This is a genomic window from Acidisoma sp. S159, assembly GCF_009766125.1.
Classification (GTDB): domain Bacteria; phylum Pseudomonadota; class Alphaproteobacteria; order Acetobacterales; family Acetobacteraceae; genus Acidisoma.
The window spans coordinates 1-95,007 of record NZ_LMUG01000065.1 but is presented as its reverse complement, the minus strand read 5'-3'; the positions used below and the strand labels follow the sequence as shown (position 1 = coordinate 95,007).

Below are 95,007 nucleotides of genomic sequence, written 5' to 3'. Positions count from 1 at the left end.
GTTGGTGACATGAAGTTCAGCGTGCCAAGCTGGTCCGCCGCGCCCCATCGCCCCCAATTGGACAATGCCGGCAATGCCTGCTCCAGGTCGGCGTCGTTCGCGATGAACGGCAGTGCAGAGGTTTCGCCGGCGGCCAGCGCCGCCGGGTTCGCCAGCAACGCCGCGCCAGCGATGGCGGCAGCACCCCCCAGGACGTCACGCCGGAACATGCCGGGCGTGTTTCGAGCTTCCGAAGGAGGGCTCATGGGTGACCTCGCATTTTAATGTTGCCGGTTGGCTGGCGCCGCCGGCGCTCGAACCCGTCCGGGAACGCACGGCGCGCCCTCCTCCCCGCCATCATCGCCTGCAGGCCATTCAGCGTATCAGAGATTTTCGGCAATTCGGGGAAGCCCAGAGCGTCCCTGCGCGGGTTCCCGCAAGATGGGAACGCCTGACCACGGACGGGTTTCGCCTCCATCCGATTGATGTCCTTTGCTTTAGCTACTGCGCAGGGAGGAGGGTAGGTCGCTTTGTAATTCGGGAGCGCCGAATACGCACCACCGACGGATCGCCTCGTAGGTCACCGCGACGCCACGTGCCGCCAGCATGGGCTCGCCATCATCGCCTTCTCCAGTCACAGTGCTATCAACTTTCCCGCTAGCCGGACGCGATGCAACTAAGGTGCGCGGCGGCGGTTTGGGTCAATCTTCATGGCGCGCGGGCATCAGTTGGATAGCGGAAGAGCACGCTGGCTCGATCGGGCATCTGCCGCTGCCTATTTGGAAGTTCGGCTCGATCGCCTGCAGCCACGTAGATGCCGGCAAGATCCCCGCACTGACCGTCCTATGTCCTAGGACCGAGGTCTCCTCGAGGACCGCCTTGCGGCCTTGCGCTGGATGAAACCATTTGAGATTGAGTATATTTACGAAGGCTACGACGCGTTCCATAGGGGCGTCCTGCGCACGCCGAACCCTTACAAGCGATGGAGTTCGGCGTGGGTTGGGTGGTCGTGGGCTGGGATCAGTGCGCGCAGCCTGACAGTTAGGCGAAGGTCACAGCGTCGTGAACTTGTCCCCCGGTATCTTCCATTTTTACGAAGCGCTTGTGCACAGCTTTGTAGATAAATATGCGGAGTTATCCCCCGCACCCTGTAGCCGAGCGAGTAAGAGATGGCCTTGCACGCGGATAAAAGTGGCCTGGGGACAGATTATAGCCCGAGGACAGTTGAGTTTGGAAAGTCTTAGTTTCCCGGCACATCTTTGTCGCCCTTCAACTGTCTTGGCGTCTGGAGAGCTGCACCTGCGGCATCATCTCGGAATGATGGGCGCCATCATCTTGGATTGAGTGGGCGGCATTGTCGGAATCCGCACCAGCGGCCGGATTATGCCGGATGGACCTTCGGCGTCATCACGCTGGATCCTGCTTTGCTCGATGACACGGTTGAGCGGGTAAACATCACATTGCCGCGTCATGTGGTGAAGCGCTTGGATGCCCTGACCCGCGCCGCTGGGGAGAGCCGCTCCGGCTACATCGCGCATCTGACGCTGGAAGAGCACGAAGCTTAAAGAGTCGGTCCCTGCATTCTCTGGCCAGCATTCACCTTCGAATTAGGCCCAATTTTTAATGCCCTATTACCGTGCCTGCACGGGAAGGCGAGGGGGAGGATTCACCTACTCGCGCTTGGACAACGGCCTCGCTTGCGGCTGAACGCGCTGGCTCTATTCGAGTGGGGAAGGGGAGGGATAGTCACTGGAGGAACGACCAGGGCGATCAGCGGACCCATTTGGGATCATGAACGAAATCGACCACTCGGGTGCGCCTTACCGTGACGGCGACTTGCTTGCTTATGGCGGCGCCGGCGCAATGCGGTCCTGGGCCTAAGCCTACGCGAATTGGACCTCACGCGGTCTACTCGATTTGACACAGGGATGGCACTCCGAAGCGCACCGTCCGCGCGCGCTGTGTTGCAGCCCGGTGGAGACCCTGAACTCGGCCCGCTCGTCGACATCCTCGATCCGCGGATGGGAAGCACACAAGCACGGCGCACTTCGGAACCGCCAGGCGGGAACCGCCCGTTGGGCGACCGCCACAGTGCGATTCGGAAATCCCAGGCACGCTGGTGCGCCTCGGCGTTCAGATCGCATGATAAGTCTTAGGTCATATGCCCGGGCAAACCCGGGGCAGGTGCTTTGAGCGACCGTCTTGCCCGTCAAGCGGGCTGCCACCCCTTTCTTGTCCTTACGATCGCTCCGAGTATGCCAAGCAGGCGCCGAATGCAGGCTATGAGGGCGACCTTCTTGGGTCGTCCACGCGCCACAAGGGCCAAGTAGTGAGCCTTCAGGACCTGATTGTGCCTGACCGCAACCAAGGTTGCCATGTAAAGCGCGTTTCGTACTGACGTGCGGCCGCCAGCTATGGCTCGATAGCCGCGTTGAAGGCCTGAATCCTGGTTTACAGGTGCAACGCCGACGAGGGCTGCAACCTTGCGCCGATCAACCCGCCCAAGCTCAGGCAGTTCCGCGATGAGCGTTCGTGCAGTAATCGGGCCTATGCCTGGAACAGAGGTCAGGAGGTCTTCGGTCTCACGCCAGCTAGTCGAGCTTTGAACGAGTTGGTTGATCTCTTTATCAAGTTGAGCGACCTGGCATTTTAGGAACTCGAGCGTGGCATTGATTGTCGCGCTTACCCGCTTGTCTTGGGCTGCGAACCGCCGATTGCCTTCCATCACCATCATCCCGAGGACCTGGCGCCGACGTGAGACCAACTCGGTAAGCGCACGGGCTTTCTCTTCCGGGAAAGGACGCAGCTCAGGGCGAATGCGTTCCGCAAAAAGCGCTATAACGCCGGCATCGATTGCATCTGTCTTGGCCAATCGACCGATCGCTCGAGCGAAGTCCCGGATTTGGCGCGGATTAGCGATGACAAAAGGTAAGCCGTCAGTAGCTAATCCAGCCGCCAGTAGAGCCTCGTATCCTCCCGTAGCCTCGAATACGATTAGCTTGGGCTTGAAGCCGGCCAGAAAGGCGCAGATTTCCGAGATGCCAGCCGCATCATTTGCAAACTTACTTTTAGCACTTTCTGATCCAGATAAGGATCGAATGCAAACATCCAACCAACTCTTCGCTACGTCGATGCCAACAAACACCGACGAGGTGACATTTTCCATTGTACCCATCCTTGCGAATACGGGCTTGCCCTTCGACAGCCCAAGCGACCGTTCGGGTCTATGGGATAGACAGCGACCGGGGCACCACGCTCAAAGGCGGGCTCAAATTCCCTAGGACCTAACGGGCTCCCGGTCGTAGCCAGCCTTGCTGACGACTGTCAGGAGGGCAACCGGAAGATACAAGGACCTACTTTGCGAGCGAGGAGATAAAGATGAGGTGCCCATCCGTCTTGGTAATGCTCGCCGTCGCGTCAGTGGCTGCCGTGGCTGGAGGCGTCGCAATTGCGGCGCAGGACAAGTACTCTTTGAAGGTACCGGGGGGCCTCGCCTTCTCTGAATTCAGGGGATACGAGAAATGGCAGGTTATTGGCGTCAGCCAAAACGGTGATTTGATCGCAACAATCCTCGGCAATCCTGAAATGATCGCTGCCTTCGAGGCGGGTATTCCCGGCAACGGCGAACCCTTCCCCGACGGCGCCAAGATGGCGAAGATCCATTGGAAAGCTATCAAGAACCCGGCGGAACCTGGCGACCCGACGGTACCGGGCGTCTTGGACGACGTCGACTTCATGGCGAAGGACGGCAAGCGGTTCTCGGATAGCGGGGGCTGGGGTTACGGCGTGTTTGAGTATAACGCCGCCGCCGGAACCTTCAGGGTAGGCGACTTAACCGACAAGCCGCCGCAGGGCCACGACGCTAAGTGCGGCTACGCGTGCCACACGCTCGTTGCCTCGAAAGATTACGTATTCACGGCCTATCCTGCACGATGATGGGCACCCTCCGGGGAGCGGGGTCTGCTGCTCCTAAGCACCGAACGCCGTCATCGAATTCGGAGTTGAGCATGACCATGTTTAGCAACGGCCGCCACGGCATAACCCGCCGCGCTGCAATCACTCGCACTGCGCTCGCGATCGGTGCTGCGACAGCCTCAGCTGCGGTCCGCAAGGCGGAGGCCCAGCAGAAAATCACACAGGCTGCCGCCAAATACCAAGGTATCCCGAACGGCAGCAATCACTGTGGAACCTGCAGCAGTTTCCAGCCGCCGGATGCCTGTGCTTTTGTGCAGAGTCCGATAAGTCAGAATGGCTGGTGCCAGCTATTTACAGCGAAGAGTTAGGCACCGGCGTTCTCGACGCCGCCCGCATCAGCGCTGACGAGGTGCGTGTCGTCTCCAGCTGAGTCTACCTGAGGACGGCTAACGCGGATTTTCAAGGCCAATGGCGAACAGCCGAAGTTGCAGGGTCAAGCAGCCAACAGGCTACCTTCTTAGGGAGGAGGCTGAGCGTATGCTCGCATTTATCGGCCCGAGGGTTTCATCGCGGCTCAGGTGCGCGCTGCGGCTAAGAAGACCTGGGACGGCGCGCCGGTTGCTGGCATGAGCGGAGATCTATGACGGCAGCACGCGGAGTGACGCGGCCAACATCGCGGCGTGACCTTGCAGATCGTGCGGGATTGGGTGCTGAAGTTCAAAGCAGAGGGCTCCGCTGGGGGCGCTGATCGCCGTACCGGAAAAAACTTGTTAGCCCTGCGCCACCTCAGCGCGCTCAACGTTTGCGCCGGTCTTCCTGGTCAAGACAAAATCCGGTTGACTAGGCTGGTTTGGCGCCAGGAGCACTACACTTGACGAACTTGCCTGCGATGTCGCGGCAATGGACAGACTTCGCAGGGCATTTCATGAACTTGCCCTGAGTATCTCGGCATTGAGCAGCGTAGGCAGTCGGAGCGACTAGAATTGCGCTTATAATCAAAGCCGCGGCCAAAAGTCTTTCCATGGCAATCACTCCTTTTACTCGTGGTCCAACGATATCACAGGTGAAGTGCCAGCGGATATGATCCGGTAGCGCCATCAAACCGACAATGATCCAAATGATCGGCGTAACCGGAACCCAGAGAAGTAAGTTACGTCCTTCGGGCGGTTTGCCTAGCTCGGCGGCACAACCTTGGGCTATGACTTAGGCTAAGCTGGCGACATGCTTTTACAAATTGGCTTAGCATCCTAGCTGCAAGCGTCGATCCGGCCGTAAATGTTCTGAACCAGGAGATATTTATGAGTGGACTGTTTGGACAATTGCTGCAAGGACTTGAAGGAGCAGATCGAGACAATGTTCCAGCGGTTCACAATGCCCTAACCGACGTCCTCGGCCTTAATACATCGGAAGGCTTAAACGGCCTTCTCAATCGTTTTGGAGCCGGCGGGCTCGGACAACACGTTCAGTCCTGGGCTGGCTCTGGTGGAAACATTCCGATAACGGCCGAGGAGGTTCAAAGCGTGCTATCGAATGAACAGGTGCAGAGTCTGATTCAAAGGACTGGGCTCCCGGTTCAGGCGTTAATGCCTCTCGTCGCCAAACTCCTTCCTCATGCAGTCGACCAGGCAACGCCTGAAGGCAAGATTCCAGAATCGGGCAACGTCAATGTTTAAGCCAGAAACAGCAGCTCCATCGCGTTGGCAGTTGAGTCTGATAGCTGTTTTGTTCCTGCTAGGCACTGCGGCAGTTCCAACGGCATTTGCTCAATCCTCAGTACCTGTGACGGCGACCTGCAAGGACGGAACGACATTTTCAGGGAAATCGAAGCGCGGAGCATGTTCCCACCACGGTGGCGTTCAGACATTCGACTCTGCCTCAGGAAGCCAAGCAGGAGCCTCTCCGCCGACAACCGCGACCTCATCTGCACCGCCGCCGCCTACCGCCCCTGTGAGAAGCTACAGTACTACGGCTAATTCGTCCGCAGTAAAGGTCTGGGTAAATACAGCGAGTAACGTCTATCATTGCCCCGGTACTCGCTACTACGGCAAGACCAAAGCAGGAGAATACATGTCAGAGGCGGCTGCGAAGGCGAAAGGCGATCGGCCATCTCGTGGTAAGGTCTGTAGCTAGTGACGCATGGCCTTACCCGATGCCGCCGGGCAAGGCCAGCCACACCGGAAGGTGCCGGTCACAACGATTTACAGAAAAGCGTGGCCGACGTTAAAAACGGAGAGCTACTGACCGGTCAACTACTGCAGATGGTCGCCTGAGTTGTCGGTCAGCGCTTTGGAACCGGTCTAGGAACACGGACCCCTGATGCACGCTAAGTTTGCTTTGCCGTGCCTAAACAGGAGGGGAGGGGGAGTTGCCTTGATCCTGAGCCCCGGAATTCAGCGGACCGTCACGTGGCTGCTAATCGCCGAGCGATTTCCGCCCATGTCCCGCTACAGGCAGACCGCACCTCTTCAAAACTCGCTCAGCAGCCACATAGACGACACAGACAATCTGCGTGACCAGGAACTTGCCAATCGGTCCGGCCGGTACAGTGGGAGATCGCAGAACACAACACCAGCTTCGCCGCTGTCCGCCAACGCGTTGTGCACCAGCCGGTTTAGCTTAGCGATGACCAAACCGGCCCGGCGGGTGCGGCAGGAAGCCAGCGCGGCGGCGAGCTGCGGCCGATCGGCGCTTGCCGCCCTCCACCTTGTGGAACTCCGCCACTACCTCGCCGCCGGCCTGGGTGACGTGCGTCGCTACGGCTTGGCGCTGCGCCTCAAGGCGAGCCCGGATCGGCCCTAGCTGTCGGTGCTGACACGAAGGTAGGCGACGAACCGCCCTGGCTCCCGCTTGGTCATGCAACCGGAGTACTGGAGCGGCTACTCATCCCACGGGTTGACGATCGCCACACCCACGCTCTCAAAATCGGCCACGTTGCGGGTGACGACGCTCGCCCCGCGCACGCGCGCAATTGCGGCCAGCATGAGATCTACGGTCCCGCTCGGCCGCCCAACCTTCCGCCGCGCTGCGAATACCTCGGCATAGGCAGCAGCCGCTTGGGTATCGAATGGCAGGATGCGACCGTCAAAGTCATCGGCGAACATGGCGCGTGCGGCCTCCTCTAGGTCGGCCCGGCGACGACCGCTCGGCATGATGGCAAGGCCGGAAAGGATCTCTGCTTGACACACGGCGGCTGTGAACAACTCATCCGATGACTGGCGGACAATCCAGTCCGCGATTTTGCGCTCAGGTTCGGGACGCATGATCTCGGAGAGCATATTGGTATCGAGCATCAGCATCAGTCGAACCGGGGCGGCTCGCGGACCGGTTCGCGCGGAGGCAGTTCGAGATCGACCCCGCCCAGTGGTGCAAAACGGGCACGAATTCGGTCGTATAGGTGGCGCATAGGCGGAGCGCCCTGCGGCGTCAGCGCGGTTTGCAAGATGCGGCGCGCCTCCGCTTCCATCGACTGGCCGTGCTGGGCGGCGCGGATGCGCAGCCGTTCTTTGAGAGCCGGATCTAGATTACGGATGGTGATCGAGGCTGGGGCAGGGTGCCTGCTGGCATGCATACCCTATTGTAATCAATGATTGCACTGATGTCAAAATTGCCATGTCACACGCGTCGGCTGTTTTAGGTAGTCAGCGATGGTGTCCGGCAATCGATTAGGCGTTGGAAGATCGCGACATCATCTTTTGTCAAGCGTTGTGCGATCTTCCCCCCTTCCACACCTGATTGCAGTCTGCATCCTACGACGTGCCGAAACATACGAGCAGCGGCGATCCCGTCATCGCACTCGGCGCGGGGAACAGCACCCTGATCGGCGGCGGGGCGATACGTCCGTGGTTTGCGAGGGCGGCAATGATGTCTATGGTTTCTCAACGGCCATGCCGGCGGCGAGCAAGACATCTACAACTTCAATGCAAGTAGCCAGCTGGCTTTCGGCGGCTACACCGGCGACGCAATCAGAACGGAAGCGGTCGGCTCGACAGGTGATCTTATCCAGCTCACCGACGGCACGATCATCAACCTCGTGGGCGTGAACCATACGGTGTTGCGTAGACATCGCGCGCTCAACACGATTGAACGAGGTCGAGACTGCGTCTGAGACAGGGGTTTGGGTCTCGGATGATGCTCCAAAAGCCGTGAGGCACGGGAACAGGGCAGACCCGCTCCTCGCCGCATCCACTTGTCCGGGACCATGCGATAATGAAGCGCTCCCGGCGTCCAGGCTTTCGCGAGCCTGCGCTCTGGGGAGCTTGTTAAACCTGATCACTGGTGAGTGGCCTCAGTTATGGCGGTTGCCTACCTCAATGGTATCGGCACCAGCGTGTCGCACACAAGACCGCAATCAATCGAGGCGACCCGCCGCTCCTGCCCTAGCACGGCAGTGTGACCTGTGCCTCACGGTTTCAGGAGCATGCGACTAGCTAGGAACCCAGCTATTGACCGGCATACGAAACGTAAAGCGTGTTTCAGCTGGGGTGGAGGTGACGTCTAGCCTGCCGCCATGCGCCTGAGCAATCATTGAGGCGATGTAGAGCCCTAGGCCAAGCCCCTGCTGAGTTGGTCTTAGCGAGTTACGGTAAAAAGGCTGGAACAGGTGCTCCACCGCGGCGAGAGAAATTGGCTCACCGACATTGGCGACCGACAACTCGAAGAGATCGCCGTGAGTCCAAGCCTTCGTCCGGATCGGCGCATCGGCTGCGCCGTGCGTGATGGCATTTGCCAACAAGTTGGAGAATAGCTGAGCGACACGCTCCCGGTCGCACGAGAAGGGCTGGGCGATCGTGAAGTCGGTTTCGATGACACGGTCAGGCCATGCCGTTCTAAGCTCCGCTACGATCAGGTCAAGCACTGGCACCAGTGAATCGCTGGAGACCTGTTGGAGCGCGATGCCGCCACCCAGGCGCCCGCGAGCGAAGTCTAGGACACTGTCTATGAGCCCGCTCATCCTTGTCACGCTGCCTTGCGCTCTTACGAGAGAGCTCGGGTCTTGCCACCAAGTTCAACGACGAGGGCCGCGAGTTCAGCGAACGAGAAAGGCTTCAGTAGAAGGGGAGCCCCTGCGTGGCGCGTTCCAACGAGAACCCCAGAGCCGTGTCCAGTCGCGAAGGCAAAAGGTATCCCCTTAAGCGCGAGCGCATCCGCAACAGGCAGGCTGAGCTCATGGCCGCCTAGGGAGACGTCGATGAGGGCCACGTCGAAAGGTTCGGTATCTAACAAGGCAAGCGCAACATCGACACTCATCGCTGGGCCAATCACCAGGCAACCGAGGTCAGCGAGCATGTCCTCTAAGAGGAGCGCGACGAGGGCTTCATCTTCAACCACCAGCACCCGCAAGCCTACCAAGGCTCCCTCTTTAGGCAGAACGGGAAGATCAGAGGGTGGAACAGCCATGGCCCAGCCATGCGCTCAGACCGTCCCGGTAACAACCTACATCTTCGAGGCAATCTAGCGTCATTCATAATGGTGCTGCCCCGCCGGTCTCCCAGCATAGGCGCATCAAGGGAGGTTCGCTGTCGAAGCAGGGGTAGTGGATAAGCCATCCCCTTTTTCCATGTCTGTCAAACACTAGATGAAGATGTTGTAGATCCTGGCTGGGAGAACTCTTCATGAAGCCTGAAGGCCTGACAAAAATGCTCATTCACGACGATGACGGTACGGCGATCGCCTATACACGCGAGGGCATCGTCTACAGCGTCGGGTCCGGGTCGCGGATCGCCAAGCTCCAAGCAGGCCAGATCTATTCGCTAGACGGTCAATTCCTCGGGACACGCCTGCCTTCGGGGAAGGTTCGCGGGGTAGAGGGGGAGCCAGCGGCCTTCCTGAGGCTCGTTCGGAAAGACTAGGCCATGACCAAGAAACGCACCGACTCAGAAGACATCGGAATGACGATGGCGGCGCTCTTTGCGGCGCTGGTCCGCAGCCTCGAAAAATGCCGGCGAGTAACCGATCGAGCAATGCGCCGAAAGTGGATGGCGCGAACGCGTGGCTAACGAATTTGAGGGGTGTCGGCACTGCCGACGTCCTTCTGCCAGGAGGTTCCGCGCACGGTGCGCATAACCTCCGCGACGAGGGTCTTCATAATGCAAAGCCCTTATGTGGGATTGCGCAGTTGGCCCCAGATTTGGGGAAATGCCCGAGCGGCTCGGACTACGGATTGCACGCCTGCGGGCTACCCGGGAAATCGGAGCATCCGACGCTATCTTCGCTCGACGTCCATAAGAATCGCAGCTCTCGCGCCTTGTTCTGTCCGACGACCGAGGCGTCGATTGCTCGCACGTTCCCGCCGTCCCCGAACTTTACCTGGACTGTCCCGGCGCCTGGTCCCCCGCCAATGTAGTTGCTCGTGAAGGTGAGTTCGCCGCTCTCGTCCTGTTCTCCGTCAACTCCCATCGCACGCTGAACATCATCTCTCGTCGCAACGCGAAGGCTCGATAGGAAGGCGGCGGTTAGGGGAACGCAGGTGCGGTCGGCCGTCAGGACGTCAGGGCTCCCCCAACAGGACAGGTCACCGGCATGGGCTTGCGACGCCAATGTCGCAATCAGGCACGAGGCCACCCACCAGCGCATTTGCACCTCCCGTTACGTTACGGAAGAGTAGCAATAGGAGCCAAGTAGATCAACTCGTTACGGAAATTTGCATATTTGCATACCCTCAACAGTATTCGCGGTACGGACACCCCCAAGCCATTGATCTTGGCGCCGTCGGGATTAGCGACACTCTCCGCCCAAGAGAAAGGGCGGACTCCATTTTCCAGATGGCATCAGTATATTCCTGGGCCTAGGAAATCCGGAGGGAGCGACGCAAAGCCTGGAACAGAAGCGTAAGAGCGCACTCGCTACTCTGCAGTATCAGCGGGACCAGCTCACAGCCGAGCATAACGAAGCCCAGGACCGCGCCAATATCCTTTTTGCGCAACTCCGAAACAACGCCGAGCTGACCAAGAGGATACGGTCTGGCAAAGATCCCGACGCTATCCTTCTTGAGATGCTCGAGGTCGACTGGTCGCCGTCTATAGAGCGCCTGGCCAGGGACTTCTCGCCTTCACCTGACCGCCTGGGCGTCCGGGGGTATGGACGCCCTGGTCATTGTCGGATGTTTCGATAGTGAAGGGTACAGTCCGAGCCGCCTTGCCAACGACGCTATGCCCTGCGACCTCTGAGGGCCGCCTGGACGAGGTCAACCGTCCAAGAATCGATGAATGCGTTGATTTCTTCTTCGGTGAGGCGATGTCCGCAACCACCGCACACCGCTCCAACATACTCCGCCTCCGACTGGGGCGGACGGGGCGTGCCAAAGTAAATGCCGCCGCATGATGGGCACGCTATCGACAGCTCAGCCACGTCACGCTCCTAGAGCCACAACCTTTGATAGCAAGGAGGCCGGTAGGAGTCTCGATATCCGTGTGGTGTCATGAAGATCTCGACACTTTGTGAGAGTATCGAGGTATCCACCACAACTCGGACGTGGCGCTGGCGGTATTGCCGTAGGGTCGGCTTATGTGCGGGCCCCTGCCCCTTCGGAAGCTTGGCGGTTTCGGAGCCGGCGGTCTCTGCGCAGGTTCGTAAGTAGCGGAAGGCCCAGCGAAACGGTCTCATCCTGCCCTACCCCAGTATGTCGCGGGCGAGCGAAACTGCGGTTATGACCCGATGGTCGTAGTTGGCGAAGTCTGGGTCGGCGTCGTCTTCGAGGTCAGCAAGCACTACCCTGGCCATTGCCTGCAGCCCCTCCGGAGTATGAGCTTTCAGCTCGGCGACTTCCTCGAGGATTTCGTGCCGGCGCGTGACAAGTTCCCGCTCCAGTCGATCGATCTCCTTTGCGTGCGGATGGTCGAACGGCATGAAATCCCGCTCTGCATCCCAAGCGGCGAAGGTAGCTTCCGCCTCCACAAATTCGCGGCAGAGAGCGATCAGCTTGCCATCCAGTTCTTGCTTTCGCCGCGCCCGCCTCTCCAGCGACGAGCAGCAATGCTGAGCAGGCGATCAGGCTGCGCCGGGCGATGTGGCGGCCGCTCATGCGTCAGCCCTCCCCAGCAAGTCGCAGACAAGCGACAGAGCGACCATGATTTCCCTCGTCTTCGCAGCCCTCCTCGAGCTGGGCGCTGTGTTGCTGGCGGATCATCTCCTCAAGGACGGTTGCTTCGCCCGCAATCCCTTGGGCGTGATGGCTAGTAGATTCGCCACCCGCTGGACGGCGCCGCCGATGCGGGTCCTCTCCGACTGGCCCGAGTGCCAACTCGAGGCCAGTGCCCAGGCTGTAAACGATCAACCACGGTAGCGACGCGGCTGCTCATGCAGCGGCACGGCGACATGCTGATCATGGAGGCCGTGAAGCGGATGCGATGCCAGAAGTGCCGGGTGTCAGCCGCGCCAGTCTTCCTCTGCGCCTCGCACCATCGGTCCTTCTGCTACGGGCCAGATCCAGACTGGGCGCTGGAACTGGTGCCGGAGCCTAGGATGTGACCGCGAGAGCTTTGGGTTTGGCCGCGGCATCGAGCCCCTCCAGGAATTTCGACAAGCCGCCATCGTCAACGAGGGCGTGCGCCTGCGACAGCGGCACCCACATTATCTTGCGTTCGAGGGACTCCTTCCACGCCGCAAGGTGCTCTGACACGTCGAGGCGGAACACCGTAACCTCGGCGGGCACCATCTTGCCCGACCGCAAGCATTTTGTTGTGCGATACCGTCCTATGGGAGTTTTGCTGATCTTGCCAGCAACGCCCGCTTCTTCTCGTGCCTCCAGCAAGGCTACGGCAGCTGGTCGCATCTCTTTTTCCGGGTGTCCTTTGGGAATGATCCACCGCTGCGTGCCGCGCGAGGTGATGAGAAGCACGTGCGACGTTCCGCCGGTCTCCATGACCGGCAGTGCCGCAAATTGCTTAAGGAGTTTTGCCATCGACCTTTAGATGGGGGCGAGGGCAGCTGTGAGCAAAGGAATGGCCGCCAGCCCTGAGTGCTGACGCCTCAGGGGCCCAATGGGCCAGGCTGCTCTTGGAACGTGACTTCCGGCGCCGTCGGCGCTTCCGAGGCCTCCCAGGCACTCCAGGCCGCCGTATCGAAAACCGCCAGAGCCTGGTCGCGATCGATGTCCGCCGCCCTCAGCGCCTCGACTAGGACCACCAGCTGGGCCTCCAACTCTTGCTCGAAGACCACGCGCTCCGTCCCGGTCCGGGCGTGGCCAAACTCCTGGCCGGCGGTTTCACACAGGTCGATGCTGATCGGCGGGTTGAACGTGAGGGGAGGGGTCATTGACAAGCTTGTAGTCCGAGCAACGGGCTGAACAAGATCCCTCGTGCATCCGGGGCAATTCGTCGGACCTAGCGGCCCGGCTCACTGAAGCCATTGGCACGCCAGGCAGCGCGCAATGACGCCCGCACGCCCATCGAGCGGCGGCACAGGTGATAGGTACGCATGAAGCGCCGCCAATCGATTCTCATGGCCGGTCCTCGCTGATCAGAACGCCTCGTCTGGCGGCAAAAGTGAAAGCTGCTCCGCCGCCTTCGGCTTGGCCCCCTTCAGATGATACGCCTTCACAAAGGCCAGGCGATCGCCATTGAACATGTATTGGATATTCACGAAGAAGAGGCCTTCGGACGGACTGCGGTATAGGAACTCCCGGTCTAGCAGCTCGCGCAAGCCACGCTGATAGGTGCGCTCAACCAAACCCGGACTGTGCTTTCGCGCCAGGTAGAAGCTCATCTCGACTTTGTCGTTGTTCGAACGTTCTCGAAGCTGGGAGTAGACCAACTCGAAGATGGAGAGCCCGGCCTTAGATAATCCCGTCGCCTGCTTCAGGCCGGCCATGAACAGCTTCACGAAGCGTTCGGCGTCGACCTTCCCACTCATACGCGACGGCACCACCCTAGCCGTCGACACTGAACCTGCGGATGATGATCGTCAGCCAGCAGTGCTTCGGCAGATTTATTGAAAGCTGAGCCGCCCCGGCGGCGTGTAAAGCAGGTAGGCGGCTACGGCTTGCGGCCCAAGGTCTGCCACCGCCATCAGCAGGCCGCTGATGCCATGGTAGGGAGGCATCGCTGTCGAAAAGGCATCAAAAGCGAAGTTCAGCGCCAAGCTGGTTCTCGCCCAGCCTCTCCCCTCGCCAATCTTCAACACCATCCAAGCCAGGAACCCTGCCGTCACGATGTAGCCCGCAATCACGACCATCTGGAGCGCTTCGGGATTGAAGGGCATCGTCATCGGAAGATGGTCAGTGATCAGTTTCTCCGTGCTTTGAACGCTGGTGCCGGACTGGTAGATGCCCAAGCCAGTCACCCAAGCCGTCCAGGCCCACAGGATCAGTTCCGCGGCTCGTACAGCCTTTCGCGGGTTGGCCGTCACGTGATCTCCACCCACCGCTTCGTATCGGCACGCATCTCGCGGGTCAGCCCGGCTCATCAAGGAACCTTCAGATGACCACCATCGGCATCGAAAGAAACTACTAGCGGTGCCGGGCGGACGAGGCGCGCTACTGAGGGATTGTAGCCACCCGAGATCGACGTCGCCTTATCCCTCTTCGCTAGCCCGCCGGCCTTCTTGCCCCTGCCGGGCGCCAGAACGAAATAGAAGCCATGGCGAGAGCGCGAAATTTACGCCAAAATGTGTTCCATCAGAATGGGCCGCAGCCCGGACAGCGATCTGGGCTTTGAGAAACTCGCGACCAATGGACAGGGTGGTCACGTTTGCGAGGTGGCAGTTAAACCCCACCTGCATCACGTCTATGTCAAGATGGTCCTCGTGTCCGGAACTTCGGACCACGGTCATTGCGTTCGCGCCGTATCGCCCAATTTTCCTCACTCTATTTTATTGGCAGGCAGTAAGACATGAGCGACGTTCAGGCGGGCAGTGCCTCATCGACTTCCAAAGACGTCGCAGATGATCTTGCGGTTTTGAAAAGTGACGTAGCGGCTCTCATCAAAGAAATGAAGGATCTGGGCATACGAGAGGGGAGTCGGATCGGACAGAACGCAGCCGAAAAGATTAGCGGGAGTGCCTCCGACATCTACGGCGGGGTATTGAAACAGACCCAGCGTTCCGCAGAAGCCGTCAGCCAGCATGTGCAGGACTGGCCCGTCTCCAGTCTGCTAGTTGCCTTTGTCGGCGGCTTTGCCCTCTCCAAACTCTTCTCCCGCTGAGGACGCATTGAATGCCATCAATGGGAAGCCTGGTGAAGTTGGGCGCTACCCTGGCGTTCAATCCAATGACGATGGTGCAGGACGCGCTAGCGTCGGTGCGACGCACTGCAATTTTGATTGTTTGCGCTCTGGTCGCTGGTCTGATCGTCTTGCCGGCAATTGGCTGCCTGATGGCGGCGCTCTGGATTTTTGTGCAGGAACGACTTGGACCTTTCTGGGCTGCAATTATCACAGCGGCGGCAATGCTTCTACTCGCAATCACCATGTTGCTGATCGGAATCTTGCAGTCAAAGGCCGGCAAGAAGACGCGGGCGCAACGCGATGCGCCCAGGTCTGCGGCAGCTGCTAGTCTATCTGCGTTGCCGCCGCCGAAGGCCATGCTTGAGACTAGCCGCTCCGCTTTCCGTCGTAATAAGGGAACGGTCTTGCTGGCCGCCGGAGTGGCGGGCCTACTGCTGGGTCAGGACCTTCTAAGACCTCGTCCGCAGTATGTGGTCGAACAAAAGGGGCGGAGGCGCAGGTGAGCGAAGAATGGTGGCCCGATGATGCGGCTACGCCGCCGCCGGATGGCTCGCACAGAGTGGTTCAGCAGAGCACCGAAGGTGTTCCTCTGTTTTTGAAAGCTCCAGCTGACCCGACCGCTCACCCGTTCTGGACCCCGGAACATGCCGAAGCCGGCGTTTGGTCGCTGCGCGACGCGGCACGGTTGGCGGCTCTGCATACCGGCCTGCGAGATTCAAGTGGCGGTCTTGTGGAAGCCTGGAGCGAGGAAATTACGCCCGATGAGCGAGACTGACGTGCTGTAGACGCGCCATCGCTTGTCGATGGTCAGTGATGCAATCGTCCGTTTCGATGCGGCCGATAAGGTCAGGATTATCGACTTTCCTCCACATCACCCAGTCGAGTGCACCGTCCAGTGTCGCGAAGGAACGGCGCGCTGTTGGTGATCCAGCCCCTGGCTCAGATACTTCAGCGTGATAGCCAGGCATATTTGTCCCCAGTGACGATCCCGATCGAAGCAATGATAGCTCGTGCGTCTCTGGGATATTCAATCTCCGTTTAACTCAGCATCCATCTCAGTACCGCTTTCTCGCCTGGCAAGCTGCCTCTCGCATCTTCGTGAATGCCCGCGCGCCTAGATGAGGGCGTTGCTAAAGAACGATTCTATCCCCAGGTGGATGGCCTTCCCAGGAGATGCACATGAGCGAGAACAAGTTCAGTGGAACGGTCGATGACATCAAAGGCAAGGTGCAGGATGCTGCCGGCGGTTTGACCGGCGACACCAGCACCCAGATTCGTGGCAAGGCTAATCAGGTGCGTGGCCAGGCGGAAAGCATATTGGGGGATGCTGCAGAGTTGATCCGGGACCAGCCTCTGACGGCAGCGCTGGTCATCTTTGGTGTCGCGTATTTGGCGGGACGTCTGCGCCTGCTTTAGGCGAGCCCGGAATCCGAACCCAGCCCAGGAGAATGTGCATGGCGACCACAACACTTCGCTGCCTCCGCGTAGCGGCCATAGCGATTCCATTTGCACTTGGCGGGTGCGGAATGTTTGGCTCCTCTAGCGGTAGCCCGACCAATGGCGGGGCGACCCAGGGCACCGGTGCCGGCGGCGCGACTGGAGCAGGTGCCAGTTCAGCCTCTGGCGCGTCGGCAGGTGCCGCTGGTGGGGCTGGAGGCGCTGCCGGAACGAAGTAGCGAAGAACCAAGCGGCCGAAAGTCCTAAGGCGTATGTCCGAAAGGCGGAGTCAAAATTAGCCGGCCGCCACCTCATGCTTTGAAAGGCTTGGGTGGGCGTAGCAGAGTGGTCTTGCAGCGGTTGTCCCAACCGAAGGTGTCGGTTCGATTCCGGCAGCCCGCTTTTCACGATCGGCAACCGAAGAGCAGAATTTCTGTTATCAGAACCAACTTCCGGAGATGCGCTCTTGATATGGTTGAGAGACAGCGTCGTAGCTATGGTGCGTACGAAGAGTTCGAATTTGACCCTCCGTCAACTCGGCACTCTCCTTACCTGCCATACGACTGCCGGCCGTTATACCGTGAGGGCCTGTCGAAGGCGGTTGGGACGCACAAGCCCGCGATCTCTCGCGCCGTGGACGTTCTGGAGAACCACAAGCTAGTTCGGCGTTCGCCAGACCCGACAGACTGACGTTCCGTCCTGATTGAGACAACGCAGGCAGGGAACGCGCTCTGTCGTGGGTTCAAGCGAGCAAACGGGTCAGCAAAAGCAGTTCGCCGCCTCAGAATGTACGCGATTAGACCGCAGGCTGATCCAAAAACTACGAACGACGACGGTCATTCCCGCGTGCTTGCCCCATTGCATTTCACGAGTTGGGCAGATGAATTACAAAGACGCCATGCTGGCTGCGGGGCGCCGCGAGCCTATGCCGCTAGCCCCATCGAGCGTATTAAGGGAAGGTTACGCTGAGCCCAGTGGCGTTTGCCGCTCAGGAGGGCTGTAGCCTTGTATATCCAGCTCGTGCTTTTCGTCGTCGCCCTCGTCGCTTGCTTCCTCGCAATCGACTACATCAGACGCGGCGAGGTCGCGGGGACCACAGGGCCTGCTCGTTTGTCCAAACGACAACTCAGGAAGATGCGTCGCAGTCACCGCAGTGTTTTCCGATAGATCACTGCATCTGCGCGGCAACGAGCCTTAGAAGGTCCGCAAGCTCCCTGCACCCGTTTCTGGGCAGTTGGCGAGCATCTTCGCATGGCTCTGCACGAACGCTTGAAGCAACAGACCGTAAACGCTGCTCTGGCAGGGGACACCCCTTAGGGCACGGGATGTGACGAAGCGTAACGTCAACCTACTGTGACGCCCGCTAAGTTGGCTGCGGCCCAAGTTGTTGATGGGCCGGCGGAGCCACCAGCCGCCGGGGCGCGGTTCCCGTGGTGCAGTCATAATCCCCTGTCATCGCGAGGCGGAAATTAGGCCGCTAACTCGCGCCTTCGGCGTTCGGGGCTGTGTCGATAGCAATGCCCGGACGCCGAACCTCACTTACCCAGGTCCAAAGTTGATGAGCATTAAGTGCGCGGCGGTGGCATGTTTAAGCCGAGGCCAGCGGAAGCGAGATCCGCTGACATGCCATCCTCGAACTGGTGCACGGCGCGCTCTTCGACGGCGATCTAAGGGTGAGCAGGCATTCAGGGTGTCGGTTCGGTATCGTTAGCGGCTCTCAAGAAATTCAGCAGCTGCTCGTTCAACGCAGGGCTTTCGTCATCCGTATTCACCAACAGCTGCGCGTGTGCTCGTGCCAGTTCGGCGCGGACAACCTCAATCGGTGGCTCCAGGCCCCGAAGCTCCAATTCAATATCGAGGTCGTAGTAGCCAAGCCTATCTTCGGCACCCCGGCTTCTAAACCAAGCCACGAATGCTGCCTCCCAAAGGCTGTTGAGGTCGCCGGCAGGCAGATTAGCGTTAATCCGGCCCCGCCGCAGATAGGCCTCCGTTTCCCGCGTCATTTCTATATCGAGAAAGTCGGTCCGGGCGTCGCGGTTAGGCGCTCCATCAGCCACAGGATTTCATCCTTAGAACGTTCTAAGGCCGGCAGTTATGGGGACGGCCGAACGCCAGTTCAAAGCCCGGTGCCAAAGTCGTGTGATAGTGGTGCCGCTCGTTGAACCGGCTTCACCATCACGGCGCCTCGGTCGGCTGAGCGGCGCACACAAAACCTTGAGTCGCTAGAGCGTGAATTCCGCCGTGTCAGTGAAGAGCCATAGCTTGATTAGGTCGGTGGGGTTTCGACCCTCATCAGAACGACCTGAGTAAGCTCAGCCTCGTTGGCCGGCTGGAGGTTCGAGGAGGTGAGCTTGGCCTGGTCGTTCATGGATCGCCCTCTCCTATCGCCGATGAGAACGAAGCACGAACAGATCGACAGGTGGAGTCCTGGATACGGATGAGGGACGGATTGGGAACCGATTGCCTGTGGTCCGCGGTGAGGCGTCGCATTCGATCTGACTGATTTGAGCCTGCGAGGGCCGATGCAGCGCGTTCCAGCCCAGACTCCCGCCCTTTTCGAACAACCTCAGACCGCGCAAGACTCAACTGGTTGCAGTTCACAATCAGATGGAGGTTCCCATGGCCAAGGTGCGCGTAGCGGGTTTGGGAGTGTCCATCGACGGCTTCGGGGCCGGCCCGGACCAGAGCCTGGAGTATCCGCTCGGCAAACGGGGCCAGGAGTTGATGAGTTGGTTCTTCCCGACCCGGACTTTTCGATCGATGGTCGGGAAAGAGGGAGGGACTGAAGGTGCTGACGATCGCTTCGCCCACGCCGCGATGGAAGGTTTTGGCGCCTTCATCCTCGGCCGCAATATGTTCGGGCCGGCCGGCGACGACTGGGGCGGGCCCGACTGGAAGGGCTGGTGGGGCGACAACCCCCCGTATCACGCGCCGACCTTCATCCTCACGCACTACGCCCGGCCGCCAATCGTGATGGAAGGCGGGACGACCTTCCATTTCGTCACCGACGGGATCGAGGCGGCACTCGCCCAGGCCAAGGCCGCCGCGGGCGACCTGGACGTGAAGATCGGCGGCGGAGTTTCGACGGTCCGTCAGTACCTGCTCGCAGGAGCGATCGACGAGTTGCACCTGGCGCTGTCGCCCGTCGTTCTGGGCCGTGGCGAATCCCTGTTCGCAGGTGTCGACCTGCCAGGCCTTGGCTATCGGGTGACGGAGGTGGTCCCAACCGAACTGGCGACCCACGTCCTGCTGACACGCTGACACGCTGACACGATAGAGCTGGGATTAAGTGCTCGGGAGTAATCCCCAATGAGAACGGCAATCGCCTCGGCAAAGCGATTGCGAATTCCGGGGTCATGTCGCCCGCGACGCCGACAAATTCTCGTCCATGATTCCGGGATGAAGTGGCAGGATAGGCATTGTGGAGCCACAATGCGGGGTCTTTTCGTTGGGCGGCCTGGACGTCACCTGGACGTCTCTTGGCCATCTCCTGGCCGATTCCTGGCCACCACCTGGACGTGAAAACGAGTTTCCATATACCAATGCACCCGCCGTGCATCCGGAGGAGCTAGATTCTCCCCCATCCGAAAACGAGCGTTTAAGGACACCGATTCCGGACAGTAAATCGCAGATGTCCCGCACCTTCGCCTACGTTCGCTCCACGGTCGGCCAGACCACCGAGGACCAGATCCGCGAGATCGAGGGCGCCGGCTTCAAGGTCGATCGCCGCCGCGTGGTCTCGGAAACCGTCTCCGGCAGCTCAGCCATCGCGCGGCGCCCAGGCTTCCAGCAGTTGCTGAACCGACTGGAGCAGGACGACATCCTGATCGTCACCAAGCTGGACCGCCTCGGCCGCGATGCCATCGACGTCTCCAGCACGGTCGCCAAACTGGCCGAGCTCGGCGTGCGGGTTCACTGCCTCACCCTCGGCGGCGTCGATCTAACCAGTGCTGCGGGCCGCATGACGATGGGCGTCATCAACCACGTCGCCCAGTTCGAGCGTGACCTCCTGATCGAGCGCACCAACTCAGGCCTCGAGCGCGCTAAGGCCTCCGTCGACGGAAAGAAGAATAAGGACCATGGGACGAGTTCCCGACGTGGCGACGCTGCGCATGTGAGCGGCGTCCCTATGTCCGACCGCCACGCTCTGTCCATTGTGTCACGTTTGACTGCAGCGGCCACGCCGACAGGACCGGTCGTCGCGAGAAGAAGTACGGCCGAGGCGTCGGACCAAAGGCGCGAGAACTACGCCTAAGACCAAATCTTTTATCATGGCTTTTGAGCCGAACGTCCAAAAGCTGGCTTCACTGTAGCCGCCCTTACGACATAGATGAACAAATGCTACAAGCCGATCAATGAGACGGGCTGAACACACTTGGGCCCGATCGCTGTATATTGGACCGAGCTCTCTCCATGCCACAGCTGCTTCGGTGGATCGCTGCCGCAGATGTTTTGGAAACGCTTCCATTTTTGATAAATGCGAGAACAGTTCGGCGTCAATCGGCGCGACTCGCGCTAAATAGCCGTAGGTTTCGGATCGATCCTCAAAACGGTAGCGCCAGCGCTCCACCATGCCGGGCTTCGTGCGCTTGCCCGTACCGACTGTGTTGCCACCATGGAGGCGATACTCAGTCAATTCGTCGTCAATATAGCATACCTTCCCCACCGCCGAAGCTATGAGAAAGAAGAACAGGTCGTGACCCATAGCTTCGTCAGGGTAGTAGTGATCCTTCATTTGGCCCCACAAAGCCGCTGCCGGAAGGAGATCGGCCCGAAAGGTTTGCGTAAAGCCGTAAGAGGACATCCAGGGCGGCAACGCCAATCGGGGAGAAATGAATGCGGACGGAGGCTCAGCATAGAGCGGCGAGATCAGGTGACGTTGACCATCAACAACGCGGGCATTGTGAAACGTCAATAACACGTCGGGATCGGCAAAGCTCCCCACCACTCGATCTAGGTTGTTTGGCAACCAAACATCGTCCTGATCACAGAAAGAGATTAAATCACCCGTGCAGAGGCGGGCGATCTTCATAAAATTGGCGCGGTACCCGAGGCGGATTGAGTTGCTATGAATGACGACAGGAAACGGTGCTTCACGGCGAAAGCACTCAAGAATCTCGATCGTGCCATCTGTTGAGCCATCGTCGCCCACTATGAGTTCAGTCGGCAGGAAGTGCTGGCCCGTGAGACTGGCGAGCTGCTCTTGCAGATGGATCGCGCCATTATAGGTGGTCATGGCGATGGAGACTCTCACGGCGACGCCTCTGCAATCTGATCGAGTTCAGACCTATCCTTCGTCCCGCAGAAGGTCAGGGCTATCATCTTGAAGTGTAGTTCCTTGGGCTCGATCTCGAAATAGCGCAGCCAATGCGAGCAATAAACAGCAGAAAGCAACGGGAAGCCAAGTCGCACACACGAGTGATTTAGCGAACGCGACAGCCAGAGAGAACCACGGGCGTCACCCTCGCCGCCATAGCACGCAGAGCGGGGAACAGCACCCTGATCGAAACGCTGGTCCGCGCTGGTCCTGGGTTTCCTCATAGGAGATTTGGGCACCCACCCTTGCACTGGAATAGTCGTATCCGAACAGCAAAGCGCCTTCGTCAATGGCCTCAATATAAGGAACGCAGCACTATGGGACTTTTTCCAGATAGTGGAGCGGGACTAATCCGCGTGCTTTGGGAAAAGCCTCTGAGAACGTTGCCACTTTCAATAGGAGCGACCTGTCCCGATCAACTCGCTTCTCCCCTGCGTAACTTCAGTAGCCAGTCTGAGAGCCGTGCCCGAGCGGTTCAAGCGATGCCACTTTCCCCGGCGGATTAAACGGCGCCTGGCCCGAGGCTACCATCATGAGCAATAGCGCACGCAATCCGGATTAGGCGGCACCCCGTCGAGCCGCTTCTTCGAGCGGTGGCAAAGCGCGGCCGATCGCGTGATAGGCGAAGCCGGCGGCGCGGATCGCGGCCGGATCGAAAATGTTGCGCAGATCGACGATGACCGATCCGCGCATCAGGGCCTTCAGCCGCGCCGGCGCGACCGCGCGGAAGAGGTTCCATTCCGTCACAATGACCAAAGCATCGGCACCCGTCGCGGCCTCGATCGGATCGGTCGTGTAGATCACCTGCGGCGGCAGATGCGGCCTCGCCTGCTCCATCCCTTCCGGGTCGAAGACATGCAACTCTGCACCATCCTCGACGAGGCGGCTGACGATGGGGATCGATGGCGCGTCACGCATGTCGTCGGTCTCGGGCTTGAAGGTCAGGCCCCAGACGGCGATGCGCTTGCCACGCACCGAGCCGCCACAGGCAAGGATGACGCGTCGCGCCATCGTGCTCTTGCGCGCATCGTTGACGGTGACGACGGTTTCCACGAGCCGCTGCGGCGCACCCGCATCCTGGCCGATGCGTGCCATGGCGAGCGTGTCCTTCGGAAAGCAGGAACCACCGAAGCCCGGTCCAGGATGCAGGAATTTCCGCCCGATCCGGCCGTCCAGCCCCATCCCGCGCGCCACGTCATGCACATCGGCGCCCACCCGTTCGCAAAGATCGGCGACTTCGTTGATGAAGGTCACCTTCATCGCGAGGAAGGAGTTAGCGGCGTATTTCGTGAGCTCCGCCGTTTCGATCGAGGTCACAATGATCGGCGTCTCGATCAGGAAGAGTGGACGATAGAGGCTGCGCAGGATGTCCGCCGCACGGTCGCTCTCCACGCCGATGACCACACGGTCCGGCCGCATGAAGTCCCCGATGGCATTGCCCTCGCGCAGGAATTCCGGATTGGAGGCAACGTCGAAGTCAAGATCGGGGCGCGTCTCGCGCACGATCTCGGCGACGCGCCGGCCGGTCCCGACCGGAACGGTCGATTTCGTTACAATGACGGCGTAATTCTTGAGCTTGCGTGCAACCTGCTGGGCAGCCTGATAGACATAGGTAAGGTCGGCATGGCCGTCGCCGCGCCGCGTCGGTGTGCCGACTGCGATGAAGACGACCTCCGCATCGGCAAGGCCTTCATCCATGTCGCCGGTAAAGCAGAGGCGTCCGGCAGCGACATTCTCTGAGACCAGCCGGTCGAGCCCTGGCTCGAAGATCGGGATACGGCCTTCCCTCAGCGCGCCGAGCTTGCGGTCATCGGCCTCGACAATGGTGACTTCCATGCCGAATTCCGCGAAGCATGCGCCGGACACCAGTCCTACATAGCCGCCGCCGATCATAGTGACACGCAAGCGCCCGCTCCTCTAGCTGTGGCAGGTCTCGCATTAACACATCGGGCCAGGCCGCGAAATTGGTGGCTCAATAGAATGCTTAGCGCCGCCGAACCCTCGCAGCCGATCTCGCCGATCCGAATGGTGTCCGTGTGGGACGTCAGACGAGTTTGCTTACCGCGCGCGAAGCTGCGGCGGCCGGTTGTTCAGCTTGCTTATGCGCAGGACGCATCCGAGCCGCGAAGTCTGTGGTACAACCGACTTCCTAGCTAGCTGCCATCAAAGGAGCAACCGGCGTGAGCCAGCTCTCTCGTCTCCGGTATCTAAAACCTGAGATCCAGCCCTTCGGCCGACGCGCATGCCGCAAGTGAGGCCGTGGCCAAGGAACGTGACGCTGCGGTGTTAGAGCGCGCCGTTAAGCCACCCCTTAATGTCGATACCGGTCGGCTTCGTCAGTTCGGAGGCATAGATCTGGGTCTTGCTGACCTAAACCAACACGCTCGCGTGATTTAGCGTCACCGCCCGAGAAAATCCTTCTTTCCGCCCAAGTCGGCTGGTTAAGCCTTCCATCTTCTTCCGCATAGGAGGCTTCACGCCGATGCTAAGAATTGTCGTCGTGGCGCAGTTTCTTATTGGGCTGGTACTGCATCTGGGGTCTCTCCGCGAGATGACCAGGAATATATCTGACCTCAAGAGGGGACCGTTGCGTTTCAGATGGAACGTTCTACGCGCAATCGTCGTGCTTCTGGCAATCTCCTACATGGGCTATATCGCCCAGCTTTTAGCGGAGGGGGAGGAGCAGGCGGGTATCAGAGAAGACTTGCTTGTTGGAACGGCTGCCGTGCTCGTTAGCTTGTTTGTGTACGGTGTTGCAGATTTATCCTTTCAAACAGTTAGAGATTTTCGAGATATCTCCAGGTTTAAGAAACTTGCTCATCAGGACCAGCTAACAGGCGTTTTCAATCGGCGCTATTTTGATCTCACTCTTGAGGAAGCCGTTAAAATTGCGCTCTGTAAGAAAGAGCCTTTGTCCCTTATGGCCGTGGACATAGACCATTTCAAATCAGTCAACGACGAGTATGGCCATCTTTCAGGCGACACAGTCCTCCGCTCCGTATGCGGCGCTATAATGCGACAATGTAGACATACCGACATCGTTGCCCGCTACGGCGGAGACGAGCTCATGATCATCGTTTCGGGTGACGGCGCCACGGCTGTCACACTCGCGGAGCGCGTGAAGGCGATGGTTGAGAACCTTGAGATCGAGTTGGCAACACACGCTACGCTTCGCGTTACCGTCAGCATAGGCCTTGCGACAATAGCCTTCGGCGATAGCCCGGATACCTTGTTCACTCGTGCCGATGCGGCTCTGTACGAAGCGAAGCGTCTCGGGCGAAATCGAATCGAAGTCGTCGCAAATAGCCGCGAGAGCCAGTTCTCGATGAGCCGCGATGACAGTGAGATAACGGAACTGTCGGTGCGGCGGCAAACCCTAACGGGTGAAAAGGGCCTCATCCTCCACCAACAGCCCGTCGAAGATGACGCATTCACCCTGATGCTCTAAACTGCGGGATAGAAGAGAAGTGGGGTGTTTCCATGGCTGACGTCGCAGGGGCTGCGACAGCTGCGATCCGTCGAATTGATGCCGTTCCAATGATCCTCAATGTGATTTGTCGCACGACTGGCATGGGCTTCGCGGCAGTGGCCAGAGTCACCGACGATCAATGGATCGCGTGCAATCTGCTCGACAAGATCAACTTTGGCCTTAAACCGGGCGGAGAGCTAAAGATCGAGACAACCATTTGCAGCGAAATCCAGCGAGACGGTGCAGCGGTTGTCATCGATCACGTTGACCTAGACCCGCGATACAGTCAACACCACACACCTAAGCTTTATGGCTTTCAAAGCTATATATCGGTGCCGATCATCAGGGCCGATGGCTCAATGTTCGGTACCCTCTGCGCAATCGATCCGCAGCCTCGGCAACTGAAGGCACCTGCGACAGAAGCGATGTTCAAGGCGTTCGCCGACTTGATCGCCAGCCACCTGGATGCGCAGGATTATAGCGACGCTCGTGACAAGGAGCTGATCGACCAACGCCAGGACGCCGAATTGCGGGAGCAATTCATTGCAGTGCTCGGCCACGATCTCCGCAATCCAGTTGCCGCGATCGATGGCGGAATTAGGCTGCTGACCAAACGACCGCTCGACGACAAAGCTGTCGGCATAATTAAGCTGATACAGGGCAGCGTGACACGGATGGGCGGACTTATCGACAGTGTCCTCGATTTCGCTCGCGGGCGTCTGGGTGGCGGAATCGTTCTGCAGCAGATCTCGAGCGACTCGCTTGTGCCGTTGCTTGACCTAATCGTTGCGGAGCTGAGAGCGGCCTAGCCTGACCGTATTATCGAAACTGACTTCACAATCGTCCAGACCGTCTCCTGCGACCGAGAGCGTGTCGCCCAGCTATTCTCCAACCTGCTGGCGAATGCCATTACGCATGGTGCTCCCGATGCCCCGATCACTACGAAGGCTTGGACCCACAACGATTTCCTCGAGTTGTACGTTGCCAACTCGGGGGAACCAATTCCCCGGCGGCAATGAGCATCTGTTCCAGCCGTTTTATAGGAATTCGCTGCGACCAACTCAGCAAGGGCTCGGGCTAGGGCTGTACATCGCCTCAATGATCGCTCAGGCGCATGGCGGCAGGCTAGACGTCACCTCCACCCCGGCGGAGACACGTTTCACGTTTCGTATGCCTATCAATCTACGGGTCGCGTGTTCCTGAAGCGGAGAGGTACGAGTGGGCAAGTTTTACCGTGCCCAGTTCGTGGCTTGGTAAGTCAAAGGCCCCGAGGTTCCGGACAAGTACAATCGATCAAAGAGGCGGCGCTGCCATTAATCGTCGTTCTGGCTGACAACACATGGGGCGGCGTGACTGCGAGCTTCGCCATGCTAGGCGATGTTCAGATTGCTGAGCCCGGTGCATTGATCGGCGCGGATCAAATCCGGAGAAAAATAAGGTTACGAATCATCTCAGGCTGGATCGAGTTTCGGCGTCCGGGTTGGACCTATTCAGAGATGAGCAAAAAGACCCGGACGCCTTCGGCGTTTGATAGGTGAGCGGCCAACTGCTTGCCGCCTCGTGGTCCAGCACCCCATGGGCCAGACTACGGGCACCCCGCCCCAGCGAGTGTCGAATTCGCTGGCCTCGACCCCAATTATGCACATTTCTCTCTGAAGTTGTGTTCAACCATTCGTGCAACCCCCGGTTGGTCGTTGCCCGGGCCGGGCCAGTTCCGTCCGCACAGCCGCCAATCGGTCATTCATCGGTTCCAATCTGTCCCTCATCCCATCAGCCGTCGGTATCTAGGACTTCACTCGCCGTCTTGTTCATGCGTTGTTCTGGGTCGTTCTGATGAGAGTCGAAAGCATGGGCCGGCGGTTAGTTCACCCAGCGACAGGATCAGCGGCTCATCTTGCCGCGGAGGTTGTGCGAGCCATCCAGGGGCCAACTACGTCATCCTCGAGGTGCCTCCTATTGACCTCAGGCCGTCGGGCAACACGCGCGATTAATAGTCTATGACGTCGTGACCGGAGCGCGGATCGCCAAGCTTCGCGCCGGCCAGCTCTACACTAGGGCGAGGCGATCAGGATGCGAGAGGCGCGACACAATCAAGATGAGCAAGTAACTCGATGTCCATCCTTAGAACGTTCTAAGGATGAACGCCGCTGGCGGCCCTCCTAGGGCCTAGTTGCGATGCTTGTTAGCAATCCAATTATCGAGCGCCATTGCCTCGTCCCGAGTAAGCAAGCGATGCAAGCACTCGGTCGGCACCCTGGTGGCTGATGTAGCCTCTAACTGTAGCGCCCGTATCGACCTTCTCGATATCGAAATGACCCGGGAAATGGAGGCCTACCTTCGCCGCGGCAGGGTTGACGCAAATCTATCTGACGGGGAACTCGAGGGTCTTTGGACAGCTGCGTTCATGGCTTGGTTCAGAAACCGGGCTGCCGAAGATAGCCTCGGCTACTATGACCTCGATGTAGAATTGGAACTGCGATGCTTGGAGCCGCCGATTGAAGTTGTCCACTCCGAACTGGCACGAGCACACGCGCAACTCTCGGCAAATATGGACGGCGAAAATCCTGCGTCGAACGAGCGACTGTTGACCTTTTTGAAGGCCGCCAACGATACAAGCTTCTAGCCACTGGAACCCGCATCACGCGAGCCGTCGATTTCTGACGACACGACCGCCCTCAGGATCGGTATCCGCCGCTCCCCAAGGAGCAGACGGTAAACAGGCCAGCAGAGGCTCAGATCATCCCCGATCACCACCCAAAGCCGGGCGAGACCAAATCGGAATGGAGGGCGACATGACCCCGGAATTCGCATGTTCCATCAGTTGATGGGCCGCAGTCCGGAACAGCTCTAGGATTTGAGGTACCCGCGTCCAATGGACCGGGTAGTCACATTAGCGAGTAGCGGCTAATCCCCAACTGCATCACGTCTATGTCAAGATCGTCCTCGTATCTGGAACTTCGGACCACGGTCATTGCGTTCGCGCCGTATCGCCCAATTTTCCTCAGTCTTTTTAGCGTCAGGAAGTAAGAATGAGCGACGTTCAGGCGGGCATGCCTCATCGAGTTCCAAGGATATCGCAGATGACCTGGCGGTACTGAGAGGTGACGTTGCGACTCTCATCAAAGATGAAGGACCTGACTATACGAGAGGGAAGTCGGATCGGACAGAACGCAGCCGAAAAGATTAGTGGGAGTACCTCCGATATCTACGGCGGGGTGTCGAAACGAACTCAGCGTTCGGCAGAGGCTGTCTCAGCATGTGCAGGACTGGCTTGTATCCAGTTTGCTGATTGCCTTCGTCGGCGGCTTTGCCGTCTCCAAACTCTTCACCCGCTGAGGACGCATTGAATGCCGTCGATGGGCAGCCTGGTGAAGTTGGGCGCCGCTCTAGCGTTCAATCCAATGACGATGGTGAAGGACGCGCTTGCGTTGGTGCGCCGCACCGCGATCTTGATTGTTTGCGCCCTGATTGCCGGTCTGATCGTCTTGCGGGCGATCGGCTGCCTGATGGCGGCGCTTTGGATTTTTGTGCAGGAACGACTTGGACCTTTCTGGGCTGCCATTATCACAGCGGCGGCAATGCTTCTGCTTGCAATCATTGTGTTGCTGATCGGCATCTTGCAGTCAAAGGCCGGCAAGAAGAAGCAGACATAACGCGATACGACCAGGTCCGTGGCAGCTGTCAGTCTGTCCGCGCTGCCGCCGCCGAAGGCCATGCTTGAGACCAGTCGCTCGGCCTTTCGTCGAAACAAGGGAACGGTCTTGCTGGCTGCTGGAGTGGCGGGCCTACTGTTAGGTCAGGACCTTCTGCGACGCCAGCCGCAGTATGTGATCGAACAAAAGGGGCGAAGGCGTAGGTGAACCGCAACGCCCCCTGTGCAGCGGCGGGCGTTGCTAACGCGATCCCACCCCAGCCAGGGCACTCATCAGGAGATAGGACATGAGCGAGAACAAGTTCAGTGGAACGATCGATGACATCAACGGCAAAGTGCAGGACGCTGCCAGCGGTCTGACCGGCGACACCGGCAACCAAATTCGTGGCAAGGCCAATCAGGCGCGTGGTCAGGCGGAAAACATATTGGGGGATGTCGCAGAGTTGATCCGCGATCAACCTTTGACGGCCGCGCTGGTCATCTTCGGCGTCGCGTATTTGGCGGGACGTCTGCGCCTGCTCTAGGCACGCCTGGACTCTCAACGATCCAGGAGAACGTGCATGACGTCCGCAACACTTCGCTGCCTCCGAGTGGCAGCCATTGCGACGCCACTCGCTCTCGTCGAATGTGGGATGTTTGGCTCTTCCTCGAGTGGCAGTCCCACTAACGGCGGAGCGACCCAAACCACCGGAGCGGGCAGTAACGGCCCTGCCTCTGGCGGCGGCGATAGCCAGCGGGGGTTGCCAGTTATTCTGCGATCGGGATCGAGCAGGCTTGGGAGACCGCCCCCGTGTCACGACCGCTTCTTCGCGCGCACGCGCGACATCCCGGGTAACCCTCAGCCACATTTGACGAAGCGCTTTCGGCGACGCCGGTTTACCGGTCGCGCCGACCAGACCTTCGGCCCCCAGAAGCTCCGCCGCGTTGACCCAACTGCACCTGGGGCTATCGAACTGGGGAGCCAGCTTCGCGTGGTTAGTTAGCAGCCATTTATGAAGGGCCGAACGCCGTGTCGGTCCTCTTGCCTTCAGTTCACGCGTGATCTTCGAGATGTCTGCCGGTGCCATTCCTTGAGGCTGACGCCGTTCGACGCGAGAGGGGAGTAAAAAGTTACCTTCAGGAACGTCTCGTGCACACGTCAGATATGCAAGGTCCACGCATCAACCATACTCCGGCCACGTGATTCCAAAGCTCCCAAAATGCACCCGTCGTGCAGGTAGCCGCACTTTAAGACGTGCAGATTCCGGGGTGATGCGTCCATCGTTCCGATTTGATGGCGCCAACCATTCCGATTTGATCCGCCCGGGTTTGTGGGAGGGTGGGGCATTCGTTGGCTCGATAAGGTCGCTTCACTTTGGAGGGGCCGATGCCAACGGAGAGGATCGCGATGCGCCGAGCGCGCGAGAATAGAGGTTGGGGCTAGACGCCGGCTTGGCGACGCGAGAGGTGGCCCGTCGGACCTGGGTGGCGCCTCGACCCTGCGGGAGATGTTCCATCGGTTTCGGCGTTCTGGCCTTCATGGCCGTTACCGTTGGAGCTGAGCGACGCTCATCTTAAGACCCGTCTCTACGGTCCAGCGGGCACGAAGCAGAGCCACGGCGAAGGGCAATTTCGCTTGGAACTCTCCACCCTAATATCTGCGTACTGTGCCCGTTCATGAACCACGGCTGAGATGCCCTGACTTTGGCGGCTCCACGATCGCGACGGAAGCGGTCGGCTCGACGGGCGACCTCATCCAGCTCACTGAAGGTACGATCATCAACCCTCGTGGGCATGAATCATACCGTGTTACATGATCATCCTCTGTGCGCGCTCACCCCTCGCAATTACATCGAGAGCGCCGGTCTCGTGCTGGCGAAGTCCCGTATGGGTGTCGACGCCGACCACGAGGTCCTGCGCTAGGCCAACAGCGTGACCTTGCCAGTGCCAAGATCGTAGTAGGCCGCAGCGATGCTCAGCTTACCCTGCTTCACCAGATCGGAGAGCACCGGCGACGCGTCGCGCAACAATCCCGCCTGTATCATCGCGTTGACCTTCTCGGCGACGGTCAGGTCGCCATTGGCGCGATCGATTGCCGGCCGGATGAAGCGATAGAGTGTACTGATCTGGCCGGGTACTGCCTTGCCCGCCATCGCGGCTTTCACGGCACCGCATCCGGAATGCGCCAGGACGAGGATGGTCCGAGTCCCCAGCACGGCGGCGCCGTATTCAAGGCTCGCGATGATCTCGGCACTTGCGATATTGCCAGCGACACGGGTGACGAAAACGTGGCCGATGCTCTGATCGAAGACCAGTTCGACAGGCACGCGAGAGTCGGCGCAAGCGAGGACGGCGGCGAAGGGCTCTTGCTTGGCGACCGTGTTCTGCTTGAGGATGTCGAGATCTTCCTGGAACGAGGTCAGCTGCTTGGCGACGAACCGCACGTTCCCATCCATCAGGGCTTTCAGCGCGGCGTTGGGCGAGAGCTTGCTTTGTGCCCGTGCCGCTGGGGCAAACGCAGTTGCTGCGAGCAGACCGCCTGTCCCAAGTAAGGCGGCACGGCGGCTTATCGGTGCTGGGCCGACGCAGCATGAGCACGAAGTTCCAGCGATGTGAGCGGGCATGGCAGTCCTTCTGAACGGAACCTGGCAGACGAAGCCCTAGTCTTGCCTGAACTTTAAGGCAGGAGCGCTCATTGTCAAAGTGAGCTTAAGGGGGAGAGTTGTCGTTACCCTTGCCCTAGCTTGCATAGCAGAAGGCCAAGACAGGGGCCGGGGCATCAGCCACCGAAACACAGCAAGGGGCGGCATATTTATCTGGCAGGGCGCGCAACTGCGAAGCATTCTAGTAGAACATAATCATCTTGGAGATTAAGGACGCAGCGCCAAGATCAGGCCAGTTTTATACGCCGCAGCACGGCAGAGGGAATAGGGGCCGGGTTGCAGCGGCAGGCTCACCATGTGTCTGCTGAGCACGTGGAGAGCCAGCCCAACTTATTTTGATACACAAGTTCCAAAGCGAAGCCGAAGATGAGACGGTCCGTCGTCTTGTTGTCTGATCCGCTCGCACCCAGGGGGAATTGTCCTAGACGCCAATGGCCAGAGCGGTATTACACTCGCGCACAATGTGTCTGGCAACACCGGCTCGACGCAGACACAGCTATATGGCATCCAAGCCGTCAACGGCCAAGACTCGACTGCCGCCAACCTTACTATCGCTCAGGATAACGTGCTTACCGGAAATCAGTCTTCTCCGATCTCAGACACAGGCACTTATAATTCTGTGGCTGACGCTAAACTACCGGCCTCAAGCTACCCCGTTTCAGTCAATGATGCGCCGACTATTGGTGGCGTCACTGCTGCTATCTCCACGACCGATAGCGCGGCGGTCCACCCATTTCAGAATGCCACTATTGCGGATCGCGATTTTGGCGTCATCGATAAGCTTACTGTCACAGTATCGGGCGGTTCCGCCAACGGTATACTCTCCGGAACAGAGATCGCTCAGACTAGCACACCCGGAACTTACACCATTGGGTCAACAAGCGGCGGTACCCCGTCCGCTATGGCAACACTGCTACACGGGGCCGTCTTCACGCCTAACACGAACCCGACAGGAACAGCAGTCGCGACAACCCTTGCTGTGAGTGACATCCAAAGCAGCCCAACAAGCACCACGGCGGTGACATCTAACGCGACTACAACGGTCACGGCAACGACGGGCGGAAACGTGTCTCTGTTCCTTTCAGAAGATGCCTATCAGGGTGATGCCAAATATGCTGTCACGGTTGACGGTAAACAGGTGATCAATGGGGCATCGGCCACCGCCTCAAATGCCGCAGGTCAGGATCAGACGGTGAATCTGCCGGGCATTCTGGCTGCCGGTGCGCATGATGATCGTAACCTCTATCTTAGCGGCATAGGTGTAAACAACACCCCCGTAGCAGGGGCTTCGTATGCCTTTATGAGTGGCGACACCGAGCACTTCTCCATCACGGTACCCCATAGCTGATTGAGGTCCACTTACTGCAGTCGAAGCCTGTGCTGGATATAGTTGAGGGCGGGTTGTCTATCCCGGATGTGCGTCGTCTACCAGCATTCGCCAGCTCGTCGCTATCTCTGCAAGCTCTGATCCAAATGGTTTGCGAGACTATCAGAGGCTCTATCGAGCTTTACACCTCCCATTGAGCAACTTACTCAACCCGCATAGCGCCGCGGCCTAGTCAACGACCAGGATCGTGAGGCATAAATCAGCTGAAGCCGAGAGGCGACTTGTCGAAGTGCCTCCTGCTCCAGTTGCAGACTAGCGGTAACATGGCCAAGTTCATATCGGCCTTCCGAGCAAATTCCCGGCCTGTCGCTGCTCGACTATACCTTTCGCTTACTAATTAGCAACGCGCCTGCCTCACGGGGAGAAAAGAGCGGCTGGCCGAGACCCTCAATAGGTGCCACGATCATAGTGCATCCATAGAAGGCGGCGATTGATGAACACGGCGAAGGAAGCCATCTCGATGGAGAACGCCACGGCCCTTATGAACGGGGTTCGTCATTGGCATCATAGGTTCGAGATCATGCCCGGACTAGTCACGCCAGGGTCCTATGATCCACAAAACCTCTGGAACAAGCTTCGGATTGATAGTGACATCACCGGTCAGCGCGTGTTGGACATCGGCGCCTCAGATGGCTTCTTTACTCTGCGTATAGCGGAACTTGGCGGCGATGTGACGGCTGTAGATTTTCGGTCAAAAGATGGGCATGGGTTCGGCGTGATGGAGAGGATAACAGGCCGCAGCTTCGCCTACGAGCACGCCAATATATTCGACTTGGATACTGAGCGTCTCGGCCGGTTCAATACAGTCCTTTTCTTAGGCGTACTTTACCATCTGCCGGACATGATGAGAGCCTTTCACAAGCTGCGGGCGGTCTGCAGTGGGACTCTCCTCTTGGAAACCCACTGCGACACCACCCTAAGACAGGACGTAGCCATAGCCAGATATTACAAAGGCGACTCGCTCGCCGGGGACCTCACGAACTTCTGGTCGCCTAACCGTTTGTGCGTCGTTGATATGCTAAGCGATGCCGGCTTCGACGTTGTGCGCGACGAAGTATGGGACGATCGCATGTTTGCTGAAGCGCGCGTATCAGATAATCCAAAAGGAAAACATAAAATGGGGGTTGCCTACGGACGGATCCAATCCAAGATTGTAACGGGATAGTTATCCCACCAAATGGGCGCTTACCTAGAGAAATTGCGGGGCGAGCACGGACTCCTTCTGTGCGTAACTCTCAGGCTACCTCTGAGACGTCGTGGGATGATCTATCCAACAGATTGGGCTTAGTCTAAGCGACGTCAGTACCCTCCGCGGAGCCAGCATATGTCCTCGTCAACCGAGCTTCCCATTCCGCCGTTCGAAATGCGACAGCTTGTCGGTCCCACAGACATAGCCGCATTTGGCAATCCGAGTGGAGCGCCAATCTTTGGCCTGGATGAGGCTCGGTTCGAGTCCGTTGGCGATTTTGGCTGCGGTTGTGGACGGCTCGCTCGACAAATGCTCATGCAGCACGCGCGACCACGGCGTTATGTCGGCTTTGATCTTCACCCTGGCATGGTTCGTTGGTGCCAGCAGAATCTTGCTCCGCATGCAACTGCGTTCAGTTTCACCCATCACGACGTCGATAATAAGTCATTCAACCCCGGCGAGGGGAAACCGGCAGTCCTGCCGATGCCAGCAGATGATGGAGCGTTCAGTTTGGTGATCGCGCTGTCAGTCTTCACCCATACAATTGAGTCGCATGCCGAGTATTATTTACGAGAAGTATCGCGCGTCCTTCGTGATGACGGTGAGCTTGCAGCCAGTTTCTTCCTATTCGACAAGAAATACTTCCCTATGATGCATGATTTCCAGAACGCGCTCTACATCAATCTCGATGATCCGTGGAACGCTGTTATTTTTGATCGCGGGTGGCTGGAATGCACATTGCGCGACCTTGGCCTCGGGATCGTCCGCGCCCAGCCGCCAGGGGTGCGTGGACATCAGTGGCTTTTGCATATCCGGTCGATCGCGGCGGGTCAGCCCATTGTTACCCTGCCGGATGATGAGGGGCCTTTCGGACGCATCCCCCCTCCCATGCCAATCGCAGACCCTTCTACTGTAGGGTAATCGCTATCTGCGCGCAGGTTGGGGTCTCGACCCGTCGAGCTAAGCAGCAGCAGCCAGCCCCTAGCTCGGGCGCCAAGCGATGCATCGCCGACCTTCCCGATTATTAAATCGCGTCGTGCTAAACTTGACGCCTCATCATTACTGTAGGTGTCGGCCAATGGCCGCAAGAGAACCCCTTCAGCGATGCCAGGCTGCTTCCATAGCCTAAGCCCGTGCACTTACTGGAGGTCCTTCGCGCCCGGAGAGGAACGTACGAAAAGGGCGCAGCGGTGTAGCGGAAACTGTGCAAATGTAGAGCTTAGCGTTTGTAAAGCTTAGCGTTGAACGATATGTGTCGAAAGAAGATAGCTCAGTCAAATGTCGATGTCGAAACGTCAATAGAGACTAATGTCGCGACCTCTCGGTGATAGGAAGTTCATCCCCCGCCGCTGCACCGAGTGGTCCATTAATACTATCTGAACTCGCTAGGGTATACACATGATATGGACCAGACTGGCTTCCTTTAGCAAGAAGCCGCTTTTCTGGCTCTTCGTCCTGAGTGCTTGCCTCGGTTCTAACTGGGCGTTCTTTCGTATTCAATTTCACACCGGATTTCATTTAGTGTTCGGCGATCGGACAGACGGTCTGATAGAAATCACGATACTTGAACATTGGTGGAATTTCCTACGGGGTCTCTCCCATTGGAACAAGGGCTTCTTTTTCTACCCGATTCGTGATTCAATTGGATATAACGATGCCTATTTTCTGTATGGTCTAACATATTCGTTCTTTCGCTTTCTTAAAGCGGATCCGCTGCTTTCATCGGATCTCACGAACTTAACAATAAAAGTCATTGGCTTCTTTGGATGCTACGGTCTTCTGCGCGTCATCAGGATGCCGGTGCTGACAAGCGCACTTGGTGCAACTTTGTTCACTTTATCCAACAATACGTATGTCAATGCCTATCATGCCCAGCTTTTAAGCGTGGCGTTCCTGCCCTGTCTGATTATCATTCTATTTCGAGCCCTTGGCGCGATCAAACGAGACTCCCCCATAGGCATATTCTTCTGGGGAGCGACGGGCGCATTGTTCTATTGTCTGTGGCTGATAACAACGTTTTACACTGCGTGGTTTTCCGCCTTCTTCGCCGTTTTCTTCGCTGTCGCGCTTCTCATTCAAAGGCTGCATAAGCCGTTACCATGGCCACAATGGTGGAAATCGGAGAAATTGTTCAGACTCCAGCTGCCCGTTGTCGGAGTGGGCGTAGTTGCGCTGGTTGGTCTCCTTCCCTTTCTCCGAATCTACCTTCCAACGGCCTCCGAGACGGGCATGCACCCCGTCTCGGAGGTTATGCAGTTTTCACCCTCTTTAATTGACATAATGAATGTTGGCTCACGCAACTGGTTATACGGGCAACTCGACCGCGGCATTTCTAGTCTTCTGGGGGCTGAGTTCCCGCTTTCCGGCGAGCATGTGATGGGGATGCCTCCAGGGCTTCTCTTGCTTGCAGCGATCGGCAGTCTTCTGACAGCCCTTAAAAGCGGTAGTCAACGGCGCGTGTGGATTGCCTTGAGTTTCACGACGCTTCTGACGTGGCTCTTCACGATTCATGTCTACGGCATGAGTGTCTGGCCTCTGTTTTACGCGTATTTTCCGGCAGCTAAGGCGGTCCGCGTCATTTCAAGATATGAAATAATTCTCGTACTTCCCATAATCATGCTCGCAATGGAAGCTGTGCGGCGGCTCACAGCCGCAACTCCCGAAGGGTCAACGCGCCAGCTCCTCGGGCGATACGCTATAGGCGCAATCCTCGGCCTTTTCCTGATTGCGGAAGAAATTAACTGCTCCTGGCCGGTAGCGTTGCAACGCCCCCAGGAAATGGTGCGTGTCTATAGTGTGCCGCCGATGCCATCTTACTGCCGCGCTTTCTTTGCGCTTAACGAGCGGCCTGGGCCACCCCTAGAACCTTCGCTAATCGATGCATTTTACAGCAACAATGTGGATTCAATGTTCATAGCAGAGGTTCGTGGCATGCCGACACTCAACGGAATGGCGAGCTTCTTTCCGAAGGGTTGGGATCTCACAAGCCCTAAGGCTTCTGACTACTTGATGCGGGTGAACGCCTACCTAGAGGCAAAGCATATAGGCCAGGTCTGTGCACTGGATCTTATGACGTTGAAGTGGGTTGGACAGCCGAGCGGCCGGAAATAGCTGCCGCTTGGCATACTGCTTCAGTGGGCGTCAGAACTAGCCCGCCACTATCGGCAGGCTAGTTCTGTTCAGAAGGGCGGTCCTACGCTGCCTTTGCAGAGACTGCAGCTTGGTCTCGCTCCGCTATCTGGGAGAGCAGAGCGTCGGCCTTTTTTTCCTCTTCTAACGTCTCGCCCAACAACTTCTCCACATCTGAGAGGCCAAGTTTCTTGGCCCAGGCCTTGAGCGTGCCATACCGTGCCATTTCGTAATGTTCGATAGCTTGGCCGCACCCGATTAACACGGCATCCGACGCCTCAGTTGACGCAAACTCCTCTAAATCCTCTTCCATTTCGGAAGTGATTCCCTGCATGGCCTCGCATGTTTTGGCACGGGCGGGTTTTCCGATGAGCTCAAAGATCTGGGTGAGCCGCTCAACTTGGTGCGCGCTCTCCTCGGCATGGTTCTCAAAAGCGTTCTTAAGCTCCGATGCTTTCGCAGCTTTAGCCGACTTCTTCAGCGCCCGGACAGATTGCTTTTCCGCATAGAACACGTCCTTCAGCGTTTCATAGAAGGCGTCAGATAAGGTCTTTTCTTTGGTTGCCATATTGCTACGTCCTTGTTTGAAGGGCCTTAGGCCCGGGCGCTGTTCAGTTCGGGTTTGGCGCCTTAGATGCAAGGGGTAGCCACCAGAGACATCATGTCACGAAACGCGGCGCAGATACCAAATGTTGATACCGGAGTGAATTCACGCGGCATTGACACCAAAGGCCGCTCCGTCGATAGCTCCCGCCATACCTTCGTGGTGAGAACGGAGTGCCGCTAGGACCACCTCAGCACAAGGTCGAGACAGGGCAGGTTGCCGTCTCTTACCGTATAAAGCCGCCGTCAAGAAAGCTAATCCTACCCATAGCATCTTGTCGCTTCCTCTGGGATGGGTCGCTCTATGCTCTGTGCACATCGCCACCGGGTGATTGGATGAATGGGTGAAGGGGCCAGTGATCGTTATCGGCCAGGATCGGCGCCGTAGTCATGCTTGTCGGCGTCGCCGGTATCACATGAGCCTCGTACTCGCGGCTGTTATCCACGATCTGGTGCGGCAGATCGTGCCCGTCTGACCCGGCTGCGTCTGCGTAAAGTTTGTAAAAAGGAAAGAGCCCTTAATCTGAACTACCTTATTGCTGGCGAGCATTGGAAGCCGGCGAGGCTTGCATCCGACCTACAACATGGGTTTTGGCATGTGGTCCAACGACTAAGCCACTTGCCAATCCCCTCGATTACCGAGGCTCTCAAACGAGCCTTAGGCTACGAACGCGGCTCAGGGTTTCTCGATAAGAGCGTAGCAGCTGCCCAGGTCCTCCTCCCGCGTGTTGCCTTCTAGAAGATTGAAGTGGCTATCGATGACTTTCCATCTCTTCGAAGCCAGATGCCGTTCGAATGAACTCCGGCTATATCTAGATCCCCAAGTCCATCCAGGAGCCGGAGTCTCAAAATAGTCCACATCATTATTCGCGATCGAGACAACTGTCTGTACCACCAGAAACCGCCTCGCAAGCCTGTAGGACTTTTCCAGAATTTCATCGGGGTTACTGACATGGTAAAGACCCCCGACGTTCGCGACAATATCCACCTGCTCCAGCTGATCAATGTCAGCGACATCCATCTTCTTCAGGCTGACATTTAAGCCCAATCTCTCCGCGATTTCGGTCATAACGCCGGATTGGTCATCCCGATCGTTGTCGACGCCGTAGCTGCTTGTGGCTCCTAGATGGATCGCGCTCATCGCGAAGAAGCCATCGGCACAAAACAGTTCCGCGAACGAGACTTGATCAGCAATCGTTTTCTTGCATTTTGCGATTGCGAACTGGATGTAAGCAAGAATAATAGGCTGCTTACTCAATTGGTTGCGCGCATAAATTCCGGGGATTTGATGGTTCTCGACACCAAATAGCGCATAGGAGTGATATACGGCGGGCAAGTCGTCCAGCACTCTGAGTCTTACCGGTTTGCGGTTCGGCATTCTGATCTCCGGTCTCGGATTATTCAGGTCGGGGCGCAAGGGAGTTAGGTCAATGGAACCGCGCCGCTCTGTAGCGTCTTCGCCGCGAACCAGCGCTCTGAGCGCACCACCCAAGCCAATCTGATTCAGCGCGAGCATGCGCAACGGCGCCAGACCGGCGGACTGCTCGTGGGCTAAAGCCTGAAACAAGTTGTCCCCGTATGAGGATAACGCGTCATTGCAATAAGCTTCCGCTCCAGCGAAAATAGTTTGAAGTTCGAGAACCTGCTTCTGCGTAACATCGCAATCTAAGAAGACTGGTGCGGGATGACCTGTCGCATCAAGAGAGAAATGTGAAACTGGGCCATGTGGCGAAGTGAATAGCGCTTGAAGAAGCTTCCGCTCGGTTGGGCCGAACTTAGGTTGGCCACTACCATGAAAGCCGGCATCGTCGTGGAAGCAGCTAATGGCCAATCCCCCGGTTACCTCTCCATTTTTATCCGCTTGGTCGCTCGTCAAGTAGAGCCCGAGCAACGGACGTCCTATGAGTTCCTGCAGCGCCTCCTGCGCTAATGCCGAGGTCTCGAGGTCGATCAATCCCACAGTGTCGTTGTCATTCAGCTCCAAGCTCCGCCAATAAGCCAAGAAGTCCACGGGATTGGGCTCGGCCTGCTCGACGATCTCCGGTTCGGGCTTGCGGAGAACCTCCTCTACGTGGTCACCATCCTTGGTAAGGGAAACCTCGGCTGTAAGCGGAACACTCGACGGTCTGGCTCTGGCCAGGATTCGTGTCGTGTCGAAGTCCAATACTTGTGATGCCGCAAGCACGAGCCGTGGCGGCACATAGACGTACTCCCCTTCTGGGAGATGATCGCGATGTAGCCTTGACTTCAGTCGGTTATATACGTTCCGCAGGAAATATCCTTCGCGCGAGGCGAAGAGCAACCGGCCGCAGTGCGATAGCGCCACCACGTTGAATAGCCATGCCATGAAGCCTAGCAACAGAGGGCCCAAGACGAGATAACCGAACTCAGATTCGGTAGTGATCGAGATCATCTGGCCTTGCTGGACGCCGTAGACGTGGCCAGCGATCCGCTTGGAGAATGGGGACAAGATTAATTCGCTCCTCCAGTCACAGCTGCCCTCCGAATCTGCGAAGGCGACCCTCCGCCAATTTGCCAAAGTGATCACCGCACAGTTGCAATCACGCTGCCATGCACCATCACCGGCCAGCGCCCAATCGCCGGTAATCAGCAGAATGGCCCCGAGCGCCACAGCTTCCTTCGCGGCCACGACGGCACCAAATCCAGCCGGATCCGCCTTGGGAGACCGTTCATCGGACAGATATACGTAGTCAAAATGCTGCAGTAGATTGCAGGCCTTCAGAACATCCATCACATATGCACGCGGAACCCGCGCGTCGGTGACTACGATCTTTCTCTTCGTTTGGTGCGCCGCGTAATCGACCAGAGCCACAACGTCGAGACGGGGTGCCGGAGCACTGAGTTCTATCTTGAGTTCAAGCGCTAAAGCCCGCGATATCACGGTGCTAGACCAGACTTCATCCGACGGAAAGCAGGCATAGATTAGGCTGCGATCGAGAGTCTCTTCTTGCCCCGACGTCATCCGTGCCACCCGCTCCGCCCGCTTACGACGGTCAACGAAGCCCGTGAGCCTTTTATCCTGCTGCCGCAGCAGAAAGCCGACATAGCTCAGTACGGCCTCGCCACTCGCCGCTCGCCGCATTATTAAAGCATCGAAATCGAAAGCTACGACCTCGGCACTGTTGATTAGGCGGATGGCCTGATCCAGGGAACGAAGAGAATGCAACACGCGTTTCAACGCCTCGCCAGCAATAATTTCTCGCCAGCCCGTGAGAGCGAGCCGCGTCTGTGCCAGGCTTTCTCAACGAACCGATGCATCGGCTAGCCTGCGCACATGGGAACTAAAGCGGCTTGTAGAGAAGTCAGCCGCCCGGTGGCCTGCCGCGCGACCGATCGCTTTCCGGAAGGACTCGTTTTCGCGGATTAGTCGGTGCGTCTGCTTCGCCAAGCTCTCTATGGAGGAATAGAGAAAGCCGTCAACTCCGTCAGTGATAATTTCACGAGGTCCGCCTGAGTCATAGGCGAACACGACGCAGGCAGCGGACATCGCCTCGACCAGGCTGATGCCGAAATGCTCCGCCTTCTCTGGCTCCCGCTCTAAATCGGCGCCAAGACCGGTGCCATGCCAATAGATCTCGGCCTTCTGGTAAAGGCCAACCAGATCCTCTGGCGTAACATTGACATGGAAAAACACTGGCAGACCATTTGCAAGACGCCGCAGCTTCGCGAGATAGTCGATATCCTCCATCGTTGGCATCGAAGAGCCGGCCAAATGCAGCTCGAGTCGGTCTTCCTTGGGAAGAAGCTCGACGACGGCGCGGAAGGCGGCAATCAAGAGATCCTGCCGCTTGCTGTGGCCGCCGACAAAAAAACGACCCACATTCAGGATCATGTTTGGCTGCTTTTGCTGCCCCTGAGTGGTTTCCGAGCTACCAACGAACGGCACCGGGGGATAGAGCACTTCGACTGGACGCGACGGCAGGTAGTTCGCCCTAAGAGCTGCTGTGATGTGCGTCCTAGCATAATCCGAATAGGCGATGATGGAACCATAGCCGTCGAGTGACCCTTGCGCCATGTCATGCGATGAGATCGCAAAGGGAAACTGGCAGAGATAAATCGAGTTCGGTGCACGCGCATCGATTGGCGGTATGATGTGATTACCCATCGTGAGCATAAAGCTCGGCGCTGTCTTACACGGGGAGTCGTCCAAAGTCTCGAGTCGGCACTGCGACAGGTCAATGCCGAATTCGCGCCCAAGATTATCGAGGCGCAGATAGCTATAGGGATGCGGCGTGACAATGGCTACGTCCAGGCTCGAGGACAGGGCCGCAGCGAAGCTGAGAAGGTAACGCTCTCCGCCGCCTGGCGTCAGAAGGTAGGGCGTGTAAAGAATAGCTCTCTTTCTTGAGTGAGACGTATCGCCACCCGGTCGCAGCCGGGTGCCACACTGTACGATGGTCCTCCCAATCCGTTGCAGATCGGCAGTAGACCGGCTCTCCAAGTAGTGGCTCCAGCGCGCAACGAATTTCCTGTGGCTAAGGTCGTACAACGCCATACGCCGTGCCTCGGCTTCACTCGACATTGGGACGCTTTCGTCATGGATAACGCGCGCCTCCGGGCAATAGAGGCTCTGTTGCCCCAACGCGAGAATCTTGAGACAGAGATCGAAATCCTCATAACCCGCGGGCTCGTAGGCGAGATCGAAGCCGCCTGCCTGCAGATAGAGTGCCCGTGGCATCAACAGCGTGGCAGCGGCAACCGCGTCAACGGTTCGAGGAGCAAGGAAAGCTGCGGCGTCGCTGGCATGTCCCCGCCCGAGCCTCACGGGATAGCCGAGGACATCAATCATCGTCCCCGCTTCTCGGATTGAGCCGTCGGTATTGAGGACGAGCGGTCCGACCACGCCGCCTTTTGCCTCATCCACGAGAGTATCTCGCAAGGCGCGCAGCCATCCCGGCTGCACGGCGGCGTCATTGTGCAGGAGGCACAGAAAGGTGCCGGTCGCCTGTTCGGCGGCGATATTATTCGCCTCACCGAAGAAGCGATTGCAGCCAAGATCCACTATGCGGACTCCGAGACCGAGGCAGCGCAGCAACGCTACTTCACCGCTGCCGCTGCCGTTGTCAACGATCAGGATCTCGTAGTGTAAACCTTCAGTATTTGCCCAGATAGAGCGCACACATTCCACTGTGCGCGGACCTGCGTGCCAGTTTACGATGATGATCGAGACCTCGGGATCGGTCTCCGTACACCAGATTCGGGCACGCTCAAAGGCCGCCATGGCGGCGATCGGCCGCTGATCTACGAACACGCGGCGGGCGAGGGGTCTTGAGGTGGGATCTTCCGACCGATCAAGCAGCAGTACGGTCCGTATAGCGTCGTAAAGACCCGGTATAGCCGTACCGATGGACAGAATGACGATCTCGCCGGCCACAGGCCACCCTGACAACACGACAAACTTGTGTAACTGATCTTGGATCATCGCATTTGGCACGAAGACGCGGTGCGCCAGGGACAGCACTATTCGCAGATCATCTAGGAAAGCATCTCGTTGGAGCGGCGGAACGCCGCTCGGTCGCTCTATCGGACCAAGGTGGTGGAGCAGGACGCTGACATGCACACCCTCGCTCGCCAGCCGTCGAAAAAGATTGACATGATTCAGATCGCCAATGATGCTCGCGAAGAGCACATGATCCTCGGCCATAGGCACTGACCGCGAGGTGGCCATCGCCGCTAAATTCGCGACGGCTGTGATGAAATCGGCGACGCTTCCTTCGTCGACGTGCGAGGCGAAATTGAGCATCGCTTCGAGGGGGACGAATTCTCCAGCAAAGAGGTAGAGGGCAGGCGTGGCTGGAACAGGGTTTTCGGCCCGTTGGACATCTGCTCGGGCGGGCAAGAGGGGAAGCGGCAAGCCTCGTTCGCGTCGCAGAGACCGCAGCGCGGCCAGGCGCTGCGGAATTCTGTGCGGTGTCATCAGCCAATAGGCCAGCTTCATCATCCGCCGTAAAGAACGTCCGAACCCCGGTAGACGGGAGGCAACCGTCCGAAGCGGAGCTGTGATCCGCCAACTGGAGGAGGCGAGAAGAGCGTTTTTTGACCTGCGCAGCGACAGAACCTCGTCTGCGGCGAGACGAGCCTCGTTCGTGGCTTGCTCAAAATCCCGCTTCAGACCCGCTTGCTCGGCAAGCTGACACCGGAGATCGGCGGCCTGTGATGCAGTTTTGTCGAGCTTGACCTCTAGCTTCTCGCGACGCGATTCGCTTTCCGCAAGGAGTGCCGCAAGGCTCGTCTTCTCGGCGTGCTCCGCGCGGAGCCATGTATTTTGTTGCGCAATAACACCATCATCGGCGATGAGCTCCGCGAGTTTCGCCCGTAGATAGTCACGTTCCACTCGTAGGAGCGCAGCGGCCTGAGTTGCCGCTGCGTCGCGGCCGGGCTCGCTAATGCGAGGGAAAACCTGCTCGGCCATGGCTAAGCCGCGAAGGCGGCCGCGGCGGTGTGCCGGCAAACCGACCCTTTTCGCGTGGGGACCTGCGGCACCCGCATCGTTCTTAACTCACCCGCCTGCGATGGCGCGCGAGGTCGGCTTCCACCATCTCGGCCGCCAGATCTTCGAGCGAGACTTCCGCCTGCCAGCCGAGCCGCTCGCGGGCCTTCGTGGCATCGCCGTGTAGCACGTCAACTTCCGCTGGGCGCATCAACGTGGTGGAAGTGCGCACATGACGTTCCGCCTCCAGCCCTGCACAGGCGAAAGCAATGCGGCAGAATTCTCGGATCGTCGTTGTGCGACCCGTCGCGACGACATAATCATCGGGCTGGTCCTGCTGTAGCATGAGCCACATGGCGCGGACATAGTCCCGCGCATGGCCCCAATCGCGGCGGGCTTCGAGATTGCCGAGCTGCAATTCCTCGGCTAGTCCGAGCTTGATCCGCGCCACGCCATCCGTGATCTTGCGCGTCACGAATTCGATGCCACGCAACGGGCTCTCATGATTGAAGAGAATTCCCGAACTCGCGTGCAGTCCGAAGCTCTCGCGGTAATTGACGGTCATCGTATGAGCGTAGAGCTTGGCGCAAGCATAGGGGCTGCGCGGATAGAAGGGTGTCCGCTCATTCTGGATCTCCGACTGGATAAGGCCATACATCTCGGAGCTTGAGGCCTGGTAGAAGCGCGCCTGAGGTCGGATGATGCGCACCGCCTCAAGCACATTGGCGGCCCCGAGCCCGGTGACGGCGCCGGTCAGCAGAGGCTGCTGCCAAGAGGCCGCCACAAAGCTCTGCGCCGCGAGGTTATAGACCTCGTCTGGGGCGACATCTTGGATTATCCGGATCAGGCTGGAGAGGTCGGAAAGATTACCGTCGATGAGTTCGACTTTGTCGAGAATCCCAAGCCAGCGCAGCCGCTCGCCAATCACATCCGAGGAGGCGGAGCGCCGCAGTAGTCCGACCACCCGATAGCCTTTCGCGAGCAGAAGCTGAGCGAGATACCCACCATCCTGGCCGGTAATTCCTGTGACGAGAGCCGTAGTCATATCGACGTTATTCCTTACGTTACCGCATCCTGTTCGCTACCTATGCCGCAAAGCTCGGATAGAGAGCCGTAACAACCCAATGCCGCGCGAGCATTGGGACGGCAACAGTATTCGGGTCACGTAGCCTTGTGTCTGGCGACTGGGTGGCGCTCAGCCTGCGTAGGAATTATATTTGATGGTTGGTTTGAGCCAGCTCCGCAAGCCTTCACCGGCAGTCGAGGGGCGAGGTTCAGATGGCTGGCCGGCGCTGTGCTTCTGCACATGCAGCCGCAGCCGGCGGTCCACCGCGGTCTCTTTAGTCGGAGCAGCTGGCCGAAGAAGACCCCCTTGTACAGAGCTAGCAGCATTCCGACCCGACTGGCCGGAATGCGCGCAATCTGCTGTGGCCTGCCGCACGAGCCACCGCGCATTAGGCGGTTAGTTTTATGTCGGGGCCGAGGAGATAAGGTGAAAGGAAGCCAGCTCACCCTGTCCCTTTTCCACAGCCAGGTGGGGAATCTAGCGAGCTTAGTGGGGAATTTAGCGTGGCGGATCGTTCAGACGCCCCCGCGCCAGCCTTAATTATCCCGGGGAATCTAGCGAGCATACTATTAGTAGATTCTACAAATAGCTTCCTAATAGCATCCTCTCAGGATTCCCCAGAGACTACTCGACGCCAATAGGTCAAGCTAAGCAAATGGGGACGGTACACGACATTCTTGAGAATCAGGGTAAACGGGGAGCTCTTGAAGCCGGACATGCTCGAGAAGTGGTCGAGGCTGCAGCCGCCTACATGTCCGATGAGGAGAATGGCCTCGGATTCGCCTATAGCGGATGGGCTCAATGCGCATTGCCTCTCAAGAAGCTGCCCCCCGAGGCCCGTTGGGAAGTCGCGACCGATCGGGTACGTCTCGTCGTCGAGCCCGGCCTCAGGCTTGCGACCAACGAAATCGATGGTCCTATGGAGCACGTGGGCGTGCCGTACGGCGCTCATGCTCGCCTGATTCTCCTTTATCTCCAAACAGAAGCACTCCGCACTGGGCGTCGCGAAGTTGAATTAGGTACATCCCTTCGGAACTGGCTATCCAGAATTGGAGTTTCCTACGGTGGCACGACCGGCCGACTCGTAAGAGATCAGGCCGAGCGCATCAGCCGCTGCCGACTTACATTTCACATCCAGGGAACAGGATCATCGTCTGCTCTCGTTAATCAAACCATCGTTGATAAAGCATTATTTATTCAGGGCGGGGAGAGGGGGGCGCAAGGACAGCTATCTCTGGAAACAGCCAAGCTATCGGAGGGTTTTTACGAGCAACTTCTGAAGCATCCCGTGCCATTGGAAGAGGCTGCCATCAGAGCCTTGAATAACAATCCAGCGGCCCTGGATTGCTATATCTGGCTGACCTACCGCCTTCACGTCCTACGTAACGATCGACTGGTGACTTGGTCAGCCTTGAAGAAGCAGTTCGGGAGCTCCTACCGCGAGTTGTTTCACTTCAAGCCCCGGTTCATTCAAAGCCTCCAGCTCGCTTCAGCAGTCTATCCAGGCGCGAGGATTGATGTGCTGGAGGAAGGAGTGGTCCTGAAGCCGTCCAGCTCTCCCGTGAAAAAGCTAGTCACCTCGCAGTGACCTCGCAAGATTCCCCAGCTCTGGGCGCTTACTTTGGGTGGAGGAGACTGCCCTCCACCGCCGGGCCGGCAGTCCATGATTCCATTTCCTTCAGCTTCAATGCCTTAGGGCCCGATAGACGGTGTTGCGGGAGACACCTAGACGTCTAGCGGTGGCGCTGAGATTGCCACCGGTCTCGCGATGCGCGGCCAGAATGCGCGCCGTCATCTGATCGCGCAACCTGTCTGAAGCCGCCGCAGGCGCCCCCAGTAGGCGCTCGACATCGGTAAGCGTGACCGGGCGTCCAAAATCGATCAACGTCAGCCGAGTCAGCGCATTGCGCAGCTCGCGGATATTGCCCGGCCAAGCATATGCGGCCAACCGTGCCGCCGCTTCAGGCTCGATCTCAGCCGAGGCGCCGAGCGCCGCCAACAGATGGCGCACAATCGCTGCGAAATCCGTCCGTTCTCGCAAAGGTGGCAATAGCGCTTCGATGGTGTCGAGCCGGTAATAGAGGTCAGCGCGAAATCGGCTGTTAGCGACCGCTTCCCGCAGGTCGAGATTGGTCGCAGCGACCAGCAGTACGTCAACTTCACGGGCCGCGCCGCCGCCAATCGGCCGCACAACCCAGTCATCGAGCAATCTTAGCAGCACCGCCTGCAAGCCGACCGGCATATCGCCGATCTCGTCGAGGAACAGTGTGCCGCCATGCGCCTGGGCCACAAGCCCGGCCGCCCCGCCGCGCCGGGCGCCGGTGAAGGCGCCCTCAGCGTGGCCGAAGAGCTCAGCCTCCACCAGGCTATCGGGCAGCGCGGCGCAATTGACCGGTACGAAGCGGCCGGTGCGGCCACTCGACGTATGGGCGTGGCGGGCGAGTTGCTCTTTGCCGGTACCGGTCTCACCACGGATGAGGATCGGCAGCCGCCGCTCCGCCGCCGCCTCGACCTGCCGCATAGCCGTCGCCACTACGGGATCCGCCGCTACGAATGCCTCAAGTGGCTTTGCCACGAGTGTTCTGCGTGGCTCCGCGGCGACTGCGCCGTGGCGTGGCAAGCGGCCGAGAAGAGGCTGCAGGTTCTCGATGCTCGCACTGAAAGTGCTACCTACGCGATCCTGCAAGGCGAGTCTCGTATCCCGCCGCCCGGCATCGAGGAAGGCCTCGAACCCTGTGCGGAATACGCCGTCGAAGCGGCGCCCAGGTGCCGCGGGCAGACCATGCAGGAACAGCCGAGCCTGCGGATTGGCCCCTAGGATCAATCCCGATGGATCAAAAGCCATGAGACCTGCACTCAGGGTATGCAAATATTCCGCGCGGTTGTGGAAAGCCATGACGATATCGCCGCGGTGGTTTTCGCGGAACAACCCATTCTCGATCTGCGTCGCCGCCATTGCCACCAGCGCCCGTGTATGCTGCTGCCGAGACTGGCAGTCGGAGGAGGCGTCGAGTACCCCCGCAAGCGAACCATCAGGCGCGAAGACCGGGGCGGCTGTGCAGGTCAGGCGGCCATAGCGGCTGAAGAAGTGCTCGCCCCCATGGATCGTAAGCGGCCGGCGGGTCGCAGCGACGCTGCCTAAGGCGTTAGTGCCGCAGCCGGCTTCGGACCAGAAGCTGCCGGGCCGGATGCTGCTGCTGCGAGCCGTCGCATCGAAGCTCGGATCCGCCATAGTATCGAGCAGCAGCCCGTCCGGCAGGGCAAAGGCGATGATGAAATTGCTGCCGGCGATTTGCTGGTGGAGGTTCTCCATTTCGGCGAGCACCAGAGGCCGCATAGCGCCGACGGTCGCGCGAGCGCGGCGCAATGCCGGCTCGGCAATACTACGCAGCGGCGGCGGCCTTTCCGGGTCGAGGCCAAGATCGAGGCAGCGGGTCCAACTCGCCGAGATTTCCGGCGCGAGTAGGTCGGCGGGCGTCATGTGGCGTCGTTCCAGCACCGTCCGGGCGCGGGCAAGCCGGTCCTCGGCCGAAATCAGCATCCGTTTCCCCTTATCGCCAGCCGTCTCCCGCGGCGTACTTCGGGATCAGCCTATCAAAGGATCGGAGGTCTGCACATGCGTGTCTTTGCCAGCTATCGGACTTCGGCGGGAGCCTGCTTCAAGCCAGGTGGTCTGTGATCGATGACCTAGCTGTGCTTGGGTCGAGCCCAGGCTGAACGCATTACGCCGGTCGCGAGGCAGCAAAACTGGAGAAAAAGAGTGAACCCCATCGCGACGCCCGCGATACTGTTCGAACCCGATGGATATCTAGCCTCCGGTCCCAAGCTGATGGGCCGCCAGGTGGCGGGGCACGGATTTCTTCGTGCAGCCATCGCCAATCGTCAGGGGGCGACAATGTCGGCATACACGCCGAGTCAAGCTTCAGCTCAAAGCTTCAATGAGCTTGTTCGTGAATATGATTCTGTTGCAAAGACCCAGTGGTTACGCCCAGATCGCCCCGATCTCCTGAGTCAAATAGGCACCCTTTATCTACCCGATCCACGCTTGGAGGCCGCTGCAAGATTGCGTCTAAGGGCTCACCCCGCGGCATATAGTCTGTGCGGTATCATTCATGGAACAGTGGCGCATGCGGCCACGGACGCTATAACCGGTCTGCTCACAGCTCCTGTGATGCCGTGGGATGCTCTCATCAGCACGTCGTCTGCGGTGGCTGAATCAGTCAAAGGACTGATCGACGCAGAGATAGCATATTTGAAATGGCGTTTCGGCGCATCGTTCTCAGCAACGCTTCCGGAGTTTCCCGTTATTCCGTTGGGTGTGCACAGTGCTGACTACGTCATTACGCCGCAGGAGCGTGCCTCTGCGCGATCGGAACTCCGCCTCCCGGAAGATCAGGTCGTAGCATTATTTGTTGGGAGATTGAGTTCGCACGCTAAAGCACATCCCCATGCAATGTGCGCTGGCTTACAAGCGGCTGCGCGAAGGAGCGGGAAGAAGATCGTTCTTATTCAGTGTGGTTGGTTTCCGAATGAATCTGTCGAGCGTGGATTCAGAGAGCTTTCGCTTTCCGCTTGTCCGGATGTTCGGGTACTTTTTTCTGACGGACGGAAGCCTCTCGAACTCTGGAGGAGCTGGAGCGCAGCGGATCTATTTATATCACTTTCAGACAATATCCAAGAGTCGTTTGGACTGACGCCTATTGAAGCTATGGCGGCAGGATTGCCTGCAGTGGTCTCTGACTGGAATGGATATAAAGACACCATTCGCGATGGTGTAGATGGTTTCCGCATTCCGACATGGATGCCGCAGACCGCATTAGGTGACATTCTTGCGCAGCGCTATGAGGCGGGAACAGGGAGCTATGACTACTATTGTGGGCTCGCTTCCCATACCGTTTCGATGGACATGCAAGTTCTCGTCGAGCGCTTAAGTGAACTGGTGACAAACGTAAGCCTTCGTAGACAAATGGGTCAGGCAGGACATCGGCGCGTCCTGGAGCTGTTCGATTGGCAGGTCATTTATAGGAAATATCAGGAGCTTTGGACTGATCTCGGGCGACTCCGGCTTGGAGCAAGACAGGATTCTCTGCAATCCATGCGAATTGCACAAGCGCCAAAAGCATCGTCTGCCCGTATGAATCCATTTCGCAGCTTTGCCCATTATCCAACAGCCCTAATTCGAGCTTCCACGCGGGTGAATCTCGAACCGGGAGCAAGTAAAACAGTCTATTTGGCAATGGCCCGTCAGCCGCTGTTTAGCTATGCAGATCTCGTGCTTCCGCCTGCCGCTTTTGTCGAGAATTTAATCTCCTCCCTGGAAGAAGAGGAGCTTGTCGTTCAGGAGCTTGCCGACCTTATGAAGATCGACATTGATTCTGTTCTAATAGCAGTATCTGTCTTGGCTAAAATGGGGCTAATACGGCTGCGATAGCCATTGGTCCCGCGTCCCTTGTCGATACTCAGGTATGTCGGACCTATTGAGTTCTTGGACCATAAAGTCAAACCGCTCCGGTGGTGTTCCTTTGTGGAACAGTCGACCGCACAAGAATGTTCCGTAGTGATACAGTTGTCATTTGCGGCAGGCGCAAGGTGGCTTTTGTGTCAATCCGCCAAGACTTAATTCCTCGAACCAACGTCTTGAAATCCTTCCGCTAAACCGAACGCAGATTTGAGGCTCTAGTCGCTGGCCTACCCTTTGGCACGCCCCATGCAATGAACCTAATGCCCAAAGAGGCGAGATAACGGGGAGGGACTGCGCCATGAAGGCAGCCGTGCTGCATGCCTATGACGAGACTCTCTCGTCTGACACCTTCGTGCATTATGAGGATGTCCCGGATCCTAAAATTGAAAAACCGACCGATGTCATAGTCCGCATCGGCGGTGCCGGAGTATGTAGAACCGATTTGCATGTCGTCGAAGGCATTTGGCGCGGCAAAGTCGATGTCGTACTACCTTATATTATGGGCCATGAAAATGCTGGCTGGGTCGAGGATGTCGGCTCCGCAGTTGATACTTTCAAACCCGGCGATGCGGTAATCTGCCATCCGCTGGTCACCAGTGGCCATTGCCTCGCCTGCCGCCGCGGTGACGACATGCATGCGACCGACAGCTCTTTTCCCGGAATCAACGCCAACGGCGGATATGCGGACTATCTCCTCACCGGCGAGCGCTCACTGATCAAGCTACCTAAAGCGCTCGCGCCGAAGGACGTTGCACCCTACACGGATGCTGGCCTCACCGCCTATCGCGCTGCCAAGAAGGCCTCCCGCCATCTGTTGCCGGGGCAATACGTCGTTGTGATCGGCGCAGGCGGGCTCGGTCATATCGGCATTCAGGTGCTAGCCGCGCTTTGTGCCGCCGAGATCATCGCAGTAGATCGTTCTGATACCGGCCTAGCGCTCGCTAAGGAATGTGGCGCGCATCACCAGATCCGCGCGGATGGCGATGAGGTCGATGGCGTCATGGCGCTGACCGGCGGCCGAGGCGCCGAGGCGGTGATCGATTTCGTAGGCGAGGGTGAGGCGGTCGCCAAGGGTCTCGCTATGACCGCCAATGGCGGTTTCTACTACATCGTCGGTTATGGCGGCCGGATTGAGATGCCGACGCTCGATATGATCACCTCCGAGAAGACCATCGTCGGCAATCTCGTTGGCACTTACCCAGAACTTGTCGAGCTGATGGCGCTAGCGGATCGCGGGCTAGTGCATCTCGCGACACGCGAATACCGGCTCAGCGACGCCAATCAGGCGCTGCATGATCTGCATAACGGCCGCATCAAGGGCCGCGCGGTGTTAATCCCCTGATGCGTCCGCAGCCCTTGCTCGATGTGCTGGGCGGCGGCTGGTCGCTTGGGGTCCCCGTGGTGGCCGCCGATTGGGATGCCGACCTCGCCGGCTTTGCTTTGCGAGACGGTTCGGTCGTGTTGGCGCGGGCGGAATGGGAGGGCGGTCCAGTCCTGGCGGCGCGTCCGGCCGGCGGGCTTGAATTGCGACCGGGCGAGCCGCCGCCGCCTTTGGCGCGAGAGGCGGCCCGGCCGGATGGCTGCCTGACGCTGCGGGCTTCCCAAGGCCATGGTTTTCTTTGCGGCGGTGGCAGTGGGATATTGGCGCGTGTCGGCACCGACTTGAATCAAACGACCGCCGAGCCTCCGGCTGCAAAGGCCGAGCACTTCGCGATTGCCGCGGGCGGGCGGCCTGCGACGGCGCTCGGCAATCGCGTCGAGATTTCCGATGCTCCCGGCTTCGATGTGCCGGCCCGTGTGGTGGCCCTGCTCTTCGATCCGGCCGGAAAGCGCCTTGCCGTGGCCGATGAGGCAGGGGTGACGCTGTGGTCGGCCGAGGACAGGTGTCGGCTCGAAACCTCCGCCAGACCCTGCGCCTTGGCGTGGATGTCTGATGGGACGCATTTGGCCTGTGGGCTGGAAAACGGCGCCGCGCGGTTGTGGCGCCTCGATAGGGGCGATAGTCCGGCCGCCATGACGCTTGATGGCGACGGCGCGGCGGTGCGGTCGCTGGCCTTTTCGCCCGATGGCCGCTACCTCGCGGCGTCCGGCGGCGCGCGGGTGTTGTGCTGGGACCTCAACACTCCAGGCGGGCCCCCGACCCCCTGTGGCATCACCGCGCGAGTGCCGATCGCCGTGGTGGCCTGGCATCCGAGCCGCGCCATGATCGCCGCCGGCACCGGCAATGGCGCAGTCATGCTAACGGAACCCGCCGGTCGGGACGCCCTGCATGTGCGTGGCGAGGGTGGGGGGGCCGTCAGTGTTCTCGCTTGGTCAGCGGATGGCGGTCGCCTCGCCATCGGCACCGATGGCGGTGACCTCGGCGTACTGCCGCTGCCCGATGCGTTATTCCGGCCAAAGACCCAGGAGATGCCGCAATGACGGAAGAGGAAACCTCCAAGGACGCCTTCTTCAAGCGGCTCGGCGTTCTCGCCCAGGAGATGATCGACGCCCACGGCAAGGATTTCACCATGGGCACACTAGTTCTTGCGGCCCGCTTCATCGCCGATGGCAAACCCATCGGCCGTCCAGAAAGCAAGAAGGAGTGAGGGGACGTGTTTCGCGATACATGTCCTGTCGCAGTTTGGGACAGCCTCAACCCACCGGTCGCCCTCGACAGGATGCTGATGGAGTACCGGGTAGGGTGAGGGCTGGTGACGATTGCCTAAAGTAATGTCTCATTACGAGACAGCCTTTGGGACACTTCGCAGCGAAATGGGACATGCTGCAATGCAGTAATCGCAAGTTCACGCGAACTAACGACATCCCCCTCTCTAGGAACACAATGAGTTTGGACTTGGCACGACTTTTGCTACTAAATTGATGCCTAGGCTAGCGGCCTCGAGTTGTTGCGCTGCACAAGACCGCCGGCCATGAGCCGCAAGAAACCGCGTTGATCGAAGGAGGATCCGAAATGCCTGATGGGATTTCATTAACCAAGATCACAGCCCAGAAAGGAATAAGCATCGGCGAAGCCGCCAAGCGGGTCGCCGACCTTGGCTGGACGCCGAGCTACGTTCAGGAAGCGATGACCTTCCCGACCGACTACAAGATCAAGAAGGCCCCCCGGGACCCGATGAAGCAGGTCCTGCGCTCCTACTTCCCGATGCAGGAAGAAAAGGACAACCGCGTCTACGGCGCACTCGATGCCGCGCTGCGCGGCGACATGTTCCGCAATGTCGAGCCGCGCTGGGTCGAGTGGATGAAGCTGTTCCTGGCGATCATTCCCTTCCCTGAAATTTCCGCCGCCCGTTCGATGGCGATGGTCGCGCGCCTGGCCCCGGGTGAGGAACTTCGCACCGGCTTCACGATGCAGATGGTCGACGAGTTTCGTCACTCGACGATTCAGATGAATCTGAAGAAGTGGTATATGGAAAACTATATCGACCCAGCCGGGTTCGATATCACGGAAGCCGCTTTCGGCCGCTGCTACGCGACCACGATTGGACGGCAATTCGCCGAGGGCTTCGTCACTGGTGACGCGATCACCTCGGCAAATATCTACCTGACCGTGGTAGCCGAGACCGCGTTTACAAATACGCTATTCGTGGCGATGCCGTCCGAAGCCGCCCGCAATGGCGACTATGCACTGCCGACCGTCTTCCTCTCGGTGCAATCCGATGAGAGCCGCCATATCGGCAACGGTCATTCGATGCTGATGTCCCTCATCAATGATCCCGACAACCATCAGCTCATCGAGCGCGATCTGCGTTATGCCTTCTGGCAGAACCATGCGATCGTCGATGCCGCGATCGGCGTGCTGATCGAATACGCGACCACGGATCGCGACAAGAACAAGGAGAGCTATGCCGAACTATGGCACCGCTGGATCTACGAGGACTACTACCGGACCTATATGCTGCCGCTCGAGAAATACGGCATCAAGATCCATCATGATGACGTCAGCGCTGCCTGGGACCGTATGGTCAAGAAGAACTATGTCCACAAGACCGCACAGTTCTTCTCGGTTGGCTGGCCACTGAACTTCTGGCGCATCGAGGCCCAGACGGATAAGGACTTCGAGTGGTTCGAGCATAAATATCCCGGCTGGTATGCCGAGTTCGGCGATTACTGGAAGTGGTACGCCAAGCTCAGCAAGCCCGGTGAGACCATCATGACCTTCAACACCGAGACGGGTTATATCTATCCGCATCGCTGCTGGAGCTGCATGGTGCCTTGCCTCATCCGCGAGGAAATCGTCTGCGACGAGGTCGATGGCAAGATCTATACGTATTGTTCGGAACTTTGCCATTGGACTCACAAGACCGCCTTCGCAGCGGAGTATGAGGGCCGTCCCACACCCGCGATGGGCCGCTTCAGCGGCCGGCGTGAATGGGAGGATTGCTACCACGGCTGGGATCTCGCCGACGCCATTACCGATCTCGGCTTCGTGCGCGACGACGGAAAAACCTTAGTTCCGCAGCCGCATCTGCGTTTCGACGACAAGGAGATGTGGACGCTCGACCACGTGCGCGGCCATACGCTCGGCAGTCCGCTCCGGACTATCCGCGCGATGACGCCTGAGGCGCGGGAAACCCACCTCGCCGAATATCGCAAGGGCTTCAAGATCAATCCGATCAACTAGTCTAGCCTTGCGTGAAGGGGTCCGGCCCGAGCCGGACCCCGCGACCACCCACCCAATACCGCATCCCGATTTAGGGGCCGCCATGAGTGACGCCGCTATCCATACCGTCCGATTCGAACCTATGGGGATCGAGATGGATGTCCAAGAAGGCGAAACAGTGCTCGACGCCGCCTTTCGCCAGGGCATCTCCGTCATGCATGGCTGTAAAGAGGGCCAATGCGCTAGCTGCAAGTCCAAGCTCGTCGAAGGTGATATCGAACTGCTAAAATACTCCACCTTCGCGCTGCCGGAATCGGAGCGTGACACAGATCATATCTTGCTCTGCCGCACTCTCGCGTTTAGCGACATCACGGTCGAGCTGCTCAACTACGATGAAGATCTGCTCAGCCGCTCGATCGCGGTGAAGGAGGTGCCCGCGCATCTCGTCTCGATCATTTCGCTCACCCGCGATATCCGGATGCTGACGCTGGAGCTCTCCTCGCCCATGCGTTTCTGGGCCGGCCAATATGTCGATATCACCATCCCCGGCAGCGGTATCACCCGCGCGTTCTCAATGGCGAATGCGCCGGCCGATCACGAGGCCGGCGGCGGCACCACGATGCAATTCATTATCAAGATGTATCCCAACGGTGCCTTCTCTTCTCGACTCGATCCGCAAGCGGATAGCGGCCTAAAATCCGGCGACACCCTGATGGTCAAAGGGCCGTACGGCACTTGCTTTCATCGCGAGGGACGTCCAGGCCCTCTGGTGCTGGTTGGTGGTGGATCGGGCATGTCGCCACTTTGGTCGATCCTGCAGGATCACCTGCAGCGCGGCTCTCATCGCCCAGTGCGCTTCTTCTATGGCGCGCGCACCAAGGCGGATCTCTTCCATATCGAGGAATTTGCTGCTTTCGGCGCGCAACTCCCTGATTTTCGTTTCATCCCGGCCTTGTCCCACGCCGAACCCGGCGATGACTGGACCGGCGAGACCGGCTTCGTCCATGACGTTGTCGCCCGCGTGCTGCGTGAGGAAGGGCTGGAGGGCGAGATCGACGCCTATTCCTGCGGCCCGCCGCCGATGATTGATGCCGTGTTGCCAGTACTGCAGATGGCCGGGGTCGAGCCCGAGCACATCTATTTCGACAAGTTCACCACAGCGACGAGATGACTTTTCAGTCTGCGGATGACTAGAAGCAAAGACTAAGAACTAAACCTTAAGGGAGAATCGCAGTCATGAGTGCAGTGCAACAGCCGACCGGTCCCGTGAAGTCCGGCGCCGCGGGTGCCGCGAAATTTGCCGGCTCCGACAGCCGCAAATACAACTACTTCGATCCTAAGGGCAGGCGCGCGACGCATTACGAAGACATGACCGTCGATGTTCAGCCCGATCCCAAGCGTTATCTGTTGCAGGACTGGATCATCTCTTTTGCCGACGGCACGCCGACCTATTCCGAAAATTGGACCGAAGCCAAAAGCAGCGACTGGCACAAGTACCGCAGCGTCGACCAGGAATGGGAGCGCACGCATTACCAGCGTCAGTCCACCATCTGCGGCATGATCCAGAACGTGGTCGAGAATGGCCGCCGTTCAGGTGCGCCGAAGCGTTTCGACCCGGCTTGGGTGAAGATTCTGCAGGATCATCTTGGCGCCTATAAGCATGCTGAATTCGGCCTCGGCACGTCGACCATGCAGGCGCAGCGCTACGGCTATACGCAGATGATCAATAACGCAATCCTGACCAACTCTTCCTACAAGATTCGTTTTGCCCAAGATCTTACACTCTATCTCAGTGAAATTGGTCTGGATATTGGCGGCTTCGACGAAAATGCGGGCAAGGCGCACTGGCTCGAGGATCCGATCTGGCAGGGCACGCGGCGGGCGATCGAGACCATCGGCGGTGCGACCGATTTCCTCGAACAGTATTTCGCGGTCAATTTCGTCTTCGAGCCGCTCGTCGGCGAACTTTTCCGCAGCGGCTTCGTGATGCAGGCAGCGGCGTCGCAGAATGACTTCATCACACCCGCCGTGGTTTCGGCCGCCGAGGGTGATTACGAGCGCAACCTTGCTAATGCTGTCGAACTCTTCCGCATGCTCGTGCTCGATGAGGCACATGGCAATCATAACCGCATGCTGTTCAAGAGCTGGGTCGAGAAGCATGGCAGCCTCGCCCTCGAGGCCGCACATAACCTACAGCCGGTCTGGTCCCAGCCGCGGGTGAAGGTCGCGCATTTCACCGAGGCCTTTGAGTTGGCCAAGAACCGGGTCCGCGCCATCGCTGCTGAAACGGATATCGACGTCCGCCACGTTCTTGAGGCCTAATTCCACCACGCCCGCCCACAGAAGCAGGAACCATACCGATGTCGCATACCGACAATATCTTTAAGTCCATGAAAGACGTGCGTTTTGAGGACACGGTCTCCGTCCAATGCGGAGTGACGATGAACGACAGCGTGGAAGCCCGCGTCATCGCTGAGGTCATGAGCGAGAAGCCTGGCGTGACGGTGACCTATATGCCGGCGATGATCCGCATCGACGGCGAGGGCCGGATGGAATTCAAGATGGACGAGATCAGCGAACGGCTCGGCCGCGAGATGACCCCGCCGACCTTCGAGATTTCCACCTCGACCCATTACGGCCGCATGGTGATGGTCGACGACAATACCGTCGTTCTGTTTGGCGATATGAACGATATGATGGAGTATATCTGAGAGGGCCTTGGTGCAAAGCCTAAGGGGTCATCGGTGAGGCTCTGCACCGGCCCTCATTCCTGCCCGGCCACCACGTCAGCATTCCTGACGGATGGCCGTGTAGGCGTGAGGGCCGGTGTGGAGTTTTGTCTCTGAACCAAAAACACGCCACGCATTACGGGAGACAAGAAAATGTACACCACGAAAGACGGCGAAGAGATCTTCATCATCGATGGCCATGTCCATCTCTGGGACGCGAGCCCCGCCAATCAGCGCAATGTGCATGGCGCCGAGTTTATAAACTGCTTCTATGGCTACCACACGGCGCTGAGCCCCAAGGAAGAAGTGTGGCCGCGTGAGAAGTTCGAGAAATACGGCGCTGAGACGATGTACGAAGACCTGTTCGTCAAGGGCTATGACGACATGGCGATCTTCCAGCCAACCTACTTGAAGGAGTTCTATACCAACGGCTTCAATACGCTGGAACAGAATGCCAGCCTTGGCACGCGCTATCCGGAGCGCTTCATCGTTAACGGTGCCTTCGATCCCCGTGATGGCGAAGCCGGTCTCGAGCAGCTCGAGGCGGATTGCGAGAAATATAAGCTCAAAGGCGTGAAGCTCTATACCGCCGAATGGAAGGGTGACAGCAAGGGCTACAAGCTCTCGGATGATCACGCCAAGCGCTATCTCGAACGCGCCGAGAAACTTGGCGTCAAGAACATCCATGTCCACAAAGGCCCGACTATCCTACCGCTCAACCGCGATGCCTTCGATGTTGCGGATATCGATGACGCTGCCACGAGCTTCCCTAATCTTAACTTCATCGTTGAGCATTGCGGCTTGCCGCGCCTCGATGATTTCTGCTGGATCGCGGTGCAGGAGCCCAATGTCTATGGCGGCTTGGCCGTGGCATTGCCCTTCATCCACAGCCGGCCGGGCTATTTCGCCCATATCATTTCTGAGCTGCTCTTCTGGCTCGGCGAGGACCGACTGCTCTTCGGAAGTGATTACGGCATCTGGACGCCGAAATGGTTGGTCGATCAGTTCATGGCTTTCGAACTGCCGGACGACGTGCGGAAGGAAACTAAGGTCGAACTGACTCTGGGCGCCAAGAAGAAGATCCTGGGGCTCAATGCCGCGCGGATCTACGATATCGACATCGAGGCCAAGAAGGCCGCGCTGCGCTCCAGCCAGCGCGTCGCGGCTGAGTGAGCGCGCAGCTTCATGCCGCGCCGGACCGGGTCAGCGAGGTGCTGGCCCGGCTCGCCACTGTCAGTGATCCGGAACTTGACGAATCGGTGACGGAACTCGGCTTTGTCACCGATGTCGAGGTCGCGGCGGGCGGTGCGGTGCGCATCGGATTCCGCCTGCCGACCTATTGGTGCGCCGCCAATTTCGCTTTCCTCATGGCGGAGGACATGCGGTTGGCGGCAGCGGCGCTGCCCTGGGTCACCAGTGTCAGCGTGACACTCGGCGAACATATGTACGCCGAGACGATCAATCGCGGCATGGTCGAGAAACTCTCCTTTCAGACCGCCTTTGGCGAAGAGGCGAACGGCGATCTCGAGCAGGTGCGACAGATCTTTCTTGTGAAGGCCTTCCAACGCCGCCAGGTGGCATTGGGCGATTTCCTGCTTGCCGCCGGACATGAGCCAGAGGTGCTGGCGCCGCTTTCCATCGCCGGGCTGCGCGCTTTGGTGTCGGATGAGGAAGGATGTGGTCTGGTCGCGCGCTACCTAGAACGCCGCTGGGTCGTGGGATCGGCGGAGGAGGGGGATGCGGCTTTCGTCGATGAGGCGGGGCTCGCCGTCTCGGTCGAACGCTTCCGTCCGCATCTGCGAGCGCTGCGCCGCGTTGCCGTGAATGTCGAATTCAACGGCGCGCTCTGCCGCGGCCTCCTCGCGGCGCGCTTTAACGAGGAAGAAGACGCGACCAGGGAACCAACCTTGCACGACTTCATCCGCGCCCTGCCATCGGAGAAACGGCAGAGTTTATAAGTGGTGGCTGCGCCACAAGCCCGCCGGCCCTCACCCTCGCCCAACCATCCATAAGTATCCATCAGTATACTGATAGGTGGCCGATCGAGGGTGAGGGCCGGTGCCGACTTAAAGGCTGGCCGCAGGCTTGCGACACAAGCCGCGGACGTCGCTACGGGACGAGAGACGAGGGAACGAAGCTATGGCCAAGATGATGCTACATGATGATGAGGCTCGCCGCGCCCTCGGCCGTGGGGTGGGCAAGCTCGCCCGCGCGGTGCGTGGCACGCTAGGGCCCAAAGGCATGAATGCGATCATCGACCGGCCTATCGGCACGCCAATGATCTCGCGAGACGGCGTCAGCATCGCACAGGAAATCGAACTGCCCTGTCCCTTTGAAAATATGGGCGCTCAGGTGTTGCGCGAGGTTTCCAAACAGACCAACGACATCGCCGGTGACGGCACAACGACCGCCACGGTGCTGGCCGATGCCATGGTGCAGCAGGGGCTCGACTATTTGGCACAGGGAGCCAACCCGGTCGATCTTGTGGCCGGACTCGAACTCGCTGTGGTCGAGGCGCTTGCCGCCCTCCATCGCAGCGCCCGGCCGCTTAGCGGGCCGGAGGAGACCCTGGCCGTCGCCACCATCGCCGCCAACGACCCGGCTCTCGGCGCCATGGTCGCGGAAGCCGTTGAACGGGTCGGCGCCGAGGGACTGGTAACCGTCGAATTCGGCAGCACAGTCGAGACGCTGCTCGAGGTGGTCGACGGCATGTCCTTCGACCGCGGCTATCTCTCACATCACATGGTGACCGATATCGAGCGCATGCAGGTGGTGCTCGAGGAGCCGCTCATCCTGATGACCGATCTCAAGCTCACCGGGCCGGAGGATGCCGCCGCCATCGAAGCGCTAATCGAGGGCAGCGGCCGGCCACTACTCATCCTGGCAGAGGAAGTGGCACCGAGTTGCGTCGTGCATCTACTCGGCAGACGCGACCGTGGGCAGTCTCCAGTCGCGGCAATCCATCCACCGGAATACGGCCATTGGCGCAAGGCGATGCTCGAGGATATCGCCATCGTAACCGGCGGCCGGGTGATCGCCCGCGAGCTGGGCGGCAAGCTTTCCGATGTCACGCGGCGGGATCTCGGCAGTGCGCGGCAGGTGCGGATTTCGGCCAATCACACCATCATCAGCGCTGGCGCAGGCGACCCTGCCACGATCGCCGCGCGGCGGGTGCAGGTCGCCCGGCAATATGACGCGGCGCCGCAGAATATCGAGCGCGACAAGCTGCAGGAGCGGCTGGCGAAGCTGTCGGGCGGCTCGGCCATCATCCTGGCGGGCGGGGCCACTCCGGTCGAGCAGAAGCGTCGCGTGCAGATGATCGAGGATGCCATCAACGCGACCAGGGCGGCGGTACAGGATGGCGTAGTGGCGGGCGGCGGCACGGCGCTTCTGCAGATTGCGCCGGAGCTTGGGCCGATGATGGAAACACTCACCGGCGGCAAGCGGCTGGGGGCGAGTTTGCTGCAAGGGGCTTTGGGCCAGCCGCTCGCTTGCATCGTGACCAATTGCGGCGGCAATGCCGCCGAGGTTCTGGCGCGGGTATCCCAGGCACCGCGCGGCTTCGGCTTCGATGCCCGCAGCGGCGAGATCGTGGCACTGCTGGAGGCGGGTGTGCTCGATCCGGTGAAGGTGAGTATCACGGCGGTGCGCAACGCGGCCTCGGTCGCCGGCCTCATCCTGACGACGCAGACCCTGGTCGCCCAGCTCCCGGACGGCGTCGATCCCACGGCCGGCCCAGCGCTAGGTGGCGGCGCAGAGCGTTTGGGCAGAGCGTAAGAGGAACGCGGGCCTGGGGCCTCCAGACCCCAGTGGGTTCAGGGCAGCGCCCTGACCTTCTGTCTAGCTTGCTGCTGCCCAATAGCGTGCTGCGGCGATTGTTGTCGGCGGGACTGCCGGTTTTGTTGACCGCGCCATCAAATGACACCTCGTCATTTTCGAGCTTCGCTTCGAGCCGATCACATCCACCTCGGCCCAGCTCGCGACGATCTAGGGATCGGCATCCGGGTTTATCCCATACGTGGCCGGTTCATTGTCGCCTGCTGTGTGGAAGCCGATACTGTCCAAATCACTCGCGTATTTTATGGTGGGCAAAATTACGAAACCATCCTGCGCAATGGAGGCGTTGGTTAATGGATTAATGGACGAAGTCTATGGAAGAGCTCGTCGTCATGCGTCCGACAACGCGACCGAATTGCGTCCACGAAGCTCAGGGCCCGGCGGGGCTGTCCGGCTCGATAACGTCGTAAATCGCATCAAGGTCAGCAAGGGCGGCGGATCGATAGACAAGCCTAGTCATGCTCTCCGCGCGCCATTATTGATTTTTTTAACCGGGCCTCAAAATGGCGTTCCGCTTCCTCCTCGGTGAAGGAGGGACGGGGGTCTGCATCCGCCTCCGCAATTTTGGCGCGGATAGCCTCATAGTGTTCAACCCGTCGCAGTTCCTGCTCCTGCCAAGCGCGCATAGCCTCGCGAATCACTTCACTGTTTGAGGCGTAGCCGCCTTGCTCAACCTTGGTGCGGATTAGTCGCGCCATCTCGGTCGGCAGGGTGATGCTCAAGCGCTCGACATTCTGCATGGGAACCTCCGCGATTTTTATGCCACCAAGTAATACTAAATGCCACGTTATTTTGGAATTGATCGGAATCCATGGGAAAGGGCTCTTGGCTGACCCATTCCGCGGTCCAGACCCAATCCACGAACTGAGCTTTCCGACTCTGCCGCCGCCAAGAGCAATCGCCGACGAAATCAGGCTGCGCTCGGCCGGCTCTCCGAGATGACCGTCGCTTGATCGACGCCCTTGTCGAGCGCACGTTGTCACGGTCCGAGGGTGCTGGCCGCAGTGCGCGTACGCTTTCCGAAGGGGCGTAAGGGAGGCATCGTATCTATCCGCGCCGCGATACTGGGCGGCCCCTGAAAACTTGCGGATTCCAATGATGTCGGACAGCGATTTCAATTTGATCCGGACAGGGTCGTCATCGACGTGGCTATGAGACCGTTTAGAAATGCGCGGCTCGCGCATTTCCCGAGCCTGCACCGGCCCGTCGGCTTTACCCAAGTTTCAGCCTAGGAGAACACCCCCGGTCGGCGCTATTCTCTATTCAGCAAAGAGGCGCCGTTCAGGGGCCCGGCCGCGTGCGGTTTCTGCCACTCCAAGGGCGGTTGATAGGGAAGGAAGAGGCCATGCCGGGCCTAGCACCTGAGAAGGTGGATGCCTGAGATGCGGCGTATGGGCGCGGCCGGACCCCCGGCGCGGCCGCCGGAAACGCGCGCCGATGCCTCCATCCTGAGCGAACAGGGCCTGAACGCGCCTGGCGGTTGGCCCTTCAACATCCAGCAGCGCAGCGCGGCCAGCACTACTATGCGCGCCTGGGAGCGCTTTCTTACCGGGGATCCGCTCGCTCTCGCGCCGGAAGGCAATTTCGTCGTCGCCTCCTGGCTGCGCAGCCAGCAGCTCGGCATCAATCCGCGCGGCCGCGCGGCCCCCCTCGCCGCCCGTGGCGATGCCATGGCCCATCTCCGCCATCGCCATGCCGACCTGCTCGGCGCCGCCTCGGACGTCTTCGCCAATACGGCGGAACTCTTCGGCGGCTCCCGCTCGCTCATGCTGCTGACCAATGCCGAGGGCATCGTGCTCGATGCGGTCGGCGACCATCAGACGCTCGATGACGGGCAGGACATCCACCTCATGCAGGGTGGCGACTGGCGGGAGGATACCGTCGGCACCAATGGCATCGGCACCGCGCTCGCGACCGGCCGCCCCGCCCAGGTCCATGCCTCCGAGCATTTCTGCGAAGGCATCAAGGCCTGGACCTGCGCCGCCGCCCCGATCTTCGAATTCGGCACCGGCCAAGTGCTCGGCGTGGTCGATATCTCCGGCCCCTCCACGACCTACCAGCGCAATAATCTGAGCCTCGCGGTCGCGGTCGCCCGGCAGATCGAGATGGTGCTTAACGAACGCGCTAGCCAGGAGCGTATGCGCCTGCTGGAGGCCTGTCTGGAGCGCACCTCGGCTACCGATGTGGCGGGTCTGGTGGCGATCGATCGCGCCGGCCGCCTCGTGCATCGCAGCGGGCGGGTCCCGCCGATGGGGGCGCTCGGCCATCGCCTGCCAGGGCTAGACAACCGCACCCCTGTGGAGGATTGGGCGGCACTGCTGCCGGAGCCGCTGCGCGCCGACTGGTTCAACGTGATCCGTATCGATGGTCGTACCATCGGCGCGCTTCTGGTGATTCCTGGCTTGTCGCAATCCAGCCTAGCCCGCAACAGCCTCGCAAGGGAGCCGGAACCCCACTCCAAGACGGAAGCCTTCACCCACATCATTGGCCTTAGTACCAGCATGCAGCGCGCTATGGCCCGAGTGCGGCAGCTCGCCGGCAAGCGGGTGCCCGTGCTCATCGAAGGCGAAACCGGCGTCGGAAAGGAACTTTTCGCCCGCGCCGTCCATAGCGACCCTGCCGAAGGCCGCCCCTTCGTGGTGTTCAACTGTGGCGCCGTAGTGAAGGACCTGCTGGCCAGCGAGCTTTTTGGCCATGTCCGCGGCGCCTTTACCGGCGCCAATGCAGGCGGCGCGCTGGGACGCTTTGAGCAGGCCAATGGGGGCACCCTCTGCCTTGATGAAATCGGTGAAATGCCGCTTGACCTACAATCCTTCCTGCTGCGCGTGCTGGAGGAAGGTGTGATCTACCGCCTTGGCAGCGGCCAGCCTCGGCAAGTCGATGTACGGCTGGTGGCGATGACCAATCGCTGCCTGCTCGATGAGGTGAATGCCGGTCGCTTCCGCCGTGACCTCTATCACCGGCTGAGCGTGACTCGCCTACAGCCGCCGCCGCTGCGCGAGCGGGAGGGCGATGTCGCGTTGCTGGTCGATCATTTTAACCGCCAACTTGCCTTGCGCCACGAGGTGCCGCCGCGGATCTTCGGCGAACCTGTGATGGCCATGCTGCGCAGCTATGCCTGGCCCGGCAATGTGCGCGAGCTGCGTAATATGGTCGAAAGTCTGCTGCTCATGTCTGAGCGGGAGACCGTGACCGAGGAAGAGGCGGCGGCCCTACTTGAAGCAGGTCCAACGCGGCCCGAGCCTGTAGCGGCGGCGGTGCCGGAAAGCGCCCCGGGCGCCAGCTTGGAACAGGCGGAGCGCGCTGCCATCGCCCAGGCGGTGCGCCATTGTCACGGCAACCTTGCTGAGGCGGCCCGCGCACTCCGCATCTCGCGCAGCACACTGTATCGTAAGATGGAGCGTTACGACTTGGCTCTGTGAGCGGAAGGCTTGCCTCAACCTGCCAGGGCGGCGAACCTAAGGCCTTGTTTTGGCCAGCATAGACAAGCTTTCGCGAGGTTGAGAGTGACGTCCCGGTTGGTATAGGCTTGCAGACGGCGCTTTTAGCTGGCTCCCGGAATAGATCGGCCTGTCCGACCCAAAAATCTCGGGCGAGCCCCGGCAGGCTGATCAGCGAGGCACCGGATAGAGCCCAAAGAGATCGCACGGCCGGGACCAAGCCCATGAAAGCCTAGGGTCTTGAGCAGTTTGCTGAGGTTAAAGCTCTTTGCTGACGTTGAGAGTTAGCTAAGAACTCGATTGGGCTCGCCGATCTAGCGTAAGTCCCCAAGGGCATTGTTATAAGCATTAATCATGAAATGATTGCACGTCAAAGAAATTTCCACGACTAAATTGAATATTCAATTGGGTTCTATTAAGGTTCTTTGACATTAATTGCCCGCTTTGACGATAAGTTCGGCAATCGAAAGATAGAATATTTGATGAAAGCAGACCTTATCAGGCGCCTCTGACTATTTTATTTACGCCAACTAAGATATTGCCAAAGCTCCAAATTTGGAGTTTGACGCCTTGCCTCCTCAAGGGGATTTTGCTGCCTTGCAATTTCAATGCCTTGCGAGGCATCTTTTTATATCTGCCTTCGTAGGTATTCATCGCCGAACCTTCCTTTTTTGATCTAGCACCGTTTTCTTGACTGGATTAAGCTAACTATAATGGGCTGGGAGGAAGTTAGGTCGACCATGTAGAAGTAGGCATAGCGCTCGGGAGTTCCTCGGGGGCTACTTTGAGCGGCATCCTCCCATGCCGTTGTGGCCCGTGCCTGCAGTTCAAACCCACTCACCCAATAGCCGCTCAATCCACTAACCCGTCTGCATAGGAATTTGCCCCATGGCTACATTTGTCTTCGATGGCACCCAAGATGTTGTTTTAGTTGCGGGCAGCGGATTTGATCCCGCAACCGATACTGTCAGTATTGCCAACCACGTCTTGACCGGCGCCACTTTCACGCCGGCACCCGGCCTCGCAACTGGCTCGCTCGTATTTACCGCAGCAGACGGTACGACGCTGACGTTGAACAACGTCACCCCGGATACCCTGCAAGCTGATGGGACCTTGACGTCCACTCTGGGCACGGTCGACCTCGGTAGTTCAACCGCCGTAGGCGGAGCCCCGCTGAACGGGAACTTATCGGTTGGGTATTTTGTTCCGCCGGTCGGAACACCGGCTGATACAATAAACCAAACCGGCACTGGCGGCACCAGCTTTGGTGGTGACGGCGCCAATGGTATCAATGCCTCTACCGCGACCGCCGGGCAGCTCATTTATGGTGGAACTGGACTAACTGATACCATCGATGTTGCCGACTCCATCGCCGGAAGCAATTTCGCCGATACGATTTATGGCAATGGCGGCGACGACTTCATTGCTGGCGGGGCGGGTGCCGATTCCATCAATGGAGGCGCTGGCGACGATGTTATCACTGGCCCCGACGATCTTAATACCCCCGGTTTGCTCACGGCCTCCTTCACAACGGGCGCCGTTCTCTATGGCGCTTCGGGCAACGATATTATCAGCGCAGGTCCCTCGAGCGCCGTTGTTGGCGGTATCACGCTAACCGGCGCCGGTTCGACTTCGACGGATGGTATCACGATCTTTGGCGGGAGTGGCATCTCTGATAGCACAGACGGCAACGACACTCTCACCGGCGGCACCGGCGCCGATACCATCTATGGCAATGCCGGTAACGACATCATCGCCGGCGGCGGCGGCGCCGACTCTATCAATGGCGGCCTCGGTAACGACATAATCTCGGGTAACTTCGACACTCCGGTTGCCGGCGCCCTCTCTTCGACCGCAATCATTGCTGGGGCTACAGGCAATGACAGCATTACCTCCTCGGGATCGCAAGGCGTAACGATCTTCGGTGGAAGCGGCATTACCGACAGCTCGGACGGAGCTGACACCATTACCGGTGGTGTCGGTGCGGATACGATCTATGGCAATGGCGGCGACGACATCATCGCTGGCGGCGGTGGTGCCGACTCCATCAATGGGGGTGCCGGCAACGACACCATCAGCGGCAACTTCGACGACTCGGTCGCCGCCGACACCGTTTCGGGCGCACAGATTATCGGATCGAGCGGCGGCGACAGCATCGATGCCGGTGGGTCACTGCAGGGCCTGACGATCTTCGGTGGTAGCGGCACTACTGACACCGCAGATGGGGCAGACAGTCTCGTCGGAGGCCAAGGCAGCGACAGCATCTTTGGCAATGGCGGTGACGACGTCATCCTCACCAATGGCGGTGCGGATATCGTCAATGGGGGCGTCGGCAACGACATTCTCTTCGACAATGGCTTCGGTCGGGCCCAATTGACCGGAGCGGGCGGTGATAACGTCTTCGCGTTTGGTGCGACTGCCGCAAGTGGCGCAGTGCCGGCTCTCACCTACGGTGGAACGACGACGGCACATGCGACGATCACCGACTTCACGCAGGGGTCGGATTCCATCGACGTCGGCGAGACGGTGACCTCGGTCCTGGCCTCCTCCAGCGTGGCTGCCCTGCAGTCGGCGTCTCTTGGAGTTGGGCAGGTCGCCTATGCTCCTGACGGCAGTGGCAATGAGTTGGTTGGTTGGGTTACTCAGACCGCTGGTAGCCCCCCGGTGGGCGGCACTGCCAATACGTTCATTGCCCTTAAGGACTCCAGCGTCGCCCTGGGGACTTCGGACTTCACGCACGGAACAACGCCGCTGGTCAGCTGAGGCGTTTTTGGGGCGGCTTCGGCCGCCTCTAATTCTCGTCTGCCAGTAAGTTGCCGTTAAGGCGCGGATAGCCCAGTTTAGAAGATCTCTAATAGAGGCTTCACCCTTGATAGGGGTGAAGCCTCTATTCATTCGCGGTGCCAGCCACACCTCCGCCGTGTCGGATGCACCCCATCTCCTCTCGGCTCGGCAAGCGCACGGCGAGCCTAACGTGCCGCCATAGGTGCTCGTCTTGAATATCCTGTTCCTCCATCCGAACATGCCCGGGCAGTTCAAACACTTGGCGCCGGCCTTGGCGCGCAATCCAGCGAACCGCGTCGTCTTCGTGACAAAGCGATCAGATGTTGAAGTAGCGGGCGTGGAACGCGTCACCTACAAGCCGCCACGCGAGGTACACCCCACGACCCATCCTTATCTTCAGCGCTACGAGAATGCCGTCCTGCACGGCCAGCAGGTGGTTCGCGTCGGATTGACGCTCCAAAAGCGCGGCTTTGCCCCTGATCTGGTGGTGGCTCATTCGGGATGGGGTGATTCCCTTTTTATAAAAGATGTCTTCCCCACAGCGAAATTGGTGAACTACGCGGAGTTCTACTATTCCGCGCACGGTGCGGATGCTGGGTTCGGGGAGGCCGCGCCCCTCGACATCGATCGAATTTGCCGCATCCGTGTGCGGAACTCGCACTTACTGCAGGCCTTGCAAAGCTGCGATCGCGCCATCACGCCTACGCAATGGCAGAGGGATCTCCATCCAGCCGAATTTCTCGGAAAACTATCTGTCATCTTCGACGGCATCGACACCCAGATGATGAGTCCGGATGCTTCGGCTCATTTTACACTTCAAGATGGTCGTCGCTTGACGGCCGCGGATGAGGTCATCACCTACGTCTCCAGGAATCTCGAGCCCTATCGCGGCTTTCCTACGTTTATGAAAGCCCTGCCGGAAATCCTTTATCGCCGACCATCCGCGCAGGTCCTCGTGGTCGGGGGTGATGAGGTTTCCTATAGCCCTGCCGCACCGGAGGGAAAGACTTGGAAGCAAACCATGCTCGAAACGATCAGCCTGGATCTGAGTCGTGTGCATTTCTTGGGGCGCGTCCCTTACCAGTCCTTCAAAGCTATCTTGCAAATCTCATCAGTGCACATCTATCTCACTGTGCCCTTCATCCTTTCCTGGTCCTGTGTAGAGGCTCTGTCAGCGGGGTGCATCGTTGTCGGATCGCGCACACCCCCCGTGGAAGAATTCATCGAGGATGGTCGCAACGGTTTCATGGTGGATTTTTTTGATTCAGACGCGCTGACCCGGCAGGTCGATCATGTTCTGACCTATCGCGAGATTCTGGGAAATATCCGAAAGCGAGCTCGAGAAACGGTATTGGCCCAATATAGCCTGGCCGAGTGCTTACCCCGGCAGCTAGAGCTGCTACGGAACGTAACGGGCAAGGATTTGCGAGCAGAGCCCTGATCAAGAGCATTGCGCGATGATTAACCTTGTCGACAGGCTGGCCGGGCCATTCTTGAGAGGGGGAAGCATTGGATATGCGGATTACCTAATCAAGCGCGGCAAGCCCCAGCGCGCCTTCACTATGCTCGCACGCGGCGCAAAAGCTGGAAAGCAGGAGGCTCGCTATCGCGTCGGTTGCGCTTATGCTGACGGCACGGGCGTGCCGGTCAACCACGCTAACGCCGCATACTGGCTCAAGCTTGCCGCCGATGCCGGCCATCTCGCTGCGAAAGTCAAACTCGCTGGCCTTTATCTTCATGGCGCCATCCCGATGCAGGGCGATGAAGCGCCCGTCGCCGATCTATTTGCGACCCGTACCAAACTGCAGCCCGATTATGTCAAGGCGCAATATTGGGCGCAGTTGGCGGCGGAGGAGGGACAGCCCGATGCGCAAGCCCTCCTCGGCACGGTACTCTCCCTCGGTCCTGAAGAGATGCGCGATCAAACCGCAGCGGAGGAATGGTATCGCCGCGCTGCTGAAGGCGGCAGTGCTCAAGGTCACCTAGGATATGGCCGTGCGCTAATGAGCGGCGAGCGCAGCGACGCGCGGCTGCGTGAGGCCGCCGTTCACATAACGAAGGCCGCAGATGCGGGCCTGCCCGTCGCGATACATTTGCTTGGCGTAATGCTTCATCATGGGATTGGTGTGGCTCCCGATCTCCTTCGCGGCGTTCACTTCTATAAGCAGGCGGCCGAGCTCGGCCTTCGCGCTGGCCAAGCCAGCTGGGGTTTGGCGCTTATGGAAGGAGTCGGAGTTAAGAAGGATCTGCAAAACGGCGAATCCTGGCTGCGACGAGCAGCCTTGGGAGGAGATGCCGATGCCGCGGCACGGTTGGGAGATCTCTACGTCAAACCCGGTCCTCTACCTCCCAATTATGGTGAAGCCGCGATCTGGTTCTCACGCGCCGCCGAAGGTGGCCATGCGGGCGCTGCGCGCATGTTGGGGCAATTGTACCGCACAGGTTCTGGCGTGGCCCAGGACGTGAGGGTGGCGAAGGAATGGTTCCGCCACTCCGCCGAGCTCGGCGATCAGGCGTCCCAGGTCGAATTCGCGAAGCTTGCGATAAATGACAATGCCGCGCCCGAGGAAAAACTCCTCGTCCGCGATTGGTTCGGATCGCGGGCCAGGAAGGGTGATCCTTTGGCGGCCTATAACTTCGGCATTTGCCTAGCCCGTGGCGTGGGCGGCGAACGCGACGACAACGAGGCTGTCATCTGGTTGCGCAAAGCGGCCGACTCCGTGCCTAAGGCGCAATATTGGTACGGCCTTATGCTCGCTCAGGGCCGCGGCATCTCGGTTGATCTGGTTGAAGCGCGTGCCTGGTACAGCCGTGCAGCAGAGAATGGGCTCGCTGAAGCTCAAGTAGCGTTGGCAGAATTTTACCTCGATGGTCGCGGCGGAAAGCGTGACCATCCAGCCGCACTGGAGTTGTTCAAGTTAGCCGCTGAGCAAGGCCTCGTCGGCGCGATGTTCGCACTTGGTGCCATGCATGGTGGCGGACATGATATTCAGGCAGATCGTGTGACTGCCCAAGCCTGGTATCTGAAGGCGGCCGAGAAGGGCCATCCGCATGCGCAACTCATGCTAGGTCGCTACTTCGCGCGCGGGCTTGCGGGAACCACTGACCTAGCAAAAGCAAGGCTTTGGCTGGAAAAGGCCGCGGCCAAAGGTATCCCCCAAGCCGAAAAGGACCTTGTCCAGCTCATGGAAACTGTGTCAGGCCCGTAGAGACCATCTGATGTCGGCCTGCGCGTAACACGTTTCTCCAACGCTCATAAATGTAGAGCAATATCCTCGAAGGTCTTCAGTTTGGCTGTGGAAATGACGCCAAGCTCCTCCGATAATTTGTCTAATCCCATCGTCTCCAAGCTCAGGTTAGAGAACTCATCAACGATCGCGCGGTAGCCGTTTTCCAAGACGCTGGAGGCCGGATCTAGATTTGTGATGAGGATGAGGCCCGTTGGCGGCGCATCCACCGCAATGATGTGTAGATCCGGCCGCAGCCTACGCAGGATCACCGGCACCTTCCAGACATCCCCTGCCCACCAATGCGGATGGTTGGCGTCTTTCCGAATGTCACTGTCGCTTTCGTAGCGGCTGGTATAGCGCACGTCAGGCGGTAGGCAATCGTGCAGCGCTATGATGGAATGCTTTCCACAGAGTTTCTCCGTATTGTAGAAGTCTCGCAGAAGAAACTCAAAGAGATGCATGCCGTCGAGGAATGCGAATTCGACCTCACCACCAATAATCGGTATTATATCGACCGATTTGAAAAACCTGTCGCTCGGCATTTGGTAGAAGAAGCAAGCTGGCTTCGCGCCTATGATATTTGAGGTGATATGGAATTTGGGATCGACCGCGACTGAAACGCACTTTGCCAGGATCAGCGAGCCGCCGGTGCGGGTGCCAATCTCAAGGTAGGTGCGCGGGTTGATGGTCTCGTGGACCCGTTTCATCACGTCGTAGTAGTGATCGCCCCTGTGATCCTCGATTTGCGTTGTCATACCTAGCATTGCCCGTCGTCCTGCTACTTGCCACTGAGGTTGGCACAACCGCTGCTCGGGTCAAGCTCCCAAGATATCCATGTGGCGATTGGCCACGCACTCGTTCATGCCAATTACATAGCATGGCTTCCGGGGCTTGATGACTAACCGCCCGCATCACCAAGACTGTATACGCAACGATTGACGAACCAGTTTACCGTTTGAGTAGACGTCCGACTGCGCGGAGCGGCTTAGTCACCCGCCATGACGTGGACATATAGACCGCTTGCAGCCTTCTTTCCGTATCAGATGGCTCTTCCAGAGCAATCCTGTGCTCAGACGACACGCTCCTCTTTCGAGAGCTTGGATCGCCTTCACGTTGCGCCTCAAGCCAGCTATGGATCACCGACAACTCCTCGCTTACTGCATAGGCTGGGCCCAGGGCGCGCCGTAGCGACAGGTTCTCGCCCTGCAACTGACTGGTCGACGCTAGAAGCCGCCGGTTCTCGTGTCGAAGATCCTCGATGTCATTCACCAAGCGGCTATTCGCCGCGTCCATTGCCTGCAATCTTGCCATCAACAACTCGAACCGCAGCTCCGCGGGCACCAACTCATTCCCGGGCGCCACTGGCTCAGACGATTTCACGACGGATTGTCCGGGGGTTGCTGTCGCGTTTTCCTCTCGGGAAACTTGTTCCAGGGCTTGCTCTGACATTGGTTGCAACCTCCTTCGCTGTCCTTGGCTGAGCGGCATTGGACCTGCAGCGAGTATGGCCAGCAGCTCATCCATTTTGCCCCGTATTGACGCAAGCGCGACTTCACGAGCGAAGTGGGCCGCCGTCGATGATTGATGCGAAGCTCGTATCAAATGTCGGTTGTGCTGGTTCAGATCAGAGGTCGTGGCTACAAGCACCCCTCGCTCGGACTCGAGACTATGCACATATGTCTCGGCATCCGCAAAGTTTGTCTTAAGAGATGCATTCGCATCTCTCAGAGCGGCAACCTCCGCAGGGATGAAGTTGTCAAATACATTTGGCGGCATGGTCGCGTCCGCCGGAACGACAAACTCCTTCTCAGCGAAGATGTCATTGAGGCCATCAAAATGAATTTGGCGATAGCCGAGTTTCTCCAGATCGTGCTTGATGTTGGTTGGTCGACGTTCAGAGGTCTGTGGAAGCGTTGCTTCAACCATAACGATAGATGGCCTGTAGGTCGACCAATCGTTCCCGAGAAGCACACGTTCCTCGAATCCCTCAACATCGACCTTCAACACGTCGATATGTGCTGGCTGCGCCTCTTCAAAAACGTCCTTGAGCGTCGAGGTGACGACATTATGCCGTATAACCTTGAAGCCCTTGTCAACAGAGGCCGCGGCCTGCTTCTCATCACATGTTGAAAGGCCAGTATTTTCGACTTCGAAGAAGACGATGTGCTGCCCGCCGACGTCAGACAAAGCACGCTGCATGTTTCGATCTCGGGGACGGTGCTCCTTCAACAGCTTGAAGTAATGTTCATTGGGCTCAATGTTGATTCCGGTCCAGCCCAACATATAGAGGCTATAGAAGTCGTTCCCCAAGCACGGATGCTCGGCGCCGACATCCACAAAAAAGCCATCCACTTTTCTAGAGAATATCCGACGGATAAGGACGTCCTCGTAGTTTATACTGTACGAAACGAATGGTTTTTCGCAATCTAGCTCGGGCAACTGATTGCTCATCAGAAGCCTTCAATCATGCGGAGGCGTTTCAATTGACGGCTAGAGACAGATTCTTGTCCGTAGGACGCTCGAATATGCGCCCTGGCAGCGCGTACCTTCCGCGCGACATTGTCACCACCCGCAAACACCTCACGCATTTGCCAAGCGGCGTGGTCGACGTCTGCATCAGCCCAGTGTTGTCCATCGTGAAATGGATAATCCCCGTCTTTCACGGGGATTAGCTTGTAGTCCACCGGGTAGCCCGTTTCCGGCGAAACTAATTCGGTCGTAGCAGAATAATCTGTCGAGATCGCAGGCTTGCCGAGCACCATAGCCTCGGCAATCAGCAGGCCTAGGCCTTCGCTCCGATGCAGCGAGACGACAGCATCGCAGGTGGAGATTAGAGCAAGCGTGGTCTCCCGCGACAGAGTCTGTTCGATCAGAATTACGTCGGGGTTCTCCCGCAAACTGTCACGCAGAGCTTGAGACTGCGACTGCGCAACCTCTGCATTTAGGGTCTTTAGCACCAGCATGGCAGGCACTTCCTGACCCTTGCGACGGAAGGCCCGCTTAAATGCCTTAATAACAGCTTGAGGGTTTTTACGCTCTAAAAATGAGAAGTAGTCAAATGCAAAAAAGAATAGAAACTTGTCATTTGGCAAATTGAACTGCGACCGCTCAATGCTTGGCGGCGGCTCAAATTCTAGAGTGAGTGGCATCCTAACGACAGGTTTGTCGATACTGCGCATTAGCATAGTTTGGATAAAGCGGGTAGGAGCCCAAACTTCGTCTACCAGATCAAAGGCGCTCAAACATGCTGCCGGGAGGTTTGAGAGCTCCCAAAACGGCGTCATGATTCGATAAGAATTCGGACGTAGCGCTTCGCCAAGATGGTCGATTACATAGCCGATTTGCTCCGCGTTAATACAGAACAGCTGTATAGAGGCATTGCTTTTCTCGACTAGTAGGGACTCACAACTCACATCACTACGGCTTGAGCTTGAGTTGAGCGAGGTTTCCAAGCCCTTCGCATTTAGGCCAGCGGCAACGAGTGACCTCAGAATAAGCCGTCCCGCCTCACCTAAACCGAGGGCAAGACGTAGATAGCCAATAACATCAATATCGGGTTCGGCAGACGAGCGTCTGGGTGGAGGACGCCGAAGGGGCTTTGTTAGATCGCCGAAGCGTTCTGCCACCGGCTCGACCAAGCGGGGATCCCCAACCAGTTCCTCCCCATACTTCATAAACCAGTTGACGAAATTCTTGGCGCCATCGGGCTGTGAGGGCACAAACGTCTCTTTTAGCCAAGGCTCATTGTCGCGCAAAGTCGTCATGAGGCTTGTGATGCAAGCTGCCGCCGGACCGTGCCACCTTTCCGCGACCGGCAGGCTAAGATATTCCTCATACGTGTCGAACGGATTGCCGGACCATGTGAGGTGGTTCTGCCGAAATGTATCGCGTACGAAATCTGTGACCAACGTGCCCGATCGAAACTTGCCATACGCATAGACGCCAGCGGGAACCGAGCCATGCTCGTTCACTAGCAACCGCTTCGCATAATGTTGCATCAGAGCAAGCAGGTCTTGCCCAATATGGGGATCGCGAAACGCCTCCGTATAGTTCGAAAGTTGCGAAAGGTTCCGTGGATTAAAGCCACTATAGTGAAAGAACCCGAGCGGAACACCATCGACTAACCAGACCTCACCCTCCCTCGTGAGGGATCTCTGCGACAAATTCCAGTAGGCCACATTCATCGTTGTATCGCGTAGAATATGGACATTCGTGGCAAAGCCGGGCACGAGATCCATAAACTTTTGATCGACGAAGATTCCGTGCGCTTGATCATTGATGCATTGGTACTGCAGCCGACGGGCCCACCAGCGCAAGACAAAGTCCGTCTCGGCCCCGGCGCCTACTCCGAGAAAGCCCAAATTATACGTGCCGGCTTGCATGATCCCGATATCATCCGGAAATGCACTTCCCTCTGAAGGCTTGCAGATATGCGGAGTAAGCACAAAGGAGGCGCCTCGGCGCAACGCCGCCATTACACTGTCGAGAGGGCGAAAGATCTCGATATCAGGGTCAAAATATAAGATCAACTCGTGGCCAAGTGACAACAGGTAGCGAATCATGAACGGCTTGAGCGCCGTGTTGAACTCCATGACATCGTATCGGAACGAGAATGCCTCAAACTCCGGAATCGCCAGCGCTGCAGCTGGAATTACAAAGCAGTCAGATGGGTAGAACCCTGGATCGGCAACGAGTGTGTCAGCCAAGCAAATGTAAACTTTGGCTTCTGGGTGGTGAAGGCGGGCGCTATCCACAAAGATTTTGGCCATCGAAACATAGTTGTTCGAACAGATCGTGAATATAGCCGAGTTTCGGTCAGTCACGCCTAATACCTCACACCCAGAATGACAGATTGTACCGGGCTTTAGAGGCCGGGGAAAGTACCTCACACCGGTTTGAGGGCGATTCATCGGCCTTTTGATCGAATGGGAGCGAAAATCCCCATTTAATCGGCGTTATTTATTTGCCACATGCGGCAGCCAAGCGCTAGCCCTTGCCCAAATATTGCCCACCCGCGCCATGGGTATGGTTCCTTTGCTCCGAAAAGACAGGGCGTCAAATCTTCTCCATCGTCTCAGTTTCGTTTTTGACCACTGAGACACCTGATGGTTGCATCAGGTGGTCTGTTTGCACTTTTAACTGTATGGCGCGTCGCTGCCGGAGCTTCTTCGGCAATTGAAACGTCAGACTCCACCAGACTAGCTTAACGCTCCCCCTCAAACTGCGTTTGAAGACCGAAGGGGTCATATTGCCTATTTTTCGCAAAGGCGCAGTTATTCGCCAACTTGTCGAAGACAGGAACCTTGTACGTTCATGCTGAAACTGCGATATTCTCACTTCTGCATTTGATAAACCCGCAAGCAGTACCGCGGATTTGGTTTCTTCCCGAGCGATCCTCTCCGCCACTTGTGCTATCCGATGTACCGCATCGGCGTGTTCTTGTTGTCTTTCTTCATGTTCTCGTTGCCTTTCCGCCGCGCTAATCGCCTCTCTTTCCAGGATCTTTCGAATCTCCTGGTCACGACCGATCAATTGCCCTTCCAAAGCTTCGGCCCGTGCTTGCTCACCTGCTATCGTCTTATAAGCATGCGATATGGCCTCCTCGGCGTGTTCAGCCTGCATTCCGGCCTGCCTAATTTCGGCCTCTAGCCGACGAACCAGACTTTCGAATTGCTCGGCTCGCGTTTCCGCGTCTTTGAGTTCATTCTCTGCACGTCGGCGGGCTTCTCCTGCTCTCGAGCGCATGTACGCCGTAATCGGCGCTGCGCCGCGCTCGATATAGGAAAACTGTTCCCTTATTTCATCACAAGCGGAAGTGGGTGATATCCCATCACGCCTCCACGCAACCATCGCGTCGTAGATTCTATCCGCCAGAACGCTTTGCGGCGCGTACAAGCGCGGGACCGCAGGGTCGCGATAATGGCGTAAGTCGCCATCGAGAAAATTGCTAACTTCATCTGTGATTTCAGGAGAAAATGCGGCAAACTCGACGCCGAGTTCATCGCGTACACGGCGCATTTCAGAAATCCAGTCCTGAAGCAAATCTTGATAGAAGATCGCGCTTCGCGTCATTCTCCTACTATGGAGTTCCGCATCTAGTACGTGCGACGACCATAGCATGAGGCCCTGCTCGATAGACATTTTGTCACGCTTTAAAAGAGAAAGCGCTACCTCGATTGGTGGTCGAATGACAATCAGTGCTTTTCCCGTAACCTGAACTTCGGAAAATATCTGATGCCACAGCGGTAGGAGCCGGCATACCCTAGGATCTTTTAATCCCCATAAGGGCTTGTTCGCGAATTCCTCTTGCACCGTCTGGATAATCCGCTCACGAAACGGAGCAATACGAGGGTCACGGTCCCAGTCTTGCGGTAGGGAGCAGGGGTCGCTCCAGTCGGAATCCAGCATTGCAATGAGTTCATTGTGAATTGGGGCGATGCCAAAATGCTCATAAAATCCTTTCGGGTTATCCTTCATGGCCGGCATGAGATTTGAACCGAGTTCGACGCCCAAACGATACAGCACGCCGGTCGTCGCTGAGGTCCCACTGCGATGCGATCCGAGCACAAGAATCGCGGTGTCGCCAACCTGTCCGTTATCCATCGAAAATTCCATCCCAAAGCGTCGTAGTCCAGCCGGCACCGGCCTTCGCCCTCACCCGGCACTGCCGCGGAGTCGGGCGGGGTGAGGGCTTGCGCCGACTTTAAACTGCGAAGCGTCTACGATGTCACGCGCGTGACCCGCCCGGGCAGCGCGGATTCCGTTATGCGATGCGGCCAAGCTTACGCCGCGTGCGCTCATTTTCGACATTGCCGGTGTTCAGAGTCGTGCCCGGCTCCAGCAGCATGACGTGGCATTCATTGGTCAGCGCCTCCGGCAGGTGTTCGACCCCTCGTGGCACGATGATGAACTCGCCCGGTTCGAGATCGACGCTGCGGTCGCGGAACCCCATGCGCAGGCGCCCCTCAACGACCAGGAACAGCTCGTCCTCGCGCTCGTGATGATGCCAGTGGAAGCGACCCTTGAGCTTGGCGAGCTTGACCTGGAAATCCCCGAGCTCGCCGGCGATCCTGGGGTTCCAATGGTCGGAAAAAGTAGCGAAAGCCTGAGCGAGATTGACCTTGTTCATCGCAGTACCTCTGTGGCTCGGAGGGTGGCGGCGCCTGCGACTGCCTGCGCAGCCCGGAGCTGTGATTTGCACGGCAAGCGCCGATGAGGCCGCGGGAAAGATGCCGTCTAGGGCGGCGGTGCCGATCGTGAAGGCGGCCGCCCCGCCCGCCAGCGCCGCCCTCGACGCGGGCAGGGCGATCGATCGAGCCGGCCACGATCACCGGCTTGTCGACCCCCGGCGCAAATCGCCTTGATCAGCCCTGGCACATCCCCCGCGAAGCGATAGGCCAGCAGGTCGATGCCATGCACCCCGTCATGGGCGCAAAGCCGCCGGACGCTCTCCCGGATTTCGCCGGGACTGCCCTCCAGCCGGCTCGGATAGCCGGCAATGCGGCCGGCGAAAGGACAATAGCGAATGCCGCTGCCCCCCAGGATGGGCAGCACAAGATCGGGCCGTGTGCCGCCGAGCAGGAAATCCACACCCAGTTCGACAGCGACGCGCGCCGACGCGGCTTCGCTGGCCGCATCAAGGCTGACGACCTCTAGATAGAGCGTGCCGCCGCCCGCCCTAATCGCCGCGGCCAAACGATGCAGATCGGCGAGCGGTAAGCCCAAATCCTTGAAGCCGATATGCCGCAGGCCGCTCGCGAGAACCTCCCCCAGCCGGTCCATAGCGTCAGGGACAGTACGATCCGCCCGCGTCAACATGAAGATGAATTCCGCCGTCATGCTGACACGCCTTCGCCTGATGCGGGGTATGCCGTCATGGCGAGGGCCTGGCGCACCGCATAGCGCAGGCTGGCCGGGTCGGCCTTGCCCGTCCCGGCGATGTCGAAGGCCGTGCCGTGATCGACACTGGTCCGCACGAAGGGCAGACCCAGGGTGATATTCACACCGTGATCGAGGCCAAGGTATTTCACGGGGATCAGGCCCTGGTCATGATACTGCGCCACCACGACGTCGAATTCTCCACGCCGCGCGCGCATGAAGACGGTATCGCCTGGCCAGGGTCCGGTGGCATCGATCCCCTCCGCCCGTACCTGAGCGATCGCGGGCGCGATCACCGCTGTCTCTTCGCTGCCGAACAGGCCGCCCTCGCCGGCATGAGGATTGAGCCCGGCGACGGCGACCCGAGGCTGTGCGATGCCGAACCGGCGCGCCGCCGTTTCGGCGAGGCGGATCGCCCGGAGTTCCGCCGCCGGCGTGATGCCGGCTATCACATCGCGCAGCGCGACATGGATCGTGACGAGCACCACCCGCAGTTCGTCATTGGCCAGCATCATCGCAACATCGGCCGTGCCGGCCCGCTCAGCCAGGATCTCAGTGTGGCCGGGATGACAGATACCGGCGGCGCGCAGCGACCCTTTGTGAATGGGCGCCGTGACGATCGCGCGCAGGCTGCCATCCAGCGCCCCGTCGATCGCGCGCTGGATGGCAGCGTGGGCCGCCGCCCCCGCATGCGCATCCACCACGCCATAGGGCACCGCCCCAGGCGGCGTGCCCGCGGCGAGCACATCCATCACGTTGGGAAGACAGGCGGCCTCAGCGACGCCGGTGATGGCCCGAATCGGCAAATCCGCACCAATGACAGCCATGGCGCGCTGCATTATGGCCGCGTCGCCGATTACGATGCAGGGAGCGGGCAGCCCCTCGGCGAAGAGCTTGGCCACAATCTCCGGACCGATGCCGGCGGGATCGCCCATCGTAATACCGACCGGCAGAGGTTTCATGGGAAAGCCTTTCGTCTCGGATGGCGCACCGCCGAACTGTGCGATGCCCTCACGCAAGCGGCGGCTTGCCGCTTGAGGGAAGTGCATTACACGGCATAGAGGGCGGAGAATAACGATGAGTTTTTACACTGACGGTGAGCTAGACGCACCGATCCTTTCGCCGCGCCTGTTGCCGCTCGGCGCGCTTCGCTGTTTTGAAGCCGCGGCACGGTTCGAGAGCTTCACCCGCGCCGCCGAGGAACTTCACCTCACCCATGGCGCCATCAGCCGAGCCGTGCGCGGCTTGGAAGAGAATTTGGGAATTCCGCTGTTCGAGCGGCGCAGCCGCCGCGTCTTCCTGACGCCGGCGGGCGGGCGCCTCCGCGATGCGACGGCCGCGGCCTTCGCGGCGATCGCTGCAGTAACTCTGGACTTGCGTCGTCAGGCCACAGCGCCGCCACTGGTCCTCTCCTGTGAGCCCACGCTGCTGATGCGCTGGGTGATCCCAAGGCTGCCTAGCTTTCATGCGGCGCATCCCGACATCGCACTGCACATCGCCGCGGGTGGCGGCCCGGTGCCGTTCGCGCGAGACGGCATCGATGTCGCGATCCGCCGCGACGATTTTGACTTCCCGGCTGGGGTTGCAGCGGCGCTGGTGATGACGGAGCAAATTGGCCCGGTTTGCAACCCGGCCATCGCCCAATTGCTGCGGGACGGCAGCGACCCAGGGACGGCGGCGTTCCTAGCCCGCCACCCTTTGCTGCATACCAAGACACGGCCGGAGGCTTGGCGGAGTTGGGCCAGGCTGTCAGGCCAGCGACTCACGCCGAAACATGAGCAAACGTTCGAGCATTTCTATTTCAGCTTGCAGGCAGCCGCCGCCGGCCTCGGCATCGCTATCGGACCCAGGGCGTTAGTGCAGCAGGATATCGCAGCGGGCATCCTGGTCGCACCTTTCGGCTTCCTGGAGGATGGTTCCGCCTACCACTTGCTCAGCCCGCACTCGCCCGGCAGCGACAGAAGAGTTGCTGTGCTGCTCGAATGGCTCCGCGACCAAAGCCGGGAGAGGCGTTTGAAACTGCGCTAAGGAGAACGGGCGACCATCATGAGGCTGTGACGCTTCTGATCTGCTTCTAGGTCCTTTGTTTTGGCCGGATGATATGCCGGTCCAGATAGGCAAACTGTTCGTCGATCGCAGCCCACTGCGCCCTCACCCGCTCGGACAGATGTGCGTCACCTTGCTGAACGGGAACTGGCGTAGCCGGCGGCAGGCTGGTGCGGGGGCTAACCGGCTTAACAGCTTGTGTTTCGGGGGGCTGCCAATCCCCTCGCGGACGCGAACGGTGCGCTGGAGTGGGCCGGTTCGGTCCGTGTGTTGGTCGCGCTTCGATCTCTCGCGAAACGCGACGGAACAGCTTTCTCGCGGTGTCCCCTGTCAGGGGCTCCCCTTTGCCATTTGTCTGCCCTCGGCTGACCAGTAGCTGCGCAAAGGATTCCCAACTCGGGCCACCAGGGCGTCCCACTTTTCGCGCGACCAATTCGGCGTAGCTGTCGCGAATGTAGCGATAGACGCGCGAAGTCGCTCCGTGCTCGTCTCGATCGAGCTGCCGAAGGTCTCGCTTGGTCAGCCGTCGGCTCATGTCGCCCCGCTGGGTTGCCTGGCGACAGCCTCTTTATGTTTGGTGCGAACGAGCAGTGCTAAAATTGAGCTGATGCCAAAACTTCCGCCAAGAATCCGGAAAGGAACCGGACAAGATCCGGACAACTTCCGGAAAGGAGCCGGAAAGCAAAATGGGCTTTCCATACACCATTGCACCCGTCGTGCACGGCGACTCGCCTCTGAGAGGATCGCGAAAATCATCTGACTTCGTTTGTGCCGATTCCGGATGCTCTCGCCACCTCAAGGATCATGGCGACGAAGACTACTGAACGCGGTTGGGGCGCTAAAAGCCGGCGCCAGGATCATTCTTGGTGGCCCGGGTTTCGGACGTCGCACCGTTGGGTCGATCCGTCTTCTGAATTTCGCAACCATCTCAACTCGCATGCAAGCTGCACGACGGGTGCAATGGTGTATGGAACCTCTGTTTTTGCCAGGCGGAGGCCAGGCAAACCTCAGGCAAAGCCCGAGCAGAGGTCACGCAAAGCTCAGGTAAAGGTCAGGAAGAGTCCGAGCAAAACTCTTCTCGGATCGAGTGTTCGTTCGCACCAACATGCGTCACCGTCGGTGCATGAAGACGAACCAGCGCCAGCTCGAAGCCATGAGAAGAAAAATCCGGCAGGGTCCGGACCGATCATCGCTCTTTGTGTGGATGGTCGATCACCATGCCGACTTGATGACGAAGGGCCGTTCGAGGCGGATGCCTTGGATACAGTTGTGCGTGGACTTCGCGGAGCTAGGTCTCAAGGATGGACAGGGAAAGCCGCCAACTCCGAAGAGGGCGGGAGAGACGTGGCGTGAGGCTTGTGCCGAGGTAGAGGCGGAAGTTGAGCAAGCCAACAAGGCGGGGCGCTCGACACCGCCGGCCCAGCGTTCACGCCGGTCGGACTGGCAGCCAGATTCCCGGCCGAGTAGTTCCCAACCTCCATCGGAGCCCGCGCCCGTGCGTCAACAGAAACCCAACCGCGAGCCGCCACAGCAGCCAGCGCAAGCGGCTTCGCCGCCGCTACCCAGTAGCCCGGGGAAAGGCAAGTTGGACGATCTTCCGCCCGAGGTGAAGGCGAAGTTCGACAGGCTTCGGGAAGGCTTTGCCGAGACGGACCGCAGACGGTTCGGCTGGCCCTGAGGTTAGCCTCGAGGTTTAACCTACTGTCGCTGCGGCAGCCGTAGAGCCTCCTCGATCTCAAGCAGCTGAGCAATTGCACTCTCAACACTCGACGGTGCCCAGAGATGTGGGAATAGTCGCTCCGTCTCGCCAAGTGGAAAGGCAATGCGCAGCGGCGCATCCTTTGCGCCCGTCAGCAGGCCGCGCGCCATGAGGGGCTGCAGCAGGCGCCGCGCTTGCCGGTCACTGGTGCCGACAAGGAAAGGAACCTCCGCGCGGGGAACTTCCCCAAACAGAATGGCGCGCTCCAAAAGCGGTGCGAGGCGAGCATCCAGACGGTTCCCAGCCGCCTCAGCCGCGACGAACTCACGCACACGGTCGGAAAGCGCCTCCGGGGACAGCAGCGTTCGCATGAAGCGAACCTGATCCAAACAAGCCGCCATGAAGAACCGACAGAAGTCCGCGAGACGTCCATCCGACAAAACGCCACGACCATCCAGCGCGCCTTGCGGCGGCGCATCCGCTCGCCCCAGGTAGGATTTATAGGCTTCCACATGCCGGGCCAGGCCGCGGGAAACCGACCACAATGCCGAGCCCACCTCCGTCCGGCGCAAGAGGGCATGCGAAAGCAAGCGCGCCGTCCGTCCGTTACCGTCAGCAAAAGGGTGGATCCAAAGCAGGCGGTGATGCAGGGCGGCGATGATCACGGGCCTCTCCGCGCGGCCGAAGCGTTCCGGGACGCCTTCGTCCAACCTTGCAAGCCAGCCGGTCAAATCCTCCGGCGAAGGTGCAACATGACGGCCTACTCGGACATGATCGATCCGCAATTTGCCGGGCCAAACCTTGATCCGGCGGCCGGTCTCACGCTCTTCTACGAAGCGCAGAGATTCCGGCAAGCGCTCGTAAAATTGACGGTGGATCTCTACCGCCAAGACCGATGGGGTGGCTAATTCATCCAAGGCGCCGCCATCAATCGCGGCCTGTACGGCGATGTGAGCGACCGCCTCGATCTGGAGGTCGCGACGGCGCGGTTCCGTGGCGAGATCGGCGCGCATGGCGCGTTCGATATCCACCGGAAGGGTGTCGTGGCCCTCGATAAGGTTGGAGTAGTAGCAATTCATGCCCCGCACGAGATCGCCCACGGCTATTGCCGTCCTGGAGGAGAGACGACCGGCCAGCGCGCCTGCCTCGGCGGCCAAAAGGAAGGCAAGATCGTGCAGAGCGGGCCAGCTGGGCTGTTCGCTTCCGGGCAGCAAGGTGAGAGAAGCGGGACCTGCGTGAGTCATGAGAATGGCCGGCTTGCTTGTCTCTTTATCTTACTGACTAATCAAAAAAATTTCCAGGATTGGCCGGCTTTATGGCCGGCTTCAGGAAGATGCCGGAGCGACCGGAAGCATGAACCGGAAAAGCGCACCGCCCGCCGGATCCATTCGCGGCGATCATGCTGCCGCCATGCGCAGTGATGATCGAATCACCCGACTAAGCCGCCAAACAAGCCAGGGCCCTAGCCTGCCTTGCGGTCCTCGTAGCCTCGGCCCCGCTTAGCGCGGAGGATGCGGGCCAGGGCGTTGAGGGCGGCGCCCGGATCGGGATGCGGATCGAGGCGGCGATGCCCTTCGGTGCCGATACGGCCCCATTGCCGCATGAGCAGGGCGCGGCCGAAAAGATCGGGCCAGACCTCCATACGGTAATAGCGCCACTCGTCCAGCGCTGGTCGGATACGCACCAAGGAGGCGCTCTCGGTGAAGAGCGGCAGTTGGCGGGGCTCGGCCCGGGGGCGCCGCATGCTCAGTCGCCGATCAACAGGAGGCTGAGCACGCAGGTAATACCAACCATCTTGAAGGTCTTTTCCAGCGCGCGACGCTCGACCGCTTCCCGCATTTTTCGTCGAAGCGTGTCATCGCTTCGAAGCTCAAAACTTCCGTCCCCGATTCCGAGCCCAAAGTTCTTGCGCCCGGTTCCCAATTCAAACTCGGCCACGTCTATCTCTCGAATCCCAGGTCCTTGTCGTGACCTCGCTCACGCGTTGGGGTCTGCTCGCGGTCCTTTTGTGCCTGCAGTTTCTCCTGCCGCACTTCATAGATCGCTGTATCATCGACCTTCTGCTTCGCTTGCGGCAGCAAGTAATGCCGCCGCAAGCAGTCGGGCCTGTCCCACGGTCATGGCCAGATCGTCAAAGCTAACGGGGGTCGCTAGCACGATCTCCTGTCCGATCGTCTCGATTTCGATCTCACCGGCCTCTACTTCTACGATGCGCTCCGTCATCGCCGTAACTCCGATGCTCGACGACTTGTCGCAGCGGAATGCGGCCAGTGGATGGCGCAATCGGTCTTCATTCGAGGCCACTGGACTACGTCGATGCATCACAAGATGCTCTTAACCCCACGACTTTGAGTCGGCTGCTTTCCGGGTGCGTTGCCGTATCGTCATCACGTCCCGGATGTGCCCCGCACCTTCGCCTATGTTCGTGTCTCAAGGGATGTGCGCCGGCAGACCGATTCCGTCTCAGCCAACGTGCCTGGAAAAGACCATATTGTGTGTCGGGTCGTTCATCATTGCGCGTCGCTACACCTAGGAAGCGGCTCGCCGGGCCTTGGTGGATCGCTCGAAACGAGCCTTCCAGAAGGCCATGTCGGCTTCCCGGCTGAACATCACGCGCACGCCCTTGCCGCCCTGGCTCACCCGGACCTTGCCGCCATTTCGGGTTCTATGATCGGCCAGCCATTCCAGAAATTCAGGCTCCTCGCTGGTGCGGCCCTCGAATTCGAGAACCCCGGCGATTTCTTCATGTTTTTGGCGTCTGACCATCGCTCGGCATCCTCAACACTGTCGCATCTCGATCCTTCGGGCTTAGAGTGCTGGTTGAACCCTCTGGCGCCGTAAGCTGGATCCGGGGCCGTCCCCGATTGGCGCCTGAGTTACAGCGCGCCCGGACGCTCGTATAGCCGGTACCACGCGCCCGCGCCCTTAACCCGAGCCGGCGACGCATCCCGCCCATGCCGCAGCGCTATTCCGGCGCTCTTGAGGCCTGCCACGGATTGATGAGCGGAACACCGCAATCCTCAAAGCCGCTGGTGTCGCGCGTGACTACGGCGGCACCCTTGGCGCGCGCCACCGCCGCAATCATCAGGTCGAGCGGCGCTGCCGGACGGCCGGCGCGCCTGCGGGCAGCAAAGATGTCGGCATAGGCAGCGGCGGCGGCCGCGTCGAACGGGAGCACGCGCCCGTCGAAATCCTCCGTGAATATGGCTCGGGCCGCTGCTTCCAGTGCCAAACGGCGGCGGCCTACCGGCATGACGGCGAGCGCAGACAGGACTTCCGCCTGGCAGACCGTCGCAGTGAACAGCAAATCCTCCGGCTGACCGGCGATCCACGCGGCTACTTCCGGCACCGGCCGGGAGCCCATGATCGCGGACAGGATGTTGGTGTCGAGAACGAACATTAGTCGAACCGGGGCGGTTCACGATCCGCCAGGCGCGGCGGCAGCTCCAGATCATCAGCACCGCCGAGGAGCTCAAAGCGGGCGTGGATGCGTTCATAAAGATTACGCCCTGACGGCCGTTCTGGCTCCTTGAGAGTGATCTGAAGAATGTGCCGTACTTCGGCTTCCATGGAATGTCCGTGCTCGGCGGCGCGGACGCGCAGCCGCTCTTTCACCCCCGGGTCCAGGTTGCGGATCGTGATGCTGCTCATGGGGTAGGCGCTATCAGCATGACATCATCATAATCTATGATTGCGTTGCAATCAATGATTTCAATGCAATCATGCCTTTGGAGTTGGTACGATTGCCGGCAAAGACTTGAACAGATCCTTCAAGCGCGATGAAGGGTCGAGCCTGCACGAAGGCTGGAAGAGCTTGTCGTCCGCTTATGCCACAAGCCACGCAGGCTCGACCAAGGTCGAGCCTGCTAACGACTAGAACTGCTTGTGGTCGACGCCCGTCAGGGTGATTTCGGTGCCGTCGGTCAGTTTTATATGATCCGAACCGCCAATGATCGTTTCCGACGTCACTGGCGTGCCGGTCGCATAGCCGGTGAAGGTTAGCTTGTCGCCGCAGCTGAAGTCGTTGATGGTTTCTGTGCCGCCCGCATGGCCCGACAGGAAGTTGAAGATATCCTTCCCCCCGCCGCCGGTGATCGTGGAGGCGCCGCTGCCGCCCACGACAGTATCCGCGCCGCCACCCAAGGTGACCGCACCTGTACTGCTGCCGGTGAAGACCTCTTCCGGTTTAGAACTGGCCGTCCCGTCGAAGGAGAAAGCCCCGCTACCGCCGATCATCGTGGTCGGGCCGGTGCCCGCGAAGGCATCCGTCTTGCCGGAGCCGCCAATCAGGGTAGTGGGACCGGCGCCGCCTATGAGGGTGGCATTGCCGCTGCCGCCGGAAAATGTCGTGGTCCCCGGCCCGGAGCCGCCAAACAGCGTGGAGCTACCCGCGCCGGCCTGGACTATGGCATTACCGGTGCCGCCGACAAAGAAGAGCGGATCGGCATCGCCGAAGACCGTGGCGTTGCCGCTGCCGGCAAAGATGGTGTCGTCACCATGGGCAAAGATCGTGCTAGTGCCGCTGCCGCCGGTTAGTAATACCGTCGTCGAACCTTGAAGGATATAGGTAGTATTTCCGGCGCCACCAAGTAACGTGTCTTTTCCAAAAAGGTCAATTACAGTACTAATACCTTTTGGGATGAAATTAAAACTAGCCGTTCCGCCTATGATTGTTGTCTCTGCCATGCTCAACTTTTCCTACCGTGGTGAAATGGACCATATCGGATAAATTTGCTTGTAGTGACTTCGAGATATCAAATAACGCACCAATTTGTGCAGCGCAACAGAAATCTAACCCTGAATTAATTATTTAACAACCAAGTACTAACTACGGCCGCGGCCGTGTTGTCTGAATCTTTGACAAAAAATTGTCACATTGGAGACTGTTTCAGAGTTCGGATACTCATGTTGTATTGTCTAGCGATAAAACTCTTCACAAAAATCCATAAAAAAGGATTTTCTAACGATTGATGCATTTTCGCGGGTAGTTGGGACGTGATTCTCGGGATCACGATCCAGTGACAATCCTGCTTTCTGCCAGCTTCGCGGCTACGCGCCTCGCATTGCGCTCATGCTAGAGACTGATCGCGGGCCATCGCAGGCTTTGGAAGGCTGCGCGGCAATAGATAGGCTTTCTCAAGGGACCCGCGTGAAGCGGGCAGGCGGGGAGGAGAAGAGGCGCATGAACGCGGTTCTGTTCAGGAACGTGACCATCTGGGACGGGATCGGCGACGCATCTTATCCGGGCGAGGTCGTCGTCGAGGGCAATCGGATCCGCGCTGTCGCACAAGGCCGCAACCAGATTGCCTCAGAACGCGCCGCCGAGATCATCGACGGCCAAGGTATGATGCTGATACCCGGCCTAGTTGAGGGCCATTGCCATTTGTCCTTCGTCGGCGTGAACCAGAACAAGGATCTCGGCGAAATCCCCGTCGAGGAGCATCTGTTGCGGACCTGCCGTAATGCCACCCTCATCCTCAACCACGGCTTCACAAGCTGCTATTCGGCTGCCTCCGCCAAGCTGCGGCTGGACGTCGTGGTTAAGGACGAGATCGAGAACGGCCACCTCGCCGGGCCACGCTACCGCACCGCCGGACCAGAAATCACGGTGACTGCCGGTCTTGGCGACGAACGGCGACAGAATATCCCGGCCGAGAGCTTCGGCATGATAGCCGACGGGCCGGACGAGATCCGCCGCGCCGTGCGGCTTTGCATTCGCGAAGGCGTGGACAATGTGAAGATCAATATCTCCGGCGACGAATTCGTGAGCCACGTGCGCGGCGAGGTGACCTCGATGACTGAGGTCGAAGTCGCGGCCGCTGTTGAGGTGGCGCATGAATGGGGCAAGCGAGTGTCCTGCCATGCCCGCGCCGCCGCCGCGGTGAAGCGCGCCGTGCGCAATCAGGTCGATTGCATCTATCATTGCGATTTCGCCGATGAGGAGGCGCTCGACATGCTGGAGGCGGCGAAGGATCGCCTCTTCGTCGGGCCCGCCTTCGGGCTGGTGCATAATGCTGTCTTCGAGCATGACCGCGTCGGCATGCCGCGTGCCGCGGTGGAGCGGATGGAACTGCCGCGCAAGCTCGAGGCGACCTGCAGGGCTTATCAAGAGATCCGTCGCCGGGGTATTCGCGTGGTGATCGGCGGCGATTACGGTTTCAACATCACACCGATGGGCGAGAATGCACGGGATATCGGGCATTTCGTGAAGTTCTTTGGCTATTCCCCGGCCGAGGCGCTGCGCTGCGCCACCAGCGTCGGCGGCGATCTCATGGGCCATGCCGGCGAGCTCGGCATCATCCGTGAGGGAGCATTGGCCGACCTTCTACTCGTCGACCGCAACCCGCTGGAGGACCTCTCCGTGCTCGTCGGACCAGATCATTTCGTGATGATCATGAAGAACGGCAAGATGCATCGAGACCTCATCACGGCGCGGCCTAAGGGGCAGCAACTTGCGGCAGAGTGAGTCGGTGCAGCCTTTACCAACGACAGGCTTGGCCAACGACCAGTTCTGACGTCAGAACTGGCTGAGACGTTGGCAAAACGGAGATGCCGAAATGCTGTACGACGCCTATGTGGCGCCCGAGGATGGTTATGCAGGAAGCTGGGTCGGGCGCGTCTGGTTGCCCGGCTCCCAAGGTGGTCCCGCGGTCGTCGTCATCCGGCCAGAGGGCGTGCATGACGTGTCGCGCCATGTCGCGACGATCTCGGCACTGCTCGACCTCGAGGACCCGGCGGGTTTCCTCCACTCACTGCCTCTAAGAGAATCGCTCGGCACGGTCGAGGCGCTGCTCCGCAACAGCGATCCGGCGACACAAGATGCCAGCCGGCCCTTCTTCCTGACGCCGATCGACCTGCAAGCCGTGAAAGCCGCCGGCGTCACCTTCGCGGCCAGCCTGCTGGAGCGCGTGGTCGAGGAACAGTGCAAGGGCGATCCCGCCCAGGCGGCGGCCGTGCGGGCGGCGCTGGCCGCCGAGATCGGCACGGATCTCTCCGCCGTGACGCCCGGCTCGGAAGAGGCGAAGGCACTGCGGACCGCACTCATGGCACGCGGCTTGTGGTCGCAATATCTCGAAGTCGGGCTCGGCGAGGATGCGGAGATCTTCACCAAGGCACAGCCGCTCTCCGCGGTCGGCTATGGCGCGACCGTCGGCATCCATCCGAAATCCCATTGGAACAACCCAGAACCAGAGATCGTGCTGGCCGTGTCGAGTGCCGGCCGCATCGTCGGCGCGGCCCTCGGCAATGATGTGAACCTGCGGGATTTTGAGGGGCGCAGCGCGCTGCTGCTGTCCAAGGCCAAGGACAATAACGCCTCGACCTCCATCGGCCCCTTCATCCGCCTCTTCGATGGGAGTTTCTCCCTCGACGATGTGCGGCGGGCCGATGTCACGCTGCGCGTCGAGGGCAGCGACGGCTTTGTCATGGAGGGGGTGAGCTCGCTCAGCCGAATTAGTCGAGACCCGGCCGATCTAGTGGGGCAGACGATCGGCGGCACGCACCAATATCCCGACGGCTTCGTGCTGTTTCTCGGCACCATGTTCGCGCCGACCCAGGATCGCGGGAATGGCGGCGGCTTCACGCATAAGCGCGACGATGTGGTCGTCATCGGCTCGCCGCGTCTCGGCACACTGGTCAACCGCGTCGGCTATAGCGACGAGGCACCGCGTTGGGAATTCGGCTTCCGCGCGCTCATGGCTAACCTCGCCTCACGCGGACTCGTGGAGGCCGCTGTGCGGCCCCGCAACGCCAGCGAAGGGATTCGTCCATGAGCATCATCGGCGATCTTCTCATCGGCGCCCGCCAGCTTCGTGGCGAGCAAGGCGAGATCCGGGCGATCGAGGCGGCGACTGGCAAGCCCCTGGAACCCACCTTCGGCGGCGCCAGCCGCGCCCAGATGGAGGAGGCCTGCCGCCTCGCCGCCCTCGCCTTCAATCCCTATCGGCACCAATCGCCGGAAGCGCGGGCGCGGTTCCTCGAGACCATCGCCGAAAACATTCTCGAACTCGGCGAGGCGCTGATCGAGCGCTGCATGGCCGAAACCGGCCTGCCGCGCGGCAGGCTCGAGGGTGAGCGCGGCCGCACGGTCGGCCAGCTGCGCCTCTTCGCTACGGTCGTGCGGGACGGCAATTACCTCGACCTGCGGGTCGATCCGGCCCTGCCCGAGCGCAAACCCCTGCCCCGCGTCGATCTGCGCCTACGCAATATACCGCTGGGTCCGGTTGTGGTCTTCGGGGCGAGCAATTTCCCGCTGGCCTTCTCGGTCGCCGGCGGCGACACCGCCTCCGCCTTGGCTGCCGGTTGCCCAGTCATCGTCAAGGCGCATTCCGCCCATCCGGGCACCTCGGCGCTAGTCGGCCAAGCCGTGCAACAGGCTGTAGCCGCCTGCGACATGCCGGAGGGCGTCTTCTCGCTGCTCTTCGCACAGGACCGCGAGATTGCTCAGGCCTTGGTCGCTGACCGGCGGATGAAGGCGGTCGGCTTCACCGGCTCGCGCGGCGGCGGCATCGCGCTGATGCGGACGGCGGCGGCACGGCCCGAACCGATCCCGGTCTATGCCGAGATGAGCAGCATCAATCCGGTGCTGCTCTTACCCGGCGCTTTGGCCGAGCGCGGTGCCGCCATCGGCCGCGCATTCGTCGGCGCCCTCACCCTTGGGGCAGGCCAATTCTGCACCAATCCCGGGCTTATCTTGGCGGAGGAAGGGCCAGGGCTCGACGGCTTCCTGCAAGCCGCGGCGGAGAGCCTCGCGGCCGCGGTGGCGGCCACCATGCTGACGCCCGGCATCCATCAAGCCTATTGCGCGGGGGTCACGAAACTCGCGCGGCATGCCGAGGTGACGACCATCGGTCTTGGATTGGAGGGCACGACCAACCAAGGCCAGGCTGGGCTATTCTCGACCACGGCCGAGGCCTTCCTCGCCCATCCCGAATTACAGGAGGAGGTTTTCGGCGCCGCTGGCCTCGTTGTGCGTGCCGGCAGCGCCGAGGAGCTGCAGGCCGTGGTCGAGGCACTGGAGGGCCAACTCACGGCCGCCGTTCATTTCGCCGAGAGCGACACCACGCGGCTGGCAGCGCTGCTGCCTTTGCTCGAAAGCAAGGCCGGCCGCATCCTGACCAATGGTTTCGGCACCGGCGTGGAGGTATCGCACGCCATGGTTCATGGCGGCCCTTATCCGGCGACTTCGGATGGTCGTTCGACCTCCGTCGGTACCCTAGCGATCCGCCGCTTCCTACGGCCGATCTGTTACCAGGACATCCCAAATACGGTGCTGCCCGAGGAATTGCGCGACGGCAACCCACTCGGATACTGGCGCCAAACCGAGGGTGTGCCGGGCAAAGAATAAGTGGAGGGTCCCACGGTCCGGCTCACAAGGAGGTCTTGGCTTCCGCATGTGCAAGCTGCCGATCAGGAGCACCAGCTCCACCTTGAGCCGCCGGGCAAAGGTAGCTCGTGGCGTAGGCGGTGAGGCCGGCCAGCAAGCTCCAAGACGGCGCCGTGATCGATGGCAACCTCCTCCTCGACGGTGAGAAGCTGCTTTTAAAGCCGCAGAGGCCGTCACGCGCCTGAAGAGGAGTAGACCTACCGTCTACTAAACGTAAACCTATTACCTACCGTATGAGTTGGAACGTTTTCTGGTCCGGGTGCCGGCGGCATTTGATCAGGCAGACAATCGTCAATTCGAAGCTGAGCAAAGCAGGAGCATCAAACGGGCACCCGCGAGACGTCCTGCCTCCGCTCGCCGAACAGCAGAGCGGCTAGCGCCCCAGCAATAACGATCTCAACAGCCGTCACGATCGGCGCGGATCAGCTCGGCTGCCTCGCGGGGCGTCCGCAGGCTAAGCCAGCGTGTCTTACCCAGGACATCAGCGGCTGGAGCGGCGATCCTCCTCAACGGCCGCTTCTATAATGGCGAGTAATTCGCCTTTCAGAGACCGGTGATACCGCTGCGGCCGCTCCCGCAGGCGGAGAACCACCTGATCAGGCGCGTCTTTGATAGAGAGATTGACGGGCACGGACCTGATTCGGCTCCAATCCGGATGACATACCATACGCCGCCATCATCGCGACGGCTTACCCGTCTGTAGGGCAGGCAGCATACGCGTTAGAAGGTATGAAATAATCCTACGCTGCCCAACCTTCACGTCGGCGTCGATCGGCATACCGGGTGTCAGGGCAAAACCGGGTGGCGCATTGTGGAGCTCGTTGTGGTCGAATTCCACCCGTGCCTCGTAGAATAGATCCTGCGATGGAGCGCCGACGATGTTTGTGATGGCACCATTCTGAACGTCCTGTTGATCAAATGAATCGGCACTAATCCACGAGATGTGGCCCTTAACCGAGCCGTAGATCATATAGGGTAGGCTTTGCAGTTTGATTTTTACAGGATTTCCGACCCCTACATAGCCGGACTCGGTCCCGTCGATGATGATCTCCGCCTGGAGCGGGGCATTACGTGGAACAAGCGAGATAAATTGCTGGCCGCTTTGGAGTACGGAACCCTGCGAAACATGCGCTAGGTTGAGCACAACCGAATCTTGATCGGCACGAAGTTCGACAAGTCCGTGGATTTTCGTATCTTTGGTTAGTGATTGTTGTGCTGTCGCCAGTGAATTTTGCGCCTGCTGCAGTTGCTGAGACAAGGTCGAGAACCATTGCTGTATGAAGGCGCCACGTTGGGCCACTGTAGAGGCGATATTGCCTATGGCCTGTTTCGCGGCGGATTGCGCATCCGCCAGGCTGCCTGCCATGTTCAGCCGATTATCGGCTGCGGCGAGCGTGTCTAGCTGGCTCCCCACCTGCATCTGTTGCAGTTGATCGCGCATATGTTCGACGTTCGACGAAATTGCTAAACGATTGCTGTATTGATTGATATCTGATTGAGCGTGTTGCAGCGTTGCTTCGAGACCAACGATCTGTTGGTCGAAATTTTTCACCCCGTAATGATATTGGGCTTGAAGCTGGTCATAGGCCTGAAGCTGGAGCTCTGATTGTGGATTGGATGCGCTTGGCAAATAAGGCTTGTTGCTGATCTGCGCCTGTAGCCGCTCAATCTGAGCAGAGTAGCTATCGACCTGCTCCTGATCTGCTTGACTGTCTGCAGAGGAAAAGGTCGGGTCTAATTGCGCGAGGAGCTGTCCTTTATGGACGATTTGACCGCGGCGAACGTAGATGTTGCGGACGATCGAGGTCTGCAGCGGCTGCATCGTCATGGTCGGGACGGTGGAGACCAGCTTTCCGTGGCCGACGACGACTTTATCGAGTTTGATTACGCAGGATCCAGCCAGGGCTAGAATAACGGCTGTGCCGATTATGAAAGACACATAATTGGCTGAACTAGGGGCCCGCGTCGCGATGAGAGCCCCAGTTGGCGATTGAAATTCCAAGACCGCCATATCGCTGTCTCTAGAATTAGAGCCTTTGACAGAAAATAGGCGTCGAAGAGTCAAAATGCATCTCCTAGAAACTCAAACTCAGCCGCGTCGTTGTGCCTTGTAGATGACTGTCTGCGCATCATCTCGGGAGGCGGCGCCAGATGCGTCACCCCCACGACATGAGCGGCAAAGCGCCGCGATCCGATGTTTAAGTACCTCACCGGAGCTACGTCAGGTTAAGCCTTCACCGTTGGCTTGCCAACCTGGCCAACTTCACGGCCCCGCTTCTGCAGTTTTCCCAGACCCTTGGAGACGCGCCCTCACTAGGAGAATATTCCACTGACGCCGCCGATTATGGTTCGGTGATCCAGCACGGGCTCTGGAGAGAGCCTTTGAACCTGCGGCGGGGACCTGGCCCTGGTGAGAGCCAATATTTGCCTCGCCCGGCGCAAGCTAAGAGACCGTTTGAAAATGCTTGTGGCGGCTCGGGGAGGGATGATTCAAGCTCGGGATGTGGACCCGAGAGAACC

General features: G+C 59.2%; 82 protein-coding genes, 1 tRNA gene and 1 pseudogene. 45 read left to right on the top strand and 39 right to left on the bottom strand.

The annotated features are described in order from the left end of the window. Positions 1 to 245, bottom strand: a 245-nt coding sequence (locus tag GSQ92_RS30395; protein WP_216856919.1) for a hypothetical protein, incomplete at its 3' end; no start/stop codon positions are given. Between the two features lie 993 nt (positions 246 to 1,238). On the opposite strand from GSQ92_RS30395, the gene GSQ92_RS31465 reads away from it, so the two are divergent. After that, the gene (locus GSQ92_RS31465) at positions 1,239 to 1,544 is read left to right on the top strand and encodes a type II toxin-antitoxin system HicB family antitoxin (protein WP_159014083.1); all 306 of its coding nucleotides are present in this window, start codon (positions 1,239 to 1,241) and stop codon (positions 1,542 to 1,544) included. A 644-nt stretch (positions 1,545 to 2,188) separates the two neighbouring features. Here GSQ92_RS31465 and GSQ92_RS22680 read toward each other — a convergent pair. After that, positions 2,189 to 3,145, bottom strand: coding sequence for an IS110 family transposase (locus tag GSQ92_RS22680; RefSeq protein WP_159014082.1), 957 nt, complete (start codon positions 3,143 to 3,145; stop codon positions 2,189 to 2,191). Positions 3,146 to 3,381: 236 nt separating this feature from the next. Between GSQ92_RS22680 and GSQ92_RS22675 the strand changes: the two genes are divergently transcribed. The 3 genes from GSQ92_RS22675 (at position 3,382) to GSQ92_RS22665 (ending at position 6,693) form a co-directional block, all read left to right on the top strand. Continuing rightward, positions 3,382 to 3,915, top strand: a complete 534-nt coding sequence (locus GSQ92_RS22675; protein ID WP_254066673.1) for a cytochrome P460 family protein — start codon at positions 3,382 to 3,384, stop codon at positions 3,913 to 3,915. A 1,277-nt stretch (positions 3,916 to 5,192) separates the two neighbouring features. Then, positions 5,193 to 5,567, top strand: a complete 375-nt coding sequence (locus tag GSQ92_RS22670; RefSeq protein WP_158805782.1) for a YidB family protein — start codon at positions 5,193 to 5,195, stop codon at positions 5,565 to 5,567. Positions 5,568 to 6,516: 949 nt separating this feature from the next. Further along, a complete protein-coding gene (locus GSQ92_RS22665; RefSeq protein WP_158805783.1) occupies positions 6,517 to 6,693 on the top strand; it encodes a hypothetical protein in 177 nt (58 codons plus the stop codon). A gap of 77 nt (positions 6,694 to 6,770) precedes the next feature. On the opposite strand, the gene GSQ92_RS22660 is transcribed toward GSQ92_RS22665, so the two are convergent. From GSQ92_RS22660 to GSQ92_RS22645, 4 genes are all read right to left on the bottom strand, one after another. After that, positions 6,771 to 7,190: a type II toxin-antitoxin system VapC family toxin gene (locus GSQ92_RS22660; protein WP_159014080.1), complete on the bottom strand. Its 420-nt coding sequence runs from the start codon at positions 7,188 to 7,190 to the stop codon at positions 6,771 to 6,773. Beyond that, the gene (locus GSQ92_RS22655) at positions 7,190 to 7,462 is read right to left on the bottom strand and encodes a FitA-like ribbon-helix-helix domain-containing protein (RefSeq protein ID WP_158805785.1); all 273 of its coding nucleotides are present in this window, start codon (positions 7,460 to 7,462) and stop codon (positions 7,190 to 7,192) included. The genes GSQ92_RS22660 and GSQ92_RS22655 overlap by 1 nt, the downstream gene beginning before the upstream one ends. A gap of 855 nt (positions 7,463 to 8,317) precedes the next feature. Beyond that, on the bottom strand, positions 8,318 to 8,845 hold the full coding sequence (locus GSQ92_RS22650; protein ID WP_159014079.1) for a sensor histidine kinase KdpD: 528 nt from the start codon (positions 8,843 to 8,845) through the stop codon (positions 8,318 to 8,320). Between the two features lie 23 nt (positions 8,846 to 8,868). After that, positions 8,869 to 9,228 (bottom strand): response regulator, encoded by a 360-nt coding sequence (locus GSQ92_RS22645; protein WP_254066672.1) that lies wholly within the window; start codon positions 9,226 to 9,228, stop codon positions 8,869 to 8,871. Between the two features lie 278 nt (positions 9,229 to 9,506). Here GSQ92_RS22645 and GSQ92_RS22640 point away from each other — a divergent pair, with 278 nt between their 5' ends. Then, positions 9,507 to 9,743: a 4-fold beta flower protein gene (locus GSQ92_RS22640; protein WP_159014077.1), complete on the top strand. Its 237-nt coding sequence runs from the start codon at positions 9,507 to 9,509 to the stop codon at positions 9,741 to 9,743. A 1,759-nt stretch (positions 9,744 to 11,502) separates the two neighbouring features. Here the strand turns inward: GSQ92_RS22640 and GSQ92_RS22635 are convergent. Beyond that, the gene (locus GSQ92_RS22635; RefSeq protein WP_159014076.1) at positions 11,503 to 11,739 is read right to left on the bottom strand and encodes a hypothetical protein; all 237 of its coding nucleotides are present in this window, start codon (positions 11,737 to 11,739) and stop codon (positions 11,503 to 11,505) included. A gap of 220 nt (positions 11,740 to 11,959) precedes the next feature. Here GSQ92_RS22635 and GSQ92_RS22630 point away from each other — a divergent pair, with 220 nt between their 5' ends. Beyond that, positions 11,960 to 12,175, top strand: coding sequence for a hypothetical protein (locus GSQ92_RS22630; RefSeq protein ID WP_159014075.1), 216 nt, complete (start codon positions 11,960 to 11,962; stop codon positions 12,173 to 12,175). 174 nt (positions 12,176 to 12,349) lie between these two features. Here GSQ92_RS22630 and GSQ92_RS22625 read toward each other — a convergent pair whose 3' ends face one another. The 4 genes from GSQ92_RS22625 to GSQ92_RS22610 all read right to left on the bottom strand — a co-directional run bounded on the left by GSQ92_RS22625 (position 12,350) and on the right by GSQ92_RS22610 (position 14,238). Continuing rightward, entirely contained in the window at positions 12,350 to 12,793 is a 444-nt protein-coding gene (locus GSQ92_RS22625) for an NUDIX hydrolase (protein WP_159014074.1), read from the bottom strand. Between the two features lie 68 nt (positions 12,794 to 12,861). After that, positions 12,862 to 13,146, bottom strand: coding sequence for a hypothetical protein (locus GSQ92_RS22620; protein WP_158805791.1), 285 nt, complete (start codon positions 13,144 to 13,146; stop codon positions 12,862 to 12,864). A gap of 204 nt (positions 13,147 to 13,350) precedes the next feature. Further along, positions 13,351 to 13,713 carry a hypothetical protein gene (locus GSQ92_RS22615; protein WP_159014073.1) on the bottom strand — a complete coding sequence of 121 codons (363 nt, stop codon included), beginning with the start codon at positions 13,711 to 13,713 and terminating at the stop codon, positions 13,351 to 13,353. A gap of 105 nt (positions 13,714 to 13,818) precedes the next feature. Next, positions 13,819 to 14,238 (bottom strand): hypothetical protein, encoded by a 420-nt coding sequence (locus GSQ92_RS22610; RefSeq protein ID WP_159014072.1) that lies wholly within the window; start codon positions 14,236 to 14,238, stop codon positions 13,819 to 13,821. Between the two features lie 482 nt (positions 14,239 to 14,720). On the opposite strand from GSQ92_RS22610, the gene GSQ92_RS22605 reads away from it, so the two are divergent. From GSQ92_RS22605 to GSQ92_RS22585, 5 genes are all read left to right on the top strand, one after another. Next, positions 14,721 to 15,032: a hypothetical protein gene (locus GSQ92_RS22605; RefSeq protein WP_159014071.1), complete on the top strand. Its 312-nt coding sequence runs from the start codon at positions 14,721 to 14,723 to the stop codon at positions 15,030 to 15,032. Between the two features lie 20 nt (positions 15,033 to 15,052). Continuing rightward, positions 15,053 to 15,556, top strand: a complete 504-nt coding sequence (locus GSQ92_RS22600; RefSeq protein WP_159014070.1) for a phage holin family protein — start codon at positions 15,053 to 15,055, stop codon at positions 15,554 to 15,556. Then, positions 15,553 to 15,828 (top strand): hypothetical protein, encoded by a 276-nt coding sequence (locus GSQ92_RS22595; protein WP_159014069.1) that lies wholly within the window; start codon positions 15,553 to 15,555, stop codon positions 15,826 to 15,828. The genes GSQ92_RS22600 and GSQ92_RS22595 overlap by 4 nt, the downstream gene beginning before the upstream one ends. Before the next feature lie 404 nt (positions 15,829 to 16,232). After that, entirely contained in the window at positions 16,233 to 16,469 is a 237-nt protein-coding gene (locus GSQ92_RS22590) for a CsbD family protein (protein ID WP_158804278.1), read from the top strand. Positions 16,470 to 16,821: 352 nt separating this feature from the next. Continuing rightward, a tRNA-Gly gene (locus GSQ92_RS22585) sits at positions 16,822 to 16,892 on the top strand. 1,283 nt (positions 16,893 to 18,175) lie between these two features. Here GSQ92_RS22585 and GSQ92_RS22580 read toward each other — a convergent pair. Beyond that, positions 18,176 to 18,493, bottom strand: coding sequence for a hypothetical protein (locus GSQ92_RS22580; RefSeq protein ID WP_159014068.1), 318 nt, complete (start codon positions 18,491 to 18,493; stop codon positions 18,176 to 18,178). A 616-nt stretch (positions 18,494 to 19,109) separates the two neighbouring features. Between GSQ92_RS22580 and GSQ92_RS22575 the strand changes: the two genes are divergently transcribed. Next, positions 19,110 to 19,751, top strand: a complete 642-nt coding sequence (locus GSQ92_RS22575; RefSeq protein ID WP_159014067.1) for a dihydrofolate reductase family protein — start codon at positions 19,110 to 19,112, stop codon at positions 19,749 to 19,751. 370 nt (positions 19,752 to 20,121) lie between these two features. Continuing rightward, positions 20,122 to 20,745, top strand: a complete 624-nt coding sequence (locus GSQ92_RS22570) for a recombinase family protein (protein WP_159014092.1) — start codon at positions 20,122 to 20,124, stop codon at positions 20,743 to 20,745. On the opposite strand, the gene GSQ92_RS22565 is transcribed toward GSQ92_RS22570, so the two are convergent. Next, on the bottom strand, positions 20,650 to 21,726 hold the full coding sequence (locus GSQ92_RS22565; RefSeq protein ID WP_159014066.1) for a glycosyltransferase: 1,077 nt from the start codon (positions 21,724 to 21,726) through the stop codon (positions 20,650 to 20,652). The genes GSQ92_RS22570 and GSQ92_RS22565 overlap by 96 nt on opposite strands. Positions 21,727 to 22,365: 639 nt before the next feature. Beyond that, the gene (locus GSQ92_RS22560) at positions 22,366 to 23,712 is read right to left on the bottom strand and encodes a UDP-glucose/GDP-mannose dehydrogenase family protein (protein WP_216856917.1); all 1,347 of its coding nucleotides are present in this window, start codon (positions 23,710 to 23,712) and stop codon (positions 22,366 to 22,368) included. A gap of 577 nt (positions 23,713 to 24,289) precedes the next feature. On the opposite strand from GSQ92_RS22560, the gene GSQ92_RS22555 reads away from it, so the two are divergent. The 8 genes and pseudogenes from GSQ92_RS22555 to GSQ92_RS22535 all read left to right on the top strand — a co-directional run bounded on the left by GSQ92_RS22555 (position 24,290) and on the right by GSQ92_RS22535 (position 29,452). Then, positions 24,290 to 25,255 (top strand): GGDEF domain-containing protein, encoded by a 966-nt coding sequence (locus tag GSQ92_RS22555; protein ID WP_159014065.1) that lies wholly within the window; start codon positions 24,290 to 24,292, stop codon positions 25,253 to 25,255. 32 nt (positions 25,256 to 25,287) lie between these two features. Continuing rightward, the gene (locus tag GSQ92_RS22550) at positions 25,288 to 26,085 is read left to right on the top strand and encodes a GAF domain-containing protein (RefSeq protein ID WP_254066669.1); all 798 of its coding nucleotides are present in this window, start codon (positions 25,288 to 25,290) and stop codon (positions 26,083 to 26,085) included. Between the two features lie 9 nt (positions 26,086 to 26,094). Next, entirely contained in the window at positions 26,095 to 26,295 is a 201-nt protein-coding gene (locus tag GSQ92_RS31835) for a sensor histidine kinase (protein ID WP_371418581.1), read from the top strand. Continuing rightward, positions 26,204 to 26,479: a sensor histidine kinase KdpD gene (locus GSQ92_RS31110; protein WP_254066668.1), complete on the top strand. Its 276-nt coding sequence runs from the start codon at positions 26,204 to 26,206 to the stop codon at positions 26,477 to 26,479. Before GSQ92_RS31835 ends, GSQ92_RS31110 begins: the two co-directional genes overlap by 92 nt. 44 nt (positions 26,480 to 26,523) lie before the next feature. Continuing rightward, positions 26,524 to 26,712, top strand: a pseudogene (locus tag GSQ92_RS31105) (acetyl-CoA carboxylase carboxyl transferase subunit beta); the annotation flags it as partial. An 821-nt stretch (positions 26,713 to 27,533) separates the two neighbouring features. Further along, the gene (locus GSQ92_RS22545) at positions 27,534 to 27,899 is read left to right on the top strand and encodes a hypothetical protein (RefSeq protein ID WP_159014064.1); all 366 of its coding nucleotides are present in this window, start codon (positions 27,534 to 27,536) and stop codon (positions 27,897 to 27,899) included. 724 nt (positions 27,900 to 28,623) lie between these two features. Then, the gene (locus GSQ92_RS22540; protein ID WP_216856916.1) at positions 28,624 to 28,929 is read left to right on the top strand and encodes a hypothetical protein; all 306 of its coding nucleotides are present in this window, start codon (positions 28,624 to 28,626) and stop codon (positions 28,927 to 28,929) included. Between the two features lie 286 nt (positions 28,930 to 29,215). Next, complete coding sequence (locus GSQ92_RS22535) at positions 29,216 to 29,452, top strand: CsbD family protein (RefSeq protein ID WP_159014062.1); 237 nt, start codon at positions 29,216 to 29,218, stop codon at positions 29,450 to 29,452. Positions 29,453 to 30,826: 1,374 nt separating this feature from the next. Here GSQ92_RS22535 and GSQ92_RS22530 read toward each other — a convergent pair. Beyond that, complete coding sequence (locus tag GSQ92_RS22530; RefSeq protein ID WP_216856915.1) at positions 30,827 to 31,351, bottom strand: carbonic anhydrase; 525 nt, start codon at positions 31,349 to 31,351, stop codon at positions 30,827 to 30,829. Between the two features lie 682 nt (positions 31,352 to 32,033). Between GSQ92_RS22530 and GSQ92_RS22525 the strand changes: the two genes are divergently transcribed. The 4 genes from GSQ92_RS22525 (at position 32,034) to GSQ92_RS22510 (ending at position 37,257) form a co-directional block, all read left to right on the top strand. Further along, positions 32,034 to 32,918, top strand: a complete 885-nt coding sequence (locus GSQ92_RS22525; protein WP_159014060.1) for a hypothetical protein — start codon at positions 32,034 to 32,036, stop codon at positions 32,916 to 32,918. Positions 32,919 to 33,390: 472 nt separating this feature from the next. After that, positions 33,391 to 34,122, top strand: coding sequence for a bifunctional 2-polyprenyl-6-hydroxyphenol methylase/3-demethylubiquinol 3-O-methyltransferase UbiG (locus GSQ92_RS22520; protein ID WP_159014059.1), 732 nt, complete (start codon positions 33,391 to 33,393; stop codon positions 34,120 to 34,122). Between the two features lie 159 nt (positions 34,123 to 34,281). After that, positions 34,282 to 35,067 (top strand): class I SAM-dependent methyltransferase, encoded by a 786-nt coding sequence (locus tag GSQ92_RS22515; RefSeq protein ID WP_159014058.1) that lies wholly within the window; start codon positions 34,282 to 34,284, stop codon positions 35,065 to 35,067. Between the two features lie 477 nt (positions 35,068 to 35,544). Beyond that, entirely contained in the window at positions 35,545 to 37,257 is a 1,713-nt protein-coding gene (locus GSQ92_RS22510; protein WP_159014057.1) for a hypothetical protein, read from the top strand. 82 nt (positions 37,258 to 37,339) lie between these two features. Here GSQ92_RS22510 and GSQ92_RS22505 read toward each other — a convergent pair whose 3' ends face one another. The 4 genes from GSQ92_RS22505 to GSQ92_RS22490 all read right to left on the bottom strand — a co-directional run bounded on the left by GSQ92_RS22505 (position 37,340) and on the right by GSQ92_RS22490 (position 45,374). Next, positions 37,340 to 37,843, bottom strand: a complete 504-nt coding sequence (locus GSQ92_RS22505; RefSeq protein ID WP_159014056.1) for a ferritin-like domain-containing protein — start codon at positions 37,841 to 37,843, stop codon at positions 37,340 to 37,342. A 711-nt stretch (positions 37,844 to 38,554) separates the two neighbouring features. After that, entirely contained in the window at positions 38,555 to 41,077 is a 2,523-nt protein-coding gene (locus tag GSQ92_RS22500; protein ID WP_159014055.1) for a hypothetical protein, read from the bottom strand. Positions 41,078 to 41,140: 63 nt separating this feature from the next. Continuing rightward, a complete protein-coding gene (locus tag GSQ92_RS22495; protein ID WP_159014054.1) occupies positions 41,141 to 43,360 on the bottom strand; it encodes a glycosyltransferase in 2,220 nt (739 codons plus the stop codon). 1,033 nt (positions 43,361 to 44,393) lie between these two features. Continuing rightward, a complete protein-coding gene (locus GSQ92_RS22490) occupies positions 44,394 to 45,374 on the bottom strand; it encodes a GDP-mannose 4,6-dehydratase (protein WP_159014053.1) in 981 nt (326 codons plus the stop codon). A gap of 676 nt (positions 45,375 to 46,050) precedes the next feature. Between GSQ92_RS22490 and GSQ92_RS22485 the strand changes: the two genes are divergently transcribed. Further along, the gene (locus GSQ92_RS22485) at positions 46,051 to 46,983 is read left to right on the top strand and encodes a replication protein RepA (RefSeq protein WP_159014052.1); all 933 of its coding nucleotides are present in this window, start codon (positions 46,051 to 46,053) and stop codon (positions 46,981 to 46,983) included. A gap of 96 nt (positions 46,984 to 47,079) precedes the next feature. Here GSQ92_RS22485 and GSQ92_RS22480 read toward each other — a convergent pair whose 3' ends face one another. Next, positions 47,080 to 48,936 (bottom strand): sigma-54-dependent Fis family transcriptional regulator, encoded by a 1,857-nt coding sequence (locus tag GSQ92_RS22480; protein ID WP_159014051.1) that lies wholly within the window; start codon positions 48,934 to 48,936, stop codon positions 47,080 to 47,082. A 219-nt stretch (positions 48,937 to 49,155) separates the two neighbouring features. Here GSQ92_RS22480 and GSQ92_RS22475 point away from each other — a divergent pair, with 219 nt between their 5' ends. The 11 genes from GSQ92_RS22475 (at position 49,156) to GSQ92_RS22430 (ending at position 61,965) form a co-directional block, all read left to right on the top strand. Further along, positions 49,156 to 50,826, top strand: coding sequence for a glycosyltransferase family 4 protein (locus GSQ92_RS22475; protein WP_159014050.1), 1,671 nt, complete (start codon positions 49,156 to 49,158; stop codon positions 50,824 to 50,826). Between the two features lie 328 nt (positions 50,827 to 51,154). Next, a complete protein-coding gene (locus GSQ92_RS22470; protein WP_159014049.1) occupies positions 51,155 to 52,198 on the top strand; it encodes an NAD(P)-dependent alcohol dehydrogenase in 1,044 nt (347 codons plus the stop codon). Next, positions 52,198 to 53,277 (top strand): WD40 repeat domain-containing protein, encoded by a 1,080-nt coding sequence (locus GSQ92_RS22465; protein ID WP_159014048.1) that lies wholly within the window; start codon positions 52,198 to 52,200, stop codon positions 53,275 to 53,277. Before GSQ92_RS22470 ends, GSQ92_RS22465 begins: the two co-directional genes overlap by 1 nt. Further along, complete coding sequence (locus GSQ92_RS29870; RefSeq protein ID WP_174246738.1) at positions 53,274 to 53,444, top strand: hypothetical protein; 171 nt, start codon at positions 53,274 to 53,276, stop codon at positions 53,442 to 53,444. The genes GSQ92_RS22465 and GSQ92_RS29870 overlap by 4 nt, the downstream gene beginning before the upstream one ends. Positions 53,445 to 53,809: 365 nt before the next feature. Next, entirely contained in the window at positions 53,810 to 55,480 is a 1,671-nt protein-coding gene (locus GSQ92_RS22460; protein WP_159014047.1) for an aromatic/alkene/methane monooxygenase hydroxylase/oxygenase subunit alpha, read from the top strand. Between the two features lie 82 nt (positions 55,481 to 55,562). Then, positions 55,563 to 56,630 (top strand): NADH:ubiquinone reductase (Na(+)-transporting) subunit F, encoded by a 1,068-nt coding sequence (locus GSQ92_RS22455; RefSeq protein WP_216856914.1) that lies wholly within the window; start codon positions 55,563 to 55,565, stop codon positions 56,628 to 56,630. Between the two features lie 65 nt (positions 56,631 to 56,695). After that, positions 56,696 to 57,781, top strand: coding sequence for an aromatic/alkene monooxygenase hydroxylase subunit beta (locus tag GSQ92_RS22450; protein ID WP_159014046.1), 1,086 nt, complete (start codon positions 56,696 to 56,698; stop codon positions 57,779 to 57,781). Positions 57,782 to 57,819: 38 nt separating this feature from the next. Beyond that, a complete protein-coding gene (locus GSQ92_RS22445; protein ID WP_159014045.1) occupies positions 57,820 to 58,170 on the top strand; it encodes an MmoB/DmpM family protein in 351 nt (116 codons plus the stop codon). 171 nt (positions 58,171 to 58,341) lie between these two features. Further along, positions 58,342 to 59,361: an amidohydrolase family protein gene (locus tag GSQ92_RS22440; RefSeq protein ID WP_159014044.1), complete on the top strand. Its 1,020-nt coding sequence runs from the start codon at positions 58,342 to 58,344 to the stop codon at positions 59,359 to 59,361. After that, the gene (locus GSQ92_RS22435) at positions 59,358 to 60,146 is read left to right on the top strand and encodes a metal-sulfur cluster assembly factor (RefSeq protein ID WP_159014043.1); all 789 of its coding nucleotides are present in this window, start codon (positions 59,358 to 59,360) and stop codon (positions 60,144 to 60,146) included. The genes GSQ92_RS22440 and GSQ92_RS22435 overlap by 4 nt, the downstream gene beginning before the upstream one ends. Positions 60,147 to 60,327: 181 nt before the next feature. Then, complete coding sequence (locus GSQ92_RS22430) at positions 60,328 to 61,965, top strand: molecular chaperone GroEL (protein WP_159014042.1); 1,638 nt, start codon at positions 60,328 to 60,330, stop codon at positions 61,963 to 61,965. 512 nt (positions 61,966 to 62,477) lie between these two features. On the opposite strand, the gene GSQ92_RS22425 is transcribed toward GSQ92_RS22430, so the two are convergent. Further along, positions 62,478 to 62,765: a type II toxin-antitoxin system ParD family antitoxin gene (locus GSQ92_RS22425; protein WP_159014041.1), complete on the bottom strand. Its 288-nt coding sequence runs from the start codon at positions 62,763 to 62,765 to the stop codon at positions 62,478 to 62,480. Between the two features lie 633 nt (positions 62,766 to 63,398). On the opposite strand from GSQ92_RS22425, the gene GSQ92_RS22420 reads away from it, so the two are divergent. Then, positions 63,399 to 65,447 (top strand): sigma-54-dependent Fis family transcriptional regulator, encoded by a 2,049-nt coding sequence (locus tag GSQ92_RS22420; RefSeq protein ID WP_216856913.1) that lies wholly within the window; start codon positions 63,399 to 63,401, stop codon positions 65,445 to 65,447. 516 nt (positions 65,448 to 65,963) lie between these two features. Here GSQ92_RS22420 and GSQ92_RS22415 read toward each other — a convergent pair. Then, positions 65,964 to 66,119: a hypothetical protein gene (locus GSQ92_RS22415; protein ID WP_159014040.1), complete on the bottom strand. Its 156-nt coding sequence runs from the start codon at positions 66,117 to 66,119 to the stop codon at positions 65,964 to 65,966. Positions 66,120 to 66,353: 234 nt separating this feature from the next. Here GSQ92_RS22415 and GSQ92_RS22410 point away from each other — a divergent pair, with 234 nt between their 5' ends. From GSQ92_RS22410 to GSQ92_RS22400, 3 genes are all read left to right on the top strand, one after another. Next, positions 66,354 to 68,228, top strand: a complete 1,875-nt coding sequence (locus GSQ92_RS22410; RefSeq protein ID WP_159014039.1) for a calcium-binding protein — start codon at positions 66,354 to 66,356, stop codon at positions 68,226 to 68,228. Positions 68,229 to 68,460: 232 nt separating this feature from the next. Further along, complete coding sequence (locus GSQ92_RS22405) at positions 68,461 to 69,690, top strand: glycosyltransferase family 4 protein (RefSeq protein WP_159014038.1); 1,230 nt, start codon at positions 68,461 to 68,463, stop codon at positions 69,688 to 69,690. Between the two features lie 16 nt (positions 69,691 to 69,706). Continuing rightward, positions 69,707 to 71,458 carry a tetratricopeptide repeat protein gene (locus tag GSQ92_RS22400; protein WP_159014037.1) on the top strand — a complete coding sequence of 584 codons (1,752 nt, stop codon included), beginning with the start codon at positions 69,707 to 69,709 and terminating at the stop codon, positions 71,456 to 71,458. Positions 71,459 to 71,502: 44 nt separating this feature from the next. Here the strand turns inward: GSQ92_RS22400 and GSQ92_RS22395 are convergent, their stop codons facing one another. From GSQ92_RS22395 to pdxA, 7 genes are all read right to left on the bottom strand, one after another. After that, entirely contained in the window at positions 71,503 to 72,234 is a 732-nt protein-coding gene (locus GSQ92_RS22395; RefSeq protein WP_159014036.1) for a class I SAM-dependent methyltransferase, read from the bottom strand. 193 nt (positions 72,235 to 72,427) lie between these two features. Next, on the bottom strand, positions 72,428 to 73,930 hold the full coding sequence (locus GSQ92_RS22390; RefSeq protein WP_159014035.1) for an FkbM family methyltransferase: 1,503 nt from the start codon (positions 73,928 to 73,930) through the stop codon (positions 72,428 to 72,430). Then, entirely contained in the window at positions 73,930 to 76,302 is a 2,373-nt protein-coding gene (locus tag GSQ92_RS22385) for a glycosyltransferase (RefSeq protein ID WP_216856912.1), read from the bottom strand. The genes GSQ92_RS22390 and GSQ92_RS22385 overlap by 1 nt, the downstream gene beginning before the upstream one ends. A gap of 232 nt (positions 76,303 to 76,534) precedes the next feature. After that, positions 76,535 to 78,082 (bottom strand): sulfotransferase family protein, encoded by a 1,548-nt coding sequence (locus GSQ92_RS22380; protein ID WP_159014033.1) that lies wholly within the window; start codon positions 78,080 to 78,082, stop codon positions 76,535 to 76,537. Between the two features lie 160 nt (positions 78,083 to 78,242). Next, on the bottom strand, positions 78,243 to 78,608 hold the full coding sequence (locus GSQ92_RS22375; protein WP_159014086.1) for a cupin domain-containing protein: 366 nt from the start codon (positions 78,606 to 78,608) through the stop codon (positions 78,243 to 78,245). Between the two features lie 107 nt (positions 78,609 to 78,715). After that, the gene (locus tag GSQ92_RS22370; RefSeq protein ID WP_254066667.1) at positions 78,716 to 79,318 is read right to left on the bottom strand and encodes a 4-hydroxythreonine-4-phosphate dehydrogenase; all 603 of its coding nucleotides are present in this window, start codon (positions 79,316 to 79,318) and stop codon (positions 78,716 to 78,718) included. Further along, the gene (gene pdxA, locus GSQ92_RS22365) at positions 79,315 to 80,319 is read right to left on the bottom strand and encodes a 4-hydroxythreonine-4-phosphate dehydrogenase PdxA (RefSeq protein WP_159014032.1); all 1,005 of its coding nucleotides are present in this window, start codon (positions 80,317 to 80,319) and stop codon (positions 79,315 to 79,317) included. The genes GSQ92_RS22370 and pdxA overlap by 4 nt, the downstream gene beginning before the upstream one ends. 115 nt (positions 80,320 to 80,434) lie before the next feature. Between pdxA and GSQ92_RS22360 the strand changes: the two genes are divergently transcribed. After that, positions 80,435 to 81,385, top strand: a complete 951-nt coding sequence (locus GSQ92_RS22360; RefSeq protein ID WP_159014031.1) for a LysR substrate-binding domain-containing protein — start codon at positions 80,435 to 80,437, stop codon at positions 81,383 to 81,385. Between the two features lie 1,716 nt (positions 81,386 to 83,101). Here GSQ92_RS22360 and GSQ92_RS22355 read toward each other — a convergent pair. From GSQ92_RS22355 to GSQ92_RS22320, 8 genes are all read right to left on the bottom strand, one after another. Continuing rightward, positions 83,102 to 84,346: a Fic family protein gene (locus tag GSQ92_RS22355; protein WP_159014030.1), complete on the bottom strand. Its 1,245-nt coding sequence runs from the start codon at positions 84,344 to 84,346 to the stop codon at positions 83,102 to 83,104. Positions 84,347 to 84,564: 218 nt separating this feature from the next. Continuing rightward, positions 84,565 to 84,846 carry a WGR domain-containing protein gene (locus GSQ92_RS22350; RefSeq protein WP_159014029.1) on the bottom strand — a complete coding sequence of 94 codons (282 nt, stop codon included), beginning with the start codon at positions 84,844 to 84,846 and terminating at the stop codon, positions 84,565 to 84,567. 2 nt (positions 84,847 to 84,848) lie between these two features. Continuing rightward, complete coding sequence (locus tag GSQ92_RS22345) at positions 84,849 to 85,040, bottom strand: hypothetical protein (protein ID WP_159014028.1); 192 nt, start codon at positions 85,038 to 85,040, stop codon at positions 84,849 to 84,851. Positions 85,041 to 85,151: 111 nt separating this feature from the next. Then, positions 85,152 to 85,325 carry a hypothetical protein gene (locus tag GSQ92_RS22340; RefSeq protein WP_159014027.1) on the bottom strand — a complete coding sequence of 58 codons (174 nt, stop codon included), beginning with the start codon at positions 85,323 to 85,325 and terminating at the stop codon, positions 85,152 to 85,154. Positions 85,326 to 85,631: 306 nt separating this feature from the next. Then, complete coding sequence (locus GSQ92_RS22335) at positions 85,632 to 85,868, bottom strand: hypothetical protein (protein ID WP_158805861.1); 237 nt, start codon at positions 85,866 to 85,868, stop codon at positions 85,632 to 85,634. 199 nt (positions 85,869 to 86,067) lie between these two features. Further along, positions 86,068 to 86,502, bottom strand: a complete 435-nt coding sequence (locus GSQ92_RS22330) for a PIN domain-containing protein (protein WP_159014026.1) — start codon at positions 86,500 to 86,502, stop codon at positions 86,068 to 86,070. Beyond that, positions 86,502 to 86,753, bottom strand: coding sequence for a FitA-like ribbon-helix-helix domain-containing protein (locus GSQ92_RS22325; RefSeq protein WP_159014025.1), 252 nt, complete (start codon positions 86,751 to 86,753; stop codon positions 86,502 to 86,504). Before GSQ92_RS22325 ends, GSQ92_RS22330 begins: the two co-directional genes overlap by 1 nt. A gap of 222 nt (positions 86,754 to 86,975) precedes the next feature. Continuing rightward, positions 86,976 to 87,788 (bottom strand): calcium-binding protein, encoded by an 813-nt coding sequence (locus GSQ92_RS22320; RefSeq protein WP_159014024.1) that lies wholly within the window; start codon positions 87,786 to 87,788, stop codon positions 86,976 to 86,978. Positions 87,789 to 88,284: 496 nt separating this feature from the next. Between GSQ92_RS22320 and GSQ92_RS22315 the strand changes: the two genes are divergently transcribed. The 3 genes from GSQ92_RS22315 to GSQ92_RS22305 all read left to right on the top strand — a co-directional run bounded on the left by GSQ92_RS22315 (position 88,285) and on the right by GSQ92_RS22305 (position 92,448). Further along, positions 88,285 to 89,568, top strand: a complete 1,284-nt coding sequence (locus GSQ92_RS22315; protein WP_159014023.1) for an amidohydrolase family protein — start codon at positions 88,285 to 88,287, stop codon at positions 89,566 to 89,568. Positions 89,569 to 89,659: 91 nt separating this feature from the next. Then, positions 89,660 to 90,874 (top strand): fumarylacetoacetate hydrolase family protein, encoded by a 1,215-nt coding sequence (locus tag GSQ92_RS22310; protein ID WP_159014022.1) that lies wholly within the window; start codon positions 89,660 to 89,662, stop codon positions 90,872 to 90,874. Next, positions 90,871 to 92,448 (top strand): aldehyde dehydrogenase (NADP(+)), encoded by a 1,578-nt coding sequence (locus tag GSQ92_RS22305; protein WP_159014021.1) that lies wholly within the window; start codon positions 90,871 to 90,873, stop codon positions 92,446 to 92,448. Before GSQ92_RS22310 ends, GSQ92_RS22305 begins: the two co-directional genes overlap by 4 nt. Positions 92,449 to 92,968: 520 nt before the next feature. Here the strand turns inward: GSQ92_RS22305 and GSQ92_RS31830 are convergent. Then, a complete protein-coding gene (locus GSQ92_RS31830) occupies positions 92,969 to 93,154 on the bottom strand; it encodes a FitA-like ribbon-helix-helix domain-containing protein (protein ID WP_371418579.1) in 186 nt (61 codons plus the stop codon). Between the two features lie 9 nt (positions 93,155 to 93,163). Beyond that, complete coding sequence (locus GSQ92_RS22300; protein ID WP_159014020.1) at positions 93,164 to 94,498, bottom strand: HlyD family type I secretion periplasmic adaptor subunit; 1,335 nt, start codon at positions 94,496 to 94,498, stop codon at positions 93,164 to 93,166. Positions 94,499 to 95,007 lie beyond the last annotated feature (509 nt).

Bases quoted from the DNA above. Each gene is read 5' to 3' on its own strand.
- GSQ92_RS22680 (WP_159014082.1), bottom strand. From the start codon at position 3,145: ATGGAAAATGTCACCTCGTCGGTGTTTGTTGGCATCGACGTAGCGAAG.
- GSQ92_RS22675 (WP_254066673.1), top strand. From the start codon at position 3,382: ATGCTCGCCGTCGCGTCAGTGGCTGCCGTGGCTGGAGGCGTCGCAATT.
- GSQ92_RS22670 (WP_158805782.1), top strand. From the start codon at position 5,193: ATGAGTGGACTGTTTGGACAATTGCTGCAAGGACTTGAAGGAGCAGAT.
- GSQ92_RS22665 (WP_158805783.1), top strand. From the start codon at position 6,517: ATGACCAAACCGGCCCGGCGGGTGCGGCAGGAAGCCAGCGCGGCGGCG.
- GSQ92_RS22660 (WP_159014080.1), bottom strand. From the start codon at position 7,190: ATGCTGATGCTCGATACCAATATGCTCTCCGAGATCATGCGTCCCGAA.
- GSQ92_RS22655 (WP_158805785.1), bottom strand. From the start codon at position 7,462: ATGCATGCCAGCAGGCACCCTGCCCCAGCCTCGATCACCATCCGTAAT.
- GSQ92_RS22650 (WP_159014079.1), bottom strand. From the start codon at position 8,845: ATGAGCGGGCTCATAGACAGTGTCCTAGACTTCGCTCGCGGGCGCCTG.
- GSQ92_RS22640 (WP_159014077.1), top strand. From the start codon at position 9,507: ATGAAGCCTGAAGGCCTGACAAAAATGCTCATTCACGACGATGACGGT.
- GSQ92_RS22635 (WP_159014076.1), bottom strand. From the start codon at position 11,739: ATGCCGTTCGACCATCCGCACGCAAAGGAGATCGATCGACTGGAGCGG.
- GSQ92_RS22630 (WP_159014075.1), top strand. From the start codon at position 11,960: ATGATTTCCCTCGTCTTCGCAGCCCTCCTCGAGCTGGGCGCTGTGTTG.
- GSQ92_RS22625 (WP_159014074.1), bottom strand. From the start codon at position 12,793: ATGGCAAAACTCCTTAAGCAATTTGCGGCACTGCCGGTCATGGAGACC.
- GSQ92_RS22620 (WP_158805791.1), bottom strand. From the start codon at position 13,146: ATGACCCCTCCCCTCACGTTCAACCCGCCGATCAGCATCGACCTGTGT.
- GSQ92_RS22605 (WP_159014071.1), top strand. From the start codon at position 14,721: ATGAGCGACGTTCAGGCGGGCAGTGCCTCATCGACTTCCAAAGACGTC.
- GSQ92_RS22600 (WP_159014070.1), top strand. From the start codon at position 15,053: ATGGGAAGCCTGGTGAAGTTGGGCGCTACCCTGGCGTTCAATCCAATG.
- GSQ92_RS22590 (WP_158804278.1), top strand. From the start codon at position 16,233: ATGAGCGAGAACAAGTTCAGTGGAACGGTCGATGACATCAAAGGCAAG.
- GSQ92_RS22580 (WP_159014068.1), bottom strand. From the start codon at position 18,493: ATGACGCGGGAAACGGAGGCCTATCTGCGGCGGGGCCGGATTAACGCT.
- GSQ92_RS22575 (WP_159014067.1), top strand. From the start codon at position 19,110: ATGGCCAAGGTGCGCGTAGCGGGTTTGGGAGTGTCCATCGACGGCTTC.
- GSQ92_RS22570 (WP_159014092.1), top strand. From the start codon at position 20,122: ATGTCCCGCACCTTCGCCTACGTTCGCTCCACGGTCGGCCAGACCACC.
- GSQ92_RS22565 (WP_159014066.1), bottom strand. From the start codon at position 21,726: ATGACCACCTATAATGGCGCGATCCATCTGCAAGAGCAGCTCGCCAGT.
- GSQ92_RS22555 (WP_159014065.1), top strand. From the start codon at position 24,290: ATGCTAAGAATTGTCGTCGTGGCGCAGTTTCTTATTGGGCTGGTACTG.
- GSQ92_RS22550 (WP_254066669.1), top strand. From the start codon at position 25,288: ATGGCTGACGTCGCAGGGGCTGCGACAGCTGCGATCCGTCGAATTGAT.
- GSQ92_RS31110 (WP_254066668.1), top strand. From the start codon at position 26,204: ATGCCCCGATCACTACGAAGGCTTGGACCCACAACGATTTCCTCGAGT.
- GSQ92_RS22540 (WP_216856916.1), top strand. From the start codon at position 28,624: ATGCCGTCGATGGGCAGCCTGGTGAAGTTGGGCGCCGCTCTAGCGTTC.
- GSQ92_RS22535 (WP_159014062.1), top strand. From the start codon at position 29,216: ATGAGCGAGAACAAGTTCAGTGGAACGATCGATGACATCAACGGCAAA.
- GSQ92_RS22520 (WP_159014059.1), top strand. From the start codon at position 33,391: ATGAACACGGCGAAGGAAGCCATCTCGATGGAGAACGCCACGGCCCTT.
- GSQ92_RS22515 (WP_159014058.1), top strand. From the start codon at position 34,282: ATGTCCTCGTCAACCGAGCTTCCCATTCCGCCGTTCGAAATGCGACAG.
- GSQ92_RS22510 (WP_159014057.1), top strand. From the start codon at position 35,545: ATGATATGGACCAGACTGGCTTCCTTTAGCAAGAAGCCGCTTTTCTGG.
- GSQ92_RS22505 (WP_159014056.1), bottom strand. From the start codon at position 37,843: ATGGCAACCAAAGAAAAGACCTTATCTGACGCCTTCTATGAAACGCTG.
- GSQ92_RS22490 (WP_159014053.1), bottom strand. From the start codon at position 45,374: ATGACTACGGCTCTCGTCACAGGAATTACCGGCCAGGATGGTGGGTAT.
- GSQ92_RS22485 (WP_159014052.1), top strand. From the start codon at position 46,051: ATGGGGACGGTACACGACATTCTTGAGAATCAGGGTAAACGGGGAGCT.
- GSQ92_RS22480 (WP_159014051.1), bottom strand. From the start codon at position 48,936: ATGCTGATTTCGGCCGAGGACCGGCTTGCCCGCGCCCGGACGGTGCTG.
- GSQ92_RS22470 (WP_159014049.1), top strand. From the start codon at position 51,155: ATGAAGGCAGCCGTGCTGCATGCCTATGACGAGACTCTCTCGTCTGAC.
- GSQ92_RS22465 (WP_159014048.1), top strand. From the start codon at position 52,198: ATGCGTCCGCAGCCCTTGCTCGATGTGCTGGGCGGCGGCTGGTCGCTT.
- GSQ92_RS29870 (WP_174246738.1), top strand. From the start codon at position 53,274: ATGACGGAAGAGGAAACCTCCAAGGACGCCTTCTTCAAGCGGCTCGGC.
- GSQ92_RS22460 (WP_159014047.1), top strand. From the start codon at position 53,810: ATGCCTGATGGGATTTCATTAACCAAGATCACAGCCCAGAAAGGAATA.
- GSQ92_RS22455 (WP_216856914.1), top strand. From the start codon at position 55,563: ATGAGTGACGCCGCTATCCATACCGTCCGATTCGAACCTATGGGGATC.
- GSQ92_RS22450 (WP_159014046.1), top strand. From the start codon at position 56,696: ATGAGTGCAGTGCAACAGCCGACCGGTCCCGTGAAGTCCGGCGCCGCG.
- GSQ92_RS22445 (WP_159014045.1), top strand. From the start codon at position 57,820: ATGTCGCATACCGACAATATCTTTAAGTCCATGAAAGACGTGCGTTTT.
- GSQ92_RS22440 (WP_159014044.1), top strand. From the start codon at position 58,342: ATGTACACCACGAAAGACGGCGAAGAGATCTTCATCATCGATGGCCAT.
- GSQ92_RS22430 (WP_159014042.1), top strand. From the start codon at position 60,328: ATGGCCAAGATGATGCTACATGATGATGAGGCTCGCCGCGCCCTCGGC.
- GSQ92_RS22425 (WP_159014041.1), bottom strand. From the start codon at position 62,765: ATGCAGAATGTCGAGCGCTTGAGCATCACCCTGCCGACCGAGATGGCG.
- GSQ92_RS22420 (WP_216856913.1), top strand. From the start codon at position 63,399: ATGCCTGAGATGCGGCGTATGGGCGCGGCCGGACCCCCGGCGCGGCCG.
- GSQ92_RS22415 (WP_159014040.1), bottom strand. From the start codon at position 66,119: ATGAATACCTACGAAGGCAGATATAAAAAGATGCCTCGCAAGGCATTG.
- GSQ92_RS22410 (WP_159014039.1), top strand. From the start codon at position 66,354: ATGGCTACATTTGTCTTCGATGGCACCCAAGATGTTGTTTTAGTTGCG.
- GSQ92_RS22400 (WP_159014037.1), top strand. From the start codon at position 69,707: ATGATTAACCTTGTCGACAGGCTGGCCGGGCCATTCTTGAGAGGGGGA.
- GSQ92_RS22395 (WP_159014036.1), bottom strand. From the start codon at position 72,234: ATGACAACGCAAATCGAGGATCACAGGGGCGATCACTACTACGACGTG.
- GSQ92_RS22390 (WP_159014035.1), bottom strand. From the start codon at position 73,930: ATGAGCAATCAGTTGCCCGAGCTAGATTGCGAAAAACCATTCGTTTCG.
- GSQ92_RS22380 (WP_159014033.1), bottom strand. From the start codon at position 78,082: ATGGATAACGGACAGGTTGGCGACACCGCGATTCTTGTGCTCGGATCG.
- GSQ92_RS22375 (WP_159014086.1), bottom strand. From the start codon at position 78,608: ATGAACAAGGTCAATCTCGCTCAGGCTTTCGCTACTTTTTCCGACCAT.
- GSQ92_RS22370 (WP_254066667.1), bottom strand. From the start codon at position 79,318: ATGACGGCGGAATTCATCTTCATGTTGACGCGGGCGGATCGTACTGTC.
- pdxA (WP_159014032.1), bottom strand. From the start codon at position 80,319: ATGAAACCTCTGCCGGTCGGTATTACGATGGGCGATCCCGCCGGCATC.
- GSQ92_RS22360 (WP_159014031.1), top strand. From the start codon at position 80,435: ATGAGTTTTTACACTGACGGTGAGCTAGACGCACCGATCCTTTCGCCG.
- GSQ92_RS22355 (WP_159014030.1), bottom strand. From the start codon at position 84,346: ATGACTCACGCAGGTCCCGCTTCTCTCACCTTGCTGCCCGGAAGCGAA.
- GSQ92_RS22350 (WP_159014029.1), bottom strand. From the start codon at position 84,846: ATGCGGCGCCCCCGGGCCGAGCCCCGCCAACTGCCGCTCTTCACCGAG.
- GSQ92_RS22340 (WP_159014027.1), bottom strand. From the start codon at position 85,325: ATGACGGAGCGCATCGTAGAAGTAGAGGCCGGTGAGATCGAAATCGAG.
- GSQ92_RS22335 (WP_158805861.1), bottom strand. From the start codon at position 85,868: ATGGTCAGACGCCAAAAACATGAAGAAATCGCCGGGGTTCTCGAATTC.
- GSQ92_RS22330 (WP_159014026.1), bottom strand. From the start codon at position 86,502: ATGTTCGTTCTCGACACCAACATCCTGTCCGCGATCATGGGCTCCCGG.
- GSQ92_RS22325 (WP_159014025.1), bottom strand. From the start codon at position 86,753: ATGAGCAGCATCACGATCCGCAACCTGGACCCGGGGGTGAAAGAGCGG.
- GSQ92_RS22320 (WP_159014024.1), bottom strand. From the start codon at position 87,788: ATGGCAGAGACAACAATCATAGGCGGAACGGCTAGTTTTAATTTCATC.
- GSQ92_RS22315 (WP_159014023.1), top strand. From the start codon at position 88,285: ATGAACGCGGTTCTGTTCAGGAACGTGACCATCTGGGACGGGATCGGC.
- GSQ92_RS22310 (WP_159014022.1), top strand. From the start codon at position 89,660: ATGCTGTACGACGCCTATGTGGCGCCCGAGGATGGTTATGCAGGAAGC.
- GSQ92_RS22305 (WP_159014021.1), top strand. From the start codon at position 90,871: ATGAGCATCATCGGCGATCTTCTCATCGGCGCCCGCCAGCTTCGTGGC.
- GSQ92_RS31830 (WP_371418579.1), bottom strand. From the start codon at position 93,154: ATGGTATGTCATCCGGATTGGAGCCGAATCAGGTCCGTGCCCGTCAAT.
- GSQ92_RS22300 (WP_159014020.1), bottom strand. From the start codon at position 94,498: ATGGCGGTCTTGGAATTTCAATCGCCAACTGGGGCTCTCATCGCGACG.